Here is a 115,343-nt window from a genome sequence, read left to right on the forward strand (position 1 = left end):
ATCTACCAGCTAAAGCTTATCAACAAGTTATGACAGAACCACAGCACCTTGCCAAATTAGAAAAATGTGGGTTTAATAATGTATATAAATACTTTGTTCAGGCAGGGATTGAGTCGCGTTGTACCGCTTTAGATAATAAACGGACAAACACAAAAGTCACCCATATCAAGGTCAATCCACACTGCTGGATAGGGAGTGCAGGAGCTATCCAATTCAATTTGCGATTATGCATGCTGCGCTTGCGTGAATACTAAGGTGTTAAGCATAAAGGAAATCAAGTTGTCATATAAAAACCACTTTAAAAGAATAAGAGAATCAGAATACTTTATTCGTCGCAAGATAGAACAAACATTAAAAGCCATTCAATTTGATGAAGAAATCAAGGAAATAGCTGGTAATCATGACACATATTTTGATATGTGGCAGGCAACATATGGCGATAAATTCTACGACATGACAACAATAGTTCGTCTTGGAACAACGATTGAAATGTGTTTAAAGGATTATTATCAAAGCCGAAAAGGGTTTTCATCTAGAAAGGAATTAAAAGATCATATAAACAGCAAGCAAAATATATTTCAACAAGTTTTTCCTTGGCATAACCAAGGAATATTAACGAAGATAGAGAGTGAATTTCAAGTAGAACTATTTCAAATACCTCAGCTTAAAATTATGCAAGAAACGATGTTATTTAGGCATTTATACGCACATAACAGCGGGTTGCTCGATAAGAAGTTTGTAGATGATTATAAACGTTTATCCAATATTGATTTATCAAGCAGCAGTTCAGAATATAGAGACTATGAAATAGAGGACTATTTTTATTTTGAACCACTAAAAAAGGTCTCTCATTTCATTGATGGTACTGAGAAGTTCTTCGATAAATTGTATGCACTTTGATGTGCTCTCTACGCGCACGGCAAGCTTGGTTTGGCTTGTTGTATTCACAAGTAATGATATGTGTTTTTAGCTGAATAGCGTTTCCGTATAGTTATTTTGAAGATTAATATGGCTCTGGCTTTTAGCTAACCCGCTAAAGGCGGAGGTTAATACTTTGTGAGTCATTATACCTAAGCAACAAACTTATAGTTAGAAAGTTAGGAAAAAATTATGGAAAATTACTCAATCAGAGAAATTCTGGATTCAGTTTACAGAGGGCAGATTAGAATTCCCGCTTTTCAAAGAGGGTTTGTTTGGGATCCTGATCGGGTCGCGTTTCTTATTGATAGTATTTATAAAGGATATCCGTTCGGTTCCTTATTGTTTTGGCGCACGAACGAACCGTTGAGAACAGAGAGAAAACTAGGTCCGTTTGAACTGCCGGAACCCCAAGAAGATTTCCCTATTGATTATGTACTGGATGGGCAACAGAGGGTTACTTCTATATTTGGGGTGTTTCAAACAGAACTTTATCATCAACAGGATGATAACTGGAAAGATATATATTTTGATTTTTCCCTGCCAGATGATGTTCAGGAAAGTCAATTTTTGGCATTAAATGAAGATGAAGTTGATCAAGAAAAGCACTTTCCACTAAATAGCTTCTTTGACACTGCTGAATACCGTCGTCTAACAAGAAATATGAACGATTCGCTCGCAGAAAAAATTGATAGAGTGCAGGCAACATTCAAAGAAGCTAAAATCCCCGTTCAGTCATTTAGAACTGATGAAAAAGATAAGGTTGCAATTATATTTGAGCGGATAAATAGGCAAGGTATCCCTTTGGACACTCTTCAACTACTCTCTGCATGGACATGGAGTGAGGATTTTCAATTACAGGGCCAGTTTGAAGATTTAATTGAAGAGCTTGAGGGATATGGTTTTTCCGAATTGTCTAATGATATAAGCTTGCTGCTTAGATGTACGGCAGCTGTTCTTACAAATTCCTGCAAACCAGAAAGTTTAGTATTATTGAATGGAGCGGATGTTAGGGCTAGATTTAGTGAAGTCGTAAATGGAATCAAAGGTGCGTTGGATTTTCTTAAAACAGAACTCAATGTGCATTCGATAGATCTCTTACCATATAAGTATATTTTAGTTCCCCTTTCTGTATTCTTTTCAATTGATGGAAATAGAGAGTTTAATTACTCCAACGCCCAGAGAGAGAAACTAGTATTGTGGTTCTGGAGGTGTTCATTCATTAAGAGATATAGTCATGGTACCATGCGGAATCTGGGTGTTGATATAGACGAAATAAAAAAATTAAAGGAAGGCATTGAAAATACTTTATCTAATCTAAATCCTCAGATTTCATCAGATACATTTAAGCACGAAAAATTTGTCATGAACTCCGTTATGACAAAAACCTTTATTCTAATGTTATCAAAAAATACCCCAATTAATTTTATCAATGGATCGCCAATTGATCTAGAAGCAAAGCTTAGAGATTGCAACAGAAAGGAATTCCACCACCTTATGCCAAAAGCTTTTCTTAGAGATAGTGCTCAAGACATATATAGTGAAAATTGTTTAGCAAATTTTTGCTTTATATCACGTGCTGATAATCGTGAATTAGGGGGTGATAAGCCCAGTGTTTATCGAGTCAAAATGACAGGTAATATTAACCAAATTATACAATCTCATTACTGTCCAAATGCTTTATTTGACGATAACTATCAGCAATTTATTAGCAATAGGTCCGAGATACTAGCTCAAGTAGCTGCAGATTTGTGTGGAATGACTTAATAAGCCAAAGCGCAGGGTGCTATGCATCGTTACTCGATGTGTTATTGTTGTTCAGCTTTGAAATTACACCCATAATCACTAACACAAACCCCAAACAAAAAAGCCACCTGGTTAAGGTGGCTTAGTCCAAACCCGCATCCGATTATTTATGCTTTACAGCCCACAGATGCAGTAGTTCGTGTGCGATGGTGGCGGCGGCGATTGCGGTGAGCTCGCTTTGGTCGTAGGAAGGGGAGACTTCTACTACGTCCATGCCTATCATGTTTAGTCCTTGCAGTGCGCGTAAAATCTTCAGCACTTTATCGCTGGTTAGGCCGCCGCATACCGGGGTGCCGGTGCCTGGTGCGAATGCTGGGTCTAGACAGTCGATATCAAAGGTTAAGTACACGGGCAAGTCGCCGACGCGTGCTTTGATTTGTGCTGCTATTTCTTCGGCGCTTAAGTCATTTGCTGCCATAGCGTCAATCACGCCAAACTCATGACCTTGCTCTGTGTACTCGGTTCTAATGCCAATTTGCATTGAATGCTCTGGGCTTATTAAGCCTTCAATCGGAGCATGATAGAACATAGTACCGTGGTCATAGCGTGAACCTTGGCTGTATGTGTCTGTGTGCGCATCAAAATGTACGAGCGCCATTTTACCGTGAATTTGCTGGTGAGCACGCAGCAGTGGCAGGGTCACAAAGTGATCGCCGCCTAGGCTTAATAGCGTTTTGCCTTGCTGCAAAATTTGCAGAGCTGCTAGCTCGAGTTGCGCAGTAAAATACTCAGGATCGCCAACTGGGTAAGTGAAATCGCCAGCGTCCTGAAGTTTAATTTTGTCCCACAATGCAAATGACCAAGGGTATTTTTTACTTTCCCAAGCTAAGTGCACGGATGCGCGACGGATTGCATCTGGACCCAAGCGCGCGCCTGGACGTCCAGAGGTTGCCAAGTCAAATGGCAAGCCAAGTACCACAACGTCTGCATCAATATCTGTGATATTGCGTACCATTGGCTGACGTAAAAACGTCATGCCGTTGGAGTACAGAGAATGATCGGTGTGATCGAATAAGTGGCTCATGGGTTAAAAATCTTCCAAATAAGTATAGCCGTCAAGGCCGGTTTCAAGCTCTGCTAGGCAGGTAGCTCGTTCTTCAAGCGGTAGTTTGCTTTCAACTAGGTTGGCAAAGTTACGCTTAAATTGTTCAACATCAAGGTGTACATAACGCATCATATCGGCAACGGTGTCGCCCGCATCAACATTACCAAGCGCCAATTCGCCTTGGTCATCTAATGTGGCTACAACGGTGTGGGTGTCGCCAAATAGGTTATGCATGTCACCTAAAATCTCTTGGTATGCACCCACCAAGAAAAATCCCAATAAATAGGGTTTATCTTTGCAAAACTCTGGTACTGGTAGCGTGGCTTCAATACCTTGGCCATCAACATAATGCTCCACCGTACCGTCAGAATCACAGGTAATATCCAGCAATACCGCGCGGCGCTTTGGTGCCTCTGTTAACCCGCTGAGTGGCAGTACAGGGAATACCTGTTCAATACCCCAAGCGTCTGGCAAAGATTGAAATAGCGAGAAATTCACAAAGAATTTATCCGCGAGCTTAGCACTGAGCTCGTCAATAATTGGGCGATGGAAACGGTTTTTGTTGTCCATACGCTTGTTCAGCTCATAACATACACGTAGGTTTACTTGCTCCGCCCAAGCTCTTTGCTCAAGGCTTAATAGGCCCATCGCAAATTGGCTGTGTACTTCTGCCAAGTCGCCCTGCGTATCATGAAAAATTTCAATCAACGCGCGGTCGTCGCTCTGCTCGTTGAGCGCCTGCCAAGACGTCCACATATTGTGTAGCAGTCTTGGGGCGTCACTTACCGGTGCAGTTATCTCTTCTACTTGATAGCTTTCGGTGCCAATCACATCGGTGATTAATACCGCGTGATGCGCCGTTAGCGCACGACCCGATTCAGAGATGATCTTTGGCATTGGCTGATTGTATTGCTTACAGGTATCGCCTACGGTGTAAACGATGTTGTTTGCATATTCAGCTAAGCTGTAGTTCATCGAGTTAGACGACTGGCTACGCGTTCCATCGTAATCCACTGCAAGTCCGCCACCTACGTCTAAATTCAACAGGTTTGCACCTAAACGGCGTAATTCGCAGTAGAATCTAGCGGCTTCACCCACACCAACGCGCACGTCACGAATATTGGCCATTTGCGAGCCTAAGTGAAAGTGCACCAGTTGCAGCGCGTCTAGCATGTCAGCTTGCTGTAATTGGTTAACAACCGTAAGGACTTGCGATGCAGACAGACCAAATTTGGACTTTTCACCGCCGCTTGCTTGCCATTTACCTTTACCTTGTGATGCCAAACGTACGCGTAAGCCTAAACGTGGTTTAACGTTGAGTGCTTTGGCTTCTGCCATCACGATGTCGAGCTCAGAACGCTTTTCTAAAACGATATAAACCTGATGGCCTAATTTTTCACCGATAAGCGCAAGACGGACGTATTCTCTGTCTTTGTAGCCATTACACACGATCACTGCGCTGGTTTTCTCACTGAGCGCCAATACGGTAAGTAACTCAGCTTTACTGCCAGCTTCTAAGCCAAGCTGTTTTTTATCGCTGGCCGTTTGGCTTGCGATAAGCCCCTCAATGACTTCTTTTTGTTGGTTTACTTTAATTGGGTAAACCAATAAATAATCTTCTGGGTAGCTGTAATCAGTAATCGCCTGATTAAACGCACCAACAATATTATGTACGCGCTGTTCAAGGATTTGTGGAAAACGCACTAGCGCAGGTAGGGTATAACCCTCAGATTTAATTTGTTGTGCAATGTTTGTCAGAGTTACGGCGTGCTGTGGCTGCTGTTGGTTCGGCATCGCAGTAACCTCTCCCTGATCATTAATACCAAAGAAGCCTTGGCTCCAGTGGCGCACGTTGTAGCATTCACGTGCTTGCTCAGAAGAGGTAAATTTGGTCATTCAAGTTCCTTAACGTAAGTTAGAGTTCAGTCTGCAGTGCGTCATCAATGGCGGCTACTCACTGAGTGAAAGGTCTCATTAATTTTCGCGCATTAGACACAAATAGAAAGTCTCAGTCTAATGAGTTATTTTGCTCGTCAAGAGTGACAAATCTTTCCCTTAGTTTAGTTGCGCTATAACGGGAATTAAGTGAGTGTAAACAAGGAGTAGTAAATTCTACTCTCGGGTTTTTTAAGCTAACATTCCATCAAAACGCAAGGTTTGCATCGATGACAATCAATATTATTTATGTCGCTTTGCTCTGCGTGCCTTTGCTTATTTTAGACCTTAAGCTTAGTCGTCGAGAAGGTGATATCTTGTTCATGGGCTATGTAGCTTATTTCATTTATACGTTGAGTTAATAAAGTTTCAGAAGTTTCTGAAACTTTATTGCGTTTATCGAGTAAACTAATTAGTATGTTATTGGGAAAACTTAAAAATGAGAAAGGACAATGAAAACAATAACATCAGCAGTACTCGGACTCGTCGCTTATAGTTCAGTGGCCAGCGCCAACCAATCAGTTCATGAACACGATTATCAATATGTGGAAATAAACGGCAACAAACTTGCCTATGCTTGCAAAGGAGAGGGCGAGACTACCGCACTTTTACTAGCTGGTATGGGCCTTGATGCTCATGAAACCTATAAAAACACCATTCATAACATAAAGCCAAAAGGCTATCGCTTATGTTTTTATGACAGAGCAGGCACCGGAAAAAGCACTTTTGCAAAGCCTCGAGTACGGACTATGTTGGAGCTTACACAAGAGCTTGAGGCATTCACTCAAGCCACCAAAATGGATAATTTAGTACTTGTACCTCACTCTTTTGGTGGCTTTGTTGCAAGAGCCTATGCCAACCGAAACCCTGAAAAAGTGAAAGGGATGGTACTTATTGATATCGCTCATGAGTCTTGGTATCACGATATGAAAAGTAAGATGTCTAAAGAAGCATGGAAGATAATGGAATGGATCATCAACTGGGAGCGAGATACTCATTCATTAGAAGATTTTGAAGAAGCTTCTGCCCATACAGAGATGTACAAAATCAACCAGAAAATGCCAGTTACTATACTGTCACGTGGGATCCCTTATGTGACTATCCGCTCTACTGGTATGAGTTATGCCGATGTTGATGTTTATACTCAAACTTCAAAAGACTCCCAAATAAAGCTGCAAGAAATTGGCGATAATGTTACGCCCATTACCATGAAATATGCATCTCACCTGTTTGATGAAACAGATCCATTTATTGCCATCAAATATATTGAAGAAATGGTGAAAAAGGTACAATAATATTTTTTACGCAAAGGGTTAGCGGTTATACTGCTGCTAACCCAACTAATAATAATAAAGCAATGTTCTCTCATCACATAATCAGTTCAAAAATCACGACTTTCTTAGTAGCTGCAGCCGGCTTTGCAGGGGTGGTATTGTCAGTACTGGGTGTATTTAACCATCCGGAATTGACGTTAATCCTCGACTTTACAGCAAGCTTTTTATGCTTGATGGTCGCGTATAAGTTATATCAAAAGCAACTCAGGGCCTTAAGTTGGGCAGCGGTGCTCGGCGCGCTTATGTCCGTTGGCGTAGTCGTCGATGATACGCTAATCCAATTTTCATCAGGGCTGCTATTAACGGTTCAGTTGAACCTAGAAACCATAGCCGTAAACATCAACTTGCTTGGCTTGATTATCATCGCGACTGCGCTCACGGCAAAAATAAAGCTAACTAATTCAAAGGAATAATCAATGGAGCTACTTACCTATCTGCAGACGCATTTTATTACCAAAGAGACTTTGCTACGCGAGTCGCAGTTATCCCATCTTGAATTGGCTATGTTAATTGAAAAGCGTTTGATGCCAAAAGCCGCCTATAAGTTAGCATTAAAGCTTGAATGTGATTCTTTCTTTGGTGAGCACAGTGATGAAAGCTGCCTAGAATTTTATCCGCAAGGCGCTTTAGTGTGGCTTGGTGCTGTATCACAAGTAACGGATGAAGCACAAGCCTTTACACTCTTTAGTAAACGTTATAAAAACCAACTGCATAGATTAAAAGCGCAAGGCTTTAATCCGAGAGGTGCAAAGCTGGATCAAGACATCGACGCGCACTTAGAAAGTGAGTGGCAACACTTCCTTGACGGTATTTACGGACTTTGTACTAAAACGGGTTTACCTGAAGATATTGCAAATAAAGAAGCCGCCATCGTTATCATCAATGAGTATTTGGCAAGAGATGAACACTTGAGTTCAGATGAACTAACCAACCTTCACCAAGTGGTCGATTTATTGGATGAGGCCAGCGCATTATTTGCGCCTCATGAGCGTGAACGTAGCTCACGCAAGCGCTTAATCGACGACGTGAGAGCAAAATTTCCAAAGCCTTTAACACCATAATTAACTGTTTTTCGCTTTTTAAATCATGTGAATTGACTTCACATCCATTTCACACCTGTCCGCATAAAGTGTCTGTAATAAAACAACACAAGGGTCAACAGGCCCGAGGACAGGATGATGAACAAATCACTATTAACCTTATCTCTCGTTGCTGCGTTGTCAGCAAATTCAATCAATGCGGTTGCGCAAGATAAAAATACACCTCATGTGCTCATGGTGCTCAGTAGTTATGGCGAAATGGGTGCTGATGGCACCTTAAGCAAACCTGGATTTGAATTTGACGAGCTCAGTAAAGCGTATGCCGTGTTCAAACAAAATGGCGTAAAAGTCACGTTAGCCTCGCCGAAGGGCGGTGAACCGTTGGCAGATAAGTTCGATAAGAACAAATCCTATAATCAAGCATACAGTAATGATACGACTGCGATGGCGCAGCTTAAAAACACTAAAAGACTGAGTGAGTTAGAGCCCGCGCAATACGATGCTGTGTTTGTGGTTGGGGGTAAAGGCCCAATGTTTGACTTGCATGACTCCATGCCGTTACAGGCAATTATTCGCGAGATCTACGTTAACAACGGCGTAATTGGTGCAGTTTGCCATGGTCCTGCGGCATTGGTAGGTGTAAAGCTTGAAAATGGCGAGTACTTAATCGCTGGTAAGCGAGTAAATGGCTTTACTAACGAAGAAGAAGCAGCGTTTGGTAAAAAATGGACCGAACAGTTTCCATTCCTACTTGAAGATAAACTCATTGAACGTGGTGCATCGTTTGTGCAAGACGGGTTAATGTTGAATCAGGTAAGCATTGACGGCCATTTGATCACAGGGCAAAACCCTTTTTCTACGGTAGATACTGCTAAAGCGATGGTTGCGGCACTAGGTCTGACGGTAAACGAGTTACCGCGATTCAAAGACGATGAAAGTATTTTGTTGGTAGAAGAGTTCTTTTCAGATAGCAGCAAAGCGAAGGCGCGTTACTTAGCGGATAAGTCATCGTTTGATCCTATGTTGCTCGGGATCTCTGGTTTATATCAAGCGCAGCATGCGCAAACTGCTCATCAACTTGCCGTGGCCGTTGAGTTGATGCAATTAACCCTTGCAGATATCGATCACCCCATGCTGTACGAAGCACTAATAAATGCACAGCTCAAACTAAATGATATGTCTGGTGCAAAGTCCACATTAGAAGCAGCGCTTAAAAAGCATGGTACGGCAGAGAATCTGATTGCACTAAAAGAGAAAGTTTATGGTTAAGCAAAACTGGAGAAAAACAATGTTAGTAGTTACTGGAATTATTGCAGGCGTTGCCGCTGTTTGGTATGCAGTGTTTGGATTAAAGCCATACAGCGTTACGCCGGAGGAATTAACGCAAATATATAGCTATGAGCAAAAGGCGGTGGAGGTAAATCTTTCGCCATTAAAAACCAATCACTTTGCGCTTGAGTACACGACGTTTGATGGCGATAAAGTCAATGGTCATATTCTCTACCCAAGTAATTACGACGCGACTAAACCAATGCCCGTTATGGTGGGTGTCCACGGTATGGGCCGAAGTGATGTACGCTGGATACAAGAGAGCTTTAAGGGGCGTGATACGTTTGAGCAAACGGATGAGCTTACCAAAATGGCACTAGCAAATGGGTATGCAGTGGTTGCTATTGATTCGAGGAATCATGGTAAGCGTAAAAATCTTGAGCATAATATTATTGAAGTTATGCATGATTTAGATTGGTGGGGCAAGCGCGAGCCGTACGAAAAGTTAATTATTGATTCGGTAAAAGATCACAGGGTACTGCTTGATTGGATTACAACCCAACCGCAATTTGATCAAGACCAAATCAGTGTTGCGGGATATAGCATGGGAGGTCAAATCAGTTTAATTCTAGCGGCGCTGGATAAACGAGTAGATAATGTATTATCAATTGTGCCGCCTTACCTGACTAACGCTGTGGCACGAGTGGCGATTAAAAACTTTGCGACGGCAGTTGATTCTCCCAAGGTGTGGTTGGTCTCGGCGGATGACGATGAATACGCCAGCGAGCGTGAGAATGAAGCATTATTTGAAGCCATTGCGAGTGTTAAAAAACATCATGTAGTCATTGAAGGTGGGCATCTCTTGCCTGAAGGCTACTACAAAAAACTACAAGGTTGGTATTAATGAAAACAAGCTCACAACTCAATATCTTAGTGATTGAGGACAACCCCGCGATTGCAAGTAATATAGCCGATTACTTTGATATGCAGGGGCATAGTTTGGACTTTGCCTATACGGGAGAGCAGGGTTGTGAGCTTGCATTAACGCAATATTTTGACTGTATTATTTTAGATATTATGCTGCCAGATATTGAAGGGCTTGAGGTCTGTCAGCGATTAAGGCTTCAAGCCGACAGACATATTCCCATCATCATGTTAACTGCTCGAGATACTTTGGACGATAAATTAGCAGGATTTGCGCAGGGTGCGGATGATTACCTCACCAAACCTTTTTCGCTAGAGGAGCTAGCAGCTCGAGTCAGCGCATTAACTTGCCGATTAAATCCCACACCTGCTGCAAGAACACTTAGCGTGGGGAACGCAGATAAACAGGTTACGCTCAATTACCAAAATCAAACGGTAACGCGGGGTGAGACTGCACTCGTGTTACCACCAATATTGTTCAATATTCTTAAAATTTTGATGGAAAGTTATCCTCGAGCGGTATCAAAGAGTGAGCTTGTTGATCGTATTTGGGGCGAGGAGGGCACTGACTCGGATTCTTTACGGTCACATATCTACCAATTACGTAAAGCGGTAGATAAGCCATTTCCAACTGCCATTATTAAAACCATTCACAGCGTTGGCTTAGTGCTGGATTTATAGCTGAAATTGCAACTGAGAAAAATGAAAACAAAACAACTAAGAAACCGCATCATCACCTACTTTGTCTCTATTGTAGTACTGCTCAGTGTATTATTTTCACTGATCACTTTGCTTTTTAGCTACATCATAGAAGACAGCTTTTTTTATCAAATTTTAGAAGATGAAAGAAAGCAGATAGCGCTTCAAATCGTCAATAACGAGACACCAGAACCGCATTTTGACTTCGTCACATTTCATCCTACAACCGACACTTTACCCGCGGTGGTAAGAACGCTACTCGCTGAGGAACCAAACCGCAAAGAGTTTAGTGCTGAGGAGGGTAAACATTATCATATCGCCTTTCTAAACAAGCATGACCGTGGACAAGACATATTGCTTGCTGAAGTAAGCGGCCATCTTGTGGTGCGCGAACTGCGAGGCTTGATGCTTGGTTTTTCACTGACCTTATTGGTGATTGGATTAGTAATAGCGCTATTGCTAGCGCTCGGTACGGTAAAGCTGGCAAAAAAATTACTTAAACCTTTGGATGAGCTTATGGTAATTGTAGAGGCAAGTCCCGTTGAAAACCTCCCGACCAATTTTGCATCTCAGTTTTCGCAAAATGAAATTGGTAAATTTGCACAAACGCTAGAATCAGCCCTTGCTCGTATTCGAGCATTCGTTGAGCGTGAACGCCAATTTACCAGAGATATTTCCCATGAATTGAGAACACCTGTCACCATTTCCCAAGGGGCGGTTAGTTTACTCAACCACACCGAGTTAAACAGTAAACAGCAAGAGCTGGTGGCAAGGATAGTGGAGTCTGACCAGCAGATGCAGCTAACACTAGAGGCGCTACTTGCCCTTGCCCGGGAAAAAGCCGATACACCGGAGCAGACTAATTTACAATCCGTGATTGAAGCTTGCATTATTAATAACCAAGTGCTGTTTGAGCATAAAGTCCTAAGTATTGACTTACCCGGCAATGTATTTGTTCCTATGGCCACGCAGGAGCTAAGATTGGTAGTGCAAAACCTGTTACAGAACGCTGTACATCATAGCCAAGGTGAGCAAATCCATATTCGTTATCGAGATAATACACTAACGATTGCAGATAATGGGCAAGGGTTACCACAGACCTTTACGGCAAATGAACAAGCCTTTGAGTCTGGCATGCGGGGTCCTAATAGTTTAGGTACTGGCATTGGCTTATCGCTAGTAAAGCGTCTTTGTGAGAAGTTTTCTGTAAAGGTGATGATTGAAAGTGGCGAAACGGGTGTATCGGTTCACTTAAAGTTTGCTTAGGGTTGTTGTTGACCTGACCCAACAGAGAATGAAAAGGCACGGCGACTTCCGTTATCGTGCCTTGAGAGAATTTAATTGAACTTAAGAAAACTCGGCGATAACCAATACTCTCTTGTGTTTAGCACTATAAAAAACAATCCCTTCACCACCACCCTCAAAATAAGTGGAGAAGCAGAAAGTACCAAGGTAAGTAAAATCTACACCGTGCTCTTCATCAAAAAAGCCAATTTCACGAGTGGAGTAGTGGCTGTAATTCTCGCCACTTTGCTCTTCCATAGCGTCAAAATAGCGCGTTTCGTCATCACCTTCTTCATCCCACAAATAGGCGTCCCAATTGCAACCGAGTATGGGTTGGCCACCGAATTCAAAGAGCGGATCGCTTTCTTCGTTTTCGTCAAGAGAGTAGTTAAGTCGTTGATGTTTGGCGTAGAAGCTGGCTGCTTGCTGATGGTATTCGCTATAGTCTTCAAAATCCTCCTTCTCTTCACTTAGGTTGTCAACGTTGTGAGCGTCAACCTGCCACCCATTGTCTGTCAGTGAGTAGGAGATATAAGGAAGGTCGCCATCAAAAATCTCCATAGAAATCGGTAATGCGATAAGCACATTATCATCGCTGTTTACGTCTAACTTTGAATAGGCAAGTAGTCCTATTGGTAATAGCTGAGTGTCATTAAACGCAACATCTTGGCTGCTTGGGAATGGTTTGTAAAAATCAGTCGCTTGTAACACTTTTGTCGCAGAGCATGTGACTGCCGAATCTTTAATGTAGAGGGCCATAAAATAACTCCTTTTTATGGTTTATTTTTTGGTAATTAATACGTTAGGCTTATATTTGGTGCACACCATATAGCGATGTGTGTGGAAAATCAATCAGTGATAATAATTGTTCGGGCGGCAGCGTGCCTGTCCTTTATATTTTCTCCAAATTTGTAGCTTATCATGCTTATGATAGGGCCATTGCAGTGCTGGATTGTCCGCTATAATACAAACTACATCAGGTGAGAAAAGTAGATACGCCATGGAAAATAGAACATTTAAAATAAAAGTAATGGATTTAACTGAATTAGAAATTGCAGCAAAGTGGGCTCTGCAAGAAGGGTGGAACCCTGGGCTTAGCGACGCACGGTGCTACTATCAGGCCGATCCGAATGGCTTTTTAATTGGCTATCTAGGCGATGAACCTATCGCTTCGATTTCGGTGGTTAAGTACGATGATTCATTTGGTTTTTTAGGCTTTTATATTGTTAAACCAGAATATCGAGGTCAGGGTTATGGGATGCAGATTTGGCAGGCTGGACTTCAATATTTAGCTGGTTGTAACGTCGCACTGGATGGAGTGGTGGCGCAGCAAGAGAATTACAAAAAATCGGGTTTTAAGCTCGCCTATCGTAATATTCGCTATGAAGGAGTGGGTGGCGGCGAAACGCCTGATTGCACAAACTTAGTGGCACTTGAAAGATTACCGATAGAAGAGGTCATTGCTTACGACAGTGTGTTTTTCCCAGCCAAAAGAGTAGCCTTTGTTGACGCTTGGATTAACCAGCCAAACTGCCACGCTTTAGGCATTAAACAGGATGACACACTTGTAGCCATAGGTGTGATCCGTCCTTGTCACGTCGGCTATAAAATAGGCCCTCTTTACGCTGATAACGTAGAACTTGCAGAAACACTCTTCTTAGCGCTTAGGTCCAAGGTATCAGCAACTGAGGCCATTTATTTGGATGTGCCAGAAGTAAATGCAGCTGCTGTTGCGCTTGCACAAAAGTACAAGATGTCACTTTCTTTTGAAACCGCAAGAATGTACACCGCTGAACGCCCAGATTTGCCATTAACGCGAGTGTTCGGGGTAACTTCGTTTGAAATAGGTTAGTTTGATTCAATCGAAGCGGTATTGCTGATAGGTTGAAGTCAATAGCTCAACAAACTCCCGTACCTTTGCGGGAGTATATTGCTTCGACAAGTACAGTGCGTGAATAGGATAACTTTCATCGTGTAGTTCAGGTAGTAGCTGTACACAACTGCCCATAGCTAATTCATCTTTAAATGCCCATAGCGGCCCGTAATGCACACCAAGGCCAGCGTTTACCCAATTTTTTAGCACTGCAACACTGTTGGCGATGAGTTTACCACTTACCGCAACGGCTTCACGGTGCAGGCCTTTACCGAGAATGAGCTGATTATCAAGTTTAGGTTTATTGTAAAAGATAAAGTCCAGTTTGCTTAAATCGCTAAAGCGTTGTGGTTGCCCCATGCGTTCAATATACGATTTAGAGGCCACCAAGACCCGTGGTACATGACCTAGTTGTCGGCAGATCAAGGAGGAGTCATCCAGTTTGCCAATCCTAATTGCAATATCGATTTGTTTAGCCTTGAGATCTTCGAAATGACTGCCGAGCAGTAACTCGATATTGAGATCTGGATAGGTGGTTATCATGGTTTGTACCACAGGAGCAATGAAGCGCTCGGCGAAGTCGTGTGGAGCTGCAACCCTCAATGTCCCAGAAGGCAGTGCTGAGGTGCCTGAAATCGACTCTTCTAATTCCCTTTTTTCATCAAGTAATTGTTTTACACCTTTATAGTACTCAAGCCCAACCTCAGTTGCAGCTGTTTGTTTAGTGGAGCGCTGTAAAAGTTTTACTCCTAATCGACTTTCTAAATTTGCGAGCTTTCGGCTTACCGAGGAGGGATCGGTACCTATCACTTCAGCCGCAGATTTGAGGCTGCCAGATTCAACGGTAAGAACAAATAAATCTTCTTCAGTAATCGATTTCATAGCGGATGTAAAAAATGCAATTAGTAAATGACTAAAATCACTATACCTGTATCCCTTTCACCTAGCTACACTAAAAGTCGATTGAATATTTCAAGTAGGAGAAATAGGTATGTCTAAGCAATTAACAGGTAAGGTTGCGTTTATCACTGGGTCAGCCAAAAATATGGGGAAGGATTTTGCTATTGCGCTGGCAAAGCAAGGCGCTAATCTTGTTATTCACTATCATAGTGCCCATTCTAAACTACAAGCATTTGAAACCCAGAAGGAAGTTGAAGCGCTGGGTGTTAGGACGACGCTAGTACACGGAGATGTCAGCAATAAAGCGCAAGTAATGAATATATTTGAGCATATTATTAGTGAGTTTGGCGGCGTAGATATCGTTATCAATAATGCCGGCACTATCAGCAAAAAACCGTTTGTTGAATATAGCGAGGAAGATTTTGACAGGCTATTTGGGATCAACTGTAAAGGGGCATTTTTTGTGATGCAAGAAGCCGCTAAACATATTCGTGATAATGGTCGGATCATTAATATGGGCACTTCGCTGCTGGCAGCATTTACTGGAAATTATGCACTCTATGCTGGCTCAAAAGCACCACTTGAGCATTTCACTCGTGCGCTGGCAAAGGAAATCGGACATCGAGGAGTGACCGTCAATACTATTGCACCAGGTCCAATTGACACTGACTTTTTCCGTGGCGAAGAAAACGAGCAAACCATTAATTATTTGCAGTCTGCAAGTGTAATGAACCGACTAGGGCAAGTAGACGATATTACCCCTGCGGTGCTTTATCTTGCGTCGGAGCAATCACGCTGGACGACTGGGCAAACTTTGTTTGTTAACGGAGGTTTTGTCACTCGTTAAGTATGCTATGAGGGCACAAGTTGGTTAGGCGGTTTGTGCCAACGTTTTGTTCGCCAACAAGATGGTAAAAGTGGTGCCATTTCCGGCTTTGGAATTGACTTTTAAGTCACCTTCTAAATGTTTTTTGACGAGATTATAGGTGACGGAAAGTCCAAGCCCGGCATGACCATGTTGGCGAGCTGTGGTGTAAAAGGGCTCGAAGATCCGGTTTAGGACCTCATTACTCATACCGATGCCTTCGTCTTTGACTCGAATAAATATTTTATTGTCAGTGATCTCTAAACGAACAGCGGCAAACGGCTGGGTGTCGCTATCATTACTAAAACCATGCACTCGGGCATTCTCTAGCAGCTGCAACAAGATTTGCTGTAGCGCCTTAACGTTGATTTTGACCAGTTGTTCCAGTTTTCCTGTTGCGCTAAATTCAACGCGCATCTTTAACTGGAAACGTGCCGTTTGTTCGCAATAATCGCGAATAACTGCTTCTAGGTCGACAAGTTGCTCGACGTCAGTTTCTTGCTCTGCGGAGATATTCTTGAACTCTTGTACTAGCTTTGCCGTTTTGCCGAGATTTCGCTCTGCGATAGACAACCCAGAATCCAATGCTGCCATAATTTCTAAAAACTCAGCGTGCGACAAACGCTGAGTTTTCATGCCGGTTTCCATCACATCCACTTGCTCTTGGCAGGACGACACCGCGGTAATTGAGACGCCAAGTGGGGTATTTACCTCGTGAGCCAATCCTGAAACTAAGCTACCTAGGCTCGATAATTTTTCCGCCTCTACCAGTTGCTGGTGGATCACATGGATGTGGCTAAGGAGCTGGTTGATGGCAAGGCTAACATCAGTCAATTCATTGTGATTATCAATGTCGATACGTTTTTCGAGACTCGAGCTCTCAATAATGTGGTTGATTTGCGAGCGAATATGATTGATTGGATGTTGAATAGAGCGATATAAAGCGAAGCCAACGGCGATTAAGCTCACCAATACAATCACAGAAAAAATAATGAGCAACAACTTTAGTTGGCTAAATTGTTGCTCGGTTTGCTCCACAATACTGAGTGCGACGTCATTTTGTACCTCGGTGAGAGCTTGTAGTGACGAAGTTAACGGATCGAACTTTTCATAGAGTGCAGTAACAAACTGATTTTGTGGAATCGCTAAAAATGTCCCTTGATTTATCGCGCTTTGGAGCGTGGCAATATGCGTAAATACGGCCTGCAGTTGGAACTCAATGAGTTCAACTTTGACTTGCTCCGCCGTCACCAAATATGTGTTTAGATAGCTTTGCCAGGCGTCGTTCATGACCCGAGTAGCATCTGCTATTTGCACCAGCACCTCGTCTTTGGAGACCAGCCCTGCACGATACTTATGAAGTATGTCGACAATCTGAATCGCACCATGATCTGATACTTTTTTTATTTGAATAAGCGGCACAACACGATCGGCGTATAGAGATTCTACTTCTGACTCAAGGTGAGCGTAACGGTTAAAAGCATATCCAAGCAGTAAGGCAAGCGCAATGATGGGAAACACAATTAGCAGCCATAATTTATGGCGAATATTAATTAGCTCTAGCACTACAGATAACTCATTTTTTATATATCAACTTGAAGTATAAGTGCTGTTGATAATGTCGCCATTTTTCGTGGTGAAAATTAAAAAAGCACAATATGCGACTTGTGTCGCACTTTTTTGTTTGTTAATGTGTGACATGTGTCGCAGTTGTGAGAAAAACAATGAAACCAAACTCAACCGAACTAATCGTTTTAAAGATCCTTTGGCGTGAACAGCCAAGAACGGGTAAAGAAATTCACACAGAAATAGGATCAAAGCTCAGCTGGAGCTATTCATCAACTCGAAAAACCCTAGAGAGAATGTGTGAAAAGGGTTATCTCGCCGAGCAAATGCAAGGCAATAAAAAAATATACTCAGCTGTCCTTGCTAAGGTACCGACTCTCGCACTTTATGCCCAAGAGTTTGCAAAGCAAATTATGGAGTTGGATGAGCCTCTGCCAATCGCTATGTTTTCAGATAGTAAGTTAATTGCAGCGGATGAATTAGATGAATTAGAAGCCATGTTAGATGAGTTAGCTAAGACGCAAGGTGATAAAGAGTAAGGTATGGAACTAATATTACTTTCGGTCTTGCTGTGGGTGGCGCTTAGTGGCTTAACGTACGCGCTTGGAGTGAAATTTTCCGCTCGGTATGTACAGAATAAAGGACTTTGGTGGGGCGTGCTGGCAGTGACTTTTGTGCCTTGGATCCCACTTGAACACATGGAGCAACACAACGCCATTCCAGCCGTATTGTTTAATGCCAATTTACAACAATTTGCAGAGCCGCTGCTGGCAATGACGAAGCGCACTCAAGTTGCGTCTGACTGGCTAAACCTGACGCTTATGGCTGTATTTCTGGTCTATTGCGTTGGGCTAATCGCTCATCTTTTGGTACTTGGGCGACAGTATTGGCGAGTAAAACGCCTCTGTAGCACCGCCTCAAAAATAAAGCTCGGTGCACGGAGTTGCTATCAATTGCCAATTACTTGCTCTCCTTTTGTGTTCGGACTGTGGCAACCTAAAGTGTATTTGCCGGTGGAATTTGACACGCTACCAGAGGCAGAACAGCAAGCACTTATTCTGCATGAGTTAACCCACATAGATAAAGGCGATCACATTGCCGTCGTAATTTGGCGAATACTCGCGACGCTTGCTTGGTTTAACCCGTTCATTGCAAAAATGGAACTGGGCTTTATTCGAGCGATGGAATATTGCTGTGATGAGGTGACGATAGCGAAGCACAGTCTTGAACCTTTGGCTTATAGCAAAGCATTAATGAACTCTTTAAAACGGGCTGCTGCTCCGCCGAAAACGATGAATATGACAGCAAATTTTGCATCTAACTCTTTGACTTTAGATGATTATAAAAAGCGTTTTAGCGTTATTCTTAAATCTAAAAAGAAGCCAAGTAACCTTGTGTTGATAGGGTTTTTTGTGTTGCTTAGTTCAGGTTTAGCCTATGGCAATATTCAATGGACAATGGGAACGGCGATGGTCAGTAAAACATGGACATACCCAGTCGTCACACCTGAAATAACATCAAGGTTTGGGCATATATCGAACTTTCGTCACAATAAAGCACATCAAGGACTGGATTTAGCTGGCGGCGTTGGTGAACCTGCGATGGCGGTTGCCAGCGGTACGGTCACGATTGCCGATGATAAAACCTTGCCTGAGAATTACGGTAAAGTGGTGTTGATCCATCATGACAATGGTTATCAAAGTCTTTACGCACATCTTGATAGCATTGATGTTGAGGTGGGTGAGCAAGTATCGCAAGGAGAAGTGATCGGTACCATAGGTGAAACCGGTCGAGTCACTGGTCCACATCTACATCTAGAAGCTCTACATAACAACACGCGCATTGATCCGCTGACCTTATTGGAAAATTAACATGATTAAAAAGCTTTCTATTGCCATTGTAATGATGGCAACTTTTGGCTGCTCGAAACAGCCCGAGCAGACTCATTCTGTCAATAAAGCGCAAGAGAATACGCTTGTGTCGGTACAAGCAGAACAAGGTCAAGTTGTTGTACTCAATAGATCCGCTGAAGACTCAGTCACGGCCCAAATCCAAATCACAGAGGAGCTAAAGCCAGTTCAAGATATTCGTTTACTTGAACTTAAATCGGGTGAGAGTTTAGCTAATCTTTTAAGTGAGTTTGCATTCAGTGACCGCGATAGTTGGCTGGTGGAACAAGCCGTGAGTACGTGGACATCACTGACTAAGCTCAAGGCTGGACAGTTAATAGAAGCAGAGCTTGTAGACGGACAAGTACAGCTGATCCGCTTTGAATATGCATTTGCACAGGTTATTGAGATTAAAAGAGCGGATGAACAGTGGCATGCATCGCTAAGTGAGCTTGAAACCGTCACGCAAACAAAGCGTTTATCGACAAGCATAGATTCTAGTTTTTTTGTGGACGCCAGCAAAATCGGGGTGCCCAATGATATTATCAATCAAAGTATTGTGGCCTTATCTCACCTTGTTGATTTTCAAAGAGAAGTATATGCCGGCGATCAAATTTATTTTGTATTTCAAGAACAGCAGCTTGTGGTTGCCGAAGAGTTACTCAAGCAAATCTCCAAACCTTTAGCATTACAACATGTTGCGCTACTTTCAGGAAAAGAAAAATACCGCTTATACCGGTTTACTGATAATGGCGGAACGACCGCTTTTTACCACTCAGATGGTACCCTCGCGCAAAGCTTTCTAATGAAAACTCCGCTTAACGGTGCTCGATTATCGTCAAACTTCGGTAAACGTCATCACCCAGTATTGGGCTATACCCGAATGCACAAAGGGATAGATTTTGGTGCGCCTGTTGGTACGCCTATTATGGCAGCAGGCTCGGGAAAAGTACTCAAAGCTGGGTGGGGCGGCAGCTTTGGTAATCGCGTAGTGTTAGATCACGGTAAAGGCTATCAAACACTTTATGCTCACTTAAATGGCTTTGCGAACGGTCTCAAGGCAGGGACGCGAGTAAAGCAAGGAGACGTGATTGGCTACCTTGGTAATACCGGCCTGTCGCAGGCGCGTCACTTACATTATGAAGTGCATAAAGACGGAAAAGCCATCAATCCACTCACCCTAAAACAACCAAAAAACACTAAGCTAAGTGACACGCAATTTGATGAATTTAGCGCGCAGGTTGCACAAATTACCACACTGCTCGATAGCGAAAACACAAAGCTAGCTCACCATGATGGACAGTCGGGCCGCATAGGTAATGCCGATGACTAGTCCTGAAAGAAATCGCATTAACAGCCTCGACTTTATTCGCGGGATAGCAATCCTATGTATTTTACTTATCAACATCGAAAGCTTTGCCTATCCCAATCCATGGGGCAGTTACCAATATGGCTTTATGACGGATATAGACAGTGAGGTAAGGTACTGGGTTTATGTATTTGCTCAGGGCAAGTTTTACGGACTGCTGGCGATGTTATTTGGCGCTGGCCTTACGATTATTCTTCAAAAACAGCCATTTGAATTTGCTATTAAATTAAGTGCGGCAAGGCTAGTGGCTTTATTTATACTCGGTCTTGTTCATGCTTATTATATTTGGAGTGGCGACATTCTCTATCACTATGCTGTGATAGGAATGATTGCCACCACCATCATATTACTTGGCACCCGGACCATCAAAGCCAGCATAGTAATTTGTTTGGCGTTTATGTTAGTTGCAGGTTTTGGCAGAGCAGAGCGCACCATCGCCCAATACGATGGTTACCAAGCAGCACTCAATGTGGACGAAGCGTCTCGCACACGAGACCAGCAAAAGGCGATTAATCGGTGGCAGAATAAAACCGAACCACGGACACCCACTCATCGTACTTTGGAAGAAACGCCAAGCTTAACTGAGTATTGGCAGGAAAACTTTGACAGTCCGCAAGTCCACAAAGGTAAGCTGTTTTATTCAAGTATTTTTTGGTCCACGCTAATGATGATGCTGATAGGCTCGCAGCTGTTTCAATGGGGATTGTTCTCAAAGACTAAACTTAGCCCATTTGCGGTAGTGGCACTGCTTTGCTTGATTGCGGTGTCATGTTATGCCACTCAAGCTCGCTATTTTCATTGGCTACAAAGTTCACATATCCCAGTGTTATCTTACGCTAAACAAATGATCATTGTACTTAACCGGGAGCTGCAAGCGATTGTTTACTTGGTTTTGTTATCTTTACTATATAACCGTTGGTTGCATCGGTTCAAACCCCTTGAGGCGATAAATCAAGTGGGTCGATTTGCGCTGAGTAATTACATTGGACAGTCACTGTTATTGGTGGTGATATTTTATGGCTTTGGATTACATAATACGCTAAGTCGCAGTGAGCTCTTGTTCTTATGGCTTGTGATTATGGCAGTGCAGCTGCTGTTAAATGTGATTTACGGGCGATTCTTTAAGGTGGGACCCGTTGAACGTGTATGGCGCAAACTAACGATTACGTTACATGCATAATCGACTCGAATTTTTTACAAAGTCGAACTTCATACCTAAGCTAATTTTGACCTAATATTGAAGTCGATACGTTAGCTTGAGGTAAAGTATGGAAATAGAAATAACACAAGGATGGGACATTGAGTATGCACAAGCGGCTGCTGAGCTTTATGTTGACGCGTTTGGTAGCAAATTCAAAGCTGCAGTGCCGGATCGCAATAAGCTGATCACTATTATCGCGAAGAGCTTCATCTCAGAATACTCTTTTGCTGCCTTTGCAGACGGCAAGTTAGTGGGGGTTGCGGGCTTTCAATATGGCAAAGGCGGTTTTACATCGAATATGGGCTTTACTGGACTCATTGATGAATTAGGCTTGCTAGGCGGGGTTAAAGCCGCAGCGGTGTTTACCCTATTTGAGCGAAAGCCTGCGCCCAATGAAGTAGTGATGGACGGCATCGCTGTTGCAAAATCGGTCAGAGGACAAGGTGTTGGCACTGCGCTTCTAGTGGCACTGCAGCGCTACACCAAACAAAGCGGGTTTCACGCTTTACGACTTGATGTAATTGATTCTAACCCCCAAGCAAAAAAGCTTTATATGAGAATGGGCTTTGTTACCTCCCATCACGAAGATTTTTCTTATCTCAATTGGTTAATCGGTTTTAGCGGGGCAACAACGATGTTGTGGCGTCCATAAGACAGGTTTCCTTTGTTGCTAAAAATAAACGTGAAAGATAAGCAGGCCTTAACCATTTGCTTTTGCTGTGAAGTAACAAGTAAAATGCCGAACTTTACGCATAACCAGACACTGACATGACAGCAATAAACCCTGTATCGACCCTCCTTAATCATCTGCAAACCCAAGCAGTACCAAACGAGCTTAGGCGTCTATTTCATGGACGTGGTCGTTGCTATGAAGGGCTTGAACAAATCACAGTAGATTGGTTACAAGGTCAGCTCTTAGTCTCTTTATTCAAGGAGCACGACGTTGACCTTATTGCGTCGTTAAAGCAGGCACTATTATCACTTGTGGAGACCGAAGCGTTTAACGGAAAACTCTCTGCTATTTTGCTGCAACATCGTTATTTGCCTGACTCAGATCTCGAGGTTTTGTATGGTGAATTAACTGCTATGCCTATCGTTGAAGAAAATGGACTTAAATATGGCCTAAAGCTTGGCGTAAAGCAGAACATGGGACTGTTTTTAGATATGCGTTTGGGTCGTGAGTTTGTTAAAGCTCAGTCTGCGGGGGCTCGGGTACTTAATCTGTTTTCTTATACTTGTGGGTTTTCTGTTGCGGCAATTGCGGGCGGAGCTGCCCATGTTGTGAATCTAGATATGGCAAAAGCGGCGCTCAAGCAAGGCCGAGTCAACCACCAACTCAATGAACACGACTTCAGCAAGGTGTCTTTTTTAGGCCATGATTTGTTTAAATCTTGGGGGAAAGTACGTAAATATGGGCCGTACGACCTAATCGTAATTGATCCGCCAAGCTTTCAAAAAGGCAGCTTTGCACTGACCAAAGACTATCAACGTATTTTAAGAAAGCTTCCTGAGTTACTTACGCCAAATGCCCAAGTGTTGGCGTGTGTGAATTCTCCCGATGTTTCAAGTCAATTCCTCATTGATGAAATGACCAGAGAGGCACCAGCGCTTACGTTTGTTGAACGTTTGCAAAACCCACCTGAATTTAAAGACATTGATGAGCAAAGCAGCCTCAAGTGTTTACGGTTTAAAGCAAGTTAATCTATTTTTTAGCACTTTGACTGGATGTAAAAGTGTGGACTAATACAGATAACCATTTAGCATTGAAAAGCGACCATTCAGCAACATTCAGAGTGCTTTTCGACGCCAAATGCGTACCATGAACGTATTCAGTCACTATTTGTATTGATTATGGTCAATCTCACATTGCAGCGAAATGAACAATTCGCAATTTTAGCCATCGTTGCCGCAATAAGTTTTGCTATCAGTCTTACCGATTGGGTGCAGCGGGGCATGTTGTTGTCAGCAAATATCGCGCTTTCTTCTATTTTGGCGGTTGTGTTCCTCTACTGGTTACCTATGGTGATAAGTTACGTACTCATCATCCGTTTCAAGATAGGCAATTGGCCGCTGCAATATATCGGCTTTTACGGACTGATGGTAATGGGCTGTTTATGTTGGGGTGTACTCAGAAGTGGAATGTTAAATACCCATGCATTTTCACTGTTTGAGGCGCTAACCATCGCACTGCCTTGGTCTAGCGGTATTTTTGTGGTGATTAAGTTCTACCTTTCCCAAAAGTTGTTAAAACAAGAAAAACAGCTTCGCCAACTAGCTGAAATTAAGTTATTACACAGTCAGTTAAACCCGCACTTTATGTTCAATAGCCTCAACACAATTGCAGCCTTTGTACCAAACCAACCAGAAGCAGCACGGTCTTTGGTTCATAATCTCGCTGCGGTATTAAGATATTCATTAACGCATTCTGTGACAAGCGGAAAAATACCGAGCAAAGTATCCGTTGCCGATGAGCTAATTGCACTAAATCAATGGTGCGAGATAGAGCAAGGCCGGTTTGGGGATGCGCTTATCATCGACTTTGATATCGACGATGCATTATTGAGCGAAGTAATACCGCCAATGATTTTACAGCCACTTTTGGAAAATGCAGTAAAACATGGCAACAGTAGGCCGCTTCACATTGATGTATTAATCAAAAAGTTAGCGAACCAGTTAGTGTTTAAAATCAGTGACAACGGGGTGGGCTTTAAGGAGCAGGACATATTGAGTTCGTCAGATGCGGGACTCGGTCTTTCGATCACGCGCTCACGGTTAAAGTTAGAAGAAAATGCTGAACTTAGGCTTGGTAACGACATGCACACAGGTGGTGCTGTTGTCAGCTTTTCACTAACACGAGGAGCAAAGGAATGTTGAACATTGCCATTGTGGAAGATGAGCAACCAGCCATTGATAAATTAACTGAACAACTTAGCCAGATCACCAAGCACAACTTGGTACTGACTTGTAACACGCCATTAGTATTTCTTGATACATATCGAGAACTTGCGATAGATATTGTCTTTGTCGATATTAACTTGCCAGAATGCAATGGTGTTACTTTGGTCGAGAAACTTCAAGGAACGGGGTTTGCAGGTGCGATAATTTTTACCACGGCCTACAGTGAGTTTGCGGTTGAGGCCTTTACGCTCGGCGCGGTTGATTATTTGCTCAAACCGTATAGTACTGAACGCTTAGCGTTGGCGCTATCAAGAGTCAATCGTGTTATCGCGACAGGATTCGCCGCTACTTTAACGAGTAAGGTGGCGGGGAAAACCTCACTAATTGATGTCAGCAGTATCGAACTTATCAAGCTAGAATACGGTCAAGCCATTGCGTTTAGTAATGGACAGCAATATCCCATTGATGGCTCCCTTGAGGAGATCCAACAGCAATTGCCAACACATTTCTTAAGAGTTCACCGTAATGCCATTGTAAACCAAAGCGCGATAACGGCGTTTGAACGCTGGGTTACAGGGGGTTACCTTGTCAAGTTGCGAGATAGCAATTTACAAGTTGTGACCAGCCGGGGCGGTGCAAAACTACTCAAACAACAACTGAGCAACATAGGGCTCAGCTAACTCAAAAAAGGTAATAAAATGATGAAAACTATAATGCCATTTTCTTTGGTAGGGCTTCTTGCGGCCTGCTCAAACACGACTATACCAGATGTTAAACGTCAGTTTATCGATGATGGTCAGACTCATCCATTGGTTGTGGTGTTAGGTGGCAGCGAAGGGGGGAATACACTCGCTAATCCTCAGTGGAAACCATTTTTAGATGGATTTAATGATATTGGTGTCTCAGTAGCTGCACTTGGTTATTATGGCACTGAAAATACATCGAGCAGTGCAGCTGAATTATCTTTGGATGATATAGCCAAACGGATAAAAGCATTGAGTGCAGACCCAAAGATAAATCCAAATTGCGTAGCGGTGTATGGTTTTTCTAAAGGAGCGGAGCTTGCGTTATTACTCGGTGCGCACTTTGATGAGATAAACCATGTAGTGTCCGTTATGCCTAGTCACGTAAGCTGGAATGCTGTTAAGACTTTGTCTTCTCGCTCGAGTTGGACGCTTAGCGGCAATGCTCTGGATTACATTGATGCACCCCTGTTGTCATGGAAAATGCAAAAGGGGAACGTAACGGGAGAGTTTACACCTGCCTTTGAGGCTGCATTGGCAGAGGCAACGCCTGAAGCAATTGCAGCCGCTCGCATCCCGGTTGAAAACACCAATGGGCCAGTGCTACTGGTCTCTGCCAAACACGATGAAATTTGGCCATCGTACAAAATGGCCGGATATATTGAAGCTGGTTTACGCGAAGCTAGTTTTTCTCATCCATTTAAACATATCGCACTTAACTCGGGTCACTATAGCTTTAACAAAAAAGTGCAAACCGAGGTAAATCAATTTTTAAGCGAAACCTTGGTAGCACGTTGCGCGAATAAGTAGCAATGAATTCACCTTGCTTTTATATTCTTGGTCGTTGAAAAATTTACCGAGCTGTAGGTAACGTTGTGTCTGCAGCTTTTAGTCGCTTTGTGTATTTTGCCGGTGTGATCTGAAAGATAGTTTTAAATTCGCGAATAAGATGAGATTGATCAGCGTAGCCGCAATCTAGCGCGAGTTGAGCGATGTTAATGTCAGGTGTTTCTCTCAGTTTTTGTTTAGCCAATCGAACTCTATAAATGCGAGCTAAATGTTTAGGGGTAATCCCACAATGTATTTTAACTTGTCTCTCTAATTGCCGTTTTCCGATCGGAGTTTGAGCATATGCTTGCTCTAAAGGAGTCATTGAAACAATATGCTCAAGGAGTGTTTGGGTATGTAGGATAGAATTGTGTCGAGGAATTGGCATATTCAATATTGGTTCTAGGAGTTGAAGTAATGCTGTCAGGTTGGCACTACTTTTTTGTAGCGTGTTCAACAAGGGCAATATATTTTTGGGATTTGCTATAGGATGTTGCAGCGTTTTCAGAAATGCCAGTCCCGCGGGTTTAAAGCGGATCCCGAAAAAACATGCCTGTTCAGAATAGCTGACTTTGCTAGACTGAATGGCAATTGGTTGTAGATAAAAGGAGGCTGTGAGCTGATTGTCGTTGAAACTAACGAGCCCACAAAGAGGGAAGATAAATCCAGTTGCCCCGTCGCTTGGAAGCCAAGTTTCTCCGCGCTTGTGTGATTGTGCAAACCAGATAGCTTGCACATAGTTAGCGATTTCACCTGTTGGGTTTATTAATTCAAGCGTTAGATCTGTGCTCATTGAACTCTACATTCGGCTTAAACATTTTCACGATCCGATTCCAGCTGTTGATGGCATTAATAGCGATAGTTAACGTAGTCAATTCTTTATCATCAAATTCTACATTGAGTGTTTGATAAAAAGCGTCGTCAATCATTTGTGCGTTTGTCAGCTTTTCACAAAGCGCTAATGCCAGTTTTTCTTTATTGGTGTATAACGGCATGTCTTGCCATGCACTTAATCCAATAATTCGATTAGTGGTTTCACCATACTCTAGTGCCTGTTTAGTGTGCATTGCAATACAAAAAGCGCATTGATTGATTTGTGATGCTCTAAGTTTAACGAGCTCCCAGATTGTGACTCCAAAAGTTGTATGTACCTGCTGTTTTAATAATTCCTCTTGTCCCAATAAGTGCTGAATAAGCTCAGGTGCCTGATTGAAGTAGTCTGCTCTTTTCATTTCTGAATCCTCATGTTTAGTGATACGTATAGTGTAATGAGGTGTAAGCGGTAAAAATTGAAAAAAAACGTCTTTGTAATAAAATTTTAAGGAAGGAACACACAACTCTAATTTAAAGGATGGTTGTCAAATAATGTGCGATGTAAACCTTGCTCTAGCGCTTTATCATTTATCCACACTCAAAAAAATCTGGCTTCAGGCCAACGGCACTTTTACAAATAAACAGCAGCAGGTAGAGCCAGTTAGTTTCGAATTATATAAAGCGACTTTTGACATACTGGGCTTAAGTTTATCTCAAGCACATCAGTTACAGTTTCAATATGCTCATGATTACGATAGCTTTATTGATGCAATTGTAACAATTGCTCAGCCAAGTAGTGAAAAAATAGCACTGCTAAAACATGTCACCTGTCATATGCCTTGCCCCGGCAGTTATCAAGAAAAAATAGCAGCTGTTCAAAATATGCCGGATGTACTCACTGAGGACGACCTGAAATGCTGGCAGGACAACGGCTATGTCATCGTTAAGAATGCAGTGAGTGCTGAAGGCTGTGCTAATGCGAGAAACGCCATCCAAGACTATTTGGAGATTGAATTAGCAGAACCAAAGACTTGGTATAAGGTTAACCAAGAAAAAATGAGTCGCAGTATGGTGCATTTGGTACAACATAAAGCACTGGAAGACAATCGGAATTCAATAAGAATTCATAAGGCCTTTAGCCAGTTATGGCAAAGCGAACAACTGATAGTTTCAGCCGATCAGTGTGGGTTCAACCCGCCTGAAACTGCACAATCTAGCTTTCAAGGTCCTGATCTACATTGGGATTTAGATTTCTCTAAGCAACTCACGTTTGGCACGCAAGGAATTTTGTATCTATCAGACACTGAAGAAAAACAAGGTGCAACAACGGTTGTACCAGGATTTCATACAAAGCTAGAGTCATGGCTTGCAACGGCTCCATGGGATCCATGTGTTCCAAACACAGAATACTTACATCAACTGGGTTCCAAAGCAATTGCAGCCAATGCAGGAGATATGGTGATTTGGCATCAATTTTTACCCCATGGTGGCAGCGCGAACACAGCAAACGCACCTCGTATAGTGCAATACATCAATATGCATCCATTTCCAGAAATGTAGAAGGTGAAAAAATCTCTATTTGGTTAAATTTTGTCTTAACTTGGCGGCGAGCAAACAGTAGTATGATTGTTAAGTTTGGGAGAATGTAGCAACTCACCACAAGGAAAAGCCGTCGATGCAATTAGCACAACTCAATATAGCCACCGCTAAATACCAAATGGATGCGCCAGAAATCCAATACTTTGTAGAAAGTTTAGACCGCATTAATTCACTCGCAGAGCAAAGCCCTGGCTTTATTTGGCGCTTAAAAGATGAAACCGGTAATGCAACAGAGATTAAGGCGTTTGATGATCCAAATATTATCGTGAATATGTCTGTATGGCAGTCGGAGCAAGCGCTCAAAGATTTTATGTTTAAAACCGCGCATAAGGAATTTTTGGCGCGTAAAAAAGAATGGTTTCACCGCGCTGAACAGGAAACCTACGTGTTATGGTGGGTTGAAGAGGGCCATATCCCGACGCTAGATGAGGCTAAAGAAAGGCTCGATTACCTGCGTCGTTTTGGAGATTCGGCTTATGCCTTTACGTTTAGAAATAGTTTCACCGAACTAGATCTAAGGGAGAGGGAAGCTTGTGAAGAAGATTAATCTTGTGCACCGATGAAATGATAATCAACCCTAAGGGGGGAGAGCCGCGTGGAGTGGTGAATAGCGATGATGTTGGTGGTACACTTATCGCAGATCATGATGTATGGATTTAACCAAAAATGCGCGCGGCACTAAGAAGCAAGATAATAGAAGTATGTGATAAAAAAATCGCACAAAAAGGAGATAACGTTGGCGTATCATTTTACGCTTTTTTTGCCAATAAAAACACGGACCCTGCATTACTTATGGAAGCGGCAACTTGGTGGATACAAACTCACGAACTAGACCACTTCGAAAAGGCGTTAAAGATAAAAGCAATGGTTGAAAGTGGAAAATAGGTCTTAAAGGATATTGTCATGGGCCATCAATCGAGATGACCCAACTGGCAGTTACAGCGTGTAAAACGAGACAAAAAATACTGCAACAGATGCAAGTGCAAACATAGTGTACTCGGTGATAGTTTGTTTGCGTTTCTCATCATCAGTTTTAGGGGCTGTCGCTATCATTAGCAGGCTAGTGACAAACATTGCTAATGAATATAAACATAAGATTGATAAAGTAGCATCTGTAAACATATAAGCCTCGACTTGGTTCTACTCATTTTAACTACGTGCATCATGGTCACAGAGATCAACCTCTATACACGTTTATTTAAGTTGTATTCGCTTCTAATTACAGTAAATTATACTGTGTTTTTAGGTGTTTCTGAAAGGAGTAAAAGATGCAAGTCGAATATTTTGTGGTTGACGCATTTACGCGTAAACGTTTTGGTGGTAACAACGCTGCAATCGTTGAGGTTGAAAACTGGCTTAGCGACGCCTTAATGCAGCAGATAGCCATCGAAAATAACCTTTCCGAAACCGCCTTTTTGAAGCCAGTTGATAACAATCATTATGAGATCCGGTGGTTTTCTCCAATTACTGAAATTGACTTTTGTGGTCATGCCACGCTTGGTGCTGCGTATGTACTTTTTAATCACAAGGGAAAGTCAGGTGAAATAAAATTTCAAACTCAAGAAGTCGGAACACTCACTGTTAAGCAAGTGGCTGATGGTCGCATTGTGATGGAATTTCCGAACTTAGCCCCTGAGTTAACTGAAGCCCCCGACGCACTGCTGGAAGGGCTGAACGTAACACCGACGCGGGTACTTAAAAATCGCCAAGCGTACTTTGTGATTGTTGAGACTGAGCAACAAGTACGCAGCTGTGAGTACGACAGCGATAAATTGAAAACCCTTGCGCCTTTTGATGTTGTGGTAACAGCAAAAGGCAATGACGTTGATTTTGTGTCGCGTTACTTTTGGCCTGCAAATGGGGGCGATGAAGATCCGGTTACCGGTTCAATTCATGCCGGGTTAGCGCCATATTGGGCAAAGGCGCTAAACAAACAGAAACTTCATGCACATCAGGCTTCAAAACGTGGCGGTGAGCTATTTTGTGAAGTGACGGATACGAATGTCATCGTATCTGGGTTTGGTGTACTTTACGCAAAAGGAATATTCGAAATTGAGGACGAATAAGATTCACTTCATACAGGCAAAAGAAAGTGACTTTGACTACCTAGTGGCGCTGCGTAAAGCGACCATGGTGCCGCACTTAGAAAATGCCGGACTGTTTTTGACTGACGCTGAACATAAAGCCAGAGTATTATACGAATACCCAAGCTCACATTTGATTTATATAAATGAAAAGTGTGTTGGCTTGGCTAAGTTTAAGCAACGTGAACATGACTATTACCTCTTTCAGCTGCAAATAGAGCCCCAGCAACAAGGAAAGGGGCTCGGTGCACAAGTCATTAAAAGCTTGATAGAAAACCACTCAACATTGCCTTGGGTATTGACGGTGCTTAAAGCGAATCCCGCGAAGCGTTTATACGAAAAGTTGGGATTTGTGCAGTTTGCTGACGATGAATATGAGTTTCATTTTAGGCGTGAACCTAATCCCCAAATTTAGTATTCTCTAGCCAATTTAAATTTAAAAGAGTTGTTATGGCAAAACAAATATGGGTAGATGCCGATGCCTGTCCCGTGGTGATAAAAGAAATGCTGTTTCGCGCTGCAGTGCGTACTTCTACCACGGTTACATTGGTTGCAAATCAATATCTAAAAACGCCTCCGTCTCCTTTTATTCAAAAGCTTCAGGTTCCAAAGGGATTTGATATTGCGGATAATGAAATCGTGAAGCGCGTTAATGAAGGTGATTTGGTTATTACCGGCGATATTCCACTCGCAGACGAAGTCATTGAGAAAAAGTGCACCGCACTTAATACGCGCGGTGAATTGCTGACAAAAGAAAACATAAAATCTCGCTTAAATATTCGTGACTTTATGGACACGATGCGTGCCAGCGGCGTACAAACTCAAGGGCCACCACCTTTGTCTCAAGCTGATAAGCAAAATTTCGCCAATCAATTGGATACTTGGATCACCAGAAACACAAAGGGGTAGGTATGGCTTACAAGGCGAGTTGTTTGTGTAAAGCGGTTCAAGTTGAGATCCGTGGACCAATCAGCGATATCATTCACTGTCATTGCTCCTTGTGTCGTAAGTCTACAGGCACAGCTTATGCGACCAATGGCTTTGTGCTGTGGAGTGATTTTGTGATTCTATGTGGCGAAGAGGCACTAAACATCTTCGAGTTTAAACCTGGAAGAAAGCGCCATTTTTGCAAACATTGTGCAAGTCCAATTTTTAGTTCGAACGAAAGCGATCCAAAGCGGGTGAGGTTAAGACTTGGCATTTTGGACTCGGATATCAAAGAGCGGCCAATATCACATAATTTTATCTCTTCAAAAGCCAATTGGGACGACTTAGACGCGCCGCTTCCTCGCTACGATGCATTTGAGCCTAGCCGCGATCTATCAACAACATCGGGAGGTAATTTGTGACGGGTATTAGTGATTTATCTCAATTATTAAAAGACATTTCCCCGACGCTTGATGAAACACCTTTTGTATTTTGTACAGTGCAAAAAAGCCTTGCTGAGTGCGTAATTTTCAATCCAATTGCGACCTTTATGGAGCGCGAGGGGTTAACGCTGGTAGTCACCAAGCAAATGGCAGATGAACATGGATTGGATTACAGCTGTGTGATGAATAAAATTACTTTGCAAGTGCATTCGAGCCTAGAAGCCGTAGGGTTAACTGCTGCATTTTCCAATGCGTTAAAAGGTGCTGATATTAGCGCGAATGTAATTGCGGGCTTCTATCATGATCATATTTTTGTGCCCGTAAATGATGCTAAGCGGGCGGTACTCGCGATACAAACGTTGGCAAAATGACATTGATAAATCTCGAAGGTTATTAGGTAGCATGAAAGTTTACTTTAAAAGAATGGCCTCCAAAGGTGTGTGTCCTCCGAGAAAACCGCTTAAGAAAATCCTTTGGTCATGGGTTGGCGCAATGGTGGGGATCTTGTTGATTACGGTGATTTCTAACCTCGCTTTACCATATGGTGTTGGCAGCGCATTGCTCATTGGCTCTTTTGGTGCAACTGCTGTTTTACTCTATGGCGCTCCTATGGCAGAGTTCTCTCAACCGAGGAACTTACTGGGCGGGCATTTCTTTTCAGCTTTACTCGGCGTCAGTATCTTTATTTTGCTTGGAGAAGAGAGTCTGTTTGCAGCACCGCTTGCGGTATCGCTCTCAATTGTTGTGATGCACTTTACTCGAACCTTGCATCCACCCGGTGGAGCGACCGCGCTAATCGCCATTATTGGTGGTGAGTCTGTTCATAACTTGGGATATATGTATGCATTTTATCCCGTGTTGATGGGGGCTCTGCTGATGTTATTGGTCGCGCTGTCTGTGAACAATATGTCGCGCAACCCCAAGCGGCATTACCCAGTTTATTGGTTCTAACTATTTTATATAAAAATTTAAAAGGACAGGCATGTCAAAAATTGAATTCGTCCCTTACCAATTAGTCCCAGCTAGCTTTAATCCATGGCGTGAAATATTTGTTGAAGTGGCAGAAGAAGTGATGATGGCATTAGCACACCCTGAACTTGAATTTCTACACTTTGGTTCAAGCTCTTTTAAGGTTGCCGGCAAAGGGATCATCGATATCTCTGTGTTATACAAACCCGGGCAATTAACGCAAGCAGTTGAACATCTTAAAAATGTAGGCTTTAAAGATCAGCACAGCGATAATCCATTTCCTGATACTCGTCCTAGAAAAGACATCGCGGTGATGTATCAAGGTGAGTTGTTTCAAGTGCATGCTCATGCTATTGAAAAAGGGAGTGAAGAACATATCAAGCAAGAAAAGTTTAAAGCTTATATGCTCAGTAATCCTGACGCGCGTGCGGAGTATGAAACTCAGAAGCAATTAGTAATAGCGCAAGGTATAGCCTCCCAAGATGAGTATGGAAAAGCTAAAGCGCCATTTGTAAAGCGCACTTTAAAGGACATCCACTTTAATTAACTAAAGTTTGAATAACTAATATTTTGCTTGAAGTTAGTGATAAAATTAACTGCTGGTATCCAATCCCAATCGCTCATGGTGATCGCATAAATTATTCATAGTGGAGCACGGTTTGATGTTGCTCCTAAAACTTGCTAACTAGGCAAGGGGGAAAAGTAAAGATTTGCGTTAAGACAGGAACCTCGCTCACTCTCCGAACAAGCATAAGGAGGTTAGCGTTTACTGTATTTAAGTATCAAAGAGTAGGTGATAACTGGTAGCATGTAACTAAAAGCATGCAACTAAGGACAGGCATGAACAGATGCAAATGTTTACAAATTTGCGACATGGTCTAAGCTTTAATTTCTTCGATTAGCATTGATACGTTCAAGGAGAGAACAATGGGCTTAGCTAGGAAGTATCAAATCAACTTGTCAAATACGCGTTACTATCATTGTGTGTCACGTTGCGTCCGCCGTGCTTTTTTGTGTGGTGAAGATATGTTGACAGGAAAGTCTTATGAGCATCGGAGGGGCTGGGTTGAAACGCGTTTGCTCTCTCTAGCCAAAATATTTTGCTTGGATGTTTGTGCTTACGCGGTAATGCCTAATCACACCCATGTGGTGTTGTATATCGATGATAAAAAAGCACAAAGGCTCAATGATAAAGCTATTTTACTACGCTGGAGCAAGCTTTATAAGGTATCTTCACACGCTCAGCAATTTTTACAAGGTGAATGCTTAAACGAAGGGCAAAAAAGTGAATTAAGCAAAGAAATCAATGAATATAGAAGTCGCTTAGCGAGTATTAGCTGGTTTATGAGAGGGCTCAATGAGCACATCGCTCGACGTGCTAATCAAGAGGATGAATGTACCGGACACTTTTGGGAAGGGAGATTTAAATCTCAGGCCTTGCTTGATGCTTCAGCCTTGTTAGCATGCATGGCTTACGTAGACTTAAACCCCATTCGTGCAAAATTGGCTAGTAACCTAGAAGATTCAGAACACACCAGTATAAAACTTAGGTGTGAGTTTGCAAAAAGATGCAAACAGCCGAATTATCTAGCGCGGTTTTTAGGAAATACCAAAAGACATGTACACAAAGGAATTCCTTTTGAATTACGGTCATACCTAGACTTAGTTGATTCAACAGGGAGGTGTATTCGTGCTGGTAAACCCGGGTTTATCGAACCGCGTCAAAAATCTATTTTGGAACAATTAGGTCTAGAAGCACGTAATTGGCTGAAACTTACTACCCAGCTTGAGCAAACTTTTCACGGTGCGATTGGTAGAGCAGATTCGATTGAGTCTTATTGTGAGCATCGCAATTTACGGCGACGAAGTAATATTTCGCAAAGCCAGCGACTTTTTATGTAATATGAACTTACGTAGACGGCCAATTTAATCCGGTTGTAAGTGTCTAACTGCTCGCTCAGGTTGAGGGAGCAGTTAGTCGTGCACGTTGTATGATACACTCAATCTTATTTGCACAAAGCCATCGGTCCTACTTTATTTGGCTTTTCAGACTTCCAATTAATTGTTTCTACAAATTGATTATTTTAACCAGCCTAATCGGTTCACCATCAACGTCAAACTCACCCGTGATCTCAAGTAATCCATTTTTTAATCCTTGTAACTTATCTATTTTAATTACTTGTGTTTGATAAGGTAAGAAAGTAACAGGCTGCTGCCAAAGTGACCCTTCATTTTTAAATGATTGATATGGGGTAAAATCGACGTGTAATGTGCCACTCGATGCACCTGAATAGGGACCGATTAGCGTAATGGTTATATTGTCACGAATAGTTACTTCCATTTTTACCCCATCAAAAGGTTTCTCCGGCGTTAGAAGAGATTTTTGTCTTGTTAATCCATTCCAATTAATTACCAAGGTCTGAGAGACTTGTTTTGGCAATAGAACACGGTGTTCACCTGAAGCTAGAATTTTTTTGTAGTTACCGTAAGTTAGCGCAACTGCATGCTTACTGGGGTTGTTGATGTAGAGATAGTGCATTCCGTCAGAAAAATAGTTCTGGATGTTGATACCACTTAGCGTAAAGAGTGCATCGTCGCCAAGTGTTGATTGCCAATTTTGCATCAAATGGTTGAGGGTTTTATTCTCAGTTTCAGTGACTGTCCTTGATTTCTGCTTGTTAAATATTTCGCGAAGTGGGGTCATACAATCACTTAGCTGAGCGCTATATTCCACACAGGTTTTAAAGGCTCTGCGCAGTAGCGATGCACCTTTAAAGTGCCAGGGATTAGTGGTTTGTTCATTCGTGATCAAGTAATCATGCGCGGCAAAGTAGGGCGCTATTCTATGATTATTATTTCGGCCAAGAAGACTTATTTTTTGCAAGCTAAGCGCTGAAATGTCGATTTGGCTCAATTGTAACCTAGCCAGTTGCTCATGGTGTAGTGTTTTCATTTTAATAACTAGCGCATCGTTCTGCTTTGAAAGCGTGAGCGCAAGTTGATGATATTGCATGATATCCATGCGTAATTGCGGCAGCAGTGCGATAGACTTTGCGGGAAATAATGCTTGATTGCTTGAGACCGTTAACTTTACACCTTCTTGAAGGGTAAATTGCAGCAAGTTATCTTTACTAAAGTCAACTTCTTCAACTTTAGTGCGTCCAAGACGCGCATCTAAGCTTTGACTTGTTAAGTCAGCGATTAACGCAAAGCCAATTTCTCCACGTTTAATTTGCTCTGGCTCGAAGTCGATTAGTGCTGCAACACTATTCTCATCAAGTGAGTTGATTAGAGGTGTTTTATCTGATGCGGGAAAATCCATCACGACATGTGTAGAAGAAAAGTTTGGATGAATGTCAAGACGATTAAGTGCTTTGCTTTCGGTATTTCTGAGCCAATATGCAGCACCGTTTTGCTCCCAAGGCCCATCGACAATATAAAAACTTGGCGTGGCAGAGCGCACAAACGCCGCAAACTGCTGTTCAAGCAGGGGCCAATTGGGGAAGGTCTGTTTTAAGAGTGCATTGGCAGTTGGCAAGGTGTCTTCAGAGTGAGGATTTGCGTCCATTAATTTGCCGATAAAGCGTTTAAAATATTGATATCGCTCAGGGTCGCTCAATAAAAAATGTACGATAAAAAAGTTGAGCCCGCGTTTGAGTGATGGATCATCATTGATTGCTTCAAAAGATGGCTGTCCACTTTGGTGATATTGCTGTAAACCTAAGTGCAGATAGTTCATTGGAGCGCGGTCGAAAACCATCACAGTTAGCTGCTTTTTATTTGGATCATATACGTGGCTTGCAATGGCATCTGCCATCCCCTCGGTGATCCAATTGGGTGCCCAAGTTGAGTGACCGTTCAGAGCCATATGAAACGCATGCATGGTTTCATGGATCACGATGTAGCGCTGGTGATGCTGGCGATGACTCGGAAAGTTGTACCCTGCGCGGTTATAAAACATGGTTTCGCCACCAGCCGTTTTATGTACGCCTCGCAAAAAACCGTCGTCCAGCATGGCTTCTTTTGTACGTTGGCGTGAACTGCCATAAACGACAGCAATTCTCTTTTTATCAATCGCTGCGGGCGCCATACCAAACAATTCAACATAGTGAGGGTAAGACATTTCTAGTAATTCTAAATAGAGTTTTACTTTGTCCTCAGGAAAGTCACTTTTTAGCGCAAAATGTTTACTCACCCACCAGTCATATCCCCGCGAATTAGCTATTTTTCCATCGCTATAAGTCAGCGGAATTTGTTTACCAACATGTTGGATATCAATGTGTTTCAGCGTGCTGACTCGACCATTAACGCTTATTTCAGAGCGCATATCAGCGGGGCTTGGAATAGCGGCAATATCGCTTCGCGTAGTTTTACATCCGCTGAGTAAGGCAAGTATTGCAATTAGAGGAGTAAACCCTAGCCGCGGCTTTTGCATAGAGGGTATTCGCCAATAAAAGGTATGGAATAGATAAAATAAAGACATGATACTTTTCTCTCGTTATTATTTGTGTATATTGTATGCAATATAAAATAACAAAGATAACAGGTATTGTCATTATGCAAAATCAGCAGCAGTGGTGTGAACCAGATCTCAATGAGGCAAATCGGTCAACGTCGCCGTCTGGGTTTGGTCGAACTTTTTACATTGCAAATATCATGGAAATATTTGAACGACTCGCTTGGTATGGATTTTTCGCCGTGTCATCAATTTATATGACAACACCAAAGTCGCAAGGCGGTATTGGCTTTACTGATATAGAGCGTGGCGCCGTACAGGGGATTATTCCCTTCTTTTTATATCTTTTGCCTGTTATAACTGGTGCGTTAGGAGATCGTGTCGGGTATAAAAAGATGTTCTTTTTTGCATTTTTGGTCATGACGCCAAGCTATTATTTATTGGGACAGGCACAGAGTTTTTGGCCGTTTTTTGCTGCGCTGAGCTTTGTTGCCCTAGGTGCCGCTTGCTTTAAACCTGTGGTCGTTGGCACCGTAAGCCACAGTACAAACGATGGTAATCGTGGTCTTGGATTTGGGATCTTTTATACCATGGTGAATATTGGTGGATTTTTAGGTCCATTGGTTGCGGGATATATGCGCGCCATTAGTTGGGATGCAGTATTTATGATGTCGGCGATTTGGATTGCCATAAACTTTATTCCCTTGATGTTATTTTACAAAGACCCCCAAACATTACCTAAAACCAAGCAATCTCTTACTCAAGTATTAAAAACTGCACAGTCGGTGCTGGGTAATACACGTTTAGCACTTACGCTGTTTGTCGCACTGGCGCTATTGATGTCAGCAGGCGTTGGGTTTTCTAACTACAGTCAAGCGTTTACTTGGATTGCAATATGGTTAGTAGCTAACTGGGTGTGGGACAGAGTGCTTATAAATCGAGCGCCGACTAAAGCATGGTGGCAACAACCGATGAAGGTGAGTAACCTGCCGTTTGCGTTATATTTGCTGATCCTTGCAGGCTTTTGGACTGTATATAATCAGCTTTTTTATACTTTACCTGTGTATATCCGTGATTATGCAGATACCCGAGATATATTGGCGTGGTTTGGCGATTCTGGCGTCGCGTTTTTAGCACATGTTGATATTGATAAGTTAACTGCTGCCATTTTTACGCTGTTCAACGAGCTTAAGGAAAGCGGCGCGGTATCCATTGAAACCATTAGGCTTGAATGGGTTCACCTCAAAGTGAATGTCCCGCATGAGCAAATACAGTTGATACTACAAACGCTAAATGCGCTTCACGATAATGGACAGGCACTTTCACAGCTCCAAGCGCAAGCCCTTGCTGAACAACTCGTACAATATCGTCAAATTAATCCTGAGTATCTCATTAATTTAGACTTTGCAGCGATTGTGGTCGCACAAATTTTGGTGAGCTTTCTCTGTCAGCGATTTAGACCATTTTATGTGTTAGTCACGGGCTTACTGGTGATGACGGTTGCGTTTATCGCATTACTTAGCGATAGCGGCTGGTTAAGTGGTCAGCTCATTGTCACTGTCATATTGCTTATCGCGCTTGGTGAAATGCTTGCCTCTCCTAAAAGCCAAGAATATGTCGCGAGTATCGCGCCTCAATCTCAAGCTGCGTTGTATATGGGGTACTACTTTGTTTCTATGGCGTTGGGCTTCTTATTTGCTGGATTTTTATCTGGTTGGAGCTATAAAGTGTTGGTGCAAGAAATGGCGGCACCAGAGTTAATGTGGGGGCTATTTGCCGCTATCGCATTTATAACCGCCATTGCATTATTCTGGTTTAACACAGTGATAATAGACAGAAAAACATAGCACTATTGAAATGGGAACAGTTATTGGTCGCGATCAGTTTGTTTGCAAGCCATATTCTTTCTACACTCAAGCAAAAAATGAGGAAGTAACATGAATAAAAAAATATGGATGAGCACGGCACTCTTTGTTTCAAGTAGCGTGTACGCGCAAACGTATGTTTTAAATGCTGACTCTGCGATTGATGTGGTGTCAGGCAAGCTTATCTCACCTGCAACTGTGGTCGTTGAAGACAATAAAATTATCTCAGTCGGAAAATCAAATCGTAAAGCCTATCCAAAAGGCGCAGAGGTGATAGACCTAAGTGGCCACACATTATTACCCGGTCTATTTGATATGCATGTCCACTTAACTTCAGACGCACATGTTCATGGCTACAAAAGACTGCAACGCACTGCACCGCGTGCGGCAATTACTGGCGTTAGAAACGCCAAGCGCACACTAGATGCGGGCTTTACGTCTGTTCGCAACCTCGGTGCTGCTGGCTATGCTGACATCGCGCTGCGCGATGCCATTATTGATGGTGACGTATCAGGCCCACGTGTAAACGCAGCAGGCCCTTCACTTGGGATCACTGGCGGCCATTGTGACAACAACCTCCTAACCCATGAGCATAAAGTATTTTCAGAAGGGGTGGCTGATGGACCTTGGGCAGTAAGGCAAAAGGTACGTGAAAATATTAAATATGGCGCTAACTTAATCAAGTTCTGTGCAACGGGTGGCGTACTATCTAAAGGCACTAAAGTGGGTGCTCAGCAATATTCCCAAGAGGAAATGACAGCGATTGTGACCGAAGCACACTTACGCGGTTTAACGGTTGCTGCCCACGCGCACGGCACTGACGGTATCAAGTCTGCAATTAAAGCAGGTGTGAACTCAGTAGAGCATGTAAGTTTTGTGGATGATGAAGCCATTCAGCTAGCCAAAGACAAAGGCACGTACTTCTCTATGGATATCTACAATACGGAATTTATTCTTGGCGAGGGAGAAAAGGCAGGTATTTTGCCCGAAAGCTTGGATAAAGAACGTAAGGTGGGTGCTACTCAGCGTGCTAGTTTTACAAAAGCGGTAAAAGCAGGCGTGAATATGGTGTTTGGCTCTGACGCTGGTGTTTATCCTCACGGTGACAATGGTAAGCAGTTTAGCCGTATGGTGAAATTTGGTATGACTGAACTACAAGCTTTACAGGCTGCCACTATTAACTCGGCGACGTTACTGAAACAAAATACACAATTAGGCTCGCTTGAGGTGGGGAAACTTGCTGATATTATTGCGGTTAAAGGCAACCCACTAAAAGACATTAGTGTAATGGAAAACGTCACCTTTGTGATGAAAGACGGCCAAATAGAAAAGCAATAATCTAGCGACTAGCGCAGAGCTTGTTCTAAGTTCTGCGCAGACGCTATGAAACTATTGGAACTCTTTTTTAGCCTTCTCGCTTGCTAGGCTGCCTAAGAGGTTATAAGGAGGCTTTCCTGCACTGCCCATAGTTTTACCTTACTTTGTATGTTATTTACATTGACTCGGGGAATAGGGTATTTCTTACTATCTGTAAATTTTTATAACAACCATTGATGCTGCGGTATCCACATTCATTAGGGTATTCACTCCCTGCGTCAAAGCCGCTTGAGCAGTGACATTGTTATTTTGTTGCACATTGATAGCGTTATATGCAGCGTTTGACAATGCTTGGCTCACGGCAAGCATGAGCTTACTCGTTGCTAATGCTGGTGAGTCTCCAAGCACTTTAGCGTTTGTTTGAGACACTGAATCGGTAACTTGACTATTCACTGCAGTTGGAAATGCCATGTATATCTCCTTTAAATAGCTAATACAAAAAGACACATAACCCGTGAAGTGCAGAGATACTATTCTCGGCTCAGAGTATGCTTACATTCAGTCTAGTCTCTATATTAGAAAGTGCATTCAACCTTGAAGGTTAGTACAACAATTACCTAGAACTGAATGTAAAATTGAGCGGCAGAGGGATGGTCATCTTCGCCGTTATGCGAGCCGCATTTGTTGGCTCTGAGCGTCCTTGGACTTGGGAAAACTGTTGAATAATTTTGACGTTATCCGCTGACAAATGAGCTAAAAAGGCGCACAATAGTAGGCGTTGCCAGACAAGGTATTTCATGATGGATTTGAAATACCTAAGTGCTTTTCCAAGACCTTAGAGTACTTAAGTATTATACTTTTAAGGGCAACATGATGAATACGCAACTTCCTAAAATCGTGATAGTCGGTGGTGGTGCTGGTGGCTTAGAGCTGGCAACACAATTAGGGCATAAACTCGGAAAAAAACGCCAAGCGGAAATCTTATTAATTGATAAAAATCGCAGTCATATTTGGAAACCGTTGCTTCATGAAGTCGCGACAGGGTCTATAGACGCTGACTTAGATGGAGTGGTTTATTCTGCTCATGCAGCAAAGCATTATTATCAGTTTCAGCTCGGCAGTTTTAGCCACGTAGACTCAATCAATAACACCATCACGCTGAGCGAGCTAAAAGACGAACTCGGTCATCGTATCCTCCCAGAGCGACAGGTCAGCTATGACTATTTAGTGCTTGCCATTGGTAGTATTAGCAATGATTTTAATACGCCGGGGGTCAAGGAGCATTGCTTCTTTCTCGATTCAAATCAGCAAGCTGAGCGATTTCAGCATGCACTCCTCGATAACTTTACACGCTTACACCAAGACGATGATCCAAAGCACTCGTTAACTATCGGTATTGTTGGTGGTGGCGCTACTGGCGTTGAGCTGTCTGCCGAGCTGTATCATGTATCAGACATGTTGAAAATGTACGGGCTGAATAAAATGACTGCCAAACGCCTTCGTATTGATTTAATAGAAGCAGGTCCTCGAATATTACCTGCATTACCTGAGCGTATTGCCAATTCAGCTAAACGGGAGCTTGTGAAGCTCGGTGTCACGGTGCGAGAAGGCACTCAGGTAAAGCAGGCAACTGAAGACAGTTTTATTACTAAAGAAGATGAACAGTTAAAGGCAGACATCAAGGTGTGGGCTGCGGGGGTAAAAGCTCCTGACTTTATTAAAGAGATTGGGCTGTTCGAGCTTACTCGTAATAATCAAATTAAGGTAAATCAATACTTACAAAGCAGTGTAGATGAGCATATTTATGTCATCGGTGATTGCTGTGCATTTACCCAAGCGGATGGTACTCAAGTGCCGCCGCGTGCTCAGTCCGCCCATCAAATGGCGCAATGTGTAGAGAAAAATCTAATCGCCACACTAAAAAATCAACCTTTACAAGAGTTTACCTATAGTGATCACGGCTCTTTAGTGAATTTATCTCGTTATAGCACCGTTGGTAGTTTAATGGGGAACCTAACCAGCAATAGCTTTTTTATTGAAGGCAAGATAGCGCGATTCATGTACATCTCATTGTATAGAATGCATCAGCGCGCAATCCATGGTATCGCAAAAACCTTTGCACTATGGATAAGCGAAAAGGTGCTAAGAGTGGTACGGCCAAAAATGAAACTGCACTAAGTTAACCTGAACTTCAGATAATTAATGTCTTTCTAGCAGCTAGTTTTAGCGCTAGCTGCGTTGAATTCACGTCCAATAACCAGCTATTGGTGCGTAAATGCGCCTTGCCTAAAGGATGTAGGTACCAGCGTGATGGCAGGGCACGAGAGCAGAGTTATCCTCAAAACTCTCTGGCTAAGTGAAGCAATTTTTAGCATTTCAAAAGCCGATGAAATTCGGCCTTTTTGCTTTGTTGACTTCGCTATTTGAATATCAACTATTAAGTGACTGCCCATGATAACGGCATATGAAATTCGGCTTTTTGCTTTGTTGGCTTCGCTGTTTGAATATCAACTGTTAAGTGACTGTCCACGAAAAGGCCAGATAACCAATGAAAGTTTGATGTAGATTAGTGATTAATCATTTCCTCTTTTTTGATTAACGAAAGCTGTCGTGAAGCTTGCACATTTGTCCTAGTATATTAATCAAGTGATTAATGGAGTTGAAACATGACAAATAAGCTAACGGAAGCCGCTGTTACCCCGAGAGAAAAGCTCATCACCGCTGGTAAGTGTTTGTTTATTAACCGCGGATATAATCGAGTCACGACTAGAGCAATTGCGGACCTTGCTGAGGTAAACATTGCTTTGATTAAGTACTACTTCGGCGATAAAGCGGGACTGTTTGAAGCGGTATTTCGCGAGGTTGCAGCACCTCTACTGAGCTTGCTTGAAGGGATTAAAAAATCACAGTTACGTGAACTCTCACCGCTTATTTTAACTCAGTTTATAGAGCGCTACTTTCAGGTGATGAGCCAATACCCAACGCTACCTAAGATCATTTTTATGGCACTACATGATACGCACTCTAAAGAGCATGAAATCATAAAAAAGATTTTCTTTGAGCATGTAGAGAACGGTGTCAGTACTTTAAATTCGACCTTTCAAACGCTTTCGCCTGCAGAGCCCATTCGAGCTGAATGGTTACTTTTAACCTGCCTTGGCTTGTCGGCATTTCCTTTTTTGGTTCCACCAGTGATGCAGCCGCTACTTGGTATCGAAAACTCGGATACTGAGCAGTGGCGCTCGCTTGGCAAACATCAGCAAGCTATTTTTAACGTGTTTCTATCCCAGCATATTGAACGGAAAACATTATGAAAACACCGTTTTACATCATCAGTTTTGTGTTATTGACGCTTTTGGTTGGTTGTTCTAAACCCGAGCGTAAAATCTTCGGCATTATCGAACGACCGCAGGTGCAGATCAGCAGCCCAACCGGAGAGTTATTAGTTGAGTTGCTGGTCGAGCGCGGCGATAAAGTGGTAAAAGGACAGCCACTGGCGAAAATCGATGACGTGGTGCAGCAACAACAGGTTAATGCTATTGAACAGCAAATCGCGCGCTTGCAAGCGCAATATAGATTGTTACTCTCTGGCACCCGAGTTGAACAAGTCAAACAAGCCAAAGCAAGGGTCCATGCAGCACAGGCCGCTTGGGAAGAAGCTCAGCGGCAACTTGTTCGACAGAGGCAGTTAATCAAAGACAAGTTGACCTCTCAAGATAGGGTCGATGCCGCCTCTGCCAATGTCGAGTCGACACTTGGTATCTTGCAAGAGGCCCAAGCGCGTTTGAAAGAGCTTGAAAATGGCACGAGAGAGGAGACAATCGAACAAGCAAAAATCGCAATTACAGAAGCACAAACACAGCTAATTATTGCCAACAAGCAGCTCGCTGATCTTACCCTTAAAGCACCAACTTCCGGCATTGTCGAGGATTTACCTTGGCTTGTTGGTGAGCGTCCCATTAAAGGTGCACCGATTATTCTGCTGGCTGCTGACGACAAAACATTCTCTCGACTTTATCTGCCGCAAACCCAGCTTGCTAAAGTTTCTTTGGGAAGTGTGCTAAATGTGCATTTCGATGGCAGTGATAAAAGTCTACAAGGCACCGTCAGCTACATTAGCCAAAGCGCGAGCTTCACGCCTTATTTTGCACTTTCACAAGAAGAAAGAGCACGTTTAATGTATGTGGTGGAAGTGGTGCTCACTGATAAAGTGACTGTCCCGTCAGGCACGCCGGTTTGGGTGGAGCTGTAAGAATGACCAAGGAAATCGTGATCCAAAGTGAAGGTTTGGGTAAGCAGTTTAACGACTATTGGGCGGTTTCAGACCTAGACCTTACCGTAAAACAGGGCGAAATTTATGGCTTTCTAGGGCCAAATGGCTGCGGAAAATCAACTACAATCCGAATGTTGACTGGACTGTTAACACCAACCACAGGTCATATCAGTATTATGGGAAAGGATGTGCAGGCACATGGTGAAAGCTTGCGTAATCGATTAGGCTACATGACGCAAAAATTCTCCCTATACGAGTCGCTAAGTGTGCTGGAGAATCTCGAGTTTGTGGCGAAAATTTATGGTTTATCACGCAATGATGTTAAGCGTAGAGTGGCTGAGCTGCTACAGGAATACCAATTAGAAGATAAAAAATCGGTGCAGTCCGGTGCATTGAGTGGTGGACAAAAACAACGCCTCGCGCTTGCCGCCGCTGTTATTCATAAACCAGAGTTGCTCTTTTTAGATGAGCCGACGTCAGCGGTTGACCCGGAAAATCGTCGTGCATTTTGGGAGCAGTTATTTAGTTTAAGTGCGCAGGGCACGACCATTTTAGTGTCTACCCATTATATGGACGAGGCAGAGCGTTGTCACCGCCTTGCTATCTTAGAGCAAGGTGTAAAGCGTGCGGATGATAGTCCCATCGCGCTGATGGAACAGTTAAAGGTTTCGGTGTGCGAAGTTGTGGGTGACGACGTTGCGGCATTAAAAACACGTTTAGCTTCATTACCGAGTGTGATTTCCGTCTCCCAAATAGGTGCTCGCCTAAGGGTGTTGATAAACAAAAAAGAATCACAACCTCTGGCATTATTGCGAGCTGAATCTGGAGGTGGTTACGAAGTGGATTTCACTCGCGCTAACCTCGAGGATGTGTTTGTAACGAGCACAGGGAGGGGCTATGCTGAGCTTGCGTAGGTTAAATGCCATCGTCAGTAAAGAGTTTATGCAGCTGGCACGCGACCGTATTACCTTTGCGATGATTGTGATGTTGCCATTGGCGCAGCTGTTGCTATTTGGTTATGCAATTAATACTGATGTAAGACATGTTTCCGCAGGTATTGTTGATTTTAGTCAGACTTATCAATCCAGACAGTTGATCCAAACCGCAGCCAACACTCAAGTTGTTGACTTTATCGGCTATTATGATTCAATTGCGGCGGCTGAGCAGGCCATTACCAGAGGAAAGGTGAATACGGTGTTGGTTATTCCTGCTGATTTTGTGCGTCGGCAGCTCAATCGTGATTATCAACTAAGTGGCTATAAAGTGGGTAATAGTACAGCGCAACATAGCGTTGCACAGTGGTTGATTGATGGTTCCGATCCGTTATTGAGTGGTGCCGTGGCGGGACTCAGCAAGTTGCCAACTAGCATCAAAAGGTTACCTATGCCTGCACTGCCAGACCCAGCTTTTGCGCTGCAAAATTACTTTAACCCAGAGAAACGTTCGTCGGTTAATATTATTCCCGGTTTGATTGCTATTATATTAACGATGACGATGATCCTATTTACCTCATCAGCGCTGGTTAGAGAGCGTGAGCAGGGTAATATGGAATTTCTTATCACCACACCGGTTCGGCCAACCGAACTAATGTTAGGTAAAATTCTACCTTACATTCTTGTTGGCTTTATTCAAATGGCGATAATACTATTTTTAGGACATTGGCTATTTGATGTACCGCTCAATTTTGATATGCCAAGTTTACTTATCGTGACGTTGTTGTTTATCACCGCGAGCCTTACCTTAGGACTGTTGATCTCCACCAAAGCCAAGAACCAATTACAAGCAATGCAAATGACGGTTTTTGTGTTACTGCCTGCGATATTGCTATCAGGATTTATGTTCCCATTTGCCGCGATGCCAAGAGCGGCGCAATACCTTGCAGAGATCTTACCTGCCACACATTACGTACGGTCGATCCGAGCTGTGGTACTTCGAGGCGCGCATTTCAGCGATTTGTATTTTGATTTACTCTGTTTAGTCGCCTTTAGTGTGATTGGCTTTATGATTGCGACGATGCGCTTTAAAAAGCGATTAGATTAGTTGTGTAAATATTGAATAGCAAAGGATGGGTATTAGTCTTTATTATGTTTACGCTTTTTAGTGAACAAGCAAATGATACCTTCGGCGCGTTGGGCAATTTAATTCTGGTGTTATGGCTTGCGATACTCAACATTTTGGTGCATTTGGTGTGGATTAAAGCTGGTGATTTGTTGGCGCGAGTGTCGAATGACCCAAATTATAATAAATGGTTGAATCGGTTTTACGGCGGCTGTTTGTATCTGGTCGCGGTTTGGTTAATTTTCGATAATGAAATTTGGCGCGAAGGTTTGATCTGAGCAAAAATAAAGGCTTCTAAATTGAAGCCTTTATTTGTATACAAGTAATAGGGTGATTACATCACTCGCATGCCAGGCTGTGAACCTTCGTCTGGATTTAAGATGTAAATTTCTTTACCACCAGGGCCTGCAGCCAACACCATGCCTTCTGACATACCAAAACGCATCTTACGAGGTTTTAGGTTTGCAACCATTACTGTTAACTTGCCGATAAGATCTTCAGGTGAATAAGCAGACTTAATGCCAGCAAACACCTGGCGCGTTTCACCACCTAAATCAAGCGTAAGTTTAAGCAGTTTGTCTGCACCTTCAACATGCTCTGCGTTAGCAATTTTTGCGACACGCAGATCAACTTTGGCAAAATCATCGAATTCGATTTCCGCAGCGATTGGCTCTTTGGCAAGCGGGCTATTCGGATCTGCTGCTACAGATTGACCACCCACTTTCTTTTCAAGACTTTCTTTCGAAGACTCGATCATCGCATTCACTTTATCAAGTTCAACACGCTGCATTAGTGCCTTAAACTTATTGATTTCATGATTAACAAGGGCGTTGTCAACGCTTTCCCAACTTAGCTCAGTGTTTAAGAAAGCTTCTACATTTTTCGCCATACCTGGAAGGATAGGTTTTAAATAAGTCAGTAGTACGCGGAATAGGTTAAGACCCATAGAGCACACTTGATGTGCACGCTCAAGTGTCTCTTCATTCTTTGCAAGCACCCAAGGCGCTTCGGCATCAATAAACTGGTTTGCTTTGTCAGCAAGGGTCATGATTTCACGCACTGCGCGGCTGTATTCGCGGTTTTCAAAATGTGTCGCGATTGAATCCTTTGCAGCAACAAAGCTAGTTAGTAGCGCTTCGTCCATAATAGAGCCGCTTAGCTTGCCGTCAAATTTCTTAGTAATAAAGCCTGCGCAGCGACTCGCGATGTTTACCACTTTGCCCACTAAGTCTGAGTTTACGCGTGCCGCGAAATCTTCTAAGTTGAGGTCTAAATCCGTAACGCCGCTGTTTAGTTTAGCCGCGTAGTAATAACGTAAATATTCTGGATCTAAGTGTTCAAGGTAGGTACGAGCCTTTACAAAAGTGCCTTTTGACTTAGACATCTTAGCGCCATTTACGGTGACAAAACCGTGAGCGAATACGTTATTTGGTTTACGGAAATTAGCGCCATCAAGCATTGCAGGCCAAAATAGGCTGTGGAAGTAGATGATGTCTTTACCGATAAAGTGATAAAGCTCGGCGTCAGAGCCTTCACCCCAAAACTCGTCAAAGTTTAGGCCTTGTTTCTCGCAAAGGTTTTTGAAGCTTGCCATGTAACCGATTGGTGCATCCAACCAAACATAGAAATATTTGCCAGGCGCGCCTGGGATTTCAAAACCAAAATAGGGGGCGTCACGGCTGATATCCCACTGCTGCAAGCCGTCTGCAAACCATTCGTCTAGCTTGTTCGCCATTTCAGATTGCAGACTACCTGAGCGTAGCCATGTTTTTAGCATGTCTTCGAATGCTGGTAAGTCAAAGAAGTAATGCTCTGAATCTTTCAAGATAGGTGTCGCACCAGACATCACCGATTTTGGCTCAATCAACTCTGTTGGGCTGTAGGTTGCACCGCAGGCATCACAGCTATCGCCATTTTGATCTTCAGACTTACAAGTCGGGCAAGTACCAGTAACAAAACGATCTGGTAGGAAAATGCCTTTCTCTGGGTCAAATAACTGTGAAATCGTGCGCTTTTTGATATAGCCTTTTTCGTCTAAACGAGTGTAGATAAGCTCGCTTAGTTCACGGTTTTCGTCACTATGTGTGCTGTGATAGTTATCAAACTCGATATTGAAGTCTGCAAAGTCACGCTGACGCTCAATACTTACCTGCTTAACCATTTCTTCAGGTGTGATACCTTGCTTCTGTGCATTTAGCATGATTGGCGTGCCGTGCGCATCGTCTGCACATACATAATAGGCTTCATGGCCTTGTAACTTTTGGAAGCGAGCCCAAATATCGGTTTGAATATATTCCAGCAAGTGGCCTAAGTGAGTGGGGCCATTTGCGTATGGTAATGCACTGGTAATGAGAATTTTTCTCTTCGTCATAACGATTCCATGAATTTAGCGCGATCTTTCTAATTGATGGTGTTGAATTGGTTGATTATTCACCGAGTTAACACTTGAATGGACAAGTGTGCTTAGTGACTCACCTTCGTTCAGACCATGAACCGCGAATTGACTGGTTTTAATGAGTTGAATGTTACATAATTCCGTGGCTATTTTCATCACCCAGAGGAGTTTAATTTGTATGTTTGGACTGGAAAAATGGTTTGCCAAGGGGAAAAACACCAAACAGGCAATCATTGAGCTTTTAAATGGCTATCGTAGTGCGGCATTACCAGTAGGTATTGATGCCAATTGGGTCATCAAAACGCAAGAGTCAAAAACGCAAATCCAAGTACATATTAATTTCCCGTTTGCTATTCAATGTGATCAAGAAATTGCCAGTTATCTGCAGCAACACTTAGGTAAGCCCGTTGAGGTGACATCGAAAGTCGTCGTAGTCGGCAGACCAAAATTTAAAGCCATTAAACATATTATTCTTGTTGCCTCGGGTAAGGGCGGGGTTGGTAAGTCTACCACTGCGATTAATTTGGCGTATGCGCTACGTGCTCAAGGTGCGAAAGTTGGTGTGCTAGATGCTGATATTTATGGCCCTTCGCTACCTAGTTTACTGGCTCTTGAGGATGAAAAACCTCAGGCGAAAGATGATAAAACCTTACTACCAATTGAAAAGTCGGGTATTAAAGCCATGTCTATCGGCTTTTTGGTCCCAGCAGAGGACGCCACTGTTTGGCGAGGACCAATGGCTTCTCAAGCGCTTACTCAATTGTTAAATGAAACGGATTGGGGTGAGCTGGATTATCTGATTGTTGATATGCCGCCAGGCACAGGAGATATCCAACTTACCATGACGCAAAAAGTGCCAGCCAGTGGTGCGGTGATTGTCACTACACCGCAGACCTTAGCGCTTGCAGATGCACAGAAGGGCATCGCGATGTTTGAAAAAGTGCAGCTCCCTATTTTAGGTTTGGTCGAAAATATGAGTTACTTCAATTGTGAGCAATGTGGTAGTCGCAACCATATTTTTGGTCACTCTGGTGGCACCACGCTGGCGAGTCGCTATGGTGTGCCTCTGCTCGCGGAAGTACCGCTTAACGAACAGATCAGAACAGCAACAGAGCAGGGCGAAGATATCATTGCCACAGTCCGTGAGCCTAATTCAGAAAGTAAGACTGACAATCATGGTATAGCAGATCACTATGTTGATTGTGCCCAACTGGTTGCCAGTATGTTATATTACCAATCAGACTCAACATCGGGTGTTGAGATTGTGATGACGGAAGACTAAGAATGAGATTATCGGATACCCATATTCGAGAAGCGATTGAACAACAACGCATAATCATCGAACCTACACCTAAGCCAGATATGATTTCAGGCGTTACCGTGGATTTAAGACTGGGTAACAAGTTTAGAGTGTTTCAGGACCATGCCGCGCCTTACGTTGATCTCAGTGGTCCTAAAGATCAGATCAATGCCGCGATGGAATCCATCATGAGTGACGAAATTGTGTTAGAAGATGGCCAAGCGTTTTTCTTGCACCCTGGTGAGCTGGCGCTGGCAATGACGTATGAAAAAGTAACCCTACCTGCCGACCTTGTTGGTTGGTTAGATGGCCGCTCGTCGCTGGCAAGGCTAGGTTTAATGGTTCATGTTACTGCGCATCGTATTGATCCCGGTTGGTCTGGAAACATCGTATTAGAATTCTATAACTCAGGTAAGTTGCCTTTGGCACTTAGGCCAAACATGAAAATAGGTGCGATGAGCTTTGAAACGATGACAAGTGCTGCGCAATTCCCTTATAACGAGCGTAAAGACGCCAAATATAAGGATCAAAATAGTGCGGTTGCTTCGCGTATTAGTGACGACAGTTAATTGAATAGGTAGGCGAGAGGATTTGTGTGTAAATAGTTGGCCTATTACAAACAAATCTGACGCTTAGCTTGGGAATAACAGCGGCTGGAGAACAAGTTGTTGTTCCAATCTTATAATTAAATATTTAACCCCCTATAACGGCATGCCATCTTTACATTTTTGATCCCCCATCAAATAACCATAACGATTTAAATTCAATAATATTTTTGCATTTGCTTTGATCCAAACCATACTTATTGTAATGCGTTTTTTATGTTGTCGGCGAAAGCGTCATGCGAATGACTGCAGTAGACAAAGTGAAATAGGTATTAGTGCGCGAATGGCGTTGCCTACTGATTTGCAAAGAGAAGCTCATAGCCAATGTTTTCAGGTTGGTGTTTTTCTTGAACGTTAACGCTTGGTTCTTTGCATAACGTGATAAATCACCGTCAAAGTGACTCAAGGAGAATGGGTATGTGGCTTAGCGCTGCTAGGTATGCCACACTGATGTTTACGATAATTGTGTGTTGCATCTTTGCGATGTTGGCTACTGCTGAAACGCAGCTGGCCGCAGAAACTATAGAAGCAAGACCTTTAATTTCAGTAGGCTATGGTGACTTTTCCGAGGCCCAGTTTAATGTATCGCAAGAAACGGTAATTATTCCAAAGGGCGTTGCGGTTTGGCTTCGAATCACAAACCTCGTTCGCGATGATCTGTCAGACCAAGTGCTAACAGTCGCACGTCCATCCATGGGCAGTGTTGAGTTTTTTACCACGGACCCTATTGGAAAATTAACTCAAATCCCCGCAAGTAATAATCATACATCGTTATCCCACTTTTCCCCCCATTTGGTAATTGATGCAAATAGCCATATTGAGCCGATCGTTGTTAAAGTTCAATCACCCTATGTTTCCTTGTCTAGAGTGAGTATTGAACCTTATGAAGTTTATATAGAAGATACCAATGCTCATCTATTTTTAACAGGGTTGTTTCTAGGGGTGATGTTTTTATTGAGTATTTTCATGCTCAGTACCGGTATTATTTCGAAACGCGCAAGCCTGCTTTCGGTTGGTGGCTATTTGCTGTCATTAGCCTGCCTTTACGTCACCCATAAAGGACTCGCTGATATCTTTTTCAGCTACCAAAATAGCATTCATTTTTTACATTACAGTGGCAGCTTTGTGTGTTTTGCACTCGGCTTCAGCCTTTTGTTTTTTCATCATTTCCTTACTAAAAATAGGCTTGATAGAAAGATAAAGCTAACCATCAAGACGACCGCATATATCTACTTACTAAGCGGTGTCATTGTGGCGTTTGCGAAAGTGGATTTACCGTTTGCACTTCAGTCAATTATGGTTATTGGTGCAATTGTATTAAGTACGATGATTTTGGTAAGTCAAGATAAAGACAGCCGTAAAGAAGTCTATTTTTGCTGCGCAATTTGGTCTCCTATGGTGGCGGTATTAATTGGTTTTGCTGGGAGTCAATTAATACAACCAAGTGAGCAAATATCAATCGTAAACCATGTGTTGATCAGCCTACATTTAATGCTCTTACTACTGTTTGTGGTTTGGCATGATGCGGAAAAGCGGCGTATGTATATTCATTATGCTGAGTTTGATAAAGAGACTGCACTTCCCAATAAATTCGCCCTGTTTGGTTCGCTCGCTAAGCTTGAGGAGCAAAATAAAGCGCATACATTGTTGCTTTTTAAACCACTGATCCTGCCATCAATAAGACTGAGTTTTGGCTTAACCTTTGCAAATCAGCACATCAATAAGTTATTCAAAGAGGTCTCTGAGCAAATCAATACTTATGGTAGCGCTGCCGTTGCAAATAAAGGAAACACACCTATTTACCGTCTAGAAGACCAAGTGTTTGCCATCGTGCTTGATGGTAAAATAGAGGTCAGTCAAGTTGAGCAATATGTATGTATTTTATCAGCTGTATTCGAAGAAGGGGTTGGCTATAAAGACACGCAGATTGTCGATAGTTTAGAGGTTGGGGTTGCGAATTATCCAATGCATGCAAAATCCACTGAGAAGCTTATCCAGCGCGCGCTGCAGGCTCTTAATACTAAGTCACACAATGGTCAACGTTGGCATCTATTTGATGTTGAAAGCTCTATTTCGACTGAGCGACAATTAAAGCTCACCTCGTTTCTTAAAAGTGCGATAGAACATGAACAGTTCAGTTTATTCTTTCAGCCGCAGGTAGACCTCAGGACTGGCAGGGTATTTGGCTCGGAAGTGCTACTGCGCTGGCTTCACCCTGAACTTGGTTACATACCACCTGACGAATTTATTCCGATTGCGGAGTCTTCAGGGCAAATTTATGAGATCACCGAATGGGTGATTGAGCATGCGCTTCATTATCAAGCTGAGATAACCAAGTTATTGCCTGAGCACGTTATTTCAATCAACGTATCTGGTCGTGACTTGAGTAGAAGAGAGTTGTCGGTACAGCTTATTACGCTTATCAATGAATTATCACTCGCACCTTCTCAAATAATGATAGAGATCACGGAATCTGTAACGATAGGAAAAGAAGCAGAGCTTAAAGGGGTGTTAGATGATTATCGTTCAATCGGCGTAAAGGTGGCGATAGACGATTTTGGTACTGGATATTCCTCACTTGCATATTTGAGTAAACTTGGATTTGATGAACTTAAAATTGATAAAAGTTTTGTGATGGATATTGAGACATCTAAGAGCAACCAAACAATTTGTAAAGCGACGTGTGATATGGCGCACAGTTTAGGATCAAGGGTGGTGGCAGAAGGGGTTGAGGATATCAATAGCTACATTCGTTTGCAGGCCTATGGCTGCGACTTTGCGCAGGGCTATTTTATTTCACGTCCGTTGCCGTTCACGGAGTTTAAGAGTTGGCTTGGTAAAGTCACCTATGCTGGTGATATAAAATCTTTCCTAGTTCGCTGAAGTAGTGAAAAATGGGCTCAGCGCATCGTTTTCTATGTTCATGCTTTGGGTAAATCCCCAGTTTTTCTTGTTCTGAACCTTTAATTCCCGCGGCCAAAAATGAATTTGATATATCGCTGTGATAGGCAATAATGGCCTCGAACATCCGAGCTGTTAGCTCCTCGGGCAGGGCGTAATATATTTGTTTGTTTGCGCTATCAGCAATCTTGGCGGTATGAAAATACCGATTTGGTTGTTGATGTTGTTCATCTAAAAAGGTATGCGCAAAAAACGTTGCTAAAGCATTGTTCAGAGGGTGTAATACGGTTTCAGTAGAAAGTAACCAAGCTGACGATGCAAAAGGCTTTTTTGGCTGTGTTATTAAATGCTGGCAAATATAGTGATCAAATGCATGCCACCATTCGTGGGCAAGTGCGCCACCGCCGGCATTTTTTGCTAACGCGAGTGTTCTCGTATTTGCCGCGTAATGCGCTTGAATACCTTGTTGCCCGCCTGTACCAAAAGCAAAATTAAGTGTTCCCCGAAGGCCAATGACTTCTGGTGGTACCTGTAATATTTGGGCTAGATCTGCGAGGGCATCATAAATGAAATTGGCGGATAAACGGGTTTCTTCGGGCGTAACCCAATGACCAATGGTCATGGTTTTAAAGCCAAAGGTCTGTTTAATTTCACTGAAATCAACTTGATCGCCGAATCGATAATCGGGTCCTCGGCGAGTGTATCCGCGCTGTAGTCTCGAGCTTGGCATTTTCTTCCTTTAATATCGAGCTTTAACATCATCAGGCATTCGTTTCATCTGCTCTTTCACCATACCAGCTTGAAGTTTATAGAGATCCGAAGTTTCGCATTGATCTACAATTTCGAGAAATTGAGCGGCCGCTTCAAGAGTTGATAAACTGTATTCATGTTTAGATTTACGAATAGTATATTCACTTGCATTGACCGAATCGAACTGAAAACTGGGCAACTGGCTTAGCCACGGGTTGAGCTTATAAAGCTTAGTGGCTTTCTTCCAAGTACCATCCAATAAGATGATGGCATCAAGCTTTTGAGCGTGATTATGTTCTGTAGTTAAGGTCTTAGCGTGGCTGTTTGGGTAGAGTAGTGCAACATGGTTTCCGTTGCAGAAGTTAATCAACTCTTCAAAGTCAGTGGTATTTTCTCCAACATACAGCGCAAAACTGTCTAACTGCAAGGCGAGGAGCTTTGCGGTATTCTTGGCGACTTTTACTTCGCTTGGGTGCTGCATGATAATAACTTGAGTCGCATTTGGTATCACGTTACCAATATAGGAGCATACGCAAGTTTTTGTGGGAAACTGACAGACTGGACAGGTATTACGTTTCATGTTTGATGAGGTGTTTCTTAATATAAGTCATATTTTATCATATCTTGCCCGCATTTACTTTGCACAAGAAACCAGATTTGGCTAGCATAAGTAATAGAATATTAAATTTAAGGAAAATTATGAGCATCGTAATAGATGAAGGTGCCCTAGAAAACATGCAAATGTTGCTGGGCGAGCAATTCGAAGATACGGTTCATTTTTGTTGTTCTGAATTCGAGCGGTTAGAATCGGAGTTGATGCTGAATTTGAATCAGGATCAAGAAGCTGCCATTCGTCATGCTCACAGTTTGAAATCTAACGCTGCTCAGTTTGGGGCCGCTAGTTTGAGCGATTTAGCAAAGATGATAGAGCATGCCCTTATTCAAGGGGAGCAGGATATTGTTGATGATTCTATTGAGAAGCTGGCAGCACAAGTTGCAGGTTCAAAAGCGAAACTGCAGCAGTGGGTGAGTACACAGTCTTAAATCCAGCATAAGCCAAAGAGCGGAAATGAGGTCGTTTATACGGCCTTTTTTATTTTCTGAAACCTAATATTGCGCTTATTTATTCCACCCTAATCACTTCATTTTATAAGTTGCTTTTTTGAAGCATAAAAAGTTATCACAAGCATAGAATTTAGACGGCATTGTGATATATGCTTGAGCAAAATGAGGGGGTTATAGATGCTACAAATAACAAAAAGTAATAAGCTCAATGGTGTGAGTTACGATATTCGTGGTCCAGTATTGGATCAAGCAAGAAAAATGGAAGACGAAGGCATGAAAGTCCTCAAATTAAATATTGGTAATCCGGCGGCATTTGGCTTTGATATGCCAGAAGATATGCACCGAGATATCATAAAAAACTTATATTCTGCACAGGGCTATTGCGACTCAAAAGGATTGTATTCTGCCCGAGTTGCCGTGTATCAATATTATCAGCAAAAAAGCTTTCCCAATATTAGTGTCGATAACATCTTCATTGGCAATGGCGTCAGTGAATTGATCCAAATGACCGCACAAGCCTTACTCAATGACGGTGACGAAGTGTTGATCCCCGCACCGGATTATCCGTTATGGACTGCCGCAGTTAAATTATCAGGCGGTAACCCAGTGCATTATCTTTGTGATGAAGAGCAAGACTGGTTTCCAGATATCGAAGATATCAAGCGTAAAATCACGAGTCGTACAAAGGCATTGGTGCTGATCAACCCAAATAATCCGACCGGTGCTGTATATGACAAAGCATTGCTTGAGGCATTAATTGACGTTGCCAGAGAACACAAGCTATTAATACTGAGTGATGAGATCTACGAAAAGATTTTATATGATGATGCGGAGCATTTTTCACTTGCGAGTCTTTGTGATGATATCCCAGTTATCACTTTCAACGGCTTAGCAAAAACCTATCGTGCGGCCGGGATCCGCATGGGCTGGATGGTGATCAGTGGTAAGCATTCAGTGATGCGGGACTTGATCACAGGCTTAGAAATGCTCGCGTCTATGCGATTATGCGCCAATGTTCCTGCACAGTTTGCCATTCAACAAGCGCTCGGAGGCATACAGTCCATCGACCAACTCATTGAACCGGGTGGGCGTTTGTATGAGCAGCGTGATATTGCGTTTAAAGGCTTAAACGATATCGAAGGGATAAGCTGTGTAAAGCCAAAGGGCGCGCTTTATGCGTTTCCAAAAGTCGACGTGAAGCGGTTTAATATTAAGAATGATGAGCGCATGGTGCTGGACTTGCTCAAAGAAGAAAAAATTCTACTTGTCCACGGACGTGCTTTTAACTGGCCCAGTGCGGATCATTTTAGATTAGTGTTTTTACCACATAAAGATGATTTACAGCCTGCAATGGATAGAGTAAAGCGCTTTTTTGCGCATTACAGTCAGTAATACCTTGTAAAAAAGCTCGGAAATCTCCGAGCTTTTTTGTGGGCTAGTAATTTGTTACTTAGGGAGTATTAGAATTTAGCTCCGGTGTCGTTTGTTGGCTATCAGCCGAGCTTTTACCTTTAAACCATTTGCGGCCAACGCGTTTAACATCTTCAAGTGCCACATATTGACAAGGGATAAGTACTAGGGTGATCACCGTGGCAAACAACACACCAAATGCAAGCGAAACCGCCATTGGAATAACAATTTTAGCTTGTAGGCTCGTTTCCATAATGATTGGTACAAGTCCGATAAAGGTGGTCAACGAAGTGAGCAAGATTGCTCTAAAGCGTTTACATCCGGCCTCGACGGCTGCGGCTTTTAAATCGATACCTTCTTCGCGTGCTTTATTGACAAAATCAACCATAACCAAAGAGTCGTTCACCACAACCCCAGCTACGGCAATAATACCAAAGAAAGACAAGCTACTCATTGTCATTCCCAATACCATATGACCGAATACCGCGCCGACCACACCAAATGGGATCACAGACATGATGATGACAGGCTGAGAATAAGAACGTAGTGGAATTGCCAGTAGTGCGAAAATAATCATTAATGATAGGGCAAAGTCACGAATTTGCTCAGCAACACTCTCCATTTCTTCTTGTACGCGACCTGCCACTGCACTTTGAACGCTAGGATAATTCTTTAATAGACTAGGAAGATATTCGTCACGAACTTGCTTTGCTATCTCAAAAGGTTGTGCGATTTCTGTATCAACTGATGCCCAAACATTAATAGTGCGTTTGGCGTTTTCTCGGCGAATTCGGTTAACACCGTCTACCAATTTCACGTCAGCCACTTCTACCAACGGCACTTCTGCACCTTGAGGCGTTAAGATACGCACGTCCTGAATGTCACTAATGGCATCACGGTGTTCTTTAGGATAACGGATCATTACTTTGATCTCTTCACCATCACGTAAAATACGCTGTGCTTCAAGGCCGTAATAACTGAAGTTCACTTGGGATGCAACATCCGCCAACGTGAGTCCAAGGCTGTACGCTAATGGTTTAAGCTCAAGCTGCACTTCATCGGTTGCTGATTGCATAGAGTCATTGATATCACCAACACCTTCAATAGTTGCTAGCTTGTCTTTTAGTTTCTGTGCGACTTCACGAAGCTCTTCTTTGTGTTTACCTTCTAACCTAAAGCTAATGTCTCCGTCATCACGGCCACCATTCATAATGCTATCTTGAATGTTTAGCGATTTAACACCAGGCAGTGCAGGCATTGTATCACGCCAGCGGGCGCTGAGTGCAAAGGTATCGATTGGGCGTGCATCTGGTTCAACCAAGATCACCATAATATTTGCGCTTGTGCGGCCGTTCATATTCACCATGTAATCACGGATCATTTTCTTGCCATACTCAGCCTCAATTTCTTTGTCGACATTCAGTACCATTTGCTCAATTTTTTGAATTGACTCAAGCGTCGCGTTTTCTGACGAAGATAAGTTCATATCAATCGAGATACGTGGAAAATCATGTGGGATTTTTGGGTTAGCAACAAACTTCACTAAGCCACCAGCAAACATCCCGGCGCTAACAATTAAAATGGTTAAAAAGCCAACAATAACGGTATAGCGGTAGTGAATACAGCGGACAATGAATGGGCGGTACGTGTTTTCAATGAAAGATTGAAGGCCGCTATCCATTTTTTCTCTGAGGCGGTGGAACGGATTTTTAGGGTTGCTTGGTTTTTCTTTCATCGCTGCTAAATGCGCAGGTAAAACCAGCTTAGATTCAACCAAAGAGAATAGTAAGCAAAGAATTATTACGCCACCAATTGCTTTAGAAAATGCTGCAGTTGGGCCAGTTGCTAATGTTTGCGGCAAGAAAGCAGCAACAGTAGTAAGCACACCAAAAGTGGCTGGGATAGCAACACGTTTTACACCACGGACGACATTATCGAGGCTATGACCATGTTTTTCTATTTCAGCATGGGCGGATTCACCGACGACTATCGCGTCATCAACGACAATCCCCAACACCAAAATAAAGGCAAAGAGTGAGGCTAAGTTAATCGTTACGTCTAAATAACCCATTGGCATCATTAGAAATGCACCTAAGAAACTAACTGGCAACCCCATCATGACCCAAAATGCTAAACGCACACGTAAAAATAGAGCAAGCATTAGCATAACTAATACGCCACCTAACGCCATATTTTCTAGCATCATGTTAAGGCGGCCATTGAGGTAATAGGTCAAGTCAATAAAAGGCTCAAGTTCTACGCCTTGTGGTAATGAGCCTTTCTTTGCCTCAAGATAGTTCTTAATGATATCTGCAACTTTGGTGATGTCTTGGTCTTTTGACGCGCTAACTTCATACACTAGTGAGTTCTTACCATTGTATTTAGAGTATTGAAGTCCTTCTTCAAAGCCATCGTTAATGGTGGCGACGTCGCCTAAGCTAACCTGTGCGCCGTCTGGTAGTGTTAGTAAGGGGAGTTTTCTAAACTCGTCACCGCGATAGGCTTGGTTTTCAACTCGCATTGAAATATAGCCATTCTCGGAGCGAATTTGGCCAGCAGACATGTTCGCTGAGAAGCTCTTTACTGCATCCGAAATTGCTCTAAAACTTAGGCCGTATTCGCGCATTTTATCAGGGCTTATCTCAATAGAGATTTCGTAGTTCAGGCCACCATCAAAGCGTACAAGGTTAACGCCAGGTAACGACAGCATTTCTTCATGAATGCGATTACCAAGCTCTTTAAGATCATGGGGACTCAAGTCGCCATTGAGTGACAACCACATCACTTCTTGGGTTGCTTTGTCGTGACGTACAATAGGGCGTTCCATTCCTGATGGGAAAGTTGAGACGGAGTCTACTTGCATCTTGACTTCGTCGAGTACTTCTTTAGTGTTGTACTGCTCGTCTACTTCTATCCAAGTTTGCGAGTAACCGCGATTAGAGTAGGTGATCAAGCGTTTGATCCCTTCGAGACCTTCCATGGATTCCTCGATCTTAATCGTGATCCCTTCCTCGACCTCTTGAGGTGCCGCGCCCGGATACACAGCTTGAACACTTATCCAGTTACTATCGTATTGTGGAAACATTTGCTTGCGGATCGAAAACGCGGTAAGCAAGCCGCCCACAATAATAAATATCATCAATAAGTTTGCTGCGACTGGGTTACGTGCAAACCAAGCAATTAAGCCTTTTTCTGTACTTTGACTATGCATAAACCTTACTCCTCTTTGAGCGCCAATTGGGTGTTTGCGCTTTGCGAAGGAGTATCGTCTGTACGTAGTTGCATCCCTTCAGACGGATAGTCCAGCGCTGAAGTAATGATCTGTTGGCCTGACTCAACGCCGTTATCAACGACGACCATGCCATTGTACTCTCTAATAATATTGACCTTTTTGTAACTCAGCTTGTTATCGTCATCCAATGTTGCAACGCGACCTTCTTTCACTAAGTGATGAGGAAGCATAGTGGCATTTTGCACTAACAAACCTTGAATATCAGCGTTGATATAAGCGCCAAAACGTAGTGGTTTTACGTTGTTGTGATAAGGCTGTTCGACTTGAGCAACAAGGTAGGTCATGCGACTTTTGTTATCGATAACGCCTTCACTGCGGACTATTTCACCTTTCCAACTCATCGGTTGACCAGCGACTTCTGCTGTGATCACGACATCGGTGCCAACACCTTGTTGCGGTAGGTATTTCAATTCATTATCGGCAACAGGGAGGCGTACTTCCGCAACAGATGTCGCATTGAGTTTACCAAAGCCATTACCGGGATTGACTACACTACCAAGGCTTACGGTGCGAGATTCTATAATCGCATCGTAAGGCGCTTTGATATAAGTACGCTCTAAATTTCGGTTCGCTCTTTTCACCGCTGCCTGCGCAGCTTTAAAGCTTGCTAACTTTTCAGCGAGCTGAGGTTTTCTTAAATAAAGTTCGGAAGGTATTTTTTCGTTAGCGTTTGCTTTAATCCTTTGCCATTCTGCTTTTGCTACTTGCACCTGAGCTTGCTCTATTTCTAGCGCTGAGCTGGCTTGTGCTAAAGCCGCTTCGGCTTCAATCAGCGACGCTTCATAGTCATTCGGGTCGATGCGAGCAAGCACGTCGCCTTCTTTGACAAAGCCACCTTTGACAAACTTGTCAGACAATGAAATGACTTGACCGCTGACCTGAGCAACAAGCTCAGTACTGTATTTTGGCATCACGATACCGTATGACGATACGTTCAGCCTAATTTGGTCAATATGAATAGGTTGAACCTGTACGAGAGGATGTACTATTTCTTCCTTCTTCTCTTCTGGAGGTTGTTTCATTGCAGACATGGCAACAGCCGCTGCAATTCCCACCGCAAGAACGGCAATTGGTAGAATTATTTGTTTTTTACTAGCCACGTTAAAATCCTTCCTGTTGAATGATTCTTGATGACCCAGATTAACGGCTCTAGATCATCGATAAGCTTAAGAATACGCGAATAGTTATGTCGAGGTGTTTAAATCCAGACTGAATATGTAACAAAGCTTTGCGTACCTAAATTTATCGTTACATTCTTAAAAGCGATTGATGCTTTTACGTGTAGTCGATTTTTCGATAAAATGCACCACTTATTGTCAAAATTGCGAGAAACAGAATGGATTGTAGGCTTGGTTGTGGCGCTTGTTGTATAGCACCAAGTATTTCAACACCCATTCCCGGTATGCCAAATGGTAAACCTGCGGGGGAGCGGTGTATTCAACTAGATGAAAATAATCTGTGTAAACTGTTTAACCAGCCAGAGCGCCCACAAGTGTGTTTGCAATTTAAGGCCATGGAAGATGTGTGCGGTGACAGTAATGAAGCAGCGATGCAGATCATCACAGAACTCGAAATGTTGACCTAACTAGCCTCTGGTTAACTGATAAAAAAACGCCCAGAAACTTACCTGCTAAGTTCTGGGCCTAGGGAAAGGCTCAAGATTGAGCCGTGCGCTAACTAAAAACACCTTCTAAGACTGTAGGGAGAAGTAGAAAGTACTGTTAAGTTTAGTTAACCTTTCATTCTTTTTACAAATAAATGAATCATTTATTAAGTTTATATAAAACAAAGAGTTGTTCTTTATATTCATAATCGGTCTTAAAAATATCAAAAGGGTATATTCAGGTTATACCCAAGTTATCAACAGGCCGTCTTTAATTAAATCCCGAGGCAAACTGTTTTTAACTTTGTTTTTTTGCCATTTCCCTAACCCGATGGCACTGCCACATAGCGTGAGGATCACCTCTCCCGTTAGTTTTGTCACCTCATCTAGGCGTATATCCTTGCCATTAAAGTAATCTTTAGCTTGCTCTTTTGTTAGCCCTAAAGTGTTTTTAGACGCTAAGTGGCCGAAAGTAGTGGCAAACTCATGCTCTAGTCTTACCCCATTTTTATGGGTAGTACCGATTAAAATCCCTATGCGAGAATATTTGATCTTATCTTGGATTGCTTCAAAGTTGTCAGGAAATAGCCATACCTCTTTATCGCGCTGCATCAACTTACCGTCAAGTTGGGCAATGCCAAACTGTTTGTTTAGTACAGATAACAATTGTTGAGTGGTTTTCTTGTCCAGCGCTTCAAAAGGGAAAGCGCCTTTTTTCCGCTTTGGATTTTTAACGGCAACAGAGTGTAACTTCTTAAATCGAGCAATGAAAAACCCTTCGCTATCATATAGCTGAGGCCACACATGCAAGTATCCTTCGGACGTTGTTGCTTTTTCAGCACCCTCAAATAAAGTTGATAGGTTTTCGACTGCTACTGCTTGAGGGTAATTATCAATGAGGTGTTGGCATACTTGCTGATTTTCCAATGGTGTTAATGTGCAAGTTGAATACACTAAGGTACCACCTGGCTTTAAGGCTTGAAATGCACTGTCTATCAGTTGCTTCTGCACTTGTGCTATTTCAACATTAGACTCAATGGACCAGTTTTTAAGGGCATTTGGATCCTTTCTAACAGTGCCTTCTCCAGAGCATGGTGCATCAAGCAAGATGTTATCAAAACATTCATGCATATAATCGCCAAAGATACAGCCGTCAAAATGAGATAACGCAACATTTCGTATGCCCATACGTTTCATATTTGCCGCAAGCGCTTTGAGTCGAGATGAAGATAGCTCATTAGCGATTAGTACGCCGCGTCCATCCATGTAAGCTGCGAGTTGCGAAGTTTTCGAACCCGGTGCTGACGCCATATCCAAATTAATATCATCACTGCAGATAGTCGACTTCAATGCTGTTGGCGGCAACATAGAACTTGCTTCTTGGACATAGATGCAGCCACCTAAATGGATATCTGTGTTGCCTATAGCAAGATTAGCTTCTTCTTGTTCACTTCTTGATATCCAAAACCCTTCCTCACACCAAGGGATCGGTTCTGCCTGCCAATCACTTTTTTCGCAGTAGGCTAAGAATTCCGTGATAGACATTTTTAGGGTGTTGACTCTGACTGCTCGGCGTAAAGGAGACTGGCACTTATCTATAAAGTCTTCGATGCTAAGGTGATCTGGTAAGTAGGTTTTTATGTCGTCTAGAAACGCGCTGGGAATATAAGTTGATTTGTCCACGCAGTTACTCAATTTGAAAGCTTTATCACATTTTACACTTTCATGAGTGAAAAATGCATATTTGTTGTGACGATGCTGATTATTCAACCTGAACTCGGGATAACAACTTGTTCTCTAGCAGTTGTTATTCCTTACTACTGCGTTAAATTTGCTTGCAATAGGCCAGCTATTGACGCACAAATTTGCCTTGTATTAAGAAATAACTTCTGGCTAGAGTGATATTACACTTTTGAACTTGGATATTTTAGTGGATTAACTCACTTCTTATCCCGGGTTCAGGTTATTAAGCAAAACTCATGGCTGACAGTAAAAGACTATAGTTATATAATGCTCGCGAAATGTCGCGAGGATTGCTATGTCTATTATCAAACACTTTTTGGCGGACCCTAAATTATTATTGAATGCGGTTGGAGAGGGGATCTATGGTTTTGACCTTTCTGGTAACGCTGTTTTTGTAAACCCGGCCGCAGAGCGTATGACTGGGTGGCAAAGTGATGAGCTTTTGGGGAAAAAAATACATCAGTACCATCATCATAGTCATGCAGATGGGAGTGATTATCCTGCTGATGAATGTAACATCTACAAAACGATGTTTGATGGTAAAACACGACAGGTAACCAATGAAGTGTTCTGGCGTAAAGATGGGAGCTGTTTTCCTGTAGAATATACCTCAACCCCAATCTTTAAAGATCAGCAAATTATCGGTGCAGTCGCGATATTTCGCGATGTGTCGCAACAGCACAAAACTGAAAATGCACTAAGAGAGGCGCTGAATAAAGTTCAAGTACTGACTGAGCAACTTAAAGATGAAAATGCCTATCTGCTAGAGACATTAAATGAAAATTGGCAAGACTCGGGTTTGGTGGGTAGTAGCGCAATATTTCAGGCTATGTTGGCGCAGCTAGAACTGGTTAGTCAGACTGACAGTACGGTATTGGTTTTAGGAGAAAACGGCACCGGTAAAGAGCTTGTTGCTAGAAATCTGCATCGTCTTAGTGAGCGCTCATCGCAACCTTTCGTTAAAGTAAATTGCGCTGCTTTTTCACCAACCTTGATTGAATCTGAATTGTTTGGACATGAAAAAGGAGCATTTACTGGAGCGAATGAAAGACGTAAAGGACGTTTTGAGTTGGCGGATAAAGGGACCATATTTTTAGATGAAATTGGTGAGTTACCGCTAGAAGCGCAAAGCAAGTTATTACGTGTATTACAAGAGCGAGAGTTTGAGCGTGTAGGGGGAAGTAAGTCGATTCAAGTAGATATACGTATAGTCGCAGCGACCAACAGAGATTTATGGCAAATGGTCGAGGGTGGGGAGTTTAGAATGGATTTATATTATCGTTTAAACGTTTTTCCTATTCGAGTGCCTGCACTAAGGGAGCGTATAGAGGATATACCCGTATTGGCCAACAATCTCATCGTGCAGCTCAACAAAAAGCTGGGCAAGCAACTACGCGGGATCTCTAAAAAGGCTATTCATGCGTTACAGCGTTATGATTGGCCTGGCAATATTCGAGAACTCCAAAACGTGTTGGAGCGCGAAGCGATATTATCTAAAGGTCGTTTAATTGATTTATCTCAAGCACTTAACGTTACTGAGCAGCATAAATCTGAAAACGGTGAACTGACTTTAGCGCAGGCGGAAGCTGAGCACATATTAAGAGTGCTAGAAATAAGTAACTGGAAGATCGCTGGCAGCAACGGGGCGGCTGATAAGTTAGGACTACCCGAAAGTACGCTAAGGTCGAAAATGAAAAAACTAAAAATTGCTAAGCTTTCGTGATATTTCGCGCCTATTCGTGATATTTCGCGATGTTGAAAATATAATAAAAATAAATACGATAAAAATCAAAGTGTTATAAACTTTCAGATTGGTCTGAAAGTTGCAATATCAAACTCGTGTATTACCAATGTAGCAAATAACATGAAGTTTGATATCAAAGAAGAAGACATGATCATTAAGCCCTATAAACAAGAAGGGCCTATTTACGTCAGAGAGCAAAAAGGTTTTTTCCAAAAAATAAGAAGAAACCTTGGCTGGTTTTTAATGTTAACTTTCGTTCTCATTCCTTGGATCCCGTACAATGAGCAGCAGGCCATCTTGCTTGATTTTGGTAAGCAGCAATTTAGGATATTTGGTGCCACCTTTCTCCCTCAAGACTTTATGATTCTAGCCTGGATTTTCATGGTGGGTGCCTTTGCTTTATTCTTTGTCACGACTTGGCTGGGTCGCGTGTGGTGTGGTTATACTTGCCCACAAACAATTTGGATGCTGATGTTCACTTGGGTTGAGCACCGAGTGGAGGGGACTCGCAACCAAAGAATAAAGTTGGACAAATCAAACTGGGATAGCAAAAAAGTCGCGAAGAAAACGGCCAAACACGCTATTTGGTTGATAATTTCGGTGTTTACTGCCACTTCATTTATGGCCTATTTTATACCTGCAAAAGAGCTGTATCTAGACATGTTTACGCTTGAGTGGACTGGCCTTACTTCCTTCTGGGTATTTTTGTTCGCACTTTGTACCTATGGAAACGCGGGCTTTCTACGAGAGAAAATGTGTACTGTGGCATGTCCATATTCTCGTTTCCAATCGGTGATGTTTGACAAAGATACGTTAGTCGTCACTTATGATAGCGAACGTGGTGAAAATAGGGGTCGTCGTAAACGCAAAGAAGACCCAAAACAGCTGGGGCTCGGCGACTGTGTAGACTGTAATTTATGTGTTGAAGTGTGCCCCGCTGGTATTGATATTCGTAATGGCTTGCAATACGAATGCATTAACTGTGGTTTATGTATTGATGCGTGCAACGAAACGATGAATAAATTCGGCTATCAGCCAGATTTGATTAAGTATCAAAGTGAGCATCAGCAAGCGGGTAAAAAATCCAATCCGTTTAGGTTAAAAATAGTAGGCTATGGTGCTATTACCGTATTGATAGTAGTCACTATGGTGATTTGGGCATTCAATCGAACACCAATAGAAGCTTCTGTCATTCGCGACCGTAATGCGCTTTATCGTGTTAATTATGAGGGGTTGGTCGAGAACCCATACACCTTAAGTGTAATAAACAAAACACAGCACGATTTAACTTACACCGTGAGCTTAAAGGGACTGCCAGATGCGAAACTTACAGCTCCAATCACAACGCATATCGCTGGCGGCGACATGGCGTTAATCCCAGTAACAGTGACCGCTGATGGCTATGAGCTTAAAGGTAAGCGCACTCCAATCCAATTCACTATAGAGTCGCAACAAGATGCCAATATTAGCATAACGAAGGACAGCTACTTCTATAAAAATTAGTTTACACTCCCCCCGACTCAAGGCGCTTGTATTATGAAGCGCCTTTTTTTGTGTGCATATATGCACAATCTGACGCTAAATTTATGGCTTTCTCTCTGAACTTTTAGCGTATAAGCTTACTCTTATTGAGAATGAGTTTTATTAGCTGAATATTATGTTTAAAAATACATCACAACACTATGGTTTGTTAGCCATCATCTTTCACTGGGTTAGCGCGCTTGCGGTATTTGGCATGTTTGGTCTCGGGTTGTACATGGTTGAACTCAGTTATTACGATCCTTTCTACCGTGATGGCTTACATATTCACAAAAGCATAGGAATACTGCTAGCAGCTTTGATAGTACTTAGACTGATTTGGAAGGTTACCAACCCTAGCGTGAAACCCGAAAGCGAAGCCACTCCCATGGACAAATTGCAAAACACAATAGCACATGTCGTTCACGTCGTTTTGTATTTAGGTTTGTTTGGGCTGTTTGTCACAGGTTACTTAATTTCTACCTCAGATGGTAGAGCAATAGAGGTGTTCAACTGGTTTTCTGTTCCAGGTATTGGGGAGCTGTTTGATGAACAAAGTGATATTGCAGGCACTGTGCATTTATATATTGCTTGGGGGCTCATTGGATTAGTGGCGCTGCACATTGTGGGAGCGCTAAAACACCACTTTATTAATAAAGATTGTACCTTAGTTCGAATGCTCAAGGTACCAAACGCTACAAAAGTTGAGGATTAAAACATGAAAAAAACAATCATTGCATTAAGCATGGCAGCTATGACCTTATCGGCCGGAGTAAATGCCGCGGATTATGTAATTGATACTAAAGGTGCACATGCCTTTGTAAACTTTAAAATTAAACATTTAGGATACAGCTGGTTGCATGGTCGATTTAATAGCTTCGAAGGCGACTTCAGCTATGATGCAAAAAACCCAAATGCGTCAAAAATCAATGTAGTGATCGATACTGCTTCTGTTGATTCGAACCATGCAGAGCGTGATAAGCATTTGCGCGGTAATGATTTTTTAAACGTAAAAGCAAACCCTAAGGCGACTTTTAAGAGTAACTCGATTACTTTTAGCGATGATACAAATGCGAAGGTGAAAGGAAGCTTCACACTCAATGGGGTAACAAAGCATATCGAGTTTGATATTAAAAAAGTGGGTGAAGGTAAAGATCCATGGGGCGGCTACCGAGTTGGCTTTGAAGGTGAAACTCAGTTAAAACTTGCTGATTATGACATCGACTATGATCTAGGCCCAGCATCAACACACGTTACCATCGGTTTGCACTTAGAAGGTATTCGTAAATAATCTCTACTAGCACCACGTGTTTCTACATACGTGGTGCTGCGCTTTATATTCTAAGAGGAGCCCACTTTTCAAGCGCAATATCAGTTTTAGAAAGTTAGTTTTTAAAAATACTAGCTAGCTGTGGCTGAAACTGCTCTGGTAACCAACGAGACATAGCCAGTCTAAACTGTTCGTTTTTATGGGCTTGTTTTAACGCTTCGCTAATTGCAGCTATTTGTTCCTTACCAATCGCATTGTTATTACAGCCTGCATATCCAGCAGTTATCTGCGAGGCGATACTCAATCTGACTTGTGTCAATTCATCTTGCTTATCAACATGCAATTTGTGGTAGTGGTGTTCGCTTGGGTATCCAAGTATCACGTCGACTCTTTTTTTGAGCAGCATGATAGTCAAACTCTCTAATGTATCTCTTCCTGGTCTTACAAGCACTTGCTTGGAAGGCAAACCCGCCAATAACGCATCAATTTCATGGCCAAACGATCGATTTGCCGCGACACCTACAGTTAGTCCATGCTCAGTTACGAGTTTTTCCAAATCAATTGCGCTGTTGGTAATGCCAAGTGACTGTGCAACATCTTTCCTTAGTGCGGCAGAGGTTGATAATCCGATAGTGGAATACTCTTCACTAAAAGCGATATGTCTTTGCCGCTCGACTGTTTTATAGAGGGAGATCATACAATATTGGTTGTTGAAATTAGAGAGCTCATGTATGGCCCTAGATGCGGGGAATACTTTATAATTAAAAGTGTAATCGGGCATCTGTTGTTGAATGAGTTTTATCAATAACTCGTCTCGTCCTTGCCCTTCCAAATCGTCAGCAAGGATATAATAAGGCGCGAAATCTATCGCAATCCAAGTTATTTGTTTTGCAAATACAAAACTGGATTGAAAGGCAATGAAGAGGAGTAAGATGATTTTGATCAAATTGGGTCACTCTTGCTGAACTTACAATAAGCTTAGCATTGTTTGCGATGTTGATGATTAAATTAATGTTTATTTAATTTGTATTTAATGTTTACAGAGGTTGGCGGTATGCTAGCTTTAAAAGAAGTTTTAGTTTTGGGTAAAAGCATGCTAGCAAAGCTCAGTTAAGCGATTGAATATAGAGTTTGATTGCAGTGCGTTAATCCAAATATAAGTAGATAAGGCCACATGGCAAGGAAAGTCATAAAAGCCAATAACGATAAATTATTAATAAGGAAAACCTATGGCTATATTAATCGTTACCGATATTTTCGGTCATACGGATCATATTGATCGTTTTGCTAAATCGCTTGGAAGTGACGTGCAGGTGCTTTCACCATTTATAGAAGAACCAAATAGTGTCTCAGAGTCGGATTGTTATGAGCTGTTTTTGGCTCAGTGTGGTCATCGTTTATATGCTGATAAAATATCAGCAGCGATTTCTGAATACAAACCAAAACTTATTATTGGCTTTAGTGCAGGCGGGGCTGCTGCGTGGGTTGCATTGTCTGAACAAGGTGCATCTCACTCTGTCGAGCAACTTATTGCATTTTATCCCAGCCAAATACGTAACCATCTAAATATTAAGCCCAGCTGCGATGTGTCTATCTTCTTTGCTCAAGTTGAATCTCATTTTGACGTTGAGCCCGTCATTGAGCAGTTAAAAGATAAAAAAGGGTTGAATTGTATCCGAACGCGGTATTTACACGGTTTTATGAACAAGCTTTCGGGTAACTATGACGAGTACGCATACTCGCATTATCAGTATTTTTGCCAGCGAGAAGCGCGTAACTATTTTGAGGTTGTGCAACAAGAAGCGGAGTTTTCATAACAACATACGCAAAAGCGGCTTGAGCGAACTACACTAAACACTAACTTATCATACTTTAAGGAGTGAAAGATGTATCCCGAGTTGCCTGATTATCAACATTTTTATAGTAATCCGATCGCCAAACCTCCATGCAGAATGCTAAATGCACAAATGTATGGCTTTTTTGTCAAAGGAAAAAAATCAACAATCCAAACCTATGTTGATAAAACGCTTAATTCGGTTTCTAGTAGTGAATTTGTATTCAGGGCCCTAACCGATTGGTGCTTATTGACATTTACAGATATTGAAAATATCGCGTCAAAAGTGCCGCCATTTAGTAACTATGGATATATGCAAGAAACCGATGTCATCATCTGGTTGCCAATTCTGCAAGTCAATCTCGAAACGTTAAAGGCAGAACATCTATATTGGTATCCAGCATTTATCTCGGTCAACAACATTAACGCACTGATAAATGGTCTAGAAATATGGGGCTACAACAAATATTTATGTCGCTACGAAATGCCTGATAACTTTGGTGACCCACTGAGCTTTTCCCTCTCTCTGGAGACCTTTAAGGAATTTGATCCCAACGTCAAAATGGCATGGCATGAATTGTTATCCATTGAACCTGAGGATGACGGGGAGTCGTGGTTAAAAGAAGTGTTGGAAGTGGGTGAAGAAATTGCTGAGCTTTTCAAAGATTCAGTGTCTGATTTAAACGTCGATAGCCAATTTCTTAAGCAGTTCTTATCGGGTTTTACCCACCCGCAAATGGATCAAATATTATTTAAGCAGTTCCCAGATGGCCATGCCGAGAAGTCTGTATATTCGGCGGTAGTACATTCCCCTTCAGAGGTGAAGAAAATCCACAAAATTGGTTTTATCAAAGATGATTTAAGCTTGAATCTACAACGAATGGATGCGTTTCCACTCGATAAAATGTTTGGCATTCCATTAGGCAAAAGCGAGGTCAAACTACCTTACTTTGTGAAAATGGACTTCGATCAGGCAGGAGTGGAAGAAATTGTTTCCAGTGCTCAGAGTATGGCTAATCTCCATCGTTAGTGTATTTGTGGCATAAAAAACACGATTTTTTACTAAAGCGATATTTGCATGTTTAGTTGTCTTCCTATGTGGCTTTAGATGTTGCTCGTCAACAGGTTAGAAAAAGGAAGGTTTATGAGTAAACAAAAAGTAGCAATACTTGGCGGCGGTGTTTCGGCAATGACTGCTGCGGTATACATGACTGAACAAGACGATTGGCAAGAGCGCTATGATATTACCGTTTATCAGCAAGGTTGGCGCTTGGGAGGCAAAGGGGCGAGTGGTCGTAATGCTGAATACGGCGAACGTATTGAGGAGCACGGTCTTCACGTTTGGTTTGGTGCCTATGTCAATTCTTTTAGGGCAATAGAGACCGTTTATAATAAGCTTGAGCGCTCAAGTGATATCCCCATTCACACTTGGCAACAAGCACTAAAACCGCATAGTTTGGTGGTGTTGCAAGAATATATCGACCAGCAATGGCAAACTTGGTCAGTAGATTTCCCTGAGATCCCAGGTAATCCAGCAAATGGCACTCTCGATTTACATTTTTGGCAGATTTTAAAATTACTTGCGGCTTGGCTACACAAGTGGGTTGATGATTTGGAATGCGAAGTTGAGAAAACCCACAAATCCACACAACTCAAAACTAAAAAAGAAAGAGACAAAACGCTGCTTGCTCACTTAGGACAGGAAGTTAAAAGCTTTTTTGATAGTGTAGAAGAAAAGGCTAGAGCTCTATTTGATGACGCAGAAAATCAAGCCCAAGAGGTCGTATCCACACCAAAGCTGTTAATAACGCAACTTAGTAATTTTCTAACGGTACGTGAAGCTGATCATCGTTTAGAAAATAAGAAAGATCACTTAGTTGTTTGGTATATGGTTCGAAAAATTAGGCGCTGGTTGCAGTCTGAAGTAAATGACTTAATTGATGACAACCCTGTCATTAGACGTCTATATATATGCATAGATTTAGGTGTTGCGATGACCATTGGCATGCTCCGAGACAAAGTCTATTCACGAGGGTTTGGTTATCTTGATCAATACGATTTTAAACAGTGGCTCAAGCGCAATGGCGCAAATGAATTGCTGTCTGTGGAGTCTGCACCAGTCCGCGGCTTTTATGATCTCGTTTTTGGCTATGAGAACGGTGATTTTAAAAAGCCGAATGTTGAAGCGGGAGTTGCGGCTTTGGCCATGCTTCGGATTATGCTGTGTTATCGCGGTGGTGTGATGTGGAAAATGCAAGCGGGAATGGGAGATATTATTTTCTCTCCTATTTATGAGCTGCTCAAACATCGAGGCGTTCAGTTTGCGTTTTTTCATCAGGTTGAATCGTTACACTGTACACAGGATGATGATGGTCATTATGTTGATAGCATTCAATTAATTCAACAGGTTAAACTAAAAGAGACGCAAAGTTACGAGCCTCTGGAATTAGTCAAAGACTTGCCATGTTGGCCAAGCTCGCCTCTGTGGCAACAAATTGACCCGCAGCAAGTGGCACTACTTAAAGAACATGAGATTAACCTAGAGTCTTACTGGTCTAATTGGGAGGCGGTTTACCAACAAGCATTTGGACAGAGGTTACCGAGAAAAACACTAAATAAAGGTACTGATTTCGACTTAGTGATTTTTGGGATCTCAGTGGCAAGTCTTGAGCCACTTTGTCAGCAATTATTGGCTAAAGATAACGGCTTAAAGTTGCAAGCTGAAAAGGTCAAAACTGTTGCGACTCAAGCATTACAGTTGTGGCTTACTAAAACTGACAGTGAACTGGGTTTTCACGATCCTTCTGGTAGTAATGAGCCACCAATATTAAGCGCATTTTCTCAACCTTTTGACACTTGGGCCGCGATGTCTAATTTAATTGAGGTTGAAGATTGGCCAAATACACAGCCAAATAACATTGCCTACTTTTGTAGTGCTTTTACCTGCGCAGATTATCCACCTCCGAGCGATCATGAGTTTCCTGAGCGCATGAAAGCTCAGGTAAAAGAAAACGCATTGCAAAAACTTAGATTACAGATGCAGCCACTGTGGCCAGAGGCTTATCATGGTAACGACTTCGACTGGAACGTATTGTTTGATGTTGATAATAACGAAGGTGAAGTTAGGTTCAACACTCAGTATTGGAGGGTGAATGTCGACCCCAGTGAGCGTTATGTCTTAAGTGTTGTTGATAGCAGTCAATTTCGACTGCCTACGGACGGCTGCATATTCAATAACCTCTACATTACTGGAGATTGGATTAAAACCGGTGTCAATGCAGGTTGTGTTGAAGCTGCTGTGATGGCTGGCATGCAAACGAGTAGAGCCATCACCGGATATCCTCAAAACATTAGTGGAGAATCAGGGTTTGAGCCGTTTAAATAACCGAGTTATTACACTTTAGGCGCTAAACGAACGATTGACTTTTGAACCATTAGTTGTACAACTGTATTAGCTTAACCTATATTCTACGCCCTGCAATTTGCAGGGCTCAAATTCCACCTTGGTATAATTTGTATGTATTATGAACGATAACTTGAACCTTAAAAAGGTAATCGGGTTCATTTGTTTGGGGGTCTTTTTAATTCAGCTATACTGATAGTGCAATTGCATGATATAGCTCGGGATTCAAACTATGCCACATCCAAATGTGCTGTTAAATACGATAACACTAACATTACTCTTAGCAGTCTCGATGGAAGCATCAGCACAAGTCGAAGAAGAAATCGAAGTCATTGAGGTATACGCCCAAAAAAGAAAGCAATCTATCAATGATGTTGCTATCGCTGTTAAACCCATATCCGGACAAGTCATCACTGACGCCGCGCTGAAAGATACGACCGAACTAGGTAGTTTAGTTGCGAATGTAAAAATCAGTCAAAATGCAGCTGAGGGTACGCCCCCAGCGGTCAGCATTCGAGGTGTCGGACTTGTCGATTATAACACGGCTAACACTTCTCCGGTTGGGGTGTATTTAGATGGTATATCTGTTGGGTCTGCGAATAATCAAATCATTAACTTGTTTGATGTTGAACAAGTTGAAGTGTTGAAAGGTCCACAAGGTACACTTTTTGGTAGAAATACCACTGGGGGGGCAATTTTAGTGCGCACGGCGCGCCCAACAGATGGTGATTTTGCTTCTGTCAGTGTAGGGGTCGGTTCTGACTCTTTATCAAGAGCTCGTGCGACGCTCAATTATAGCCTAGATCAAAATAGCGCGGTGCGACTTGCAGCTAGCCACAATAACTATGAGTACACAACGTATAACTTACAGCCTGACGCTCCTGAGGCGTATATGGAACAAAATGATGTTCGACTAAGTTATTTTGGCGAGTTTGATAAGTTCAGTGTTTTTGTGAAATTAGATTATGGTCATTGGAATGGACTGGTTCAGCCGGTCGGGAATATCGGATTATTCTCAAACCCTTTGGATGGTTCATTATGTTCTCCAGCCCAAGCGGGCACTAGCAACTGCGTTGATGCGCTTGGCTTTAATATTGGCAGTGACGATTTTTGGGCTGTACGGGTCAATAATTATCAAAAACATCACAGTATAAGCAAAGGCGTTACAACAGAGGTCGCGTATGCACTGGATGACCGGTCTCAACTTATTTATCTTGGGGCTTTCAATCGCTTAGATAGGATACATGGATTTAATTGTGATGGAAGTCCATTTTCATTGTGTGAAGGCGAGTTAGGACTTAAAAATGAAAAGCTGGTGAATGAGCTTAGGTTTGAGCAAAGTATGGAGACCGGCTTTCTAACGGTAGGTTTATTTCAACTAGAAGAGCGTATTTATCAAGATAATTTTAATGACTTATTACGTGATTTTAGGGGAACCCCTAATGGTGCAAGTGCGGCGACCTTTTTCTATGATAATGATATTAAAGTAAAATCAATGGCCTTATTTGGTCAATATGAATATGAAGTTAGTGAGCATACAGATGTACTCGTAGGAGTAAGATATAGCGATGAAGATGTGAAGTATGACTCTTTTTCCTATTTAAACGTGCCTTTTGGAGGTAATCTCGCTGGCATTTTAGTTCCTGCCTACGACATTGAGGGAAAAGAGTCCGATAGTAATTTGTCTGGAAAATTGTCGGTTATCCATAAAGTTAAATCGGATAAAAGTGTTTATTATAGTTTATCTAATGGTGTAAAAAGCGGCGGCTATAACGGTGGCTTCCTTATTTCGAAGGATGCCGCGATACAGGCAAGTTATGGCCCTGAAGAACTAATCGCTCATGAAGTAGGCGCTAAGCTGTTATTTAATGACCTTAAACTTCGTACAAACTTGGCTGCTTTTTACTATGATTATAAAGATCAACAGGTATTTATGAATCAGGCTTCAGAAGTACCTGGAGCGCCGCCTTATCAGTTACTTGAAAACGTAGGTAAGTCCAAAATCTATGGTGCTGAGATAGAAAATACTTGGTATCTATCGGAGCAAACTCAGATAGGCTTAGATGTAGGGTATATACCTGAAGCTAACTTTGAGGAGTTTATCGATCCAGTTGGCGTTGTATTGACCGACAATCGTTTACCGTTTACATCCGAATGGAATATCTCTGGGCAAATAAATTATGCATTTAATTGGGATGAAGTTAGTATAAAAAGTAGAATAGCATTTGATTATCAAAGCGAATATTACTTTGACCAAAACGAATCTCCGTATGCTAAGCAACCCAGTTATATGCTTTGGAATGCTAATCTACAGCTGGAGTATAGAGACTGGCAGTTAGGTATTTGGGGTAAAAATCTTCTAGATAAAGAGTATAGCCACCTTAAATTTGACCTGAGTAGTTTTTTGGGAATGTTAGAAGACTTTAAAGGTGAGGGAAGAAGAGTAGGCATGGATGTAACATATCGATTTTGATTTTGCTTAATCACTATACGTATAAGTCACCTGACTTGGGGGTTGAAAACTTGCAGATACAATACCGAATCACAGGTAACTTTACTGAGGTAACAGGCTAGAATGCGTTTACTCCTGATCATTTTCAGCATAATTCTGGTTTCTAGTTTTGCCTATGCAGATCAGGCTGTGTTGAAATTGACGCAGCCTTGGCAATATCAAAATTTACACCATGTTGGAAAGGCTTATGAGGCAAATTCTAGTACAAGATTTCCTCAAAACTGGGCTGAATTGAGTGCGTGGGAATCTATTCATGAACCACTAAAAAACAGAGCGCTGTTTTCTGGTCGTTATTTCTTGGTTACTAAAGTCAGAAATGAAACACCCTTGAATGAATTTGTGCTTTATCCATACAATACGGTATTAAGCAAAGTTGAGTCGAGGATATATACACCGGAAACAGTCTTGCGAGTTTTCTCTGGGGGTAAGGTCGAAAATGAATTTGCATTTCATTATGGCAATCAAGTCACGTTAGAGCCTAGTCAAGATTATTATATCGTTACTCTCTTCGAGAGTGATTTCTTTTACACCCCGGTAAAGTTGACCATTGAGCCTCTCAGAGACTTTCAGCAGGAAGTGGTCTATGAAAATCTTATTATGACGCTTTGTTTTGGTGTCGGCATTGTTTTGGGGCTGTATAACTTATTAATCTACATCGGCTCTAAAGATATCACTCATTTTTATTACGCATTATTCACTTGTGTGTGGGTATTTGCGTGGAGCCATTTTTTTCATATTCCCGACGAGTTATTTGGGTTTTACTCTGCAAACTTACATTGGTTAGGTTTTGCGCTTGCGCCATTAACTAACGCGTTATTTTATATCCATCTTCTAAAACTCAAGGACGTTCATCCAAACTATGTGTCGATTTCTATTTGGCTTGGTGTGATAGCTGCGCTTGGACTACCGTTTTGTATTCTTTTCCCTGGCTTTGGTTTTATTTGGGCGACTTTAGTAACGGGGTTAGCGCTTTGCTTCGGACTATTTGTAGGTATTACGCGTTGGACTGAAGGATTTAAGCCCGCTCGCTATTTTGTAATGGCATATATTGCAATGGCGATCCCCAATATGGTGGGTAATTTAACGAACTTAAGTTTGCTGCCTGAATCGTCGAGTAACTTATATCTTTACGGTCTAATAGGTACTGCGCTTGATGCATTACTGCTGGCCTTCGCAGTTGCGGACAAGTTTAGAATTACCAGTGAAGAAAATATAGAACTCAATAAAAACCTTGAAGCAAAGGTGTTAAAGCGGACCTATGAGTTAGAGCAGGTGGCCTCAGAACTTAGAGATGCTAGTGAGGCAAAAAGTCGATTTTTGGCAAACATGAGTCATGAAATAAGAACACCAATGACGTCAATTATTGGCTATGCCGATGGCATTATGCTCGGAGATATTAAGCCACATGAGCGTAATCACGCTATCTCCGTTATTTTGCAAAACTCGCGTCATGTACTTGGGCTAATTAATGATATTCTGGATATGTCTAAAATTGAGGCCAATAAACTAGAAGTTGAGTTGGTGGAGTCAAACCTTTTTCAAGCGATTGCGCATGTCGATTCATTATTGGGTAAGCAAATTAGAGATAAAGGACTGGAGTTTGCGCTGAATTATCATTTTCCGCTGCCTGATTTTGTGGTTATTGATCCCACTCGTTTGCGACAGATATTACTAAATCTCACATCTAACGCAATGAAGTTCACGACGGTTGGTAAAATCTCGATTGATGTGGCGTGTCAAAACGAGCGTCTCATGATTACAGTGCGAGATACCGGGATAGGAATGACAGCGGACGAGCAAAAAGAATTATTTAGCGCGTTTTATCAAGCTGACTCTTCCACATCAAGGAAATATGGTGGGACAGGGCTTGGACTAAATATCTCCAAAAGCTTAGCGAGAAAGTTAGATGGTGATATTTCGGTAGAAAGTGAGGTAGGCTCAGGTACTGCCTTTACTCTTACTGTTGGCCTATATACCACCGAGAAAACAAAGTGGGTGCAAAGTCTCGCTCAAATTGGTGATGTTCGTGAACAAGGCACAATACCTGATGAAATAAATCAAGAGCTTAAAGGTGAGGTGTTATTAGCTGAAGATAACACAGACAATAGTAAGCTTATTAAGCGTATTTTAGAGCGTATGGGTTTATCTGTGACGGCGGTTGAAAATGGTCAGCTAGCGGTACAGGCGGTACTAGATGGTGATTTCGATTTGATATTAATGGATATCCAAATGCCTGTAATGGATGGTGAGCAGGCGTTTAGCTTTATTCAGGCAACAGGGTGTAGCACGCCTGTGATTGCATTAACTGCCAACACCATGCAGCATGAAATTGAGCGTTACTTAAAACTTGGATTTAGTGATCATCTTGCAAAACCTATTGATAGAGTCGTGTTCAGTCAAAAGGTAGCCTATTATTTGGATATCCAAGTCGACGAGGAAGTTGATCTTCCTGAAGCCGAATTTTATCAGTTAAAACAACAGTATATTTCTGGGCTGCATGAGCAAATCATTCAGATAAAGAATCAAGCTAAGTATCAGGACTACGATGCGTTAGCAAGAACAGTTCATGCGATTAAAGGTACTGCTGCGATGTTTGATTGTATTGATATTCATAAAATTGCAAACGAGTTGGATGTTAAGCTGAAGAATAAACAACTAGAGTGTGTTGAAGTGCAGCTAACTGAGTTACTTGGTGCGATGACAACCGCTATTGAGTCAGAAAAGCAGCAAACCAAACAAGCTTAGGATTCTACGCCTTGTTAATATTTATAGCGGATAGGCATGATAATGAAAGGATTTTATACAACACCTTATCTTAATGGCTGCAGACTGTAGATTTGAGCCTTACTTAGGTCAGGGAAGTCCTTCCGCTGTTTATAGTTGGCATATAGATTGGAAAATATGGTGGTTTTGGATAGTTTATCTAGACTCGCAATAAATAAACGTCCACTGTTACGGTCTCCCGATATTACACTGCCTTTACAACACTGCTGAAATGAGGAGATAAGCGCTCTGATTGTGTTCTTATTGCCCGTATCCAGCAGTGCAATTTCTGCTTCTATAAAGAATGCAACCCCACTCCAATAGACTCTTTGTTGTGCGTTTAATGACCACATTTGTTCGCTCACTGTTTTAAGTGCTCCTTTATTCATTCGCGTATTTTTTGCGCCTCGGCTGAGCCCTGAGATTAATCTTGTACGAAACTCTGCAACATTAAAAATATCGTTCTCTAGCATAATGACATTTTGTAAATAGGTAGCAAGCCCCTCTGCAAGCCAGAAATCTGAGTGGTCAAGCAACGGGTGATAAAGGTGAGCAATTTCATGGTACAAGGTCCAATCTTTAATCAACACTCGGCTTGAGGTAAATCGTTTGATTTGGAGTAGAACAGCGTCGGGTTTGCCACGTTGAACCGTGGCCCATGGCACAGGCTCAGATGCGAATAAGCTCGGTTCAATGATAAATGGAAGTGTATATTGTTGTAATATTCCCAAGGAACGCTCTGTTGCTTTAACACCGTGTTTTAGCCAAGTTTCCACATGTTGTCTATCACTGCCACTGATCCAGCTCTTATATTCGATTTCAATTTCGGTTGCCTGAGTGGATGCAATTAAGCCAAACAACAGTATAAACATTAATAATTTCATTATTTTCTCTACAATGGTTACTTTGTAAATAGACCTGAGAACGCATTATTTCATTCTTGATGTTGAGATTATCTCAACTGACCTGGTTGGGTGATTGTGTAAAACTGAATAAAACAACGTTAAAGGGAAATAAGATGAAAGTCACCGCACTTAGTTTATTGTTATTGAGTCCAATTGCTTTGGCAAACCCACTTTTAGGTACTTGGGAATTTGTTGAGGGAAAATATGCCACCACAGATGGCATTGTATCAGCGCAAGCGCCTAGCTTGACGTCGATAAAGTTAATTACTGAGGCTCACCACAGCTACATTACGCAAAGTGAAGGAAAGTTTAAATACGCTGGTGGAGGGAGTTACAAAATAGAGGGAGATAGATTTATCGAAACCTATGAATATGGAAATGTTACTTCCTTACTTGGTCGAACGATGTCATTCAGCTACAAGATTGATGGTAATTTATGGCATCATGAACTGTATGAAGATGGTAAGTTCGTCGAGAAGGAAGTATGGAAAAAAATTCAGTGATCCCAAAGAAGATGCGTTATATCAGTCACGCATCTTCTCAACTTCAAATCCAGTACACTGAAACACCAACATTGAGTGCAAAGCAAGTGCTAATCAAAGTGCATGCGTTTGGGGTTAATAGAGCAGACATTTTGCAAAAGCAAGGGAAATACCCTGCGCCTGAAGGCGATAGTGAGATATTGGGTCTGGAAGTGTCTGGAACGATAGTTCAAGTGGCGTCTCCTGAGTTTGAATATTTACTTGGTGATCAAGTGTTCTGTTTAACCTCTGGAGGCGGCTATGCTGAGTACGTGGTTGCACAAAGTGAATTACTCATGCCGTTAACCAAAGGCTTGTCATTGAGCTATGCGGCAGGCTTAGCTGAAGTATATCTTACGGCCTATGATGCGATTGTGCGAACTGGGCAGCTAAATTCTAATGGGATTTTACTGTGCCATGGCGGGGCTTCGGGTGTTGGCAGTGCTGCCATACGGATTGCAAAAAGGCTGGGTGCAACGGTCATTACGACCCAAAGTAGCAAGGAAAAGGCCAAGTACGCAAAGGCTCTGGGGGCGGATTACGCTATTAATTATTTAGACTGTGATTTTGCTGAAGAAATGAAAAAGCTTGGTTTGAAAGCAAATGTCATTCTTGATCCAGTCGGTGGTGAATACCTCAGAGCGAACCTAAGAGTTGCAGCAATGGATTGTCACTGTGTGATGCTCGCTATGCTAGGCGGAAGATATACAGAACTAGACTTTGCCAAGTTACTCGCGAAAAGGTTTAACTTGCACGGAAGTACGTTGAGAAACCGCTCATTGGACTATAAAACGGAATTAGTGAAAGATTTTCTGAATGAGTTTGGCTCGGACCTGCCGGATCAGACAATGAAGATACCAATATATAAGGAGTTATATTGGGATGAAATTGAGCAAGCCCACGATATTCTCGAACACAACCAGAACCTCGGGAAGGTGATAGTTAGAGTTAGTTGACTGTTTATTTATACAGTTGTTATGCTATCACTCTTAGTGATTAGAGGAGTGATTATTTTGACGTTCAAAATTGAAGAGAAAGTACCTTGCCCAGAGGAATATTGTGATTTGCGAATAGCCGCTGGATTATCTGCAAAATCTCTAGAAGCAGCCACAAGGGGACTACCTAACTCATTATATGGGGTTGCAATTCGACATAACGAACAACTTGTGGCAATGGGCCGGGTGGTTGGAGACGGAGGTTGCAATTTTGAAATTGTCGATGTTGCCGTCAATCCGCTTTATCAAGGGCAGGGATTAGGGCGTACAGTAATGGAATATATTGATGGTTACTTAGCATCAAATGTTTTGCCGGGCTCATATGTTTCAATGATTGCAGACGAGCCAGCCTTTTACGAGAAACTGGGTTATCGCTTAGTAGCTCCAGCGAGTCAAGGAATGACAAAGAAGTTCACAGTAGGCTCCATTAAAAGCTCTAAAGTTTGAATTCTCAACTTTTTTCTTGGTAGATTAAGAAATAGCGATAGATATAGATAACTTTTGAAGGGTTGCAACTGAGTGGATCCGAATTATCGACCCTTGGGGTGGGTTATAGAGAGTAGGTAGTGCTTTTCTTTATTTGAATTAGATCTAAGGTTGGTACAATCGAATGGATTCTTATTAGATAAGACTGAATATTTAGGAGTGGTACAACTGAGTGGATCCGAACTACCGAGCTTTGGCACGGGTTATAGAGAGTAGGTAGTACTTTTTCTTTATTTGAATTAGATCTAAGGTTGGTACAATCGAATGGATTCTTATTAGATAAGACTGAATATTTAGGAGTGGTACAACTGAGTGGATCCGAATTATCGACCCTTGGCACGGGTTATAGAGAGTAGGTAGTGCTTTTCTTTATTTGAATTAGATCTAAGACTGGTACAATCGAATGGATTCTTATTAGATAAGACTGAATATTTAGGAGTGGTACAACCGAGTGGATTCGAACCACCGACCCCTACCATGTCAAGGTAGTGCTCTAACCAACTGAGCTACGGTTGTATTATAAGATTTGGTACGACCGAGTGGATTCGAACCACCGACCCCTACCATGTCAAGGTAGTGCTCTAACCAACTGAGCTACGGTCGTACAATAACATTCGTTTATTAATTGTTTTCAGGTCTGTGCCTGTCAACGCGTTGTAATATATAGTGACTCAGCTAACGGATCAAGCGGCTTTCAGTAATTTTTTGATTGTTTGCCTTTTTTTTGTTCATACTGGAGGGATTTCACACAGCTCGTAAAATTTTTTCCACCATTTTACATGTGCTTTCGCAGAATCTTTAAGGTTATCCAAGTGTTGTTGAAGCGTGAGCGGATCGGCAAGGTTATTATTTTGATACAATAGGTGAATAGGCTGCCAGGCAGCGATCAACTCTTCCGTAGAAAGAGATAGCATTGCCTGATACGGCTGAAGAATGGATAAATAATACTTGTTAAAGATATTGTTTATGATCTGTGCCTGGTTTTTATTTCCGCCGCTTTTGCAAATGCCATCTTTTAGCCTAAGTTGTTGTAATTGGCGTGTAGTCGCATTATTCAGCTGAGTCTGTTTACGGACGCTTGTAACCAAAGATGAGACAAATCGCTGAGAAAGCACTTTTAAAGCGGGTGTGAGCGTGTCTGGGCTGAGATTTTCTGGCGTATCCATGTTTATTACCAGCTCTGCGAGCTCGTTAACGGCCTCTAGCATGTTGCTGTGGGCTGCTGGCAACTCTAGTGGTACTTCTTCAGCGATTAACAAACTCAAACTTGCCAACTCTCTTTCAAATGTCATCATATGAAGAAAGTGGCGTGGAAGCTGTTGTTTCTTATCCTGTACTGCTTGAGTTAATGTTTGTTTCAGCTCGTCGCTCGTGTTTGGATGCTGAATGCAGTGAGGAGCTTGCTGAATAAATAAGATGGTGTATTTCAAGCGTTCACTTGGGTAACTTACTTTCCCTAATTGATTATTGTGCGCAGCGATGAGATTTGTGACTTTGCAGTGTCCAGCGGTCGCGATGTCTAACATAGAGATAGTTAGCTCACTTGTCGGCAATGGCACTTTTTCGACCTCCGGATTGTAAAGTGGCGCTGGGAGTACCACCTCTATGTCAGTTGCGCTCGCCAAACGTTGTTGATATTCAACGGCAATATCGGTCGGCTGCTTGCTGCAACCGGCCAAAGTAAAAAGTAATAGCGTACTAGCTATTCGCTTGACTAATCTCAAATTTCACCCGTTTGTTTACGCATGTCACCAATAATACTGCCGCCGTACTCAAGCCAATAATAATACCAATCCAGAAGCCTTGAGGACCCATTGCAGGCGTTATTAAATCGGTCTTTGCTAATACATAGCCTAATGAAAAGCCAATTAGCCAATATGATACAAAGGTAACCCAAGATATTGGCTTAGTATATTTTAGCCCCCTTAACACACCATTTGCCGAGACTTGTAATGCATCGGGCAACTGATACAAACAAGCCAGCACCATAATGCTGGTTGCAAGAGCGGCTACTTCAGTATTGTTGGTATAGAGCCAAACAATCTGATCTCTTCCTATATACGTAATGAGTGCGACAAATAGAGCAATTAAGGTGGCCAAAAGAAACGCGGTATTCACCGAAAGCTTAAGTTGGTCTAAGGCTCCTTGTCCAGTTAGGTTACCGATCCGGATGGCAATAGCCATCGACAAACTTAATGGCATCATAAACAGCATTGTAGTGACGCTGGCTGCAATTTGGTGACCGGATACGGAAATAGGACCTAGATCTGCAATAAATAATGGAATGCACGCAAATAGCGTGACCTCAAAGAAGGTAGCCAGTGCAATTGGGAAACCAAGTGCTGCAACATATTTCATCATAGTTAAACTCGGTTTGGTAAAACCGCTAATGAGGGCCTTTCCATCTATGTGTTTACTGTTCAAGCTATACACCCACTGTGCAATTGCCATTGACCAAAGCACGATGGATGTAGCGAGGCCACAGCCCGCACTACCAAGCGCTGGCGCGCCAAATTTACCATAGATGAAAATATAGTTAGCAACGACATTGATACAAAGACCAACAATACTGATGTAAAAAGCAGGCTTTGTTTGGCCAACCCCTTCGGTGACATTGCGGTATACCGTAAAGATCAAAAAGCCCAAGAGACCCCATTTCACAAAATCAATATAGCCTTGAGCGAGGGCCTGAACATTCTCACTTGCCCCAATATTTGAAAAAACAATAGAAGTAAAGTTCGCTAAAACCAAACCGACGGTAAAAAGCGCTAAAGCGAGATACAAGCTTTGCTGGAAAAATCGTTTGATCCCTGCGGGGTCATTAGCACCATGGCAATGCGCAACAATACTCGTAAGTGCAAGTAAGATCCCTTGTAAACTAAAAATCAAAGGGTTCCAAACACCCGTAGCAATAGAAAGAGCAGCTAAGTCTTCAGCACTGACTTGACCTGCCATCATCGTATCAACGACGGTCATTAAGACTAAAGTAACTTGAGCGAGAAAAACGGGGATCGCAAGTTGAAGCAAGCGCCTGGCTTCCCAAGTTGAAAAATTCATGGTGAGATACTACTTAAGGCGTAAAAACGTTAGTTTATTTTAGTGCTTTGTTTTTAGCAAAATTTTGCGGCTAGCAGTCGCAACTATTTTTATCTAGTCGGATATTCAATACAAATTAAGTACATCTCTTAGTGCGATTTCGCTACAATCTCAAGGATAAATTAAGAGGGTAGATATGTTTACAGGAATTGTTCAAACAAAAGCGACGGTGGTGTCGGCGAAGCAGGTCGATAATATTTTAAAATTAGTTATTTCTGTTGGTGCTGAATACCTCGATAAGCTGACCTTGGGTGCGAGCATAGCAATTAACGGATGCTGCCTAACAGTGGTGCACTTCGAACAGCCAGAAAATGACGTGGTAGGGCAAGTTTGCTTTGATGTGATTGATGAAACATTGAGACTCACTAATCTAGGTGAAGTACAAAGAGGGTCACAGGTAAACTTTGAGCGCTCGATGACATTTGGTACAGAACTCGGCGGTCATATAATTTCAGGGCACATTCAAACAAGCGCGAATATCAGTGAAATACATCGCAACGAAGGCAACTGTAGGATGCATGTAGCATTGTCAGAAACGTGGCATAAGTATGTTATGTACAAAGGCTTTATTGCGGTAAATGGTGCGAGTTTGACTGTGGGGGAGCTTGATCACACCGGCTTTTGGTTACACCTAATACCTGAAACGCTGGCGCTTACCAATTTGGGTACGATGCGTGTGGGAGATACTGTGAATATAGAGGTTGACCAACAAACCTATACGATTATTAATACCGTTGAAAACTACATGAAGAAGCAAACTCTATTGAAGCACAACTAGTACCTTGCCCGAGTAACGCCCTTTACCTCTATTTGCAGGTACCAAAAGCATTAGCTAAGGTTGTGTCAACTTGATAAGCAGCTCGCAAATGAGCTGCCCGTAATCTATATACTTCTACTTTGATTAAAACACTTGTTCGTCGTCGCTATCAACCCTAAGTTCAAGCTTATTGTGCAGTTGGTCTAAGTGCATATTTAGGTGTATTGGATTGCAACAAGCAGCACAGTCTTCGAAGTAGTCCTGATCGCCTTCACTTGTATCAAGATTGACAAAAATATGATGTCCACAATGCGGACATTCAATACGTTGTTGATATAGGTTTTTCATTGGCCCTCCACCTGAATTGGCCAAACTAAATACCTTTTAACTATAGCGCATTGTGACGAAAATATGGCAGTTATTTGAGCAGGGCTTGCACTTGTTCTGCCGCATCCCGTATGTACTTGCCAGCAAACAAGTTTGCTTGCACCAGAAGAGGATATAAGCGATAAATGTCTAAACGTTCAGGTGAATTTTCTGCGAGTGGATAGATAGACTCGTAACCACGATAGAAGTCATCTGGTAGTGGAGCGAATAACGAAGCCATCGCAATATCAACTTCTCTATCACCATAATAGCAAGCAGGGGAAAATAGCACGGGTTTTTGATGGCTAAAGCCAATGTTACCATGCCAAAAATTACCGTGAACTAGAGACGGTTGAACTTGGTGTGGAAGAAGTGGCTTAAGCTGCTCCACAAATGTGTCGATATCAGTGAGGATAATCCCTTTTTCAGCGAGCAGTTGTAGTTGCCAACCAATTCTTTCCTCAGCAAAAAAAACTTCCCATTTTTTGTGCCATTGATTTGGTTGCGGCAGCTCATGAATGTAATTGTCTTCTTCTAGGCCGTACATTTCCTGTTCATGACGTTGGTGCATTTTAGCAAGGCTTTGACCGCACTCAAGCCAGTTTTCATTGCGATGATCTAGTTCTAACCATTCCAGTACAATAAAACAAAATTCAACACTCGTACCCAGTGTTATTGTATCGGCCACGAGGAAATCAGAGTCGCGAATAAGCTTTTCACGATTAGATGCTTCACACTCAAATCGCTCTAAAGCTTGAATAGGAGCTACTTTGACCAAAAATTGATGGGTATCGTCTGCAATCTTATAAAGTTTTTTAGACCCATAACTTTTTAAGGTTTGCTTCGAAGAAAACTCAAATGCGTCATGGAGAGATTCAGAGATTTGTTGGTTGACTTTGTTCCACATAAGTTAGATCCAACATATTCACTTACTCTAAAATATGGTTGAAATTCTCAAGATCACAAATACTTGAGGCCTTTTTCTAAAAAAAATAAAATATCATGTCTGTCATTTTATCCAAGGGAAGTACATTGAATAAAAATATCATCACCAATCTACTGGCGATACTGCTAACCGGTACTGGCTTCGCACTGGAAAACGATGTGTTGTTTTCGGTTGGATTGTTTGCACTATCTGGTGCAATGACGAATTGGTTAGCGGTACATATGTTATTTGAGAAAGTGCCTTTCCTCTACGGTTCAGGGGTTATCACGCTTAAATTCGAGTCGTTTAAAACGTCGATTCGAGAGCTCATCTTGAGCGAGTTCTTTAGTAAAGAAAAACTAGAAAAGTTTCTCGGCAAGGAGCACCCAAAGTTTGACTTGGCACCTATCGCTAATAAAGTCGATTTAAATCCTGCGTTCGACCGTTTGTTAAGTGTGATTGAGGCGTCTCAATTTGGCGCGATGTTACAGATGTTTGGTGGGACTGAAGCTGTACAACCGTTGCGAGAACCATTTATAGAGAAAATGCGATTAGCAATAGTTGAGCTTGGTGAACAGCCAGAGTTTGATGCTGCAATTGGTGAGTCACTCAGTAATGGCCTACTTGGCGATGATTTACATCAAACCATTGAAAAAGCGGTAGATGAGCGACTTAATGAGCTAACGCCGCAAATGGTAAAGGAAATTGTACAAACCATGATTAAGACTCACTTAGGTTGGTTAGTTGTGTGGGGTGGGGTTTTCGGTGGTCTATTTGGGTTGTTGGCTGCAATCGTATAGTAGAAAAAGGCGTAGTCAGGGATTGCTACGCCTTGCTTTTTTGTTTACAAACATGTCGACATGCCTACTTTGAACCTGAGACAAAAATAGTCTTTTGGTCTATTTGAGCGATGTCTTTGATGCTGGTCCGTGTACTGCTGTCTACACCGAGGAAATCAGCGGCTTTGTTGAATCCATAGGTGGCTGCAAATTTACCTATTGGCATATCATTACAGTGTAGTTTTTCCTCGACAACTCGTTTTTTGAGGTGGTTATCTTTAATGGTGTGGAACAGGTGGATTCTATTGTCTTTGACAACCGACATACAAACTTTGGTGGCTCTGCTATCATCCGCAGCAACAAAATCTGCTGCAGAAGTTGTTCCTACTACTAAAAGCGAGGTTGCACATACTAAATTTAACAGTTTCATGATTAGCTCCTTGGCTATCTCTAGGACACGTTATTAGTATTGCGAAAGTTTTCATGTAATGCTGTAAACCAAGTAATTCTGAATGTAATAGAGTATGTCAAATGTGTACAAGAATTCTAACTGCATGTAAAATATTGGATTATTTTATTTCTGAAGATACAGATAGTTGAAACTTTTTTTGCTATAAAATACTATTATCGATAATTTAACACCTCATTCTTACATTTACCTCTTATCTGCTACTTGTGTGTCAAAACGTGTCAATATAGATGCTAATTTACATTTTGTAATGGCAGCTAAGCCTTTTCAAATTACTCACTGATGACAACATGCGTTATAATATCCGGACGTTCGTCGTAATTACTTGTGACTGAAGCTCATAATTGCGTAAAGTGCGATGGCATGAGTTAAAGTCACAAAAAACAATAGAGATGACAAAAAATGTATAAATTTGCTCCCTCCATAGTCGTAGCTGGCATTGCCGCAGCTTTGATGGGCTGTCAGGATAATGGCCCACAAAAAGAAAAAGTTACCATAGAGAAAAACCCATACCCAAGTACTTACAAGCCTGTACCTTCTCAATCAACCCTAATCACTAATGCAACCGTTCTGACCGGAACCGGTGAAAAGATAGAACAAGGTGATGTATTTATTGTTGACGGTAAAATCAAGCAAGTTGGTAAAGACCTATCTGTCACGGCAGATATTACCATTGATGCTGAAGGTAAATGGGTAACACCTGGCATCATCGATGTACACTCTCATTTAGGGGCTTACCCCAGCCCAAGCGTAGAATCGCACAGTGATGGTAATGAAATGATTAATCCTAATACTTCACAAGTATGGGTTGAGCATTCTGTATGGCCGCAAGATCCTGGCTTTAACCGAGCTAGAGAAGGGGGGATCACCACGCTACAAATCTTACCTGGCTCTGCAAACCTATTTGGTGGTCGTGGTGTTACCTTAAAGAATGTGCCAGCACCAACAATGCAAGCAATGAAATTCCCAGATGCGCCATATGGATTAAAGATGGCATGTGGTGAGAATCCAAAGCGTGTATATGGCTCCAAAGGTGTTGCCCCTTATACTCGCATGGGTAACATGGCAGGATACCGTGAAGCTTGGATTGAAGCTGGTGAATATAAGCGCGCTTGGGAACAGTACGAAGCCGAATATGCTGCTGGCTTGAATCCGGATGCACCAAAACGTGATATCAAGTTCGATACGCTTCGTGGTGTGCTAGATGGTGAAATCTTGATCCATAACCATTGTTACAAAGCGGAAGAAATGGCAATGATGATTGACTTGTCTAAAGAGTTTGGTTATCACGCAGGAACCTTCCACCACGGTATTGAAGCATACAAGATTGCTGATTTGTTAGGTGAAAACGGTAACTGTGCAGCGCTGTGGCCAGATTGGTGGGGCTTTAAGATGGAAGCCTATGATATGGTTCAGGAAAACGTTGCAATTGTTGATGCAGTGAAAAACTCATGTGCAATTGTTCACTCGGATTCAGATACCACAATTCAACGCTTGAATCATGAAGCCGCAAAAGTGATGAACACGGCTAACCAGTCTGGCTTTAACATCAACGAACAGCATGCAATTAAATGGATCACCTCGAACGCTGCTAAATCGTTAGGCATTCAGGATAAAACAGGATCGCTTGAGCAAGGCAAACAAGCCGATGTAGTAATTTGGAACACCAACCCGTTTAGCGTGTACTCTCGTGCAGAGCAGGTCTTTGTGGATGGTGGTAAAGTCTATGATCGTCACGATGAAAAATATCAAGCGGTTAGTGATTTTATGTTAGGTCAAAAGTAAGGAGTTGATGAGATGAAAACCATGAAACTAACCATGATCACTAGCGCATTGCTAGCTCACTCTGTTGCTTTTGCCAATGTTACTGCAATTACTAATGCAACGATCCACACCGCGACAGATGCTGGCGTTCTTGAAGGCGCGACCTTAGTTATCGAGAACAGTAAAATAAAAGCGATTAATCCAGACAACGTGACTGCTGATGTAACGATTGACGCCAGCGGTAAGGTTGTCACGCCAGGCTTTATCGGCTCAATGAACCAACTTGGTTTAGTTGAAGTTGGTGCTGTTGCTGCTTCTCGTGATGCTGGTGATGACGATGCCGGCGCAGACTTTGACGCAAGCACCGCATTTAATCCACGTAGTAGCTTAATTGCCTATGCAAGGAAAGGCGGTGTAACGCAAAACTTTGTCGCGCCTTGGGGTGGTAAAAGTGAGTTTGCAGGGCTCGGTTTTGTTGTTGACTTATCTGGTGAATTTAACAGTGTGACCGACAAGCAAACAGCGTTAATTATTCATCTGGGTGCCAAAAGCAAAGGGTCTCGTGCAAAAGCGTTAGATAACGTTGTTAAAAAGTTTGAAGCACAGCAAGAAAAGCTTGCTAAGAAAGACAAAAAAGACGAGGGAAAACCGAGTTCAGAAGAACAGGTGTTAACTCAAGTGCTTGCGGGTGATATGCCTGTGATTGCGACGCTTTCAAGAGCGTCGGATATTCTTGAAGCGATTAAGCTAAAAGAAAAGTTTGGTTTAGATCTGATTATTCAGGGGGCAGATGATGCGGTAGTGGTCGCTGAGCAATTAGCTGAGGCGAAAGTACCAGTTATTTTGAGTGCGGTATCAAACCTACCAGCTAGCTTTGACTCAATGCATGCAAGTCTAGATAACGCAGGTAAGCTTGAGAAAGCAGGTGTCAATGTCATCCTGTCAATTGGTGGTGATGGTAGTCATAACGTCTACCAGCTACGTTTTGATGCAGGTATTGCTGTAGCAAATGGCATGAGTCATGAAGGCGCACTTAAGGCGGTTACCGCTAACCCTGCGAAAGCACTGGGCATTGATGGCGGTGTGATTGAAGCAGGTAAACGTGCAGACATCGTAATGTGGAGTGCGGATCCTTTCGAATTCAGCACCACAATCGATAAAATCTGGATCAATGGTGAGGAAGTGTCTACTGAGTCACGCCACGATAAACTAAGAGACAGATATACGACAGATTCTGATATGCCAAGAGCGTATACGAAGTAATGTTTTTATACAGGGCCTCATTTGAGGCCTTTTTTAATTCGGTTGTCCCGTCCTAAATACATTTGGCGGGTTTTGGCAACCCCGCTATTTTTGTCGCTTGTTTGGCTGGACCTTTTGGAAATAACTTATACAAATAGATGCTATTGCCTTTATCCTCGCCTAGTGCTTTAGCCATTGCCTTTACCAGCATACGGATCGCGGGGCTGGTATTGTATTCGAGATAAAAATTTCTCACAAACTCAATGACTTCCCAATGTGCATCTGAAAGCTCAATATTTTCTTCTGCGGCTAGAAGTGGTGCTAAATCTTTAGTCCATTGAGTATGGTCTAGCAAATAGCCTTGTTTATCTGTCTCGATAGTTTGGTTGTTAAATTCTAGCATGATGATTACCAAGTAATTGAATTGTTCATAGTCATGGTCAGCTCAACCCAATCTTTGTCAGAAATAAGCTTTACTCCGGCTTCTGGGACAATACCTCTGGCACTGGCGCAAGTTTGCAGCATCACCACATTTGCATCTCCAGCTGAGATACGCGTTTGCCCAAAGCAGCCATCATTACATAATAAAATTGTGTCTTGATGGGATACAAACTGCAGCTGATCGCATGCTTCTATACTAGAAATAATATGTAGCGTACTCATAGTGTCACCACAAAGTCATGTTGTTTGATTAACGCAAGGATTTCATGTTGATTTTTGATTTCAGTAGCAACAGCAAGGGAGTGTACCGATACGTTAAACTCCTCCATCGCTGACTGACAGACATAAACCCGCTCGACATCATAAATTTCCAGAGTTTTTAATTGTTTAAACATGTCTTTTAAACCCAGTATTGGCGCATTGAGGGTTTTCTGGAGTGATAGCACAGCAGAACCGGTAAAAAGCCAGCTTACTTGTTGATCAATCGCTGCATAGATTAGTGCGACATCCAGCGCTTCTTTCAGGCTATTTTGGTCAAATGGACTGGTTTGAGAAATGATTAACACGTTTTTACTCATTTAAACTGCATCCACTTATCAGACTTACTCGAGATCATGGCAAACTCCGCAAGGCCAGCAACGGTGAAAGGGCTAACGTCTTCGATGCTAACGCCGCGTTTTTCCGCAGCTGTGACACACAGCAACAGGGGGATCCCTTTATCTTTGATGCGTTGCCAAAGTGCGTTGACTTGCAATTCGTCGGAAGCGTGTACGATATTTTGACTGGCGTGATAAACACCATCTTGGTATAAAAAGATACACGCGATTTGATGGTCACTTTTAATAGCGGCATCGACATACCGTTCTAGTAAAGTTAACTTTGACTGTGCAGCTACGCCAAAGTGAACTGATATGGCTATTTGACTCAAATTTTACTCATAAAAAAAGCCCCGTAATGGGGCTTATTTTATCAGAAATTCTGAGTTAGTCATCCGACGCGCCTAAAAGGGCAAGGATACTGGTAAATAAGTTATAAATACTTAAATACAAGCTCACAGTTGCAAGCACGTAGTTTGTCTCGCCGCCGTTGATAATTCGGCTTGTATCATAAAGGATAAAGCCAGACATTAATAACACGACTGCCGCGTTAATTGCCATAAACGCGATGCTAGATCCAATGAACAAGTTTACTAGGCTTGAGATAATAACCACGATTAAACCAACCGTTAAAAAGCCACCCATAAATGAGAAGTCTTTTTTCGTAGTTAGTGCATAAGCTGATAAACCGAAGAAAATTAACGCTGTTGTGCCAAGTGCTTGTGCTATCAACATGCCACCATTTGGTAGTGCAGCATAGTGATTAAGCATAGGCCCAAGGCCGAAGCCTAAAATACCAGTAAATAAGAATACAAGACCGATAGCAGAAGATGAGTTTGCTTTTTTACCGATAACAAAAAGCAAACCAAATGCAACTAATGAACAAACAATACCGGTAAATGCTGGTAATGCCATTGTCATTGAAATTGCGGCTGTTACTGCACTAAACGCTAATGTCATTGCCAACAGGAAGTAAGTGTTTTTCAACACTTTGTTTGTTTCCATTGTCGACATGACAGGTTTTGCAGTGTTGTATGAATGATTGAATGCCATGATTCAAGCTCCTTAATAAAACATGCTGATCCCAAAAATAACTAAGATAAGAGTATCAATTGTTATATGTTGGGGCAATGATTTCTGGATCAATATCTGTCGTTAATTGGGTCTCTACAGTAATATTTACTCAATACGTAAGACTTTGAATATTTTCAAAAGTTCGCTGAAATATCTAAAATACGCATAATTTTGACTGGTTCTTAGACGATTGAGCCAAATTTTACGCAAATGATCAAATAATTGAAAAAAAAGCTTCACAAGCGCATAGGGATTCTCTATTATTCGCCCCGCTGCGGAGAGATGGCTGAGTGGTTGAAAGCACCGGTCTTGAAAACCGGCATACGTTAATAGCGTATCTAGGGTTCAAATCCCTATCTCTCCGCCACTTATTTTAGATTCGTGCTATTAAGCGTGGATCATAGGTTTTGGAGAGATGGCTGAGTGGTTGAAAGCACCGGTCTTGAAAACCGGCATACGTTAATAGCGTATCTAGGGTTCAAATCCCTATCTCTCCGCCACATTTAAAGCCCTCATATTTGAGGGCTTTTTTGTTTCTGATAACAGAAATCTCCGGTCACCAATATACTCTCGATAAAAATACCTATTAGACCAAAGTCGGCTAGTGCAGAGGCACTGCTTGCACAATACTCAGTAGTGTTGAATGAATAATTAGTGTAGAGAGTGTTGAATATGAAACAAGTTGGCAAAGGAGTAGGGTTCTCTTTATTATCACCGTTAATCGTGGGTGGTGTGCTTGGGATTTACTACAGCTTTACACTCGGTCGCAGTGAGATGTTCTTTAACTTACTACTCAGTGCAATTTCTAACGCATACATCGTTGGTCTTGCTATGTGCCTATTCGTTGTTCCCGGATATATCCTTATGTTTAGGTACAACAAGGTGCAATATGGTGGTCTGTTAACACTGGGCTTACTTGGTGGTGCGGTATTTAGCTATCTTTTCGCTGCACAATCGGGTGTCGGTTTTATTGTTAACGCCTTAATGTCAATGCTCGCAGCGGGGCTATTCTTGTTTGGTTTGCGGGCAGGTCATCGTAAAACTGAGTGATAATTAACCGAGCAGTCTCAGTTTTACAGATAATTAATACTTTTTCAGTCGAAAAGGTTTTAATTATTTCTCCGAAAGAGTACCTTTAGCTTTTGTCGTTCAATTCGTGAATTTGATGGTAATGCAAAAGCAAGACTTTTATCAGACTTTAGTTAAACAGGCTCAAGGGCTAATCAGTGGTGAACACAATGTGATTGCCAATATGGCAAACTTGAGTGCGCTTTTATTTACAACTCTTGAAGATATCAACTGGGCAGGCTTTTATCTTATGGATAGCGCTGAAGAGTTGGTTCTTGGGCCATTCCAAGGCAACCCAGCCTGCATCCGAATTCCTGTTGGTAAAGGGGTATGTGGCACAGCAGCTGCAACTTGTGAAACGCAATTGGTTGAGGATGTTCATGCGTTTGCAGGCCATATTGCTTGCGACGCAGCATCAAATTCAGAAATCGTGATCCCTGTTTTTAAAGATAATAAAGTGATTGCCGTGCTAGACATTGACAGTCCTAGTCTGGCAAGATTTGACGAGCAGGATAAGATCGGATTAGAAGCGTTAGTTAAAGTGTTTGAGGAAACGCTTTAATGAAAGATATGCTTCAGGTACAAGATTATTTGTTTTCTTACGCCGATGTTGGTGATTGGGAAGGCGAAGAAGAAGTTGTTGCAGAACGCTTAAATGAACTTATTCATCACGCATGGGATTTACTTCCCGAAGATTTAGACTGTGACACAATAGATAGGCTCATAGAAGGTATTTGGGAACATCTTCGCGGTGATTTAGCGCTTCTTGAAGCAGAGATAGAAGAGCTAATTGACTGGGTTACACACTATATAAACTCGTCGCTCGATGAGCAGATGTAATTAATAGGTTTAAAAATGGAAACCACAAACAAGCTAAAAGACACAAATGAAGTATTAGACTTCTTATTTTCAGAATTTCCTAACTGCTTCAAGCAAAAGGAAGGGATTAAGCCATTAAAGGTTGGTATTTTCAAAGATATCGCTGAGCGTATTGAGGGTTCTGACAAAGTCAGTAAAACCCAAGTACGTCAAGCGCTTCGTAAATACACTTCAAACTGGCGTTATCTCGAAGCAGTCACTAAGAACGAGTTTCGTGTAGACCTAGACGGCAATCAGGCTGAAAAGGTTGAACAAGAGCACGTTGAACACGCAGAAAAAGCATTGGCCGAGAGCCGTGCCAAAATGGCTAAGCGTAAAAAGCCGCAGCGTCCAAACAATCGCGATGGCGAAACAAAATCTTACAAAAAGAAACCTCACTCAAGGGATCGTCAAGACCAAAAACGCCCTAAAATGAGTAATAAACCTGCTGAAGTTAAACCTAAGCGCAGTGGTAAAGTTGAACCTTTACCGGCTGAACAGGTCAAGGTTAATAACAAAGTTAAAGTTAAACTTGGTCAAGCGCTTGTTAACGCTACTATCACTGAAGTCAAAAATGATGAAGTGCACGTAGAGCTTGTAACAGGAATGCAAGTTAAAACTAAAGCAGATAGCCTATATATTCAGTAAGGAGTTGTATATGAGTAAAAAGTTACCACTCATTTCCCTAGTCGCCGCGTTCGTATCGAGTGTTACTTTAGCCTCAACAAGCACAGTCACTATTAAGGACTTGCCAGTTCTTAAACCTGAAGCGCAACACACCACGGCTAGTAAACGAGTGACTAACCTATTTACTCGGCAACACTACAAACGCTTCAGCTTTGATGACAGCTTATCGGATAAAATTTTCGATCGTTACGTAGAAGCCATCGACTTTAACAAGTCTTTGCTTTTGCAGTCGGATATCGATAGTTTTCAACAGTATCGTAAGCAATTTGATGATGCATTGATCTCAGGAAAACTGGGTTTTGCTTATGATATGTTTAACCTAAGCATGAAGCGTCGCTTTGAGCGCTATGATTTTGCCATTGGCTTACTCGACAAAGAAATGAACTTTGACAAAAAAGATGAGTTCATTTTTGATAGAGAAGAGCAAAATTACGCAACCGCGACAAGCGAGCTTGACGAATATTGGCGCCAGCGCGTTAAATCTGATGCGCTGCGCTTAAAATTGACTGGGAAAAATTGGGAAGAGATCAAAGAAGTCCTTACCAAGCGCTACAAGAATGCGCAAAAACGTCTAGTCCAAACGAATAGTGAAGATGCATTCCAAGTAATCATGAATGCGTTTGCACGCAGCATTGAAGCGCACACATCTTATCTTTCGCCACGCCGTGCCGAACAGTTCAAAATGGATATGGACTTAGAGCTGGAAGGTATTGGTGCGGTATTAAGTTACGATGAAGATTATACTGTGATCCGTAGTTTAGTCCCCGGAGGCCCTGCGGACAAAACCGAAAAGCTTAAGCCGGACGACAAAATCATCGGTGTAGCACAAGATAATAAAGAATTTGTAGATGTTATCGGCTGGCGTTTAGATGATGTGGTCGATCTCATCAAAGGCCCTAAGGGGACCAAGGTTAGACTTCAATACCTTAAAGGTACTGATAGTCACGGTACGCCAAAAGTCGTTGAAATTGTTCGTGACAAAGTAAAATTAGAAGACCGCGCAGTTAAGTCTTCAGTCTTTGAAGCCAAGTATTCTGAGCTACAAAGCAAAATAGGCGTGATAGAAATCCCAAGTTTCTACAATAATCTTTCTCAAGATGTAAAAACTGAAATCGCTAAACTTAAAGAAGCCAAAGTAGATGGGGTTATCATTGACCTTCGTCAAAATGGTGGTGGGTCGCTTTACGAAGCGACCCAGCTATCCGGTTTATTCTTTGACCAAGGTCCAGTTGTTCAGATCCATACCGCTTACAATCGTGTCGAAAGTCAACAAGATAGGGATGGCATTACCTTCTACGATGGGCCTTTGACTGTTTTAGTTGATCGCTACAGTGCATCGGCATCCGAGATTTTTGCTGCTGCGATGCAAGACTATGGCCGAGCAGTAGTGATTGGTGAGCAAACCTTTGGTAAAGGCACCGTGCAACAACATCGTGGCCTCGGTAAAAATTACGATTTATTCGAAAATCCTTTGGGAAGTGTAACCTACACGATTGCGAAGTTTTATCGTATCGACGGTGGCAGTACACAGCATAAAGGCGTGATCCCTGATATCTTGCTACCATCGGCAATCAATCCAGAAGAGTGGGGAGAGAGCCAAGAGGATAATGCGTTGCCTTGGGATAGTATCGTTCGTGCAAAATATGCGAGCCTCGATAATTTGTCGCCAACTATCCAATACTTGAGTAAGCGCCATGATGAGCGAGTAAAAGCAGAGCCAGAATTCGAATATATTTATAAAGATATTGAAGAATACAAAGCGCGCAAGGACGATAAGGCGATTTCATTAGTTGAAGCTGAGCGTATCAAAGAGCGTGAAGACCGCGATGATCTGGTATTAAAACGCACGAATGAAAGGCTGAAACGTCTCGGTTTAGAGCCAGTTAAAGATTTGGACGATGCACCAGAGGTTATTTCAGAATTAGACCCTTACCTTGAAGAGGCTGCGCTTATCACGCAGGACCTAATTTCATACGGGCGGGTAGCCAAAAACGAAGTTAAAAAATAAATAAAAGGCGCTTCAAGCGCCTTTTATTATGCCTTTTACACTTACTTTTACTTAACTAATTTTGTTATCATCTGCCAGATTTTCTAAGCTGATACTCTTTTGAGGCTTTTTGAGAATGGTGCGTGGCTCGACCACTGGCAACCTAGCTACTCAAAACGGCTCAAAACGGTATACTGCAAATAAAATAATTATAAGCATGGGTCGTCGTGCGTAGGAGTATTCCTTTTGAAACAACAAAAACAGCCGTCATTTATTGACGCCCTTATTCCGATCACATTGTTGGTCGCTTTGCTCGGTGCTGCGGTGTACCTCTATGGTGACAGCTCATCATCAGGTCCAAATCAAATAGCCCTACTTTTTGCAACATTCACTGCGGCGCTTGTCGGTCTAAAAAACGGTTTTACGTGGAAGACGCTTGAAGAAGCGATGATAAAAGGGATAACTATCTCTCTTGGTGCTATTATCATTTTATTGATGGTAGGTGCCTTAATCGGTACTTGGTTGCTGTCTGGAACAGTCCCAACACTGATATATTACGGACTACAAATTATCAATCCAAGTTGGTTTTATGCCGCGAGTTGTTTGATTTGTGGAATTGTGGCGATGAGTATAGGCAGCTCATGGACGACGGCCGCAACCATAGGTGTAGCGCTACTAGGTGTGGCGACGGGGCTTGGCTTAGATCAGGTCGTAACCGCGGGTGCAGTCATTTCAGGTGCTTATTTTGGCGATAAGTTAAGCCCATTATCTGAAACCACAAACTTAGCGCCTGCAGTTGCCGGTAGTGATTTATTTGACCATATTCAGCATATGCTTTGGACCACAGTACCTAGCTTTGTAATCGCACTTATTATATTTATTGTCATGGGCTTTAATGCTGAAGCGTCAAGTGAAGCGGGGCGAATAGATGAAATTGTGTCGATACTACAAACTAACTTCAACATTAACCTGCTAATGCTAGTTCCTTTGCTGGTGCTGCTTGGGCTTGCTATCAAGAAGATGCCAGCTTTTCCGGCGATTTCAATCGGCGCGGTGATGGGGGCGATATGGGCAGTGCTGTTCCAAGGAGACCTTATTGCAAGTCAAATTGGTGCTAGCCAAGGTGAGTTAGTGGGCTATGTGAAATTGGTGTGGGCAACTTTCTTTGACGGTTTTGCGTTGCAAACAGGCGATGCAAAAATGGACGATTTGCTAAGTGGCGGTGGCATGTCATCAATGCTAACGACAACTTGGCTGGTGATGACGGCATTGATGTTTGGCGCCATTATGGAAAAAACTGGCTTACTTGATGTCTTCGTACGCAGCATTCTTAAAATTGCAAAAAGCACAGGCTCACTAATTGCCTCGACTATTGCAACTTGTATTGGTACAAATCTAGTTGCCGCGGATCAGTACATCGCGATTGTTGTTCCTGGTCGTATGTTCAAAGAAGAATACAAAAAGCGCGGTTTGAAGAGTGTAAACCTCTCACGTACGCTGGAAGATGGTGGCACAATCACCAGTCCACTGATCCCTTGGAACACCTGCGGCGCATATATGCAGAGTGTACTACTGATCAATCCGTTTGATTATGCCATGTACGCATTTTTTAACTTGATCAATCCTGTGCTGGCGGTCATCTACGCGTATCTTGGTATCAAGATCCTTAAGATTACGCCACCAACAGTAAACGCGGAAGAACCAAATGAGAAAGCAGGGCAAGCGTAAAATAGCGCATTTGCAATCTTGATCAGGCCTTTTCCAACAGGTCAAGTAGAAATTAAACGCCTATCCTTAGAATTGGCGATATCAAATTTGTTTTATCACTCGCCCCTTTTTGGGGCGTTTTTGTAAGGACTATATATGACTCAAAAACCACAAGCCAAATTTCTTAAAGATTACCTTGCACCAAGCCATACCGTTGATACGCTTTGCTTGACCTTTGAGTTAAGCCCAAGAAATACCTTAGTGACTGCTGTAAGTCAGTTTGTCGCTGTGAGCGATGCGACACAATTAATTTTGGATGGTGTCGACTTAGAGTTAGTATTTTGTCAGGTAAATGGTGAAGAGTGGCAAAGCCTTGAAAAATCTGACTCAGAATTGATTCTTTCTAACTTGCCAAAGGCCTTTGAACTTAAAATTGTCACTAAAATTTCGCCGCAAACAAACACCTCACTTGAAGGCTTATACCTCTCTGATGGCGCTTATTGTACGCAATGTGAAGCGGAAGGTTTTAGAAAAATCACCTACTTTATGGATAGACCTGATGTACTGACGACTTATACGGTGACGATCATCGGTGAGTCAAAGTATCGTTACTTATTATCAAATGGCAATAAAGTTGAAGAAGGAAGCTTAAGTGACGGCAGACATTTTGCAAAATGGCACGATCCGCACAAAAAACCAAGCTACTTGTTTGCCTTGGTTGCTGGCGATTTTGATGTATTAGAAGACAATTACAGCACTAAGTCGGGTAGAGAGGTGAAGTTGGCGTTATTTGTCGATAAAGGCAATTTACATAAAGCTCCCCATGCTATGACGTCACTAAAAAAGGCCATGGAGTGGGATGAGTCAAGGTTTGATTTGGAATACGATCTCGATATATACATGATTGTCGCGGTTGATTTTTTCAATATGGGGGCAATGGAAAATAAAGGTCTGAATGTTTTTAACAGTGCCTGTGTGTTGGCAAGCCAAGAGACTGCGACAGACCGAGACTTTCACACCATTGAATCGATAGTTGGACATGAATACTTCCATAACTGGACTGGGAACCGGGTTACTTGCCGTGATTGGTTTCAGCTTAGTTTAAAAGAAGGCTTAACCGTATTTAGAGATCAGGAGTTTAGCAGCGATCTAGGTTCTCGAGGCCTAAACCGTATTGACGCGGTAATGGCGATGCGTACGCATCAGTTTGCAGAAGACGCGGGGCCAATGGCACATCCGATAAGGCCACAGCAAGTTATTGAAATGAATAACTTCTATACCGTAACTGTTTATAACAAAGGTGCTGAAGTGATCCGTATGATGCACACCTTATTGGGGGAAGCAAACTTCCAAAAAGGGATGAAGCTCTACTTTGAGCGTCATGACGGACAAGCTGTGACGTGCGATGATTTCGTTAATGCAATGATGGATGCTTCTGGTGTTGATTTAACGCAATTTAAACTATGGTACGAGCAATTCGGCACGCCAAGAGTAAAAGTGGCTACCGAGTATGACAAACAGGCACAAACATATGCGATTACGGTGAGCCAAAGCCATGCTGATTGCGACCCCGTAAAAGCGCCACTGCATATTCCTTTTAAGCTAGAGCTTTTGGATGAGCAAGGTGAAAGCATTCCGTTGCTAACAAAGCACGGAGAAATACAACGAGCGTTAGATATTACTGAATTTGAACAGCGGTTTGAGTTTGAGCAAGTTGTAAGTAAACCAGTTCCTGTATTACTAGAAGATTTCTCAGCACCTGTGCTTATGGAGTACAGCTATACTATTGATGAGTTACTACACATATTGCGTTTTGCACGTAGTGATTACGCTCGTTGGGAAGCAGTGCAGCAAATCTTTATGATTGAAGTTAAACGAGCGGTTACGTCAGACGACTTCGCACTGGATTCAAAAGTTCTCGGTGCATTGTCCTCATTGGTGGAAGCGTTAGATGGAGACCTTGCGCTACTGGCTGAGTTATTGACTTTACCAACGTTTGATACGTTAGCCAGTCAATTTGAAATTATCCCAGTAGACAAACTCGTTTCAATTTCTGATGCATTTGAAATGCAAATTGCGCAATCACTGCAATCGGTGTTTGAACACGCTTATTTATCTTTGCAAGACTCAGGCTCATTAGAAGCAAAGGATGTCGCGATCAGAGCCTTTAAAAATAAAGCGCTTTATTACTTAGCGAAAACAGATTCCGATAGTGTTGACTGCGCGCTAGATAATCAATTTTCTTCAAGCAATATGACCACTAAGTTGGCATCATTAAAAGCAGCCGTCGCCGCGCAGCACACAAAGATGGAAAGCTTGTTCAGTCAATTTGATAGTCAATGGCGTCACGATAGTCTAGTCATGGACAAATGGTTTGCATTAAGTGCAAGCTTATCCAACGACGAGGTGATATCGAATATAAATACGCTTTATGCGCATCCTTGTTTTGACAAAGGCAATCCTAACCGTGTTCGCGCATTGATAGGAAGCTTCGCAAGAACTAACCCTGCGCAATTCCATCGTACAGATGGTAAGGGCTATGCGTTATTGGGAGACCTATTAGTGGAGCTAAACAGTATCAATCCACAAAATGCGTCTCGTATGATCACGCCGTTCATGTCATGGAAGCGTTATGATGAAACGCGGCAACAGCTGATGCGGGCACAGTTGAGTCGTTTGGCTAACTTAGAAGGCTTAAGCGACGACTTATATGAGAAGGTAGAGAAGGCGCTAGCGCAGTAGATGAAAGAGTACTTCTTTTACATGGATTTGAGTTATGACAAGTGCCTCGGTTACTACTACGGGCACTATACTTCAGTGCAAGTGATTGAAGATGGGGGCAAGAGTATTCGCTTCCCCGCAGAGCGTATTCGCCCCTTTATTTCATCAATTGGGATCAGGGGGAGATTCCGTCTCATCTTGGATGATAGCAATAAGTTTCTATCGTTAGAAAAAGTCACTTAATCGAAGTAGAACTGCAAAACATATTTTATTTTTGTTAAATGAGTTTGTTATAAGCTTGAAATACGTGTTATAAATTATCTGGTAGGACGTCTTACCAAGAGTAAAATACGCCCCTAGAGGCGAAAAAGCGTTGATTTAGTGGAGCAGTATTTGTATTTTCGCGGTTTCGCTTCTATCGTTTAGACAACAAAAAACAATAACTCTAAGAGCTTAAGCTCTAGACATGACCCGCCAAAAGGGGGAGAAATAATGATAAAAAGATCGCTCTTTGTGAAAAACAAAATCATGCTCGGTCTTAGTGCGGCAGTAATGGGAGCTGCCGCCACGTCAGTACACGCGGCCAGTTTTGAGGTTGGTGATTTCGAAATTACCTTCGACTCGACTTTTTCTTATGGTCAAAGCATTCGCGTTGAAGATCGTAACTTTGATTTCATCGGTAAAAGTAATCATCCACAGTTTAACTGGGATGGTTATAAAGCAACCACTGGCAATACCATCTATTCTTCGTCACAGATCTGGTCACAACAGGGTGCCTATTCAAATAATGGTGATGCTGGTAACCTAAATTTTGACTCTGGAGATACTTTCTCTCAGTTGTTAAAAGGTACCCATGATTTAGCAATTACCAAAGATAACTATGGTTTGTTCACTCGTTTCATGTATTTCTACGACTTTGCGATGGAAGATGGGGATTTTGCGTATAGCAACCCTGTTTCAGGCAAAAAAGTTGACCCGTGTGAAGACGACGATACCAGAAAACAAGTCTGTTCGGATTTACGCTTGCTAGATGCATTTGTTTGGGCGGATTTTGACCTCAATGATGGCAAAAACCCGCTCTCCGTGCGTTTAGGTCAGCAAGTCGTTAACTGGGGTGAAAGTACGCTTATTTCCCACGGCATTAACGTCAACCCAGTGGATATTGACCGTTTGAAAGCGCCTGGCTCTGAAGTAAAAGAAGCCTTTATCCCTGTAGGTATGCTTTGGGCGTCGATTGGTTTGTCTGAAAACGTTAACCTTGAAGGCTTTTATCAGTATCAATGGCATGAAACCAGATTGCCAGCAACAGGTAGTTACTTCTCAACCAATGATTTTGCATCTGAAAACGGTTATATGCAAAACGTTCAGCTTGGTTTTACCTCAAACCCTGATATTGATCTGTATCACCTAACGGATGCATTAAACAGCTTATATGCTGATGCAACGGCCGCATTGGTTGCTCAAGGTGTAGTACCAACAGCACAAGCAGTTGGCAGCGCTGCAGCGTCCATGTATATGGCTTATCCGACTAAAGTGGCGCTTAAAGGAAAAGGGAATAACGGTAAGAGCGAACCTGATGATGGTGGTCAGTACGGTTTACGCTTAGGTATTTTCTCTCCAGAGCTAAACGACACTGAATTTGGTTTGTATTACATTAATTACCACAGCCGTAGACCTCTGATTTCTGGTAAAGCTTCTAACTTTACAGAGCAAGCGATCATGGCTGATTTAGCTTACATCGCACAAAATCAAATTACCGCAGACAATGTCACTAACTTAAATGCCTTTACTCAAGCGCAAATTACCTACCCAGAAGACATCAAACTGTATGGTTTGAGTTTTAATACCGCGATCGGTGAAACCGCATTTGCTGGTGAAGTGGCATATAGACAAGATGAGCCACTACAGATAGATGACGTTGAACTACTTTACGCAGGTATGGTTGAGCAGTTAGCCGCTGCGGGTCTGCGTGATGATTTGGCTGGTTTATCTCAGCTTAGTCAAGGGGACGATATCGCTTTTGTGGGTCCTGGTGAAGTGGCGCAAGGTTATATCTTGCGAGACACTATTCAAGCACAGTTTACAGCAACACATTTGTTCGGCCCATCGCTCGGTGCAGATAGTTGGGCTGTGGTTGGTGAAGTAGGCGCAGTTACTATTAAAGACATGCCAGAGTACGATGAGCTTCGTTTGAATGTTTCAGGTACTGGCCGAAGTGGCACGATTGAGGGGCTTTCTGGCCGAGATTACAATCTTATCCACCAAGCGGTTTCAAATGGTCCAGAAACCAACCCATTCCCATCGGCTTCTGCATGGGGCTATCGCCTTATTGCAAAGGGTGAGTATAACAACCTATTCAGTGGTGTGAATTTTTCTCCACGCGTAGTGTTCTCACATGATGTTAACGGTATCACCCCGGATCCTATGTTCTTATTCATTGAGGATCGTAAATCGCTAGGCATTAATCTTAACTTTAACTACCTAAATTCGTGGTCATTTGATTTTGGCTATAACACGTTTTGGGGTGGTGGTAAGACGAATACCTTTGCGGACCGTGATTTCATCTCATTCAACATTAAGTATTCAATTTAAGGGCTTTCGATATGTTTAGAAAACCTACATTTATCGCAGCAACAATAATTACAATGCTGTCTGCCAGCAGCGCTATGGCTAAGATGAGCGCTGACGAAGTTGCACGTTTAGGTAAAGATTTGACGCCTATCGGTGCAGAGAAAGCGGGTAATGCCGATGGCAGTATTCCGGCTTGGAATGGTGGGATCACAGCGCCTCCAGCTGGTTATGAAGTGGGCATGCACCATCCAGATCCATTTGCTGATGACAAAGTATTGTTTACAATTGATAAATCAAATTTAGATAAATACAAGTCATTATTAAGCCCTGGCCAAATTGCGTTATTTGAAACGTATCCAGAAACGTTCAAAATGAACATTTACCCAACTAGACGCAGCGCGTCTTATCCGCAGTTTGTGTATGATGCAACAAAGAAATACGCATCTACAGCAGAGCTGATCGAAGGTGGTAACGGCATTAAAAATACCGCTATCGGTATTCCATTTCCGGTGCCAAAAGATGGCTTAGAAGCTATCTGGAACCACCTATTGCGTTTCCGTGGCTTGTCGATTGCACGTTTCGGCGGTCAAGCGATGCCAACGGAGTCAGGTGCTTACAACATTATCGGTTTCGATGAGCAACTATTGGTTAAGTACTCTGCAACAGACGCAACCCCTGAAGCGTTGCAAGAGTCAAATATCCTGTTTAAGTTTAAGCAGCAAGTGACAGAACCTGCACGTCTCGCTGGAACTGCATTGCTTGTACATGAAACCATGGACCAAATTTTGACACCTCGTCAGGCTTGGACCTATAACGCAGGCCAGCGTCGTGTAAGACGTGCGCCAAACGTTGCATATGATGCACCAGGAACTGCGTCAGATAGCTTACGTACAACAGATGACTTTGATATGTTTAACGGCTCTCCAAACCGTTATGATTGGAAACTTGTTGGCAAAAAAGAGATGTATATCCCTTACAACAGTTACAAACTACATAGCGACAAGTTGAAGTATGATGATATCTTGATGGCCGGTCATATCAACCCTGAGCATGTACGATATGAAAAGCACCGCGTATGGGTAGTCGAAGCTAACCTGAAAGAAGGTACTCGCCATATTTACAAAAAGCGTGTGTTCTATATTGATGAAGATAGCTGGCAAATCCACGTAACGGATATCTATGATAACCGTGATCAGATGTATCGCGTCGCGATGGCACATGGTCTTAATTACTACGAAGTGCCGACGCATTGGAGTACGTTGGATGTCTATCATGATCTAAACTCTCGTCGCTACCTTGCGATTGGGTTAGATAACGAAGAAGACATGTATGACTTCAGTCAGTCTTTCAACGATAACGAGTTTACTCAGGGTGCGCTGCGCCGTGAGGGTCGCCGTTAATCAAATATTATCAGGCTGAAGCAACCTCGCTTCAGCCTTCTTCCTCCTTTCCTCTCACAACTCGAGTGTTTTCTCATGATGAAGAAGTTAGTAGCAGCCTCGATTTTAACTATGGCGCATGTAGCAGTAGCCGAAAGTAGTGATCAGATTTCAGCACAATCAGCCCTGATGGTCGCTCACCCAGAACAAACGCTTTTCACGGATATTACAGATAACGGTGATGCGTTAATTGCGGTAGGTAAACACGGCACAATAATTATTAAACAAGAAGGGCAAAACTGGACGCAGGCAGAGGTGCCAATTCAATCACTGTTGACCTCTGTGACATTCAAAGGCAAAGATATTGGTTGGGCTTGTGGCCACGACGCTAGCATAATCAAAACCACAGACGGTGGTAAAACATGGGCGCTAAAACAATATCTACCAACATTGGAAAAGCCTTGTCTTGATATTGAGTTTATTGACCAACAACACGGCTTTGCTGTGGGCGCTTATGGCATGTTTTTTGAAACCACTGATGGTGGTGAGTCTTGGACAAAACGTTTTATCAGTGAATTTGTTCACCCCGATGATGTCGACTACTTAGCCGATTTAAAAGAGCAAGACCCCGCGGCATACGAACAAGAAACGGCGTTTATTCTTCCCCATTTTAATCGCCTGTTGATCGCCGAAGGCATGATGTACCTTGCCGGTGAAATGGGACTTGTGGCACAAAGTGATGACTTAGGAAAAACATGGCAAAAATTTGAGCCTTTTTATCGCGGTTCATTTTTTGCTGTTGATCAAACCTCAGATAAGCAACTTATTGTTGCGGGCCTTAGGGGTAACGCATTTATTGGCAATGCACAGCAAGTAGTTCAACTTGATACTCAAAAAACGGCGACAATAAATAGTATTGCCCACAAAGATAATGTGACCTATATGTTTGCTAACAGCGGCGTAATATTCACGTTGAAAGCAGGTAAGCTAACCTCAAAACAACTAAAAACCGGCCACTCTATTTTAGCAGGTGTGGTTAAAAAGAATCAGCTAATTCTAGCTACGGAGCAGGGGATTGCTGAGGTAGAGGTGAACAACTAATGCAAGCGTTTTTAAATCAATTGGTATACGCCATCTTTAGGCATCGTATTACCGTCGTGTCTTTTTTCGTACTGACGACGATATTTTTGAGCTTCAAAGCCACGCAAATTCAGCTCGATGCGTCATTTAACAAAAATATTCCACTAAATCATGAATACATGAAAGTTTACTTGAAGCACGAAAAACAGTTTGGTGGTGCAAATAGTATTCTTATTTCTGTTTGTGATAAAGATGGTGACATCTTTAATGAGCCATTTTTCACTCAGCTAAAAGCGGTGCATGATCAGCTCTATTTTATCCCAGGTGTTAATCGTCCACTGGTGAATTCAATCTTTGCACCCAGTGCGAGATTCGTTGAGGTGGTAGAAGACGGCTTTGCCGGTGGACCTATTATTCCGGCTAATTTTCAACCTACTGAACAAGGCCTAGCGGTTGTAAAGCAGAACATTGAAAAAGCAAAAGTTGTGGGTCGTATGGTTGCGAGCGATTATTCTTGTGCCATGGTAACCGCTCAGCTAATGGAAACCGATCCGCAAACTCAAGAAAAGCTTGATACCTTAGCCTTTGCGCAAAAATTAGAGTCTGAGATCCGAGCGCCTCTTAGCACTGACAAAGTGAGCATACATATTATTGGCTTTGCGAAAATGGCCGGTGACATTGCTGATGGTGCGAAAGGTGTAGTGCTTTTCTTTGCGTTAGCAATTGCTTTTACTTTTATTATGGTCTGGATGTTCTGTAAGAGCTTTAAGCTTACGCTGCTTCCGATTGTTTGTTCATTTATTGCTGTGATTTGGCAGATGGGCTTACTCAGTACTTTGGGTTTTGGTGTTGACCCTATGTCTATTTTGGTGCCTTTCTTAGTCTTCGCTATTGGCGTGAGTCACGGTGTGCAAATGATCAACGCGATAGGTAAAAAAGTAGCGGAAGGGGTAAGCTGCAAAGTGGCTGCTGAAGCGAGCTTTAAAGCATTACTTATCCCTGGTGGCATTGCTCTACTTTCGGACACCGTTGGCTTCTTAACCTTACTGGCAATCGACATCGGCATTATTCGTGAACTTGCTATTACTGCCAGTTTAGGGGTTGCAGTTATTATCTTTACCAACTTGGTACTGCTTCCTGTAATGGCATCGTTCTTTGAGTCTGCAAATATTAAGCGACTTGGTGATGGTAAAAACGCCAGCCATGGTATGTTTGAGGCAATGCGAGAGGCCTTGGTGAAAACCACAGACAAAAAAGTGGCCAGAGTGATTTTGTTTATCAGTGCAGTACTATTCGCATTTGGCTACTGGCAATCTGAAAAAATGCGTATTGGTGATTTACATGCTGGTGCACCGGCGCTACATGAAGATGCCAGATACAACCAAGACACTTTCCTTATCTCAGACCGTTATGCAATTTCTTCTGATATCTTAAAGGTCATTGTCGAAGCGACACCTGCGGCTTGTACCGAGCACGATACAATGGAGCGTATTAGTCGTTTCCAATGGCGAGTAGAAAACTTACCGAGTGTACAATCGGCTGTTTCTTTAAGCTCCGTTGCACAAGCGGTTAATGCTGGGTACAACGAAGGTAACTTAAAGTGGCAGACGTTACCAAGAAATACCGCTTCTCTAGTTCAAGCTACCTCTCGAGTGGAGACAAGCTCAGGGCTACTTAACGGTGATTGTTCGGTGATGCCTATTATCATCTTTATGGCAGATCATAAGGCTGAATCTATCGACCATGTGATTGCGAAGATAAAAGCGTTCTCAGAAGAAGAGGGAACTGATGACGTTGCCTTTAAATTAGCATCAGGTCCAATCGGCGTGATGGCGGCAACAAATGAATCCGTTTCCGAGGCGCAGGTCCCTATGATGATCTATGTGTACGGCGCGGTGATCCTGTTGTGCCTAGCGAGCTTTAGGAGCGTGCGAGCGACTATCGCAGTGGTACTACCTTTATATGTGGTATCAACGTTGGCTCAGGCGCTTATGGTGCAGCTTGAAATCGGGTTAACAGTATCGACGTTACCAGTAATTGCTTTGGGTGTGGGAATAGGTGTCGATTATGGCATTTATATTCTATCCTCTATGATGGGACAGCTTAAGCAAGGTATGCCGTTGTCGGTCGCCTATCGAAATGCACTTGCTGAACGAGGCAGTGCGGTACTGTTTACGGGTATCACATTGGCGATTGGCGTAAGCACATGGATTTTCTCTGCGCTTAAGTTCCAGGTTGATATGGGTATCCTTTTAACCTTCATGTTCTTGGTAAATATGCTGGGTGCTGTGCTGCTTTTACCGGCAATTGGAACGCTTATCTGGTCTGACCAGAAAAAATAATGTGAATAATTGTGCTCCTTTTTATTTGGTATTGGCGATTTATATCTATTTTTTGTGAATAGATGAGCAAACAGCTGAAAAGCTTGAAATGTTTTCGTCAAAAAGGCTGTTTATTAGCGTCAGAAAGGTTAGAATTTACCTGACTCCACGCTAATAAATGGCTGTACAAATAATCTACCGTTCAAAGGTGGTATAGATTAAGGAACACATAATGACACAAAATGAAGGCACAGCTTCTGTTATCCTAGATAACGTCTGCAAGCTTATCCATAAAAAAGTCCATGCTGACAAAGTGTCACTTGTCGAAACGTTTGCCAAAACCTTGTACAGCAACATGTCTAAAGAGGATTTGGCACATCGTAACGACAGTGACTTATACGGCGCAGCATTGAGCCTTTGGAATGCCCTTGATAAAAACAAGTCTGACGATGCCGTCATTCGCGTTTTTAATCCAGAGGTTGCAAAGGATGGATGGCAATCATCGCATACGATTGTCGAGATAATCGCTAAAGATATGCCGTTTTTGGTTGATTCAGTGCGCATGGCGATGAATCGCAAAAACATAGTCTCTCACCTATTACTTCATTCTCCACTTAAGTTACAAAGAAATGATGCAGGTGCAATCACCGCAGTTTCTAACTTAAAAGCAGAACAAGAATCTACGTCTACTAAGACCGTATTCTTTATCGAAATCGACAGGCAAACAGATGATTCGGTGATCGCTGATTTTACAGCTGAGCTTGAATCTGTCTTAAATGATGTTTCTGTTGCGGTTGCTGATTGGCTACCAATTCGCGATAAATTGGTGAGCGTAAGTAAAGAGCTGCCGACCCGTCATTATAGTTGTTCAAAAGAAGAAGTTGCTGAAGCCGTCGAGTTTTTAGACTGGCTGGTTAGCGACAACTTTACCTTTATGGGCTACCGCCAATATGATTTGACTCCAGTTCAAGGTGACTATGAGCTGAAGCCAGTTGAAGGCACAAGTCTCGGCCTGATGAAGAACTCTGGTGATGACCACAGCCGTTTATTGTCTGAACTGCCTGAAGTTGCGCGCAAAGAGGCACGCAGTAACAACTTGTTGATCTTAACCAAGACAAATTCACTTTCACGCGTTCATAGACCAGCGTATATCGACTATGTTGGTATCAAGCGTTTTGATGATGAAGGTAACGTGATTGGTGAAGACCGTTTCATTGGCTTGTTCTCTTCTAGCTTCTACAACAACAGTGCGGTAGATGTTCCGGTACTTAAGAGTAAAATTAACCGTATCATGGAGCAATGTGACTTTGCTAAAGGCACTCATGCATACAAAGCGGTACTCAATATTCTTGAAACCTATCCTCGTGATGAGTTAGTACAGGCACGCGAAAGCGAGCTACTTGAAGTGGCAATGGGCGTTTTACAAACTCAAGAGCGTGACATGTGTCGCTTATTTGTGCGTAAGGATGTGTATGGTCGTTTCTTCTCTTGTATGGTTTATGTGCCAAGAGAGAGATACAACACAGCGTTACGCCGTGAAACTCAACAACTGCTAGGCCGTGCATTTAAGTCTAGCGACAAAGTAGAGTTCACCACCTTTTTCTCTGAATCAACACTAGCGCGTACGCATTACATCGTGCGTGTTGATGACAACAACATAGATTACAACGTGAAAGAAATCGAAAATAACTTGGTAGAAGCCGCTCGTACTTGGGAAGACAAGTTACAATCTGCACTTCTTGAAAGAACGGGTGAGTCTCGTGGTAACGAGTTAAACCGTAAATATACGAATGCCTTCCAGTCTGCTTATAAAGACCAAGTGTTGCCGAGTGCAGCAGTAGTAGACATCGAAAAGCTAGAGCAACTAAACGAAGATAACAAACTTGAGATGCTGTTCTACAGACCTCAAGAAGAGGCAACGTCGCAACTTGTTCGTTTGAGTCTGTTCCATAAAGCAGAGCCAATTCACCTATCAGACGTGATGCCAATGCTTGAGAACTTTGGTCTACGTGTTATTGGTGAAACACCATACGCTGTGAAGACGACTGATGGTCAAGTAAACTGGATCATGGATTTCTCTATGCTTATCGACAGCAAAGGGATCACAGATTTTGACAAAGTATCAGCACGTTTCCGTGCGGCATTGACCAATGTGTGGAATAACCGCCTAGAAAACGATGGTTTCAACCGTTTAGTGTTATTAGGTGGTCTAACTGGTCGTGAAGCATCTATCTTACGCGCATATGCTAAATACATGCGCCAAATTGGTGTGACGTTCTCGCAATCTTACATCGAAAATACATTTGACCGTTACCCGCACATTGCAGCGATGATCGTTGATCTATTCGTGAAGAAGTTTGCACCGAAGAAAGTTGCCACTGAAAAGGCACTTCAGAAGGTTGTTGATGCAATCTACCTTGAGCTTGAAAACGTAGCGAATCTAGATGATGACCGTATCATTCGTTTGTACGTTGATATGATCAATGCAACGCTGCGTACTAACTTCTATCAAAAAGAAGCTGATGGCACGAATAAGTCGTATACGTCATTCAAGATCCAGCCAAGTGCAGTGCCAGATATGCCATTGCCATTACCAGCGTTTGAAATCTTCGTATACTCTCCACGTGTAGAAGGTGTTCACCTACGTGGCGGTAAAGTGGCTCGTGGTGGTCTACGTTGGTCAGACCGTCGTGAAGATTTCCGCACAGAAGTACTTGGCCTAGTTAAAGCACAGCAGGTTAAGAATACAGTTATCGTACCTGTGGGCTCTAAAGGCGGTTTTGTTTGTAAACAACTTCCAACTGAACGTGAAGCGTTCTTCAAAGAAGGCCAAGAGTGTTACAAGATCTTCATCCGTGGTCTACTAGACATCACAGATAACATCGTACATGGTGACATTGTGCCGCCAGTGGATGTTGTACGTCACGACGAAGACGACCCATACCTAGTTGTTGCAGCGGACAAAGGGACTGCGACTTTCTCTGATATCGCAAATGGTATCGCTGAATCATATAACTTCTGGCTTGGTGACGCTTTCGCGTCAGGTGGTTCAATTGGTTACGACCACAAGAAGATGGGTATTACTGCTAAGGGCGCTTGGGAATCGGTTAAGCGTCACTTCCGCGAAATGGACATTGACTGTCAGACGACTGATTTTACTGCAGTTGGTATCGGTGATATGGGTGGTGACGTATTTGGTAACGGGATGCTGCTATCTAAGCACATTCGCTTACAAGCGGCATTCAACCACATGCACATCTTTATCGATCCAAACCCAGATGCAGCAAGCTCGTATGTAGAGCGTGAGCGTCTATTTAATCTGCCACGTTCAAGCTGGGAAGATTATAATAAGGATCTGATCTCTGAGGGCGGTGGTATTTTCTCTCGTGCAGCGAAAGCAATTACGCTAAGCGCTGAAATGAAGAAAATGATAGGCACTAAGAAGTCGAGCATGACACCAAACGAGTTGATCAAAGCATTATTGAAGATGCCAGTTGATTTACTGTGGAATGGTGGTATTGGTACTTACATCAAGTCTAAATCTGAAACTGACGCTGAAGTAGGCGACCGTGCAAACGACGCGCTACGTATCAACGGTGGTGAGCTTGGTGCGAAGATATTTGGTGAAGGTGGTAACTTAGGTGCTACTCAGCTGGGTCGTATCGAATTTGCTTCAAACGGCGGTCGTATCAACACTGACTTTATCGACAACGTAGGTGGTGTTGCCTGTTCGGATAATGAAGTTAATATCAAGATCCTACTTAACGGCCTAGTTGCTGAAGGTGAATTGACGAATAAGCAGCGTAACGAATTACTGTATTCAATGACTGATGAAGTATCAGAATTGGTACTGAAAGATTGTTACCGTCAAACGCACACGCTTTCGGTTACTAAGTCTAAAGGTCCAGCGACGCTGAAAGAGAAAGTACGCTTTATCCATGCACTTGAAAAAGACGGCAAGTTAAATCGTGCAATCGAATTCTTACCAACTGATGAAGAGCTAGCAGAGCGTGCGGCGGCAGGTAAAGACCTAACGCGTCCTGAGCTATCTGTACTGGTTTCTTACTCTAAGATGGTATTAAAAGAGACATTAGTTGTTGATGAGATCTCAGAAAATCCATACTACCGTCAGTTGCTAGTGAACTCGTTCCCAGCACCGCTGCGCGAGCGCTTCAATGCTGCGATGGATAATCACCCGCTACGTAAAGAGATCATTGCAACGAAACTTGCAAACAATATCGTTAACGATATGGGTCTAAACTTCATGGTTCGTATGCACGAAGAGACAGGTGCAACGGATGCAGAAATTGCGGTTTGCTACTCAATTGCAAGTGCAATCTTTGAAATGAAGGAAACGTGGTCAGCGATTTCTGCGCTAGATAATAAGATCCCAGCGGCAGTTCAAACGGAAATGCTATATCAATTACGTCGTACAGTTCGCCGTGCAACGCGTTGGTTCTTGCGTCACCGTGACAAGTCTCAAACTATCGAGCAAACCATCGCGTTCTTTGCACCAACATTTAAAGATTTAAGTGCAAATCTACACAACTACATGGTTGCAAATGAAAGCGAGCAGATCGTTGATAAAGCACGTGACCTTGAATCTCAAGGTGTACCAGCTGAAATTGCACTGCGTATCGTGTCACTTTCAAGCTTGTTCTCGGTCATGGACTTAGCGGAAGTTGCACATAGCTCAGGTCGTAAGATCGGTGTTGTGTCTAATACCTACTTCACGCTCGGTGCAAACATGGGTCTACATTGGTTCCTTGACCAAATCACGGCTCAACCTGTTGCAAACCATTGGCAGGCGCTTGCTCGAGCTTCATATCGTGAAGAGCTTGATTGGCAACAGCGTTCATTGTCAGAGGTTGTGTTAAACAGCTTTGCTGGTGATGACAGTGATATCAATGAACAGATTGAACAGTGGATGGATAAGCAAGCAGGCTTACTACACCGTTGGCAGCAAATGCTAACTGAGTTTAAGACGTCGCAAAGTCATGACTTTGCTAAGTTCTCAGTTGCACTTCGTGAGCTAATGTTACTAAGCCATAACTGCGATACTTCCAAATAATCTAGAAATCGCTACAATACCCCAGCTTTGACTGGGGTATTTTTTTGTCTAATGCCATTGGCATAATCCATTTAGCTAAAGTTACACTTGGGTAATTTTAGCTAAGTCGATTACGTTATCAATACTGAGGAGCTACCATGTTTTACGATCTTGCGCGTCGTTTTATGTTTAATAAAGAT

104 protein-coding genes and 4 tRNA genes (1 of these 108 cut by a window edge) are annotated in these 115,343 nt (G+C 42.4%); 78 read left to right on the top strand and 30 right to left on the bottom strand.

What is annotated here, in order from left to right; all coding sequences use genetic code 11:
• Window positions 1-279 precede the first annotated feature (279 nt).
• Together PNC201_RS07370 and PNC201_RS07375 are read left to right on the top strand one after the other, a co-directional pair.
• Window positions 280-900 (top strand): hypothetical protein, encoded by a 621-nt coding sequence (locus PNC201_RS07370; RefSeq protein WP_102056640.1) that lies wholly within the window; start codon window positions 280-282, stop codon window positions 898-900.
• A gap of 210 nt (window positions 901-1,110) precedes the next feature.
• A complete protein-coding gene (locus PNC201_RS07375; protein ID WP_102056641.1) occupies window positions 1,111-2,685 on the top strand; it encodes a GmrSD restriction endonuclease domain-containing protein in 1,575 nt (524 codons plus the stop codon).
• 142 nt (window positions 2,686-2,827) lie between these two features.
• Here PNC201_RS07375 and speB read toward each other — a convergent pair whose 3' ends face one another.
• Window positions 2,828-3,748: an agmatinase gene (gene speB / locus PNC201_RS07380; RefSeq protein ID WP_010604538.1), complete on the bottom strand. Its 921-nt coding sequence runs from the start codon at window positions 3,746-3,748 to the stop codon at window positions 2,828-2,830.
• Window positions 3,749-3,751: 3 nt separating this feature from the next.
• Window positions 3,752-5,665 (bottom strand): biosynthetic arginine decarboxylase, encoded by a 1,914-nt coding sequence (gene speA, locus PNC201_RS07385; RefSeq protein ID WP_102056642.1) that lies wholly within the window; start codon window positions 5,663-5,665, stop codon window positions 3,752-3,754.
• Window positions 5,666-5,934: 269 nt separating this feature from the next.
• On the opposite strand from speA, the gene PNC201_RS23620 reads away from it, so the two are divergent.
• From PNC201_RS23620 to PNC201_RS07425, 8 genes are all read left to right on the top strand, one after another.
• Entirely contained in the window at window positions 5,935-6,066 is a 132-nt protein-coding gene (locus tag PNC201_RS23620) for a hypothetical protein (RefSeq protein WP_266068412.1), read from the top strand.
• A gap of 90 nt (window positions 6,067-6,156) precedes the next feature.
• A complete protein-coding gene (locus PNC201_RS07395; RefSeq protein WP_045989462.1) occupies window positions 6,157-6,999 on the top strand; it encodes an alpha/beta fold hydrolase in 843 nt (280 codons plus the stop codon).
• Between the two features lie 62 nt (window positions 7,000-7,061).
• Window positions 7,062-7,451, top strand: coding sequence for a hypothetical protein (locus tag PNC201_RS07400; protein WP_102056643.1), 390 nt, complete (start codon window positions 7,062-7,064; stop codon window positions 7,449-7,451).
• 3 nt (window positions 7,452-7,454) lie between these two features.
• Window positions 7,455-8,099: a DUF6058 family natural product biosynthesis protein gene (locus tag PNC201_RS07405; RefSeq protein WP_102056644.1), complete on the top strand. Its 645-nt coding sequence runs from the start codon at window positions 7,455-7,457 to the stop codon at window positions 8,097-8,099.
• Between the two features lie 114 nt (window positions 8,100-8,213).
• Window positions 8,214-9,347 (top strand): type 1 glutamine amidotransferase domain-containing protein, encoded by a 1,134-nt coding sequence (locus PNC201_RS07410; protein WP_233525228.1) that lies wholly within the window; start codon window positions 8,214-8,216, stop codon window positions 9,345-9,347.
• A gap of 19 nt (window positions 9,348-9,366) precedes the next feature.
• A complete protein-coding gene (locus tag PNC201_RS07415; RefSeq protein WP_233525229.1) occupies window positions 9,367-10,251 on the top strand; it encodes an alpha/beta hydrolase in 885 nt (294 codons plus the stop codon).
• A complete protein-coding gene (locus tag PNC201_RS07420; RefSeq protein WP_102056647.1) occupies window positions 10,251-10,952 on the top strand; it encodes a response regulator transcription factor in 702 nt (233 codons plus the stop codon). Before PNC201_RS07415 ends, PNC201_RS07420 begins: the two co-directional genes overlap by 1 nt.
• Before the next feature lie 21 nt (window positions 10,953-10,973).
• Window positions 10,974-12,236: a sensor histidine kinase gene (locus tag PNC201_RS07425; protein ID WP_102056648.1), complete on the top strand. Its 1,263-nt coding sequence runs from the start codon at window positions 10,974-10,976 to the stop codon at window positions 12,234-12,236.
• Window positions 12,237-12,317: 81 nt separating this feature from the next.
• On the opposite strand, the gene PNC201_RS07430 is transcribed toward PNC201_RS07425, so the two are convergent.
• Window positions 12,318-13,013, bottom strand: a complete 696-nt coding sequence (locus tag PNC201_RS07430) for a hypothetical protein (RefSeq protein WP_102056649.1) — start codon at window positions 13,011-13,013, stop codon at window positions 12,318-12,320.
• Window positions 13,014-13,254: 241 nt separating this feature from the next.
• Here PNC201_RS07430 and PNC201_RS07435 point away from each other — a divergent pair, with 241 nt between their 5' ends.
• Complete coding sequence (locus PNC201_RS07435) at window positions 13,255-14,106, top strand: GNAT family N-acetyltransferase (RefSeq protein WP_102056650.1); 852 nt, start codon at window positions 13,255-13,257, stop codon at window positions 14,104-14,106.
• Window positions 14,107-14,112: 6 nt separating this feature from the next.
• Here the strand turns inward: PNC201_RS07435 and PNC201_RS07440 are convergent, their stop codons facing one another.
• Window positions 14,113-15,009: a LysR family transcriptional regulator gene (locus PNC201_RS07440; RefSeq protein WP_102056651.1), complete on the bottom strand. Its 897-nt coding sequence runs from the start codon at window positions 15,007-15,009 to the stop codon at window positions 14,113-14,115.
• 109 nt (window positions 15,010-15,118) lie between these two features.
• On the opposite strand from PNC201_RS07440, the gene PNC201_RS07445 reads away from it, so the two are divergent.
• Window positions 15,119-15,874 carry an SDR family oxidoreductase gene (locus PNC201_RS07445; RefSeq protein ID WP_102056652.1) on the top strand — a complete coding sequence of 252 codons (756 nt, stop codon included), beginning with the start codon at window positions 15,119-15,121 and terminating at the stop codon, window positions 15,872-15,874.
• Between the two features lie 24 nt (window positions 15,875-15,898).
• Here PNC201_RS07445 and PNC201_RS07450 read toward each other — a convergent pair whose 3' ends face one another.
• A complete protein-coding gene (locus PNC201_RS07450; RefSeq protein WP_102056653.1) occupies window positions 15,899-17,458 on the bottom strand; it encodes a sensor histidine kinase in 1,560 nt (519 codons plus the stop codon).
• Between the two features lie 158 nt (window positions 17,459-17,616).
• Here PNC201_RS07450 and PNC201_RS07455 point away from each other — a divergent pair, with 158 nt between their 5' ends.
• The 9 genes from PNC201_RS07455 to PNC201_RS07495 all read left to right on the top strand — a co-directional run bounded on the left by PNC201_RS07455 (window position 17,617) and on the right by PNC201_RS07495 (window position 26,368).
• The gene (locus PNC201_RS07455; protein ID WP_010371797.1) at window positions 17,617-17,997 is read left to right on the top strand and encodes a BlaI/MecI/CopY family transcriptional regulator; all 381 of its coding nucleotides are present in this window, start codon (window positions 17,617-17,619) and stop codon (window positions 17,995-17,997) included.
• Between the two features lie 3 nt (window positions 17,998-18,000).
• Complete coding sequence (locus PNC201_RS07460) at window positions 18,001-19,329, top strand: M23/M56 family metallopeptidase (protein ID WP_102056654.1); 1,329 nt, start codon at window positions 18,001-18,003, stop codon at window positions 19,327-19,329.
• A gap of 1 nt (window position 19,330) precedes the next feature.
• Window positions 19,331-20,680, top strand: coding sequence for a M23 family metallopeptidase (locus PNC201_RS07465; protein ID WP_102056655.1), 1,350 nt, complete (start codon window positions 19,331-19,333; stop codon window positions 20,678-20,680).
• Window positions 20,673-21,896 (top strand): DUF418 domain-containing protein, encoded by a 1,224-nt coding sequence (locus PNC201_RS07470; protein WP_102056656.1) that lies wholly within the window; start codon window positions 20,673-20,675, stop codon window positions 21,894-21,896. The genes PNC201_RS07465 and PNC201_RS07470 overlap by 8 nt, the downstream gene beginning before the upstream one ends.
• Window positions 21,897-21,984: 88 nt before the next feature.
• The gene (locus PNC201_RS07475) at window positions 21,985-22,569 is read left to right on the top strand and encodes a GNAT family N-acetyltransferase (protein WP_102056657.1); all 585 of its coding nucleotides are present in this window, start codon (window positions 21,985-21,987) and stop codon (window positions 22,567-22,569) included.
• A gap of 116 nt (window positions 22,570-22,685) precedes the next feature.
• The gene (locus PNC201_RS07480; protein WP_102056658.1) at window positions 22,686-23,618 is read left to right on the top strand and encodes a class I SAM-dependent methyltransferase; all 933 of its coding nucleotides are present in this window, start codon (window positions 22,686-22,688) and stop codon (window positions 23,616-23,618) included.
• Between the two features lie 150 nt (window positions 23,619-23,768).
• A complete protein-coding gene (locus PNC201_RS07485; RefSeq protein WP_102056659.1) occupies window positions 23,769-24,791 on the top strand; it encodes a sensor histidine kinase in 1,023 nt (340 codons plus the stop codon).
• The gene (locus PNC201_RS07490; protein WP_010604559.1) at window positions 24,785-25,495 is read left to right on the top strand and encodes a LytR/AlgR family response regulator transcription factor; all 711 of its coding nucleotides are present in this window, start codon (window positions 24,785-24,787) and stop codon (window positions 25,493-25,495) included. Before PNC201_RS07485 ends, PNC201_RS07490 begins: the two co-directional genes overlap by 7 nt.
• A gap of 18 nt (window positions 25,496-25,513) precedes the next feature.
• A complete protein-coding gene (locus tag PNC201_RS07495; RefSeq protein ID WP_102056660.1) occupies window positions 25,514-26,368 on the top strand; it encodes an acyl-CoA thioester hydrolase/BAAT C-terminal domain-containing protein in 855 nt (284 codons plus the stop codon).
• A gap of 43 nt (window positions 26,369-26,411) precedes the next feature.
• Here the strand turns inward: PNC201_RS07495 and PNC201_RS07500 are convergent, their stop codons facing one another.
• Window positions 26,412-27,179, bottom strand: a complete 768-nt coding sequence (locus tag PNC201_RS07500) for an AraC family transcriptional regulator (RefSeq protein WP_102056661.1) — start codon at window positions 27,177-27,179, stop codon at window positions 26,412-26,414.
• Complete coding sequence (locus tag PNC201_RS07505) at window positions 27,157-27,618, bottom strand: carboxymuconolactone decarboxylase family protein (RefSeq protein ID WP_102056662.1); 462 nt, start codon at window positions 27,616-27,618, stop codon at window positions 27,157-27,159. Before PNC201_RS07505 ends, PNC201_RS07500 begins: the two co-directional genes overlap by 23 nt.
• A gap of 133 nt (window positions 27,619-27,751) precedes the next feature.
• On the opposite strand from PNC201_RS07505, the gene PNC201_RS07510 reads away from it, so the two are divergent.
• From PNC201_RS07510 to PNC201_RS07520, 3 genes are all read left to right on the top strand, one after another.
• Window positions 27,752-28,759, top strand: a complete 1,008-nt coding sequence (locus PNC201_RS07510) for a phytanoyl-CoA dioxygenase family protein (protein ID WP_102056663.1) — start codon at window positions 27,752-27,754, stop codon at window positions 28,757-28,759.
• Between the two features lie 115 nt (window positions 28,760-28,874).
• Window positions 28,875-29,345 carry a DUF3291 domain-containing protein gene (locus PNC201_RS07515; protein WP_102056664.1) on the top strand — a complete coding sequence of 157 codons (471 nt, stop codon included), beginning with the start codon at window positions 28,875-28,877 and terminating at the stop codon, window positions 29,343-29,345.
• A gap of 119 nt (window positions 29,346-29,464) precedes the next feature.
• The gene (locus tag PNC201_RS07520; RefSeq protein ID WP_010371761.1) at window positions 29,465-29,683 is read left to right on the top strand and encodes a DUF6500 family protein; all 219 of its coding nucleotides are present in this window, start codon (window positions 29,465-29,467) and stop codon (window positions 29,681-29,683) included.
• A gap of 51 nt (window positions 29,684-29,734) precedes the next feature.
• Here PNC201_RS07520 and PNC201_RS07525 read toward each other — a convergent pair whose 3' ends face one another.
• Window positions 29,735-29,920, bottom strand: a complete 186-nt coding sequence (locus PNC201_RS07525; protein WP_010604566.1) for a hypothetical protein — start codon at window positions 29,918-29,920, stop codon at window positions 29,735-29,737.
• 146 nt (window positions 29,921-30,066) lie between these two features.
• On the opposite strand from PNC201_RS07525, the gene PNC201_RS07530 reads away from it, so the two are divergent.
• The 8 genes from PNC201_RS07530 (at window position 30,067) to PNC201_RS07565 (ending at window position 35,123) form a co-directional block, all read left to right on the top strand.
• The gene (locus PNC201_RS07530; RefSeq protein ID WP_102056665.1) at window positions 30,067-30,864 is read left to right on the top strand and encodes a PhzF family phenazine biosynthesis protein; all 798 of its coding nucleotides are present in this window, start codon (window positions 30,067-30,069) and stop codon (window positions 30,862-30,864) included.
• Window positions 30,851-31,297, top strand: a complete 447-nt coding sequence (locus PNC201_RS07535; RefSeq protein WP_102056666.1) for a GNAT family N-acetyltransferase — start codon at window positions 30,851-30,853, stop codon at window positions 31,295-31,297. Before PNC201_RS07530 ends, PNC201_RS07535 begins: the two co-directional genes overlap by 14 nt.
• Before the next feature lie 35 nt (window positions 31,298-31,332).
• Window positions 31,333-31,791 (top strand): YaiI/YqxD family protein, encoded by a 459-nt coding sequence (locus PNC201_RS07540; protein WP_010371749.1) that lies wholly within the window; start codon window positions 31,333-31,335, stop codon window positions 31,789-31,791.
• Window positions 31,792-31,793: 2 nt separating this feature from the next.
• Window positions 31,794-32,231, top strand: a complete 438-nt coding sequence (locus tag PNC201_RS07545; RefSeq protein ID WP_102056667.1) for a GFA family protein — start codon at window positions 31,794-31,796, stop codon at window positions 32,229-32,231.
• On the top strand, window positions 32,228-32,623 hold the full coding sequence (locus tag PNC201_RS07550; protein ID WP_102056668.1) for an ACT domain-containing protein: 396 nt from the start codon (window positions 32,228-32,230) through the stop codon (window positions 32,621-32,623). Before PNC201_RS07545 ends, PNC201_RS07550 begins: the two co-directional genes overlap by 4 nt.
• A 31-nt stretch (window positions 32,624-32,654) precedes the next feature.
• Window positions 32,655-33,203: an HPP family protein gene (locus PNC201_RS07555; RefSeq protein WP_039495654.1), complete on the top strand. Its 549-nt coding sequence runs from the start codon at window positions 32,655-32,657 to the stop codon at window positions 33,201-33,203.
• 31 nt (window positions 33,204-33,234) lie between these two features.
• Window positions 33,235-33,768 carry a GrpB family protein gene (locus PNC201_RS07560; RefSeq protein ID WP_102056669.1) on the top strand — a complete coding sequence of 178 codons (534 nt, stop codon included), beginning with the start codon at window positions 33,235-33,237 and terminating at the stop codon, window positions 33,766-33,768.
• 380 nt (window positions 33,769-34,148) lie between these two features.
• Complete coding sequence (locus PNC201_RS07565; protein WP_102056670.1) at window positions 34,149-35,123, top strand: transposase; 975 nt, start codon at window positions 34,149-34,151, stop codon at window positions 35,121-35,123.
• Window positions 35,124-35,289: 166 nt separating this feature from the next.
• Here the strand turns inward: PNC201_RS07565 and PNC201_RS07570 are convergent, their stop codons facing one another.
• Entirely contained in the window at window positions 35,290-37,704 is a 2,415-nt protein-coding gene (locus PNC201_RS07570; protein ID WP_102056671.1) for a hypothetical protein, read from the bottom strand.
• A gap of 74 nt (window positions 37,705-37,778) precedes the next feature.
• On the opposite strand from PNC201_RS07570, the gene PNC201_RS07575 reads away from it, so the two are divergent.
• Both PNC201_RS07575 and PNC201_RS07580 read left to right on the top strand, forming a co-directional pair.
• Window positions 37,779-39,524: an MFS transporter gene (locus PNC201_RS07575; RefSeq protein ID WP_102056672.1), complete on the top strand. Its 1,746-nt coding sequence runs from the start codon at window positions 37,779-37,781 to the stop codon at window positions 39,522-39,524.
• 90 nt (window positions 39,525-39,614) lie between these two features.
• The gene (locus tag PNC201_RS07580; RefSeq protein ID WP_102056673.1) at window positions 39,615-40,880 is read left to right on the top strand and encodes a Xaa-Pro dipeptidase; all 1,266 of its coding nucleotides are present in this window, start codon (window positions 39,615-39,617) and stop codon (window positions 40,878-40,880) included.
• A 186-nt stretch (window positions 40,881-41,066) separates the two neighbouring features.
• Here the strand turns inward: PNC201_RS07580 and PNC201_RS07585 are convergent, their stop codons facing one another.
• Window positions 41,067-41,330: a RebB family R body protein gene (locus PNC201_RS07585; protein WP_102056674.1), complete on the bottom strand. Its 264-nt coding sequence runs from the start codon at window positions 41,328-41,330 to the stop codon at window positions 41,067-41,069.
• 402 nt (window positions 41,331-41,732) lie between these two features.
• Between PNC201_RS07585 and PNC201_RS07590 the strand changes: the two genes are divergently transcribed.
• From PNC201_RS07590 to PNC201_RS07615, 6 genes are all read left to right on the top strand, one after another.
• A complete protein-coding gene (locus PNC201_RS07590) occupies window positions 41,733-43,037 on the top strand; it encodes an NAD(P)/FAD-dependent oxidoreductase (protein ID WP_102056675.1) in 1,305 nt (434 codons plus the stop codon).
• Between the two features lie 488 nt (window positions 43,038-43,525).
• Window positions 43,526-44,173: a TetR/AcrR family transcriptional regulator gene (locus tag PNC201_RS07595; protein ID WP_039495667.1), complete on the top strand. Its 648-nt coding sequence runs from the start codon at window positions 43,526-43,528 to the stop codon at window positions 44,171-44,173.
• Window positions 44,170-45,111: an HlyD family secretion protein gene (locus PNC201_RS07600; protein ID WP_102056676.1), complete on the top strand. Its 942-nt coding sequence runs from the start codon at window positions 44,170-44,172 to the stop codon at window positions 45,109-45,111. The genes PNC201_RS07595 and PNC201_RS07600 overlap by 4 nt, the downstream gene beginning before the upstream one ends.
• Before the next feature lie 2 nt (window positions 45,112-45,113).
• The gene (locus tag PNC201_RS07605) at window positions 45,114-46,046 is read left to right on the top strand and encodes an ABC transporter ATP-binding protein (RefSeq protein ID WP_102056677.1); all 933 of its coding nucleotides are present in this window, start codon (window positions 45,114-45,116) and stop codon (window positions 46,044-46,046) included.
• Entirely contained in the window at window positions 46,030-47,172 is a 1,143-nt protein-coding gene (locus PNC201_RS07610; RefSeq protein ID WP_102056678.1) for an ABC transporter permease, read from the top strand. Before PNC201_RS07605 ends, PNC201_RS07610 begins: the two co-directional genes overlap by 17 nt.
• A gap of 44 nt (window positions 47,173-47,216) precedes the next feature.
• Window positions 47,217-47,468: a lysine transporter LysE gene (locus tag PNC201_RS07615; RefSeq protein WP_233525231.1), complete on the top strand. Its 252-nt coding sequence runs from the start codon at window positions 47,217-47,219 to the stop codon at window positions 47,466-47,468.
• A gap of 56 nt (window positions 47,469-47,524) precedes the next feature.
• On the opposite strand, the gene metG is transcribed toward PNC201_RS07615, so the two are convergent.
• Window positions 47,525-49,561: a methionine--tRNA ligase gene (metG, locus tag PNC201_RS07620; protein WP_102056679.1), complete on the bottom strand. Its 2,037-nt coding sequence runs from the start codon at window positions 49,559-49,561 to the stop codon at window positions 47,525-47,527.
• A gap of 202 nt (window positions 49,562-49,763) precedes the next feature.
• Between metG and apbC the strand changes: the two genes are divergently transcribed.
• From apbC to PNC201_RS07635, 3 genes are all read left to right on the top strand, one after another.
• Window positions 49,764-50,867 (top strand): iron-sulfur cluster carrier protein ApbC, encoded by a 1,104-nt coding sequence (gene apbC, locus PNC201_RS07625; protein ID WP_102056680.1) that lies wholly within the window; start codon window positions 49,764-49,766, stop codon window positions 50,865-50,867.
• 2 nt (window positions 50,868-50,869) lie between these two features.
• Entirely contained in the window at window positions 50,870-51,454 is a 585-nt protein-coding gene (dcd, locus tag PNC201_RS07630; RefSeq protein ID WP_010371648.1) for a dCTP deaminase, read from the top strand.
• A gap of 453 nt (window positions 51,455-51,907) precedes the next feature.
• Complete coding sequence (locus PNC201_RS07635) at window positions 51,908-54,373, top strand: bifunctional diguanylate cyclase/phosphodiesterase (RefSeq protein ID WP_102056681.1); 2,466 nt, start codon at window positions 51,908-51,910, stop codon at window positions 54,371-54,373.
• Here PNC201_RS07635 and PNC201_RS07640 read toward each other — a convergent pair.
• Window positions 54,333-55,121, bottom strand: coding sequence for a CLCA_X family protein (locus PNC201_RS07640; protein ID WP_102056682.1), 789 nt, complete (start codon window positions 55,119-55,121; stop codon window positions 54,333-54,335). The two genes, PNC201_RS07635 and PNC201_RS07640, sit on opposite strands and share 41 nt — an antisense overlap.
• A 9-nt stretch (window positions 55,122-55,130) precedes the next feature.
• Window positions 55,131-55,721 carry a tRNA-uridine aminocarboxypropyltransferase gene (locus PNC201_RS07645; RefSeq protein WP_102056683.1) on the bottom strand — a complete coding sequence of 197 codons (591 nt, stop codon included), beginning with the start codon at window positions 55,719-55,721 and terminating at the stop codon, window positions 55,131-55,133.
• Between the two features lie 119 nt (window positions 55,722-55,840).
• Here PNC201_RS07645 and PNC201_RS07650 point away from each other — a divergent pair, with 119 nt between their 5' ends.
• Both PNC201_RS07650 and PNC201_RS07655 read left to right on the top strand, forming a co-directional pair.
• Window positions 55,841-56,185: an Hpt domain-containing protein gene (locus PNC201_RS07650; protein WP_102056684.1), complete on the top strand. Its 345-nt coding sequence runs from the start codon at window positions 55,841-55,843 to the stop codon at window positions 56,183-56,185.
• A gap of 198 nt (window positions 56,186-56,383) precedes the next feature.
• On the top strand, window positions 56,384-57,598 hold the full coding sequence (locus tag PNC201_RS07655) for a pyridoxal phosphate-dependent aminotransferase (protein ID WP_102056685.1): 1,215 nt from the start codon (window positions 56,384-56,386) through the stop codon (window positions 57,596-57,598).
• A gap of 58 nt (window positions 57,599-57,656) precedes the next feature.
• Here PNC201_RS07655 and PNC201_RS07660 read toward each other — a convergent pair whose 3' ends face one another.
• A complete protein-coding gene (locus PNC201_RS07660) occupies window positions 57,657-60,827 on the bottom strand; it encodes an efflux RND transporter permease subunit (protein WP_102056686.1) in 3,171 nt (1,056 codons plus the stop codon).
• A 5-nt stretch (window positions 60,828-60,832) separates the two neighbouring features.
• Window positions 60,833-62,008: an efflux RND transporter periplasmic adaptor subunit gene (locus tag PNC201_RS07665; protein WP_010604595.1), complete on the bottom strand. Its 1,176-nt coding sequence runs from the start codon at window positions 62,006-62,008 to the stop codon at window positions 60,833-60,835.
• Window positions 62,009-62,244: 236 nt separating this feature from the next.
• Between PNC201_RS07665 and PNC201_RS07670 the strand changes: the two genes are divergently transcribed.
• Window positions 62,245-62,493 (top strand): YkgJ family cysteine cluster protein, encoded by a 249-nt coding sequence (locus PNC201_RS07670; RefSeq protein ID WP_010371625.1) that lies wholly within the window; start codon window positions 62,245-62,247, stop codon window positions 62,491-62,493.
• A 261-nt stretch (window positions 62,494-62,754) separates the two neighbouring features.
• On the opposite strand, the gene rsmF is transcribed toward PNC201_RS07670, so the two are convergent.
• The gene (gene rsmF, locus PNC201_RS07675) at window positions 62,755-64,194 is read right to left on the bottom strand and encodes a 16S rRNA (cytosine(1407)-C(5))-methyltransferase RsmF (RefSeq protein WP_102056687.1); all 1,440 of its coding nucleotides are present in this window, start codon (window positions 64,192-64,194) and stop codon (window positions 62,755-62,757) included.
• Window positions 64,195-64,549: 355 nt separating this feature from the next.
• On the opposite strand from rsmF, the gene PNC201_RS07680 reads away from it, so the two are divergent.
• From PNC201_RS07680 to PNC201_RS07695, 4 genes are all read left to right on the top strand, one after another.
• Window positions 64,550-65,977 carry a sigma-54 interaction domain-containing protein gene (locus PNC201_RS07680; protein ID WP_102056688.1) on the top strand — a complete coding sequence of 476 codons (1,428 nt, stop codon included), beginning with the start codon at window positions 64,550-64,552 and terminating at the stop codon, window positions 65,975-65,977.
• A gap of 141 nt (window positions 65,978-66,118) precedes the next feature.
• A complete protein-coding gene (ccoG, locus tag PNC201_RS07685) occupies window positions 66,119-67,501 on the top strand; it encodes a cytochrome c oxidase accessory protein CcoG (RefSeq protein ID WP_010371615.1) in 1,383 nt (460 codons plus the stop codon).
• Between the two features lie 154 nt (window positions 67,502-67,655).
• Window positions 67,656-68,231, top strand: coding sequence for a cytochrome b (locus PNC201_RS07690; protein WP_102056689.1), 576 nt, complete (start codon window positions 67,656-67,658; stop codon window positions 68,229-68,231).
• A gap of 3 nt (window positions 68,232-68,234) precedes the next feature.
• Complete coding sequence (locus PNC201_RS07695; protein WP_102056690.1) at window positions 68,235-68,807, top strand: YceI family protein; 573 nt, start codon at window positions 68,235-68,237, stop codon at window positions 68,805-68,807.
• Between the two features lie 94 nt (window positions 68,808-68,901).
• Here PNC201_RS07695 and PNC201_RS07700 read toward each other — a convergent pair whose 3' ends face one another.
• Entirely contained in the window at window positions 68,902-69,732 is an 831-nt protein-coding gene (locus PNC201_RS07700; protein WP_102056691.1) for a transporter substrate-binding domain-containing protein, read from the bottom strand.
• 283 nt (window positions 69,733-70,015) lie between these two features.
• On the opposite strand from PNC201_RS07700, the gene PNC201_RS07705 reads away from it, so the two are divergent.
• The 5 genes from PNC201_RS07705 (at window position 70,016) to PNC201_RS07725 (ending at window position 79,280) form a co-directional block, all read left to right on the top strand.
• Window positions 70,016-70,603: a dienelactone hydrolase family protein gene (locus tag PNC201_RS07705; protein ID WP_102056692.1), complete on the top strand. Its 588-nt coding sequence runs from the start codon at window positions 70,016-70,018 to the stop codon at window positions 70,601-70,603.
• Window positions 70,604-70,672: 69 nt separating this feature from the next.
• Entirely contained in the window at window positions 70,673-71,650 is a 978-nt protein-coding gene (locus PNC201_RS07710) for an acetoacetate decarboxylase (RefSeq protein ID WP_102056693.1), read from the top strand.
• Between the two features lie 114 nt (window positions 71,651-71,764).
• Window positions 71,765-74,005 carry an NAD(P)-binding protein gene (locus PNC201_RS07715; protein WP_102056694.1) on the top strand — a complete coding sequence of 747 codons (2,241 nt, stop codon included), beginning with the start codon at window positions 71,765-71,767 and terminating at the stop codon, window positions 74,003-74,005.
• Between the two features lie 250 nt (window positions 74,006-74,255).
• Complete coding sequence (locus tag PNC201_RS07720; protein ID WP_102056695.1) at window positions 74,256-76,496, top strand: TonB-dependent receptor; 2,241 nt, start codon at window positions 74,256-74,258, stop codon at window positions 76,494-76,496.
• 102 nt (window positions 76,497-76,598) lie between these two features.
• Window positions 76,599-79,280, top strand: coding sequence for an ATP-binding protein (locus PNC201_RS07725; protein WP_102056696.1), 2,682 nt, complete (start codon window positions 76,599-76,601; stop codon window positions 79,278-79,280).
• 65 nt (window positions 79,281-79,345) lie between these two features.
• Here PNC201_RS07725 and PNC201_RS07730 read toward each other — a convergent pair whose 3' ends face one another.
• Window positions 79,346-80,182 (bottom strand): M61 family metallopeptidase, encoded by an 837-nt coding sequence (locus PNC201_RS07730; protein ID WP_102056697.1) that lies wholly within the window; start codon window positions 80,180-80,182, stop codon window positions 79,346-79,348.
• Window positions 80,183-80,316: 134 nt separating this feature from the next.
• Between PNC201_RS07730 and PNC201_RS07735 the strand changes: the two genes are divergently transcribed.
• Genes PNC201_RS07735 through PNC201_RS07745 form a run of 3 tightly spaced genes read left to right on the top strand, consistent with a single transcriptional unit; the run spans window position 80,317 to window position 82,166 of the window.
• Window positions 80,317-80,706, top strand: coding sequence for a hypothetical protein (locus PNC201_RS07735; protein WP_102056698.1), 390 nt, complete (start codon window positions 80,317-80,319; stop codon window positions 80,704-80,706).
• The gene (locus PNC201_RS07740; protein ID WP_102056699.1) at window positions 80,688-81,680 is read left to right on the top strand and encodes an NAD(P)H-quinone oxidoreductase; all 993 of its coding nucleotides are present in this window, start codon (window positions 80,688-80,690) and stop codon (window positions 81,678-81,680) included. The genes PNC201_RS07735 and PNC201_RS07740 overlap by 19 nt, the downstream gene beginning before the upstream one ends.
• A 57-nt stretch (window positions 81,681-81,737) precedes the next feature.
• On the top strand, window positions 81,738-82,166 hold the full coding sequence (locus PNC201_RS07745; protein WP_102056700.1) for a GNAT family N-acetyltransferase: 429 nt from the start codon (window positions 81,738-81,740) through the stop codon (window positions 82,164-82,166).
• A 478-nt stretch (window positions 82,167-82,644) separates the two neighbouring features.
• Here the strand turns inward: PNC201_RS07745 and PNC201_RS07750 are convergent.
• From PNC201_RS07750 to PNC201_RS07765, 4 genes are all read right to left on the bottom strand, one after another.
• Window positions 82,645-82,721, bottom strand: a tRNA-Val gene (locus PNC201_RS07750).
• An 11-nt stretch (window positions 82,722-82,732) separates the two neighbouring features.
• Window positions 82,733-82,809, bottom strand: a tRNA-Val gene (locus PNC201_RS07755).
• Between the two features lie 124 nt (window positions 82,810-82,933).
• Entirely contained in the window at window positions 82,934-83,929 is a 996-nt protein-coding gene (locus PNC201_RS07760; protein ID WP_102056701.1) for a DUF3080 family protein, read from the bottom strand.
• Window positions 83,904-85,262 (bottom strand): MATE family efflux transporter, encoded by a 1,359-nt coding sequence (locus PNC201_RS07765; RefSeq protein WP_102056702.1) that lies wholly within the window; start codon window positions 85,260-85,262, stop codon window positions 83,904-83,906. Before PNC201_RS07765 ends, PNC201_RS07760 begins: the two co-directional genes overlap by 26 nt.
• A gap of 175 nt (window positions 85,263-85,437) precedes the next feature.
• Here PNC201_RS07765 and PNC201_RS07770 point away from each other — a divergent pair, with 175 nt between their 5' ends.
• Window positions 85,438-86,079 (top strand): riboflavin synthase, encoded by a 642-nt coding sequence (locus PNC201_RS07770; RefSeq protein ID WP_010604611.1) that lies wholly within the window; start codon window positions 85,438-85,440, stop codon window positions 86,077-86,079.
• Between the two features lie 123 nt (window positions 86,080-86,202).
• Here PNC201_RS07770 and PNC201_RS07775 read toward each other — a convergent pair whose 3' ends face one another.
• Entirely contained in the window at window positions 86,203-86,406 is a 204-nt protein-coding gene (locus PNC201_RS07775; protein WP_102056703.1) for a CPXCG motif-containing cysteine-rich protein, read from the bottom strand.
• Between the two features lie 70 nt (window positions 86,407-86,476).
• Window positions 86,477-87,331 (bottom strand): fructosamine kinase family protein, encoded by an 855-nt coding sequence (locus PNC201_RS07780; protein ID WP_102056704.1) that lies wholly within the window; start codon window positions 87,329-87,331, stop codon window positions 86,477-86,479.
• A gap of 125 nt (window positions 87,332-87,456) precedes the next feature.
• On the opposite strand from PNC201_RS07780, the gene PNC201_RS07785 reads away from it, so the two are divergent.
• Entirely contained in the window at window positions 87,457-88,149 is a 693-nt protein-coding gene (locus tag PNC201_RS07785; protein WP_010604614.1) for a hypothetical protein, read from the top strand.
• 64 nt (window positions 88,150-88,213) lie between these two features.
• Here PNC201_RS07785 and PNC201_RS07790 read toward each other — a convergent pair whose 3' ends face one another.
• Complete coding sequence (locus PNC201_RS07790) at window positions 88,214-88,558, bottom strand: DUF3718 domain-containing protein (protein WP_102056705.1); 345 nt, start codon at window positions 88,556-88,558, stop codon at window positions 88,214-88,216.
• 441 nt (window positions 88,559-88,999) lie between these two features.
• Here PNC201_RS07790 and PNC201_RS07795 point away from each other — a divergent pair, with 441 nt between their 5' ends.
• Window positions 89,000-90,382, top strand: coding sequence for an amidohydrolase (locus PNC201_RS07795; protein ID WP_010604616.1), 1,383 nt, complete (start codon window positions 89,000-89,002; stop codon window positions 90,380-90,382).
• A 12-nt stretch (window positions 90,383-90,394) separates the two neighbouring features.
• Window positions 90,395-91,624 carry an amidohydrolase family protein gene (locus tag PNC201_RS07800; protein WP_102056706.1) on the top strand — a complete coding sequence of 410 codons (1,230 nt, stop codon included), beginning with the start codon at window positions 90,395-90,397 and terminating at the stop codon, window positions 91,622-91,624.
• 52 nt (window positions 91,625-91,676) lie between these two features.
• Here the strand turns inward: PNC201_RS07800 and PNC201_RS07805 are convergent, their stop codons facing one another.
• From PNC201_RS07805 to PNC201_RS07825, 5 genes are read right to left on the bottom strand one after another with little or no spacing between them, the layout of a single operon-like run.
• Window positions 91,677-92,006, bottom strand: a complete 330-nt coding sequence (locus PNC201_RS07805) for a TusE/DsrC/DsvC family sulfur relay protein (RefSeq protein ID WP_045989037.1) — start codon at window positions 92,004-92,006, stop codon at window positions 91,677-91,679.
• A gap of 5 nt (window positions 92,007-92,011) precedes the next feature.
• A complete protein-coding gene (locus tag PNC201_RS07810; protein WP_102056707.1) occupies window positions 92,012-92,266 on the bottom strand; it encodes a DsrH/TusB family sulfur metabolism protein in 255 nt (84 codons plus the stop codon).
• Window positions 92,263-92,622: a DsrE family protein gene (locus PNC201_RS07815; RefSeq protein ID WP_102056708.1), complete on the bottom strand. Its 360-nt coding sequence runs from the start codon at window positions 92,620-92,622 to the stop codon at window positions 92,263-92,265. Before PNC201_RS07815 ends, PNC201_RS07810 begins: the two co-directional genes overlap by 4 nt.
• Complete coding sequence (gene tusD / locus PNC201_RS07820) at window positions 92,619-92,972, bottom strand: sulfurtransferase complex subunit TusD (protein ID WP_010604621.1); 354 nt, start codon at window positions 92,970-92,972, stop codon at window positions 92,619-92,621. The genes PNC201_RS07815 and tusD overlap by 4 nt, the downstream gene beginning before the upstream one ends.
• Before the next feature lie 55 nt (window positions 92,973-93,027).
• Complete coding sequence (locus tag PNC201_RS07825; RefSeq protein WP_010604622.1) at window positions 93,028-93,693, bottom strand: Bax inhibitor-1/YccA family protein; 666 nt, start codon at window positions 93,691-93,693, stop codon at window positions 93,028-93,030.
• A 297-nt stretch (window positions 93,694-93,990) separates the two neighbouring features.
• Here PNC201_RS07825 and PNC201_RS07830 point away from each other — a divergent pair.
• The 16 genes from PNC201_RS07830 to pyrD all read left to right on the top strand — a co-directional run.
• Window positions 93,991-94,081: transfer RNA gene (locus PNC201_RS07830), tRNA-Ser, on the top strand.
• A 42-nt stretch (window positions 94,082-94,123) separates the two neighbouring features.
• A tRNA-Ser gene (locus PNC201_RS07835) sits at window positions 94,124-94,214 on the top strand.
• A 172-nt stretch (window positions 94,215-94,386) separates the two neighbouring features.
• Window positions 94,387-94,764, top strand: a complete 378-nt coding sequence (locus tag PNC201_RS07840; RefSeq protein WP_010371562.1) for a hypothetical protein — start codon at window positions 94,387-94,389, stop codon at window positions 94,762-94,764.
• A 121-nt stretch (window positions 94,765-94,885) separates the two neighbouring features.
• On the top strand, window positions 94,886-95,344 hold the full coding sequence (locus tag PNC201_RS07845) for a GAF domain-containing protein (RefSeq protein ID WP_010604624.1): 459 nt from the start codon (window positions 94,886-94,888) through the stop codon (window positions 95,342-95,344).
• Window positions 95,344-95,622 carry a hypothetical protein gene (locus PNC201_RS07850; RefSeq protein WP_102056709.1) on the top strand — a complete coding sequence of 93 codons (279 nt, stop codon included), beginning with the start codon at window positions 95,344-95,346 and terminating at the stop codon, window positions 95,620-95,622. The genes PNC201_RS07845 and PNC201_RS07850 overlap by 1 nt, the downstream gene beginning before the upstream one ends.
• 15 nt (window positions 95,623-95,637) lie before the next feature.
• Window positions 95,638-96,288, top strand: a complete 651-nt coding sequence (gene proQ / locus PNC201_RS07855) for an RNA chaperone ProQ (protein ID WP_010604625.1) — start codon at window positions 95,638-95,640, stop codon at window positions 96,286-96,288.
• Window positions 96,289-96,298: 10 nt separating this feature from the next.
• A complete protein-coding gene (gene prc / locus PNC201_RS07860) occupies window positions 96,299-98,335 on the top strand; it encodes a carboxy terminal-processing peptidase (protein ID WP_102056710.1) in 2,037 nt (678 codons plus the stop codon).
• A 225-nt stretch (window positions 98,336-98,560) separates the two neighbouring features.
• Window positions 98,561-100,042 (top strand): Na+/H+ antiporter NhaC, encoded by a 1,482-nt coding sequence (gene nhaC / locus PNC201_RS07865; protein ID WP_102056711.1) that lies wholly within the window; start codon window positions 98,561-98,563, stop codon window positions 100,040-100,042.
• 135 nt (window positions 100,043-100,177) lie between these two features.
• A complete protein-coding gene (pepN, locus tag PNC201_RS07870; RefSeq protein WP_102056712.1) occupies window positions 100,178-102,763 on the top strand; it encodes an aminopeptidase N in 2,586 nt (861 codons plus the stop codon).
• Window positions 102,764-102,985: a DUF2835 domain-containing protein gene (locus PNC201_RS07875; protein WP_010604628.1), complete on the top strand. Its 222-nt coding sequence runs from the start codon at window positions 102,764-102,766 to the stop codon at window positions 102,983-102,985. It abuts the gene before it with no gap.
• Between the two features lie 249 nt (window positions 102,986-103,234).
• Entirely contained in the window at window positions 103,235-105,334 is a 2,100-nt protein-coding gene (locus PNC201_RS07880) for a DUF1302 domain-containing protein (protein WP_010604629.1), read from the top strand.
• A gap of 11 nt (window positions 105,335-105,345) precedes the next feature.
• The gene (locus PNC201_RS07885; protein WP_017218691.1) at window positions 105,346-106,713 is read left to right on the top strand and encodes a DUF1329 domain-containing protein; all 1,368 of its coding nucleotides are present in this window, start codon (window positions 105,346-105,348) and stop codon (window positions 106,711-106,713) included.
• Window positions 106,714-106,791: 78 nt separating this feature from the next.
• Complete coding sequence (locus tag PNC201_RS07890) at window positions 106,792-107,793, top strand: WD40/YVTN/BNR-like repeat-containing protein (RefSeq protein WP_233525248.1); 1,002 nt, start codon at window positions 106,792-106,794, stop codon at window positions 107,791-107,793.
• A complete protein-coding gene (locus PNC201_RS07895) occupies window positions 107,793-110,114 on the top strand; it encodes an efflux RND transporter permease subunit (RefSeq protein WP_102056713.1) in 2,322 nt (773 codons plus the stop codon). Before PNC201_RS07890 ends, PNC201_RS07895 begins: the two co-directional genes overlap by 1 nt.
• Window positions 110,115-110,325: 211 nt before the next feature.
• A complete protein-coding gene (locus PNC201_RS07900; RefSeq protein WP_010604634.1) occupies window positions 110,326-115,164 on the top strand; it encodes an NAD-glutamate dehydrogenase in 4,839 nt (1,612 codons plus the stop codon).
• Between the two features lie 137 nt (window positions 115,165-115,301).
• A protein-coding gene (gene pyrD / locus PNC201_RS07905; protein WP_102056714.1) for a quinone-dependent dihydroorotate dehydrogenase crosses the window boundary here: on the top strand, window positions 115,302-115,343 show its 5' portion. 969 nt of this gene lie beyond the right edge of the window; 42 of the gene's 1,011 nt are visible here — the first part of the coding sequence; the start codon lies at window positions 115,302-115,304; its stop codon lies beyond the right edge, outside the window.

The sequence above is a fragment of the Pseudoalteromonas sp. NC201 genome, assembly GCF_002850255.1.
Taxonomy (GTDB): Bacteria; Pseudomonadota; Gammaproteobacteria; order Enterobacterales; family Alteromonadaceae; genus Pseudoalteromonas.

Coding starts and splice junctions, on each gene's coding strand:
- PNC201_RS07575 (WP_102056672.1), top strand. CDS start 37,779: ATGCAAAATCAGCAGCAGTGGTGTGAACCAGATCTCAATGAGGCAAAT.
- PNC201_RS07790 (WP_102056705.1), bottom strand. CDS start 88,558: ATGAAACTGTTAAATTTAGTATGTGCAACCTCGCTTTTAGTAGTAGGA.
- PNC201_RS07800 (WP_102056706.1), top strand. CDS start 90,395: ATGAAAACCATGAAACTAACCATGATCACTAGCGCATTGCTAGCTCAC.
- PNC201_RS07560 (WP_102056669.1), top strand. CDS start 33,235: ATGTCAAAAATTGAATTCGTCCCTTACCAATTAGTCCCAGCTAGCTTT.
- PNC201_RS07650 (WP_102056684.1), top strand. CDS start 55,841: ATGAGCATCGTAATAGATGAAGGTGCCCTAGAAAACATGCAAATGTTG.
- PNC201_RS07395 (WP_045989462.1), top strand. CDS start 6,157: ATGAAAACAATAACATCAGCAGTACTCGGACTCGTCGCTTATAGTTCA.
- apbC (WP_102056680.1), top strand. CDS start 49,764: ATGTTTGGACTGGAAAAATGGTTTGCCAAGGGGAAAAACACCAAACAG.
- PNC201_RS07900 (WP_010604634.1), top strand. CDS start 110,326: ATGACACAAAATGAAGGCACAGCTTCTGTTATCCTAGATAACGTCTGC.
- PNC201_RS07415 (WP_233525229.1), top strand. CDS start 9,367: ATGTTAGTAGTTACTGGAATTATTGCAGGCGTTGCCGCTGTTTGGTAT.
- PNC201_RS07805 (WP_045989037.1), bottom strand. CDS start 92,006: ATGCTAGAATTTAACAACCAAACTATCGAGACAGATAAACAAGGCTAT.
- proQ (WP_010604625.1), top strand. CDS start 95,638: ATGGAAACCACAAACAAGCTAAAAGACACAAATGAAGTATTAGACTTC.
- PNC201_RS07595 (WP_039495667.1), top strand. CDS start 43,526: ATGACAAATAAGCTAACGGAAGCCGCTGTTACCCCGAGAGAAAAGCTC.
- PNC201_RS07490 (WP_010604559.1), top strand. CDS start 24,785: ATGTTGAACATTGCCATTGTGGAAGATGAGCAACCAGCCATTGATAAA.
- PNC201_RS07430 (WP_102056649.1), bottom strand. CDS start 13,013: ATGGCCCTCTACATTAAAGATTCGGCAGTCACATGCTCTGCGACAAAA.
- PNC201_RS07725 (WP_102056696.1), top strand. CDS start 76,599: ATGCGTTTACTCCTGATCATTTTCAGCATAATTCTGGTTTCTAGTTTT.
- PNC201_RS07735 (WP_102056698.1), top strand. CDS start 80,317: ATGAAAGTCACCGCACTTAGTTTATTGTTATTGAGTCCAATTGCTTTG.
- PNC201_RS07895 (WP_102056713.1), top strand. CDS start 107,793: ATGCAAGCGTTTTTAAATCAATTGGTATACGCCATCTTTAGGCATCGT.
- PNC201_RS07655 (WP_102056685.1), top strand. CDS start 56,384: ATGCTACAAATAACAAAAAGTAATAAGCTCAATGGTGTGAGTTACGAT.
- PNC201_RS07810 (WP_102056707.1), bottom strand. CDS start 92,266: ATGAGTACGCTACATATTATTTCTAGTATAGAAGCATGCGATCAGCTG.
- PNC201_RS07740 (WP_102056699.1), top strand. CDS start 80,688: ATGGAAAAAAATTCAGTGATCCCAAAGAAGATGCGTTATATCAGTCAC.
- PNC201_RS07845 (WP_010604624.1), top strand. CDS start 94,886: ATGCAAAAGCAAGACTTTTATCAGACTTTAGTTAAACAGGCTCAAGGG.
- PNC201_RS07400 (WP_102056643.1), top strand. CDS start 7,062: ATGTTCTCTCATCACATAATCAGTTCAAAAATCACGACTTTCTTAGTA.
- PNC201_RS07435 (WP_102056650.1), top strand. CDS start 13,255: ATGGAAAATAGAACATTTAAAATAAAAGTAATGGATTTAACTGAATTA.
- PNC201_RS07875 (WP_010604628.1), top strand. CDS start 102,764: ATGAAAGAGTACTTCTTTTACATGGATTTGAGTTATGACAAGTGCCTC.
- PNC201_RS07890 (WP_233525248.1), top strand. CDS start 106,792: ATGAAGAAGTTAGTAGCAGCCTCGATTTTAACTATGGCGCATGTAGCA.
- PNC201_RS07605 (WP_102056677.1), top strand. CDS start 45,114: ATGACCAAGGAAATCGTGATCCAAAGTGAAGGTTTGGGTAAGCAGTTT.
- ccoG (WP_010371615.1), top strand. CDS start 66,119: ATGAAGTTTGATATCAAAGAAGAAGACATGATCATTAAGCCCTATAAA.
- PNC201_RS07590 (WP_102056675.1), top strand. CDS start 41,733: ATGAATACGCAACTTCCTAAAATCGTGATAGTCGGTGGTGGTGCTGGT.
- PNC201_RS07720 (WP_102056695.1), top strand. CDS start 74,256: ATGCCACATCCAAATGTGCTGTTAAATACGATAACACTAACATTACTC.
- speA (WP_102056642.1), bottom strand. CDS start 5,665: ATGACCAAATTTACCTCTTCTGAGCAAGCACGTGAATGCTACAACGTG.
- PNC201_RS07455 (WP_010371797.1), top strand. CDS start 17,617: ATGAAACCAAACTCAACCGAACTAATCGTTTTAAAGATCCTTTGGCGT.
- PNC201_RS07410 (WP_233525228.1), top strand. CDS start 8,214: ATGATGAACAAATCACTATTAACCTTATCTCTCGTTGCTGCGTTGTCA.
- PNC201_RS07445 (WP_102056652.1), top strand. CDS start 15,119: ATGTCTAAGCAATTAACAGGTAAGGTTGCGTTTATCACTGGGTCAGCC.
- PNC201_RS07460 (WP_102056654.1), top strand. CDS start 18,001: ATGGAACTAATATTACTTTCGGTCTTGCTGTGGGTGGCGCTTAGTGGC.
- PNC201_RS07770 (WP_010604611.1), top strand. CDS start 85,438: ATGTTTACAGGAATTGTTCAAACAAAAGCGACGGTGGTGTCGGCGAAG.
- PNC201_RS07615 (WP_233525231.1), top strand. CDS start 47,217: ATGTTTACGCTTTTTAGTGAACAAGCAAATGATACCTTCGGCGCGTTG.
- PNC201_RS07645 (WP_102056683.1), bottom strand. CDS start 55,721: ATGAAACGTAATACCTGTCCAGTCTGTCAGTTTCCCACAAAAACTTGC.
- PNC201_RS07705 (WP_102056692.1), top strand. CDS start 70,016: ATGGCTATATTAATCGTTACCGATATTTTCGGTCATACGGATCATATT.
- PNC201_RS07405 (WP_102056644.1), top strand. CDS start 7,455: ATGGAGCTACTTACCTATCTGCAGACGCATTTTATTACCAAAGAGACT.
- PNC201_RS07505 (WP_102056662.1), bottom strand. CDS start 27,618: ATGAAAAGAGCAGACTACTTCAATCAGGCACCTGAGCTTATTCAGCAC.
- PNC201_RS07425 (WP_102056648.1), top strand. CDS start 10,974: ATGAAAACAAAACAACTAAGAAACCGCATCATCACCTACTTTGTCTCT.
- speB (WP_010604538.1), bottom strand. CDS start 3,748: ATGAGCCACTTATTCGATCACACCGATCATTCTCTGTACTCCAACGGC.
- PNC201_RS07440 (WP_102056651.1), bottom strand. CDS start 15,009: ATGAAATCGATTACTGAAGAAGATTTATTTGTTCTTACCGTTGAATCT.
- PNC201_RS07525 (WP_010604566.1), bottom strand. CDS start 29,920: ATGTTTACAGATGCTACTTTATCAATCTTATGTTTATATTCATTAGCA.
- PNC201_RS07480 (WP_102056658.1), top strand. CDS start 22,686: ATGACAGCAATAAACCCTGTATCGACCCTCCTTAATCATCTGCAAACC.
- PNC201_RS07515 (WP_102056664.1), top strand. CDS start 28,875: ATGCAATTAGCACAACTCAATATAGCCACCGCTAAATACCAAATGGAT.
- PNC201_RS07610 (WP_102056678.1), top strand. CDS start 46,030: ATGCTGAGCTTGCGTAGGTTAAATGCCATCGTCAGTAAAGAGTTTATG.
- PNC201_RS07530 (WP_102056665.1), top strand. CDS start 30,067: ATGCAAGTCGAATATTTTGTGGTTGACGCATTTACGCGTAAACGTTTT.
- PNC201_RS07680 (WP_102056688.1), top strand. CDS start 64,550: ATGTCTATTATCAAACACTTTTTGGCGGACCCTAAATTATTATTGAAT.
- PNC201_RS07840 (WP_010371562.1), top strand. CDS start 94,387: ATGAAACAAGTTGGCAAAGGAGTAGGGTTCTCTTTATTATCACCGTTA.
- PNC201_RS07545 (WP_102056667.1), top strand. CDS start 31,794: ATGGCTTACAAGGCGAGTTGTTTGTGTAAAGCGGTTCAAGTTGAGATC.
- PNC201_RS07795 (WP_010604616.1), top strand. CDS start 89,000: ATGTATAAATTTGCTCCCTCCATAGTCGTAGCTGGCATTGCCGCAGCT.
- PNC201_RS23620 (WP_266068412.1), top strand. CDS start 5,935: ATGACAATCAATATTATTTATGTCGCTTTGCTCTGCGTGCCTTTGCTT.
- PNC201_RS07780 (WP_102056704.1), bottom strand. CDS start 87,331: ATGTGGAACAAAGTCAACCAACAAATCTCTGAATCTCTCCATGACGCA.
- PNC201_RS07815 (WP_102056708.1), bottom strand. CDS start 92,622: ATGAGTAAAAACGTGTTAATCATTTCTCAAACCAGTCCATTTGACCAA.
- PNC201_RS07640 (WP_102056682.1), bottom strand. CDS start 55,121: ATGCCAAGCTCGAGACTACAGCGCGGATACACTCGCCGAGGACCCGAT.
- dcd (WP_010371648.1), top strand. CDS start 50,870: ATGAGATTATCGGATACCCATATTCGAGAAGCGATTGAACAACAACGC.
- PNC201_RS07660 (WP_102056686.1), bottom strand. CDS start 60,827: ATGCATAGTCAAAGTACAGAAAAAGGCTTAATTGCTTGGTTTGCACGT.
- PNC201_RS07710 (WP_102056693.1), top strand. CDS start 70,673: ATGTATCCCGAGTTGCCTGATTATCAACATTTTTATAGTAATCCGATC.
- PNC201_RS07715 (WP_102056694.1), top strand. CDS start 71,765: ATGAGTAAACAAAAAGTAGCAATACTTGGCGGCGGTGTTTCGGCAATG.
- PNC201_RS07600 (WP_102056676.1), top strand. CDS start 44,170: ATGAAAACACCGTTTTACATCATCAGTTTTGTGTTATTGACGCTTTTG.
- PNC201_RS07475 (WP_102056657.1), top strand. CDS start 21,985: ATGGAAATAGAAATAACACAAGGATGGGACATTGAGTATGCACAAGCG.
- metG (WP_102056679.1), bottom strand. CDS start 49,561: ATGACGAAGAGAAAAATTCTCATTACCAGTGCATTACCATACGCAAAT.
- PNC201_RS07485 (WP_102056659.1), top strand. CDS start 23,769: ATGGTCAATCTCACATTGCAGCGAAATGAACAATTCGCAATTTTAGCC.
- PNC201_RS07825 (WP_010604622.1), bottom strand. CDS start 93,693: ATGGCATTCAATCATTCATACAACACTGCAAAACCTGTCATGTCGACA.
- PNC201_RS07850 (WP_102056709.1), top strand. CDS start 95,344: ATGAAAGATATGCTTCAGGTACAAGATTATTTGTTTTCTTACGCCGAT.
- PNC201_RS07765 (WP_102056702.1), bottom strand. CDS start 85,262: ATGAATTTTTCAACTTGGGAAGCCAGGCGCTTGCTTCAACTTGCGATC.
- PNC201_RS07465 (WP_102056655.1), top strand. CDS start 19,331: ATGATTAAAAAGCTTTCTATTGCCATTGTAATGATGGCAACTTTTGGC.
- PNC201_RS07375 (WP_102056641.1), top strand. CDS start 1,111: ATGGAAAATTACTCAATCAGAGAAATTCTGGATTCAGTTTACAGAGGG.
- PNC201_RS07420 (WP_102056647.1), top strand. CDS start 10,251: ATGAAAACAAGCTCACAACTCAATATCTTAGTGATTGAGGACAACCCC.
- PNC201_RS07730 (WP_102056697.1), bottom strand. CDS start 80,182: ATGAAATTATTAATGTTTATACTGTTGTTTGGCTTAATTGCATCCACT.
- PNC201_RS07565 (WP_102056670.1), top strand. CDS start 34,149: ATGGGCTTAGCTAGGAAGTATCAAATCAACTTGTCAAATACGCGTTAC.
- PNC201_RS07555 (WP_039495654.1), top strand. CDS start 32,655: ATGAAAGTTTACTTTAAAAGAATGGCCTCCAAAGGTGTGTGTCCTCCG.
- PNC201_RS07690 (WP_102056689.1), top strand. CDS start 67,656: ATGTTTAAAAATACATCACAACACTATGGTTTGTTAGCCATCATCTTT.
- PNC201_RS07880 (WP_010604629.1), top strand. CDS start 103,235: ATGATAAAAAGATCGCTCTTTGTGAAAAACAAAATCATGCTCGGTCTT.
- PNC201_RS07585 (WP_102056674.1), bottom strand. CDS start 41,330: ATGGCATTTCCAACTGCAGTGAATAGTCAAGTTACCGATTCAGTGTCT.
- PNC201_RS07695 (WP_102056690.1), top strand. CDS start 68,235: ATGAAAAAAACAATCATTGCATTAAGCATGGCAGCTATGACCTTATCG.
- PNC201_RS07470 (WP_102056656.1), top strand. CDS start 20,673: ATGACTAGTCCTGAAAGAAATCGCATTAACAGCCTCGACTTTATTCGC.
- PNC201_RS07520 (WP_010371761.1), top strand. CDS start 29,465: ATGCGCGCGGCACTAAGAAGCAAGATAATAGAAGTATGTGATAAAAAA.
- PNC201_RS07540 (WP_010371749.1), top strand. CDS start 31,333: ATGGCAAAACAAATATGGGTAGATGCCGATGCCTGTCCCGTGGTGATA.
- PNC201_RS07775 (WP_102056703.1), bottom strand. CDS start 86,406: ATGAAAAACCTATATCAACAACGTATTGAATGTCCGCATTGTGGACAT.
- PNC201_RS07570 (WP_102056671.1), bottom strand. CDS start 37,704: ATGTCTTTATTTTATCTATTCCATACCTTTTATTGGCGAATACCCTCT.
- pepN (WP_102056712.1), top strand. CDS start 100,178: ATGACTCAAAAACCACAAGCCAAATTTCTTAAAGATTACCTTGCACCA.
- PNC201_RS07885 (WP_017218691.1), top strand. CDS start 105,346: ATGTTTAGAAAACCTACATTTATCGCAGCAACAATAATTACAATGCTG.
- PNC201_RS07495 (WP_102056660.1), top strand. CDS start 25,514: ATGATGAAAACTATAATGCCATTTTCTTTGGTAGGGCTTCTTGCGGCC.
- prc (WP_102056710.1), top strand. CDS start 96,299: ATGAGTAAAAAGTTACCACTCATTTCCCTAGTCGCCGCGTTCGTATCG.
- PNC201_RS07580 (WP_102056673.1), top strand. CDS start 39,615: ATGAATAAAAAAATATGGATGAGCACGGCACTCTTTGTTTCAAGTAGC.
- PNC201_RS07510 (WP_102056663.1), top strand. CDS start 27,752: ATGTGCGATGTAAACCTTGCTCTAGCGCTTTATCATTTATCCACACTC.
- PNC201_RS07635 (WP_102056681.1), top strand. CDS start 51,908: ATGTGGCTTAGCGCTGCTAGGTATGCCACACTGATGTTTACGATAATT.
- PNC201_RS07670 (WP_010371625.1), top strand. CDS start 62,245: ATGGATTGTAGGCTTGGTTGTGGCGCTTGTTGTATAGCACCAAGTATT.
- PNC201_RS07500 (WP_102056661.1), bottom strand. CDS start 27,179: ATGAGCACAGATCTAACGCTTGAATTAATAAACCCAACAGGTGAAATC.